At 64.8% G+C, this 97,945-nt stretch carries 82 protein-coding genes and 1 tRNA gene; 41 read left to right on the top strand and 42 right to left on the bottom strand.

Annotated features, from left to right (window positions below; genetic code table 11):
- Positions 1-118: 118 nt before the first annotated feature.
- The 3 genes from CAG31_RS25305 to CAG31_RS25295 form a co-directional block, all read right to left on the bottom strand.
- Positions 119-2,020 (bottom strand): PhoX family phosphatase, encoded by a 1,902-nt coding sequence (locus CAG31_RS25305; protein WP_085586348.1) that lies wholly within the window; start codon positions 2,018-2,020, stop codon positions 119-121.
- A gap of 70 nt (positions 2,021-2,090) precedes the next feature.
- Positions 2,091-2,855 (bottom strand): TOBE domain-containing protein, encoded by a 765-nt coding sequence (locus CAG31_RS25300; RefSeq protein ID WP_085586346.1) that lies wholly within the window; start codon positions 2,853-2,855, stop codon positions 2,091-2,093.
- Positions 2,856-2,946: 91 nt separating this feature from the next.
- Complete coding sequence (locus CAG31_RS25295; protein WP_085586344.1) at positions 2,947-3,684, bottom strand: ComF family protein; 738 nt, start codon at positions 3,682-3,684, stop codon at positions 2,947-2,949.
- A gap of 91 nt (positions 3,685-3,775) precedes the next feature.
- Between CAG31_RS25295 and bioB the strand changes: the two genes are divergently transcribed.
- The 11 genes from bioB to CAG31_RS25240 all read left to right on the top strand — a co-directional run bounded on the left by bioB (position 3,776) and on the right by CAG31_RS25240 (position 18,645).
- The gene (gene bioB / locus CAG31_RS25290; protein ID WP_085586342.1) at positions 3,776-4,831 is read left to right on the top strand and encodes a biotin synthase BioB; all 1,056 of its coding nucleotides are present in this window, start codon (positions 3,776-3,778) and stop codon (positions 4,829-4,831) included.
- 154 nt (positions 4,832-4,985) lie between these two features.
- Positions 4,986-6,164: an 8-amino-7-oxononanoate synthase gene (gene bioF / locus CAG31_RS25285; protein ID WP_085586340.1), complete on the top strand. Its 1,179-nt coding sequence runs from the start codon at positions 4,986-4,988 to the stop codon at positions 6,162-6,164.
- Positions 6,157-6,888 (top strand): alpha/beta fold hydrolase, encoded by a 732-nt coding sequence (locus tag CAG31_RS25280; protein ID WP_085586338.1) that lies wholly within the window; start codon positions 6,157-6,159, stop codon positions 6,886-6,888. The genes bioF and CAG31_RS25280 overlap by 8 nt, the downstream gene beginning before the upstream one ends.
- A complete protein-coding gene (gene bioC / locus CAG31_RS25275) occupies positions 6,881-7,690 on the top strand; it encodes a malonyl-ACP O-methyltransferase BioC (RefSeq protein ID WP_085586336.1) in 810 nt (269 codons plus the stop codon). Before CAG31_RS25280 ends, bioC begins: the two co-directional genes overlap by 8 nt.
- Positions 7,687-8,367, top strand: a complete 681-nt coding sequence (gene bioD, locus CAG31_RS25270; protein WP_085586334.1) for a dethiobiotin synthase — start codon at positions 7,687-7,689, stop codon at positions 8,365-8,367. Before bioC ends, bioD begins: the two co-directional genes overlap by 4 nt.
- Before the next feature lie 122 nt (positions 8,368-8,489).
- Positions 8,490-8,786 (top strand): pyrroloquinoline quinone biosynthesis protein PqqE, encoded by a 297-nt coding sequence (locus tag CAG31_RS25265; protein ID WP_085586332.1) that lies wholly within the window; start codon positions 8,490-8,492, stop codon positions 8,784-8,786.
- A 277-nt stretch (positions 8,787-9,063) separates the two neighbouring features.
- Positions 9,064-10,869, top strand: a complete 1,806-nt coding sequence (locus tag CAG31_RS25260; RefSeq protein ID WP_085586330.1) for a phenylacyl-CoA dehydrogenase — start codon at positions 9,064-9,066, stop codon at positions 10,867-10,869.
- Between the two features lie 263 nt (positions 10,870-11,132).
- Positions 11,133-13,247, top strand: a complete 2,115-nt coding sequence (locus CAG31_RS25255; protein ID WP_085586328.1) for a cytochrome-c peroxidase — start codon at positions 11,133-11,135, stop codon at positions 13,245-13,247.
- Positions 13,248-13,456: 209 nt separating this feature from the next.
- Positions 13,457-14,746: a GGDEF domain-containing protein gene (locus CAG31_RS25250; protein WP_085586326.1), complete on the top strand. Its 1,290-nt coding sequence runs from the start codon at positions 13,457-13,459 to the stop codon at positions 14,744-14,746.
- A 91-nt stretch (positions 14,747-14,837) separates the two neighbouring features.
- On the top strand, positions 14,838-16,634 hold the full coding sequence (locus CAG31_RS25245; RefSeq protein WP_085586323.1) for an acyl-CoA dehydrogenase C-terminal domain-containing protein: 1,797 nt from the start codon (positions 14,838-14,840) through the stop codon (positions 16,632-16,634).
- Between the two features lie 232 nt (positions 16,635-16,866).
- On the top strand, positions 16,867-18,645 hold the full coding sequence (locus tag CAG31_RS25240; protein WP_085586321.1) for an acyl-CoA dehydrogenase C-terminal domain-containing protein: 1,779 nt from the start codon (positions 16,867-16,869) through the stop codon (positions 18,643-18,645).
- 256 nt (positions 18,646-18,901) lie between these two features.
- Here the strand turns inward: CAG31_RS25240 and CAG31_RS25235 are convergent, their stop codons facing one another.
- Positions 18,902-19,801 carry a LysR family transcriptional regulator gene (locus tag CAG31_RS25235; protein ID WP_085586319.1) on the bottom strand — a complete coding sequence of 300 codons (900 nt, stop codon included), beginning with the start codon at positions 19,799-19,801 and terminating at the stop codon, positions 18,902-18,904.
- A 169-nt stretch (positions 19,802-19,970) separates the two neighbouring features.
- On the opposite strand from CAG31_RS25235, the gene CAG31_RS25230 reads away from it, so the two are divergent.
- The gene (locus CAG31_RS25230; protein WP_085586317.1) at positions 19,971-21,248 is read left to right on the top strand and encodes an aspartate aminotransferase family protein; all 1,278 of its coding nucleotides are present in this window, start codon (positions 19,971-19,973) and stop codon (positions 21,246-21,248) included.
- A 184-nt stretch (positions 21,249-21,432) separates the two neighbouring features.
- On the top strand, positions 21,433-21,591 hold the full coding sequence (locus CAG31_RS25225) for a YqaE/Pmp3 family membrane protein (RefSeq protein ID WP_065259115.1): 159 nt from the start codon (positions 21,433-21,435) through the stop codon (positions 21,589-21,591).
- Positions 21,592-21,639: 48 nt separating this feature from the next.
- On the opposite strand, the gene CAG31_RS25220 is transcribed toward CAG31_RS25225, so the two are convergent.
- The 10 genes from CAG31_RS25220 to CAG31_RS25175 all read right to left on the bottom strand — a co-directional run bounded on the left by CAG31_RS25220 (position 21,640) and on the right by CAG31_RS25175 (position 32,599).
- A complete protein-coding gene (locus tag CAG31_RS25220) occupies positions 21,640-23,448 on the bottom strand; it encodes a S9 family peptidase (protein WP_085586315.1) in 1,809 nt (602 codons plus the stop codon).
- The gene (gene pqqE, locus CAG31_RS25215; protein WP_085586313.1) at positions 23,414-24,586 is read right to left on the bottom strand and encodes a pyrroloquinoline quinone biosynthesis protein PqqE; all 1,173 of its coding nucleotides are present in this window, start codon (positions 24,584-24,586) and stop codon (positions 23,414-23,416) included. The genes CAG31_RS25220 and pqqE overlap by 35 nt, the downstream gene beginning before the upstream one ends.
- Positions 24,558-24,833: a pyrroloquinoline quinone biosynthesis peptide chaperone PqqD gene (gene pqqD, locus CAG31_RS25210; protein WP_085586311.1), complete on the bottom strand. Its 276-nt coding sequence runs from the start codon at positions 24,831-24,833 to the stop codon at positions 24,558-24,560. The genes pqqE and pqqD overlap by 29 nt, the downstream gene beginning before the upstream one ends.
- On the bottom strand, positions 24,830-25,582 hold the full coding sequence (gene pqqC / locus CAG31_RS25205) for a pyrroloquinoline-quinone synthase PqqC (RefSeq protein ID WP_085586309.1): 753 nt from the start codon (positions 25,580-25,582) through the stop codon (positions 24,830-24,832). Before pqqC ends, pqqD begins: the two co-directional genes overlap by 4 nt.
- A gap of 134 nt (positions 25,583-25,716) precedes the next feature.
- A complete protein-coding gene (pqqB, locus tag CAG31_RS25200) occupies positions 25,717-26,628 on the bottom strand; it encodes a pyrroloquinoline quinone biosynthesis protein PqqB (RefSeq protein ID WP_085586306.1) in 912 nt (303 codons plus the stop codon).
- 84 nt (positions 26,629-26,712) lie between these two features.
- A complete protein-coding gene (pqqA, locus tag CAG31_RS25195; protein WP_003422658.1) occupies positions 26,713-26,787 on the bottom strand; it encodes a pyrroloquinoline quinone precursor peptide PqqA in 75 nt (24 codons plus the stop codon).
- A 164-nt stretch (positions 26,788-26,951) separates the two neighbouring features.
- Positions 26,952-29,378, bottom strand: a complete 2,427-nt coding sequence (gene pqqF / locus CAG31_RS25190; protein ID WP_085586304.1) for a pyrroloquinoline quinone biosynthesis protein PqqF — start codon at positions 29,376-29,378, stop codon at positions 26,952-26,954.
- Positions 29,379-29,426: 48 nt separating this feature from the next.
- On the bottom strand, positions 29,427-30,221 hold the full coding sequence (locus CAG31_RS25185; protein WP_085586302.1) for a carbon-nitrogen hydrolase family protein: 795 nt from the start codon (positions 30,219-30,221) through the stop codon (positions 29,427-29,429).
- 12 nt (positions 30,222-30,233) lie between these two features.
- Positions 30,234-31,916, bottom strand: coding sequence for an NAD(P)/FAD-dependent oxidoreductase (locus CAG31_RS25180; protein ID WP_085586300.1), 1,683 nt, complete (start codon positions 31,914-31,916; stop codon positions 30,234-30,236).
- A gap of 221 nt (positions 31,917-32,137) precedes the next feature.
- Positions 32,138-32,599: an Lrp/AsnC family transcriptional regulator gene (locus tag CAG31_RS25175; protein ID WP_046029956.1), complete on the bottom strand. Its 462-nt coding sequence runs from the start codon at positions 32,597-32,599 to the stop codon at positions 32,138-32,140.
- A 182-nt stretch (positions 32,600-32,781) separates the two neighbouring features.
- Here CAG31_RS25175 and CAG31_RS25170 point away from each other — a divergent pair, with 182 nt between their 5' ends.
- The 3 genes from CAG31_RS25170 to prfH all read left to right on the top strand — a co-directional run bounded on the left by CAG31_RS25170 (position 32,782) and on the right by prfH (position 37,412).
- Positions 32,782-35,139 carry a glucose/quinate/shikimate family membrane-bound PQQ-dependent dehydrogenase gene (locus tag CAG31_RS25170; RefSeq protein WP_085586298.1) on the top strand — a complete coding sequence of 786 codons (2,358 nt, stop codon included), beginning with the start codon at positions 32,782-32,784 and terminating at the stop codon, positions 35,137-35,139.
- Positions 35,140-35,655: 516 nt separating this feature from the next.
- Positions 35,656-36,792, top strand: a complete 1,137-nt coding sequence (locus CAG31_RS25165) for an RNA ligase RtcB family protein (protein ID WP_085586296.1) — start codon at positions 35,656-35,658, stop codon at positions 36,790-36,792.
- The gene (gene prfH, locus CAG31_RS25160; RefSeq protein WP_085586356.1) at positions 36,792-37,412 is read left to right on the top strand and encodes a peptide chain release factor H; all 621 of its coding nucleotides are present in this window, start codon (positions 36,792-36,794) and stop codon (positions 37,410-37,412) included. The genes CAG31_RS25165 and prfH overlap by 1 nt, the downstream gene beginning before the upstream one ends.
- 186 nt (positions 37,413-37,598) lie before the next feature.
- Here prfH and CAG31_RS25155 read toward each other — a convergent pair.
- The 5 genes from CAG31_RS25155 to rpsU form a co-directional block, all read right to left on the bottom strand.
- A tRNA-Ile gene (locus tag CAG31_RS25155) sits at positions 37,599-37,675 on the bottom strand.
- A 15-nt stretch (positions 37,676-37,690) separates the two neighbouring features.
- Positions 37,691-41,437, bottom strand: coding sequence for a bifunctional diguanylate cyclase/phosphodiesterase (locus CAG31_RS25150; RefSeq protein WP_085586294.1), 3,747 nt, complete (start codon positions 41,435-41,437; stop codon positions 37,691-37,693).
- Between the two features lie 123 nt (positions 41,438-41,560).
- Entirely contained in the window at positions 41,561-43,408 is a 1,848-nt protein-coding gene (rpoD, locus tag CAG31_RS25145; RefSeq protein WP_085586292.1) for an RNA polymerase sigma factor RpoD, read from the bottom strand.
- A gap of 67 nt (positions 43,409-43,475) precedes the next feature.
- Positions 43,476-45,443, bottom strand: coding sequence for a DNA primase (dnaG, locus tag CAG31_RS25135; protein WP_085586354.1), 1,968 nt, complete (start codon positions 45,441-45,443; stop codon positions 43,476-43,478).
- 475 nt (positions 45,444-45,918) lie between these two features.
- Positions 45,919-46,134 (bottom strand): 30S ribosomal protein S21, encoded by a 216-nt coding sequence (gene rpsU / locus CAG31_RS25130; RefSeq protein WP_002551877.1) that lies wholly within the window; start codon positions 46,132-46,134, stop codon positions 45,919-45,921.
- A 199-nt stretch (positions 46,135-46,333) separates the two neighbouring features.
- On the opposite strand from rpsU, the gene tsaD reads away from it, so the two are divergent.
- Positions 46,334-47,362 (top strand): tRNA (adenosine(37)-N6)-threonylcarbamoyltransferase complex transferase subunit TsaD, encoded by a 1,029-nt coding sequence (gene tsaD / locus CAG31_RS25125; RefSeq protein WP_085586288.1) that lies wholly within the window; start codon positions 46,334-46,336, stop codon positions 47,360-47,362.
- A gap of 20 nt (positions 47,363-47,382) precedes the next feature.
- Here the strand turns inward: tsaD and plsY are convergent, their stop codons facing one another.
- Positions 47,383-47,952: a glycerol-3-phosphate 1-O-acyltransferase PlsY gene (plsY, locus tag CAG31_RS25120; RefSeq protein ID WP_085586286.1), complete on the bottom strand. Its 570-nt coding sequence runs from the start codon at positions 47,950-47,952 to the stop codon at positions 47,383-47,385.
- 74 nt (positions 47,953-48,026) lie between these two features.
- Here plsY and folB point away from each other — a divergent pair, with 74 nt between their 5' ends.
- Together folB and folK are read left to right on the top strand one after the other, a co-directional pair.
- Entirely contained in the window at positions 48,027-48,383 is a 357-nt protein-coding gene (gene folB / locus CAG31_RS25115; RefSeq protein ID WP_085586284.1) for a dihydroneopterin aldolase, read from the top strand.
- A complete protein-coding gene (gene folK / locus CAG31_RS25110) occupies positions 48,374-48,898 on the top strand; it encodes a 2-amino-4-hydroxy-6-hydroxymethyldihydropteridine diphosphokinase (RefSeq protein WP_085586282.1) in 525 nt (174 codons plus the stop codon). The genes folB and folK overlap by 10 nt, the downstream gene beginning before the upstream one ends.
- A 121-nt stretch (positions 48,899-49,019) precedes the next feature.
- Here the strand turns inward: folK and CAG31_RS25105 are convergent, their stop codons facing one another.
- From CAG31_RS25105 to CAG31_RS25055, 11 genes are all read right to left on the bottom strand, one after another.
- On the bottom strand, positions 49,020-50,249 hold the full coding sequence (locus tag CAG31_RS25105; RefSeq protein ID WP_085586280.1) for a multifunctional CCA addition/repair protein: 1,230 nt from the start codon (positions 50,247-50,249) through the stop codon (positions 49,020-49,022).
- A 63-nt stretch (positions 50,250-50,312) separates the two neighbouring features.
- On the bottom strand, positions 50,313-51,875 hold the full coding sequence (locus tag CAG31_RS25100; RefSeq protein ID WP_085586278.1) for a SpoVR family protein: 1,563 nt from the start codon (positions 51,873-51,875) through the stop codon (positions 50,313-50,315).
- Positions 51,872-53,143: a YeaH/YhbH family protein gene (locus CAG31_RS25095; protein ID WP_007959907.1), complete on the bottom strand. Its 1,272-nt coding sequence runs from the start codon at positions 53,141-53,143 to the stop codon at positions 51,872-51,874. The genes CAG31_RS25100 and CAG31_RS25095 overlap by 4 nt, the downstream gene beginning before the upstream one ends.
- Before the next feature lie 205 nt (positions 53,144-53,348).
- On the bottom strand, positions 53,349-55,271 hold the full coding sequence (locus tag CAG31_RS25090) for a PrkA family serine protein kinase (protein WP_085586276.1): 1,923 nt from the start codon (positions 55,269-55,271) through the stop codon (positions 53,349-53,351).
- 296 nt (positions 55,272-55,567) lie between these two features.
- Positions 55,568-55,897: a thiosulfate sulfurtransferase GlpE gene (gene glpE / locus CAG31_RS25085; protein WP_085586274.1), complete on the bottom strand. Its 330-nt coding sequence runs from the start codon at positions 55,895-55,897 to the stop codon at positions 55,568-55,570.
- A 33-nt stretch (positions 55,898-55,930) separates the two neighbouring features.
- Positions 55,931-56,812 carry a symmetrical bis(5'-nucleosyl)-tetraphosphatase gene (locus CAG31_RS25080; protein WP_085586272.1) on the bottom strand — a complete coding sequence of 294 codons (882 nt, stop codon included), beginning with the start codon at positions 56,810-56,812 and terminating at the stop codon, positions 55,931-55,933.
- Positions 56,812-57,192, bottom strand: coding sequence for a Co2+/Mg2+ efflux protein ApaG (gene apaG, locus CAG31_RS25075; protein WP_085586270.1), 381 nt, complete (start codon positions 57,190-57,192; stop codon positions 56,812-56,814). Before apaG ends, CAG31_RS25080 begins: the two co-directional genes overlap by 1 nt.
- A 107-nt stretch (positions 57,193-57,299) precedes the next feature.
- A complete protein-coding gene (gene rsmA, locus CAG31_RS25070; RefSeq protein WP_085586268.1) occupies positions 57,300-58,118 on the bottom strand; it encodes a 16S rRNA (adenine(1518)-N(6)/adenine(1519)-N(6))-dimethyltransferase RsmA in 819 nt (272 codons plus the stop codon).
- Entirely contained in the window at positions 58,115-59,104 is a 990-nt protein-coding gene (gene pdxA, locus CAG31_RS25065; protein WP_085586266.1) for a 4-hydroxythreonine-4-phosphate dehydrogenase PdxA, read from the bottom strand. The genes rsmA and pdxA overlap by 4 nt, the downstream gene beginning before the upstream one ends.
- The gene (gene surA, locus CAG31_RS25060) at positions 59,101-60,417 is read right to left on the bottom strand and encodes a peptidylprolyl isomerase SurA (RefSeq protein WP_139831412.1); all 1,317 of its coding nucleotides are present in this window, start codon (positions 60,415-60,417) and stop codon (positions 59,101-59,103) included. The genes pdxA and surA overlap by 4 nt, the downstream gene beginning before the upstream one ends.
- Entirely contained in the window at positions 60,398-63,211 is a 2,814-nt protein-coding gene (locus CAG31_RS25055) for an LPS-assembly protein LptD (RefSeq protein WP_085586262.1), read from the bottom strand. The genes surA and CAG31_RS25055 overlap by 20 nt, the downstream gene beginning before the upstream one ends.
- A gap of 130 nt (positions 63,212-63,341) precedes the next feature.
- On the opposite strand from CAG31_RS25055, the gene CAG31_RS25050 reads away from it, so the two are divergent.
- The 3 genes from CAG31_RS25050 to CAG31_RS25040 are packed head-to-tail and all read left to right on the top strand — an operon-like array spanning position 63,342 to position 65,798.
- Positions 63,342-64,361, top strand: a complete 1,020-nt coding sequence (locus tag CAG31_RS25050; RefSeq protein ID WP_085586260.1) for an aminoglycoside phosphotransferase family protein — start codon at positions 63,342-63,344, stop codon at positions 64,359-64,361.
- Complete coding sequence (murU, locus tag CAG31_RS25045) at positions 64,358-65,029, top strand: N-acetylmuramate alpha-1-phosphate uridylyltransferase MurU (protein ID WP_085586258.1); 672 nt, start codon at positions 64,358-64,360, stop codon at positions 65,027-65,029. Before CAG31_RS25050 ends, murU begins: the two co-directional genes overlap by 4 nt.
- Before the next feature lies 1 nt (position 65,030).
- Entirely contained in the window at positions 65,031-65,798 is a 768-nt protein-coding gene (locus CAG31_RS25040) for a TerB family tellurite resistance protein (protein WP_085586256.1), read from the top strand.
- A 114-nt stretch (positions 65,799-65,912) separates the two neighbouring features.
- On the opposite strand, the gene CAG31_RS25035 is transcribed toward CAG31_RS25040, so the two are convergent.
- Positions 65,913-66,902: an alpha/beta hydrolase family protein gene (locus CAG31_RS25035; RefSeq protein ID WP_085586254.1), complete on the bottom strand. Its 990-nt coding sequence runs from the start codon at positions 66,900-66,902 to the stop codon at positions 65,913-65,915.
- A gap of 73 nt (positions 66,903-66,975) precedes the next feature.
- Between CAG31_RS25035 and CAG31_RS25030 the strand changes: the two genes are divergently transcribed.
- From CAG31_RS25030 to trpE, 10 genes are all read left to right on the top strand, one after another.
- Positions 66,976-69,372, top strand: a complete 2,397-nt coding sequence (locus CAG31_RS25030) for a PAS domain S-box protein (protein ID WP_085586252.1) — start codon at positions 66,976-66,978, stop codon at positions 69,370-69,372.
- A gap of 48 nt (positions 69,373-69,420) precedes the next feature.
- On the top strand, positions 69,421-70,062 hold the full coding sequence (locus CAG31_RS25025) for a response regulator transcription factor (RefSeq protein ID WP_170929946.1): 642 nt from the start codon (positions 69,421-69,423) through the stop codon (positions 70,060-70,062).
- A 410-nt stretch (positions 70,063-70,472) separates the two neighbouring features.
- Positions 70,473-71,597, top strand: coding sequence for an ABC transporter ATP-binding protein (locus CAG31_RS25020; protein WP_085586250.1), 1,125 nt, complete (start codon positions 70,473-70,475; stop codon positions 71,595-71,597).
- Between the two features lie 47 nt (positions 71,598-71,644).
- On the top strand, positions 71,645-72,688 hold the full coding sequence (locus CAG31_RS25015) for an ABC transporter substrate-binding protein (RefSeq protein WP_085586248.1): 1,044 nt from the start codon (positions 71,645-71,647) through the stop codon (positions 72,686-72,688).
- A gap of 154 nt (positions 72,689-72,842) precedes the next feature.
- On the top strand, positions 72,843-74,090 hold the full coding sequence (locus CAG31_RS25010; RefSeq protein ID WP_085586246.1) for an ABC transporter permease: 1,248 nt from the start codon (positions 72,843-72,845) through the stop codon (positions 74,088-74,090).
- Between the two features lie 13 nt (positions 74,091-74,103).
- Complete coding sequence (locus CAG31_RS25005; protein ID WP_085586244.1) at positions 74,104-74,928, top strand: ABC transporter permease; 825 nt, start codon at positions 74,104-74,106, stop codon at positions 74,926-74,928.
- 246 nt (positions 74,929-75,174) lie between these two features.
- Positions 75,175-76,323, top strand: coding sequence for an iron-containing alcohol dehydrogenase (locus CAG31_RS25000; protein ID WP_085586242.1), 1,149 nt, complete (start codon positions 75,175-75,177; stop codon positions 76,321-76,323).
- 112 nt (positions 76,324-76,435) lie between these two features.
- Positions 76,436-77,110, top strand: coding sequence for a ribulose-phosphate 3-epimerase (gene rpe / locus CAG31_RS24995; RefSeq protein WP_085586240.1), 675 nt, complete (start codon positions 76,436-76,438; stop codon positions 77,108-77,110).
- Positions 77,107-77,925 (top strand): phosphoglycolate phosphatase, encoded by an 819-nt coding sequence (locus tag CAG31_RS24990; protein ID WP_085586237.1) that lies wholly within the window; start codon positions 77,107-77,109, stop codon positions 77,923-77,925. The genes rpe and CAG31_RS24990 overlap by 4 nt, the downstream gene beginning before the upstream one ends.
- 72 nt (positions 77,926-77,997) lie before the next feature.
- Positions 77,998-79,476 carry an anthranilate synthase component I gene (gene trpE, locus CAG31_RS24985; protein WP_085586235.1) on the top strand — a complete coding sequence of 493 codons (1,479 nt, stop codon included), beginning with the start codon at positions 77,998-78,000 and terminating at the stop codon, positions 79,474-79,476.
- 69 nt (positions 79,477-79,545) lie between these two features.
- Here trpE and estP read toward each other — a convergent pair whose 3' ends face one another.
- A complete protein-coding gene (estP, locus tag CAG31_RS24980) occupies positions 79,546-81,456 on the bottom strand; it encodes an esterase EstP (RefSeq protein WP_085586233.1) in 1,911 nt (636 codons plus the stop codon).
- 428 nt (positions 81,457-81,884) lie between these two features.
- Between estP and CAG31_RS24975 the strand changes: the two genes are divergently transcribed.
- The 4 genes from CAG31_RS24975 (at position 81,885) to CAG31_RS24960 (ending at position 85,199) form a co-directional block, all read left to right on the top strand.
- The gene (locus CAG31_RS24975; RefSeq protein ID WP_085586231.1) at positions 81,885-82,478 is read left to right on the top strand and encodes an aminodeoxychorismate/anthranilate synthase component II; all 594 of its coding nucleotides are present in this window, start codon (positions 81,885-81,887) and stop codon (positions 82,476-82,478) included.
- A gap of 9 nt (positions 82,479-82,487) precedes the next feature.
- Positions 82,488-83,537 carry an anthranilate phosphoribosyltransferase gene (gene trpD / locus CAG31_RS24970; RefSeq protein ID WP_085586230.1) on the top strand — a complete coding sequence of 350 codons (1,050 nt, stop codon included), beginning with the start codon at positions 82,488-82,490 and terminating at the stop codon, positions 83,535-83,537.
- Entirely contained in the window at positions 83,534-84,370 is an 837-nt protein-coding gene (gene trpC, locus CAG31_RS24965) for an indole-3-glycerol phosphate synthase TrpC (RefSeq protein WP_085586228.1), read from the top strand. The genes trpD and trpC overlap by 4 nt, the downstream gene beginning before the upstream one ends.
- A gap of 133 nt (positions 84,371-84,503) precedes the next feature.
- Complete coding sequence (locus tag CAG31_RS24960; RefSeq protein WP_085586226.1) at positions 84,504-85,199, top strand: lipoate--protein ligase family protein; 696 nt, start codon at positions 84,504-84,506, stop codon at positions 85,197-85,199.
- 10 nt (positions 85,200-85,209) lie between these two features.
- Here CAG31_RS24960 and crp read toward each other — a convergent pair whose 3' ends face one another.
- Positions 85,210-85,854, bottom strand: a complete 645-nt coding sequence (gene crp, locus CAG31_RS24955; RefSeq protein ID WP_085586224.1) for a cAMP-activated global transcriptional regulator CRP — start codon at positions 85,852-85,854, stop codon at positions 85,210-85,212.
- A 236-nt stretch (positions 85,855-86,090) separates the two neighbouring features.
- Between crp and CAG31_RS24950 the strand changes: the two genes are divergently transcribed.
- Both CAG31_RS24950 and speD read left to right on the top strand, forming a co-directional pair.
- Positions 86,091-86,513: an OsmC family protein gene (locus CAG31_RS24950; protein ID WP_085586222.1), complete on the top strand. Its 423-nt coding sequence runs from the start codon at positions 86,091-86,093 to the stop codon at positions 86,511-86,513.
- 237 nt (positions 86,514-86,750) lie between these two features.
- Positions 86,751-87,545: an adenosylmethionine decarboxylase gene (gene speD, locus CAG31_RS24945; RefSeq protein ID WP_085586220.1), complete on the top strand. Its 795-nt coding sequence runs from the start codon at positions 86,751-86,753 to the stop codon at positions 87,543-87,545.
- A 65-nt stretch (positions 87,546-87,610) separates the two neighbouring features.
- Here the strand turns inward: speD and coq7 are convergent, their stop codons facing one another.
- The 6 genes from coq7 to hemJ form a co-directional block, all read right to left on the bottom strand.
- Entirely contained in the window at positions 87,611-88,258 is a 648-nt protein-coding gene (gene coq7, locus CAG31_RS24940; RefSeq protein WP_085586218.1) for a 2-polyprenyl-3-methyl-6-methoxy-1,4-benzoquinone monooxygenase, read from the bottom strand.
- Positions 88,259-88,389: 131 nt separating this feature from the next.
- Complete coding sequence (locus CAG31_RS24935) at positions 88,390-88,728, bottom strand: histidine triad nucleotide-binding protein (RefSeq protein ID WP_003228789.1); 339 nt, start codon at positions 88,726-88,728, stop codon at positions 88,390-88,392.
- Between the two features lie 80 nt (positions 88,729-88,808).
- A complete protein-coding gene (locus CAG31_RS24930; protein ID WP_085586350.1) occupies positions 88,809-89,597 on the bottom strand; it encodes an SDR family oxidoreductase in 789 nt (262 codons plus the stop codon).
- A 60-nt stretch (positions 89,598-89,657) separates the two neighbouring features.
- Complete coding sequence (locus CAG31_RS24925) at positions 89,658-90,608, bottom strand: DUF805 domain-containing protein (protein ID WP_085586216.1); 951 nt, start codon at positions 90,606-90,608, stop codon at positions 89,658-89,660.
- 88 nt (positions 90,609-90,696) lie between these two features.
- Positions 90,697-91,665, bottom strand: coding sequence for a nitronate monooxygenase family protein (locus CAG31_RS24920; RefSeq protein WP_085586214.1), 969 nt, complete (start codon positions 91,663-91,665; stop codon positions 90,697-90,699).
- A gap of 33 nt (positions 91,666-91,698) precedes the next feature.
- On the bottom strand, positions 91,699-92,130 hold the full coding sequence (gene hemJ / locus CAG31_RS24915) for a protoporphyrinogen oxidase HemJ (RefSeq protein WP_085586212.1): 432 nt from the start codon (positions 92,128-92,130) through the stop codon (positions 91,699-91,701).
- Positions 92,131-92,263: 133 nt separating this feature from the next.
- On the opposite strand from hemJ, the gene argC reads away from it, so the two are divergent.
- Positions 92,264-93,298, top strand: a complete 1,035-nt coding sequence (gene argC / locus CAG31_RS24910; RefSeq protein ID WP_085586210.1) for an N-acetyl-gamma-glutamyl-phosphate reductase — start codon at positions 92,264-92,266, stop codon at positions 93,296-93,298.
- 167 nt (positions 93,299-93,465) lie between these two features.
- Complete coding sequence (gene erpA / locus CAG31_RS24905) at positions 93,466-93,816, top strand: iron-sulfur cluster insertion protein ErpA (protein ID WP_003228776.1); 351 nt, start codon at positions 93,466-93,468, stop codon at positions 93,814-93,816.
- Positions 93,817-93,888: 72 nt separating this feature from the next.
- Here the strand turns inward: erpA and CAG31_RS24900 are convergent, their stop codons facing one another.
- Together CAG31_RS24900 and CAG31_RS24895 are read right to left on the bottom strand one after the other, a co-directional pair.
- Complete coding sequence (locus CAG31_RS24900; protein WP_085586208.1) at positions 93,889-94,980, bottom strand: anhydro-N-acetylmuramic acid kinase; 1,092 nt, start codon at positions 94,978-94,980, stop codon at positions 93,889-93,891.
- Between the two features lie 3 nt (positions 94,981-94,983).
- A complete protein-coding gene (locus CAG31_RS24895; RefSeq protein ID WP_085586206.1) occupies positions 94,984-96,408 on the bottom strand; it encodes a peptidoglycan DD-metalloendopeptidase family protein in 1,425 nt (474 codons plus the stop codon).
- Positions 96,409-96,620: 212 nt separating this feature from the next.
- Here CAG31_RS24895 and tyrS point away from each other — a divergent pair, with 212 nt between their 5' ends.
- Positions 96,621-97,820, top strand: a complete 1,200-nt coding sequence (gene tyrS / locus CAG31_RS24890; RefSeq protein ID WP_085586204.1) for a tyrosine--tRNA ligase — start codon at positions 96,621-96,623, stop codon at positions 97,818-97,820.
- The last annotated feature ends 125 nt before the right edge of the window (positions 97,821-97,945 follow it).

Raw genomic sequence — 97,945 nt, 5'->3', positions numbered from 1 at the left:
GAGGAAGGGGCGAAATCTCCCACGGTCTGTACTGCGTCAACAGTCAGAATCCAGCCTAGTCCCTCCTCCTCCCTTCAAGTACCAGCATACAAGCCAGCCTGCCGGCGATGAGGGCCGGTCAGGCGCCGACGATCCCGCCGTCCTCACGGGTGATCGCCATCACCGACGAGCGGGGCTTGCCGTTGGGCAGGTGCTCGGGGAAGGTCGAGCCGCCGTTCTCGCCCGGATGCTGGATCCCCACGAACAGGGTCTTCTGGTCCGGCGAGAAGCTGATCCCGGTCACTTCGCAGCCGATCGGCCCGACCATGAACCGGCGGATCTCACCGGTGGCAGGGTCTGCGCAGAGCATCTGGTTGTTGCCCATCCCGGCGAAGTCGCCGGCGTTGCTCGAATCGCCGTCGGTGAGGATCCACAGGCGCCCGGCCTTGTCGAAGCCCAGCCCGTCGGGGCTGTTGAACATGTTCTGCGGGGTGATGTTGGAGGAGCCGGCCTTCGGCGTGCCGGCGTGCACGCCCGGGTTGCCGGCGACCACGAACAGGTCCCAGGCGAAGGTCTTGGACGCGTGGTCGTCGCGGTCGGTGCGCCAGCGCAGGATCTGCCCGTAGACGTTCTTCGCCCGCGGGTTCGGTCCGCCCACCGGCTGGCCGTCCTCGCCGCGCTTGGCGTTGTTGGTCAGGGTGCAGTAGACCTGGCCGTCCTTGGGGCTGACCACGATCCACTCCGGACGGTCCATGCGCGTGGCGCCGACCACGGTGGCGGCCATCCGCGCGTGGATCAGGACTTCGGCCTGGTCGGCGAAGCCGCTGCTGGCGTCGATGCCGTTCTTGCCGTGGGTCAGTTCGATCCACTGGCCCTGGCCTTTCGGATGGTCGGGGTTGCCGTCGCCGGCGTCGAACTTCGCCACGTACAGGGTGCCGTGGTCGAGCAGGTCGCGGTTGGCTTTCGGGTTGCGGTGGTTGATGCGGTCGCGGCTGACGAACTTGTAGATGAACTCGCCGCGCTCGTCGTCGCCCATGTACACCACGGCGCGGCCGTCGTCGGTTTCGGCCAGGGCGGCGTTCTCATGCTTGAAGCGGCCCAGGGCGGTGCGCTTGACCGGGGTCGACTGCGGGTCGAACGGGTCGATCTCCACCACCCAGCCGTGACGGTTGAGTTCGTTGGGGTTCTTGGCCATGTCGAAGCGCGGGTCGTACGGGTGCCAGTTGATCTCGCGGCTGGCGGCGGACACGCCGTAGCGCTTCTGCGCCGCATCGAACTGTTGCTGGGCGTTGCTGCTGCCGAAGCAGTCGGTGAAGTTCTCTTCGCAGGTCAGGTAGGTGCCCCACGGGGTCTTGCCGTTGGCGCAGTTCTGGAAGGTGCCGAGGACTTTCTTGCCGTGCTTGTCGGCGCTGGTCTTCATCAGTTCATGGCCGGCGGCCGGGCCGCTGATGCGCAGCGGCGAGTTGCCGTGGATGCGTCGGTTGTAGCGCGAGCCCTGGACGAACTGCCACTGGCCGTTCCTGCGCTGCACCTCGATCACCGACACGCCTTCGCAGGCCAGGGCCTTGCGCACGTCCTCGGCCGACTGCGGCAGGCCGCCGTGGGGGTAGAGGTAGCGGTAGTTGGTGTATTCGTTGTTGATCGCCATCAGCGCGCGATTCTTGTCGCCGGGGAATTCGAACAGGCTCATGCCGTCGTTGTTGTCGCCGAACTGCACTTCCTGCGCAGCGGCGGTGCCGTTGCCGCTCGGATCGAAGGCCGGGCCGTTCTTGTGCAGGGGCTGGCCCCAGCTGATCAGCACCGACGAGGTGTAGCCCTTGGGCAGGCTGATGCTGTCGGCGGTGGCGGCGGGAATGCTGTCGAAGCCCAGCAGTCGGCTGTTGCCGGCGCTGACGCCGGCGGCCAGGACGCTGCGGCTCAGCAGGTTGCCGCCGAGGAACATCGCCGCGCCGCACAGCGCGCCAGCACTGATGAAACCGCGGCGGCTGAGGCCGACCATTTTCTCGAGGTCGGTGGATTGGTTTTCTTCTAATAGGCTCACATCAGGCTCCCTGCTTGGTTTTGGCAGCCACCTTAATGTGGGTCGATGACGCTTTCGTTGCAGGTGCCGGTCAGAGCGGCGTGCCGATCAGCACATTGGAGGGCGAGAACTGCACGCGCACCGGCCGGCCCGGGCCCAGGCCGCGGGTGCGCAGCTCCAGCGGTTCGGCCAGGGCGCAGAGGGTCTGGCCGTTGGGCAGGACGATGCGCACTTCGCTGGGGCCGTCCTCGGCGTCGAGGATCGCTTCGAGGGTGCCGTCCAGAAGATTGTGACCGGGTGTTGCAGGCTGATCCTTGCCCAGCAGTTCGAGCCAGCCGGCCTTGATCAACGCTACCACGCCGGTGCCCGGCTCAAGCTCCAGGTGCACGGTGCTGTCGTGGGTGATCTGCGCCGCGATGCAGAGGTGCTCGGCCAGTTGCAGGCGGATCAGGTCGTTGCGGCCCTGACCTTCGATGGCCACGACCTTGCCGTGCAACTGGTTGCGGGCGCTAGTGCGCAGCATCAGCCGGCCGAGCAGGTCCAGGTCGCTGGCGTCCTCGGCGGCTTCCAGCACCTGGGCCTGCAGGGCCTGGAGCTTCTGGTACAGGCGCAGCACCCGTTCGCCCTCTTCGGACAGCTTCGCCCCGCCGCCGCCCTTGCCGCCCACGGCCCGTTCCACCAGCGGCTTCTGCGCCAGGTTGTTCAGTTCGTCGATGGCGTCCCAGGCGGCTTTGTAGCTCAGGCCGGCACTCTTGGCGGCGCGGGTGATCGAGCCCTGTTCGGCGATGTGTTGCAGCAGGGCGATGCGCTGCGGGCGACGGGCGATGTGCTGGGACAACAGGGTGGGCAGGGACATGGCGGTGGCTTTGAACTCGGCTGATGGGGTGTGAAGTTGGCGGCTTGCGCCACCGGAGTCAAGCCAGGCGCAGCGCCTGGCAGGCTCGCGCCTACCGGGGATCGGGCTTCGGCGTGCGCGCCAGGCAGTAGACGTCCACCCGCGCGGCCCCGGCATTGCGCAACAGCCGGGCGAGGGCCTGGGCGGTGGCGCCGGTGGTCAGCACGTCATCGACCAGCGCCAGGTGCCGCCCCTTGACCGCTGCGTCCGGCGCCAGGGCAAACGCCGTGCGCAGGTTGCGTTTGCGCGCTTTCGCGTCGAGGGCCTGCTGGGCGTCGGTGTCGAGGACTCGCTGCAGTATGTCGTCCTCGCTAGGCAGCCCGAGCCGCTCGCCCAGCCAGCGGGCGAGCATCTGCGCTTGGTTGAACCCTCGTCGGCGCAAGCGCTGGCGTGCCAGCGGCACGGGCAACAGGGCGTCCGGGCGCGGCAGGCCCTCATCGAAGCGATAGTGCAGGAACTGGCCGAGAACGTCGGCGAGCAGGTGGCCGAGCGGCCATTTGGCGTTGTGTTTGAAGCGCGTGATCAGGCTGTCCACCGGAAAGCCGTAGGCCCAGGGCACGGCGACCTGTTCGAACGCCGGCGGATCCTTCAGGCAGTCGCCGCAGGTCAGGCCGGGCGCCGGCAAGGGCAGGGCGCAGGTCAGGCACTGATCGCCCAGCCATGGCAACTCGGTTTCGCAGGCCGGGCACAGGGGTGTTTCGGCGTCTGCCGGCTCATCGCAGAGTAGGCAGGTCTGATTGTTTTTTAACCAGATGTAAACCGGCCAATTGACATGTGGTTGACAGTGCATCGCTCTTCCTTAAATATGGCGAACATCCGTGTCGCGCCTGTGGGTATTCCATTGCCTGCGGCGCCAGCCAAGCATAACCAAGGAAACGCCCATGAGCGCGAGCACCACTGCCACCCTGCGTCACGATTGGTCTTTGGCCGAAGTCAAAGCGCTGTTCGTCCAGCCGTTCAACGACCTGCTGTTCCAGGCGCAGACCGTGCACCGCGCGCATTTCGACGCGAACCGCGTCCAGGTGTCCACCCTGCTGTCGATCAAGACCGGCGCCTGCCCGGAAGACTGCAAGTACTGCCCGCAGTCCGGCCACTACAACACCGGGCTGGAAAAAGAAAAACTGATGGAAGTGCAGAAGGTGCTGGAAGAGGCCGCCCGCGCCAAAGCCATCGGCTCCACCCGCTTCTGCATGGGCGCGGCCTGGAAGCACCCGTCGGCCAAGGACATGCCTTACGTGCTGAAGATGGTCGAGGGCGTGAAGGCCCTGGGCCTGGAAACCTGCATGACCCTGGGCCGTCTCGACCAGGAGCAGACCCAGGCCCTGGCCAAGGCCGGTCTGGACTACTACAACCACAACCTCGACACCTCGCCCGAGTTCTACGGCAGCATCATCACCACCCGCACCTACAGCGAGCGCCTGCAGACCCTGGCCTATGTGCGCGATGCGGGCATGAAGATCTGCTCCGGCGGCATCCTCGGCATGGGCGAATCCCTCGACGACCGCGCCAACCTGCTGATCCAGCTCGCCAACCTGCCGGAGCACCCGGAATCGGTGCCGATCAACATGCTGGTGAAAGTCGCCGGCACGCCGCTGGAGAACGCCGAAGACGTCGACCCGTTCGACTTCATCCGCATGCTGGCCGTGGCCCGGATCCTGATGCCCAAGTCCCATGTGCGCCTGTCCGCCGGCCGTGAGGCGATGAACGAGCAGATGCAGGCCCTGGCGTTCTTCGCCGGCGCCAACTCGATTTTCTACGGCGAGAAACTGCTGACCACCGCCAACCCGCAGGCCGACAAGGACATGCGCCTGTTCGCTCGCCTGGGCATCCAGCCTGAGGCCCGCGAAGAGCATTCCGATGAGGTGCATCAGGCCGCCATCGAGCAGGCCCTGGTGGAGCAGAAGAGCAGCGAGCAGTTCTACAACGCCGCCGTCTGAAGTTCGCGCGCATTCCCCTGAAGGAATGCACAAGACCTGCGGGAGCGGACTTGCCCGCGAGAGCGGAGCGTCAGGCAGCCTCAATGCCGGACGCGCCGCTATCGCGGGCAGCCCCGCCGCAGGGGATCCGAGTCAATTGAAAGCCGAGGCCTGCATGTCTTTCGATCTCGCCGCACGCCTTGCCGCCCGCCGTGCCGAAAACCTCTATCGTCAGCGCCCCCTGCTCGAAAGCCCGCAAGGGCCGCAAGTGGTGGTCGACGGCCAGCCGTTGCTGGCGTTCTGCAGCAACGACTACCTGGGCCTGGCCAATCATCCGCAGGTGATCGAAGCCTGGCGCGCCGGCGCCGAACGCTGGGGCGTGGGCGGCGGTGCTTCGCATCTGGTGATCGGCCACAGCGGCCCGCACCATGCCCTCGAGGAAGCCTTGGCCGAATTCACCGGCCGGCCGAGGGCATTGCTGTTCACCACCGGTTACATGGCCAACTTGGGCGCAGTGACGGCGCTGCTCGGCCAGGGTGACACGGTGCTGGAGGATCGCCTCAACCACGCCTCGCTGCTGGATGCCGGGCTGCTGTCCGGCGCACGGTTCAGCCGCTACCTGCACAACGACGCCGAGAGCCTGGCCAAGCGTCTGGAGAAGGCCACCGGCAACACGCTGGTGGTCACCGACGGCGTGTTCAGCATGGACGGCGACCTGGCCGACCTGCCCGCGCTGGCCCGTGAAGCGAAGGCCAAAGGCGCGTGGCTGATGGTCGACGACGCCCACGGCTTCGGCCCGCTGGGCGCCAACGGCGGCGGGATCGTCGAGCATTTCGGCTTGAGCCCGGACGACGTGCCGGTGCTGGTCGGCACCCTGGGCAAGGCGTTCGGCACCGCCGGCGCGTTCGTCGCCGGCAGCGAAGAGCTGATCGAGAGCCTGATCCAGTTCGCCCGCCCGTACATCTACACCACCAGCCAGCCGCCGGCGCTGGCCTGCGCGACCCTGAAAAGCCTGGAGCTGCTGCGGAGCGAACATTGGCGGCGCGAGCATCTGCAGACGCTGATCCGCCGCTTCCGCCAGGGCGCGGAGCAGATCGGCCTGGAACTGATGGACAGCTTCACGCCGATCCAGCCGATCCTGATCGGCGACGCCGGGCGCGCGGTGCGCCTGTCGCAGATGCTGCGCGAACGCGGGTTGATGGTCACGGCGATCCGTCCGCCGACCGTGCCGGCCGGCAGCGCGAGGCTGCGGGTGACGCTCACCGCCGCCCACAGCGAAGCTCAGGTGCAGCAATTGTTGGACGGTCTGGCCGATTGCTGTGCCCGACTGGCCTTGGAGCCGAACCATGCGTGACCGACTGATCCTGTTGCCCGGCTGGGGGCTGGGCGCATCGCCGCTGGAGCCGCTGGCCGCCAAGCTGCGCGGGCTCGACGAACACCTGAAGGTCGAGATCGAGCCGTTGCCGGCGCTGGACTCCGGCGACCCGCAAGACTGGCTGGATGAACTCGACCGACGCCTTCCCCAGGACGCCTGGCTCGGCGGCTGGTCGCTGGGCGGCATGCTCGCCAGCGAGCTGGCGGCGCGGCGCGGCGAACATTGCTGCGGCTTGCTGACCTTGGCGAGCAACCCGTCCTTTGTCGTGCGCGAGCAATGGCCGAGCGCGATGGCGCAGGACACCTTTGAGGCGTTTCTGGCCGGGTGCCGCGCCGATCCGCAGGCGACCCTCAAGCGTTTCTCGCTGTTGTGCGCCCAGGGCGCGCAAGACCCGCGCGGCGTGTCGCGGCAGTTGCTCGGCGGTGCGCCGGAGCCATCGCCGGCCGCGCTGACGGCCGGGCTGCAGGTGCTGGCCGGGCTCGACACGCGCGCTGCCTTGCAGGCCTTTCACGGGCCGCAACTGCACCTGTTCGCCGGTCTCGACGGGTTGGTGCCGGCCGAGGCGGCAGGCGAACTGTTCGCGTTGATCGCGGATGTCGAGGTCGGTCTGGTCGAGCAGGCCAGCCATGCATTCCCGCTGGAGAACCCCGAGGGGGTGGCGGGCGCGATCCAGGCTTTTCTACATGAGTGCGGTGATGACTGAATGGTCCAGCGCTGCACCCGGCGGCTTGCCAGACAAGCGCCAGGTGGCGGCTTCCTTTTCCCGGGCGGCGGGCAGCTACGACAGCGTCGCCGAGTTGCAGCGCGATGTCGGCAACCAGTTGATGCAGCGCTTGCCTGAGGGCTTCGTGCCGTCCCGCTGGCTTGACCTGGGCTGCGGCACCGGGCATTTCACCCGTGCCCTGGCCGCACGTTTCGACGCCGGCCAGGGGCTGGCCCTGGACATCGCCGAAGGCATGCTCAATCACGCCCGTCCTTTGGGCGGTGCCGACTACTTCGTGGCGGGCGATGCCGAGCGTCTGCCCCTGCGGGATTCGACCTGCGACCTGGTGTACTCCAGCCTGGCGGTGCAGTGGTGCGCCGACTTCGGGGCGGTGCTGGCCGAGGCGTCGCGGGTGCTGAAACCGGGCGGAATCTTCGCGTTTGCTAGTCTTTGCACAGGGACGCTGTACGAACTGCGCGACAGTTGGCGTCAGGTCGATGGCCTGGTGCATGTCAACCGGTTCCGCGAGTTCGAGCGGTACGGGCAATTGTGCGCGGCCAGCGGCTTGCGCACGGTCGGCCTGGAAAACCGGCCCCATGTGCTGCACTACCCGGACGTGCGCAGCCTGACCCATGAACTCAAGGCCTTGGGCGCGCACAACCTCAACCCCGGCCGGCCCGGCGGGCTGACCGGGCGGGCACGGATTCTCGGGTTGGTCGAGGCGTACGAACGGTTTCGGCAGGCACAGGGACTGCCGGCGACTTATCAAGTGGTCTATGCCGTGTTGGAGAAACCCTTATGAGCGCAGCCTATTTCATCACCGGAACCGACACCGACGTCGGCAAGACCACCGTGGCCGCCGGCTTGCTGCATGCCGCGCGGTCGGCAGGGCTGAGCACCGCGGCAGGCAAACCGGTGGCCTCCGGTTGCGTGGTGACGCCCAAGGGCCTGCGCAATTCGGATGCGCTGGCGTTGCAGGCCGAGTGTTCGTTGCCGCTGTCGTATCAGCAGGTCAACCCGGTCGCTTTCGAGCCGGCCATCGCACCGCATCTGGCGGCGCGGGAAGCGGGCGTCGCGTTGACCGTGCAGTCGCTGCTGGCGCCGATGCGCGAGATTCTGGCGCTGAACGCCGATTTCACCCTGATCGAAGGCGCGGGCGGCTGGCGGGTGCCGTTGGCGGACCAGGACAATCTGTCGGATCTGGCGATCGCCTTGCAGTTGCCGGTGATCCTGGTGGTCGGCGTGCGCCTGGGGTGCATCAGCCACGCGCTGCTGACCGCCGAAGCGATCGCACGGGACGGGCTGCAGCTGGCGGGTTGGGTGGCGAACATCATCGATCCGAAGACCTCGCGGCTGGAGGAGAACCTGGCGACGCTGGCCGAGCGGATCCCGGCGCCGTGCCTGGGCCGGGTGCCGAAGCTCAAGCCGGCCAGCGCCGAGGCGGTGGCTGGGCACCTGCACCTGGATCTGCTCGACTGAGCGGTTCGAAACGCGGCTTTTGCCTATGACAAGGCAGTGTGCCATTAGTGTTTTTGACGGGCGTTTTTCGGGCGGCTCTGGTTCAATGGTCGCCATTGATCCTTCCCAGGGACGAGAGCTCCATGGAAATTTCCGGAAATACCGCTTTCTATGCCGGGCTGAGCACCATTCAGACCGGGCAGAACCGCGTCGATCAGGCGGCCAGCCAGATCGCCGGCAACACCATCGAACGTGCCGCCACCAGCCAGTCGTCGGAGCTGCAGGTCGAGCGCTTGCGCGGCGTTGACCGCAGCCAGCAATCGGATCTGGCCAGCAACATGGTCGAGATGGCCCAAGGCAAATTCCAGGCGGAACTGGGCGTGAAGGTCGCCAAGGCTTCCGATGAAGTGCTCGGTACGCTGATCGACACCTACGCCTGATTTTTTTGTTGCCCCGCTTTGCCCGACGCCGCGACCTGTTCGCGGCGTTTTCGTTGTAAGTCCTTCTTCCTCAACTAATCTTTTTTCATCCTGCGTGCATTCGCCCGGTGCGCGGCGCACGGCTGCGTCCGGCGTTCGCCGATCACCATGACAAACGGCCAGAGATCGACGCTTGACAAGATTTCGGCGTAAACGTATGTTTCAAACAACTGTTTGACCGTCACAACAAATCTACGCGGTCGTTCATTCCCGGTTACATCAGCAGAGGTTTATCGCTATGCCTGACTACAAGGCCCCCTTGCGTGATATTCGCTTCGTACGTGACGAACTGCTCGGCTACGAGGCGCACTATCAGAGCCTTCCGGCCTGCGCCGAAGCAACGCCGGACATGGTTGACGCCATTCTCGAAGAGGGCGCCAAGTTCTGTGAGCAGGTGCTGGCACCGCTGAACCGCGTGGGTGACACCGAAGGCTGCACCTGGAGCGAGTCCGGCGTGAAAACCCCGACCGGCTTCAAAGAGGCCTACAAGCAATTCGTCGAAGGCGGCTGGCCGAGCCTGGCCCACGACGTCGAGCACGGCGGCCAGGGCCTGCCGGAATCGCTGGGCCTGGCGGTCAGCGAAATGGTCGGCGAAGCCAACTGGTCGTGGGGCATGTACCCGGGCCTGTCGCACGGCGCGATGAACACCATCTCCGAGCACGGCACCCCCGAGCAGCAAGAGGCCTACCTGACCAAACTGGTCTCCGGCGAGTGGACCGGCACCATGTGCCTGACCGAGCCGCACTGCGGCACTGACCTCGGCATGCTGCGCACCAAGGCCGAACCTCAGGCCGACGGTTCCTACAAAGTCACCGGCACCAAGATCTTCATCTCGGCCGGTGAACACGACATGGCCGACAACATCGTCCACATCGTGCTGGCCCGCCTGCCGGACGCTCCGGCCGGCACCAAAGGCATTTCCCTGTTCATCGTGCCGAAGTTCCTGCCGAACGCCGACGGCACCGTCGGTGCCCGCAACGCTGTGGCCTGCGGTTCGATCGAACACAAGATGGGCATCCACGGCAACGCCACCTGCGTGATGAACTTCGACGGCGCCACCGGTTTCCTGATCGGCCCGGCGAACAAAGGCCTCAACTGCATGTTCACCTTCATGAACACCGCACGTCTGGGCACCGCGCTGCAAGGCCTGGCCCACGCCGAGATCGGCTTCCAGGGCGGCCTGAAGTACGCTCGCGACCGTCTGCAGATGCGTTCCCTGACCGGCCCGAAAGCGCCGGACAAGGCCGCTGACCCGATCATCGTGCACCCTGACGTGCGCCGCATGCTGCTGACCATGAAGGCGTTCGCCGAAGGCAACCGCGCGATGGTGTACTTCACCGCCAAGCAGGTCGACATCGTCAAGTACGGCGTGGACGAAGAAGAGAAGAAGAAGGCCGACGCACTGCTGGCCTTCATGACCCCGATCGCCAAGGCGTTCATGACCGAAGTCGGCTTCGAGTCCGCCAACCACGGCGTGCAGATCTACGGCGGCCACGGCTTCATCGCCGAGTGGGGCATGGAGCAGAACGTTCGCGACAGCCGCATTTCGATGCTGTACGAAGGCACCACCGGCATCCAGGCCCTGGACCTGCTGGGCCGCAAAGTGCTGATGACCCAAGGCGAGGCCCTCAAAGGCTTCACCAAGATCGTCCACAAGTTCTGCCAGGCCAACGAAGGCAACGAAGCGGTCAAAGAGTTCGTCGGCCCGCTGGCCGCACTGAACAAAGAGTGGGGCGAACTGACCATGAAGGTCGGCATGGCCGCCATGAAAGACCGCGAAGAAGTCGGCGCGGCGTCGGTGGACTACCTGATGTACTCCGGTTACGCCTGCCTGGCCTACTTCTGGGCCGACATGGCCCGCCTGGCCGCCGAGAAACTGGCCGCCGGCACCACCGACGAGGCGTTCTACACCGCCAAGCTGCAGACCGCGCGCTTCTACTTCCAGCGCCTGCTGCCGCGTACCCGCACCCACGTGGCGGCCATGCTGTCGGGCGCGAACAACCTGATGGACATGAAAGAAGAAGACTTCGCCCTGGGCTACTGAGCCTCGGCGCTGTCCGCTTGAAGACCGCTGCCCCCTGTGGGGCAGCGGTTTTTTTTGCGCTCGGTTTTCCCCGATATCGGGGCAGGTTCCCCACTGGCCGTGGTGCAGGCCAATGGGGAAGCTTTGTGTTTATTGATTCCAAATGTTTCAGAAACGAGTGGCAAATTAATTGCACCGCGCCTGTCAACCGGCGCTGACGAGAACTGCCTGCTCATAGAAGCATCACGCCCGGCCACTTGAACACAACCGTCAGGGTGAAGCCTATGAACATCAGTCGACCCGTTCGTTTGACCTTCTGGATCCCGTTCGCGCTGTGCGCCCACGGCGCCATGGCCGCCGATCCGGCGGAAGTGGATCCGCCGGTTCCGGAAGTCCCCAGCCTGCAATCCCTGCGCGGCATGCTGCCGCCGGATCCTTCGGGCACTGAGGGCGGACGTAAGGTCGACCTGATGACCGACTACGTGCTCAACCGCCAGGCGGCGATCCTGCTGGGCAAGGCGCTGTTCTGGGACATGGAGATCGGCAGCGACGGCGCCACCGCCTGCGCTTCGTGCCATTACCACGCGGGCGTCGACCACCGCATCACCAACCAGCTCAACCCCGGCCAGGCGCACACCGACCCCAACGTCGCGTCGATCTTCAACAAGCCGTTCGTGGCCTCCAACATTCCGGGGGACGTGGCGTCCTACGCCACCCTGTCCGGCGGCAAGGGCGGCCCGAACTACACGCTGAAGAAAACCGACTTTCCGACCCATGTGCTGAGCAATCCCCTGGAGCGCAACTCGCCCATCGTGTATTCGACGGACGACGTGGTCGGCTCCCAGGGCGTGTTCGACGCCAACTTCGTCAAGCCCAACCAGGCGCGGTTCGACAAGTGCACCCAGCAGCCGGACGGCATCTTCCAGATCGGCGGCGTCAACGTGCGCCGCAGCACCGGGCGCAACGCGCCGTCGGTGATCAACGCGGCCTTCAACGTGCGCAACTTCTGGGACGGCCGGGCCAACAACGTGTTCAACGGCTTCTCGCCGTTCGGCAACCGCGACCCGGACGCGGGCATCTACGTCACCGCCGGCAGCAGCGGCGTGGCGCAGAAAGTGAGGCTGGCGCTCAACGACGCGTCCGCCGCCTCCCAGGCCGTGGGCCCGCCCGGCAGTGCGGTGGAGATGTCCTGCGGCGGCCGCACCTTCGCCGACATCGGCCGGCGCATGCTCGACACGCTGATGCTCAAGCAGCAGCGGATCTCGTCCACCGACTCGGTGCTGGCGCCGGTGTCCGGCGCGCGCCGTCCGACCTACCGCGAGCTGATCAAGAACGCCTTCCAGCCGCGCCTGTGGAACGCCACGCAGAACGTGTTGGTGGGTGGTGCGCCGTATACGCAGATGGAGGCCAACTTTCCGCTGTTCTTCGGGTTGGCGATCCAGATGTACGAAGCCACGCTGGTGTCCGATCAGGCGCCGATCGACGCCTACCTGCAAGGCGACACGACGGCGATGAACGCCCAGCAGGTCGAAGGCATGAACCTGTTCCTCGGCAAGGGCAAATGCGTCAACTGCCACGGCGGCCCCGAGTTGACCAACGCCGCCAGCCGCCTGCTGATGCACCCGCGTGAACGCATCGAGCGGATGGTGATGGCGGACAACCTGACCACCCTCTACGACAACGGCTTCTACAACACCGGCGTGCGGCCGACGGCGGAAGACCTGGCCTTGGGCGGATCGGACGCGTGGGGCAATCCTTGGTCGTTCACCCGCCAGTACAACACCGTGCTGCAGGGCGGGCAGATTCCCGACCCGCTGAATGTCGATGTGTGCACCTTCGAGGCGCCGCTCAGCGCCGCGATCCCGTGCGACGCCACGCTCAAGCCGAACGTCGGTTTCCGCGATTCGGTCGACGGCGCCTTCAAGACGCCGACCCTGCGCAACATCGCGCTCACCGGGCCGTACTTCCACAACGGCAGCCGCGCGACGCTCAAGCAAGTGATGGAGTTCTACAACCGCGGCGGCGACCGGCGCGGCGAGGACGCCAACAACACCAGCGGTTTCGAGCACCCGGCGGTGAACCAGCACAACACCTCCAACCTCGACCCGGACATGACCGCGCTGAACCTGACGCCGGACGAGGTCGACGCGCTGGTGAAATTCATGGAAGTGGCCCTGACCGACCCGCGCGTCGCCTGGGAGCGGGCGCCGTTCGATCATCCGTCGCTGGTGCTCCCGCAGGGCCACGTCGGTGACGTGAACGCCGTGACCCAGCGGCCCGCCAGTCCGAAGGTGACGACCCGCCAGGCGGCGGACGCGACGATCAGCCTCAAGCCCTACGGCGCCGAAGGCCGGCGGCCGGAAGAAGGGCCGTTGCTGCCGTTCTACAACGATCTGTGAGGGAGATTGGCCAGCATGGCCACCAGGAATGGTGGCCATGCTGGCCCGCACGTCCGGCCGTTGTAAAAAACCTGAGTCCTGCGCTCAGAAATCGAGGGTTTCGGCCGTTAAAGAGACTGGCTGTGATGTGGATCACATTGTGTGTGCCCATCAGTCCACATTGCAGGCACAATGATATCTCTTTGCTATGACGGGTCGGAGCTTTACCCTTGCCGCGTTCTTCTGCTGTACGTTTCAGTCATTTCCTACCTTCACTGCTGTTGTTGCTCGCGGGGTTGGCGGCTGCGTACGTCAAAGACCTCAACGTGTTCTTCACTTCGCTGTTCAACGTGCTGCCGACCCTGGTGCTGTTGCTGGGCGGTTCGTACTGTGCGGTCTACCGTCGCCAGCGCGAACTGTTCCTGATGGTCACCGTGTACATCGCCTACTTTCTGCTCGACACCCAGACCGACTATTACCGCGACAACGGCCGGGTGCGCGAGGACGCGGCGGTGGTGTTCCATCTGGTCTGCCTGCTGCTGCCGCTGCTGTTCGGCCTGTTCGCCGCCTGGCAGGAGCGCACTCACCTGTTCCAGGACATGGTGGCGCGGTTCGCCGTGCTGCTTGCCTTCGGCAGCGTGGCGTTGGGCCTGGAGCAGAGTTATCCCCAGGCGCTGCTGATGTGGCTGTCGGAAATCCGCTGGCCGGCGCTGCACGGCGCGTGGATGAGCCTGATCCAGCTGTCGTACCCGGTGTTCCTGTCGGCCTTCCTGCTGCTGGCCTGGCAGTACTGGCGCAACCCGCGTCCGCTGCACGCCGCGCAGCTGGTGGGGTTGCTGGGCGTGTTCTGGATGTTGCCCAAGACCTTCATCCTGCCGTTCACCCTGAACATCATGTGCAGCCAGGTGATGCTGATGATCGCCGCCGCCGTTGCGCACGAGGCGTACCAGATGGCGTTCCGCGACGAGCTGACCGGCCTGCCCGGGCGCCGTGCGCTGAACGAGCGGATGCAGCGCCTGGGCCGCAACTATGTGCTGGCGATGACCGACGTCGACCACTTCAAGAAATTCAACGACACCCATGGCCACGACGTGGGCGACCAGGTGCTGCGGCTGGTGGCCAGCAAACTGTCGAAAGTCACCGGCGGCGGCCGGGCCTACCGCTACGGCGGCGAGGAGTTCGCCGTGGTGTTCGCCGGCAAGACCCTGGAGGAATGCCTGCCGCACCTGGAGCTCATCCGCGAGGCGATCGCCTCCTACAACATCCAGTTGCGCAACCAGGAGAACCGCCCCCAGGACGACCACCAGGGGCGTCAGCGCCGCGGCGGTTCCGGGGCGTCCAGCGTGTCGGTCACGATCAGCATCGGGGCGGCCGAACGCCTGGAGCAGCGTACGCCGGAAGAGGTGCTCAAATCCGCCGACCAGGCGCTCTACAGCGCCAAGGGCGCTGGGCGCAACTGCGTGATGGCGTTCGGGCAGATCCGCCGCGGCGCGGTGCGCACGGAGAATGCTGCGGGCTGACTGATGACGGCGCATTCAGCGCCTGTACATTGATTGTGGGGGCAGGGCGGCCGGCGGTAGGTTGAGGGCAAACCGCTGAAGGAGAAGCACCATGCCCGAGTACAAGGCCCCCTTGCGCGACATGCGCTTTCTGATCGACCACGTCTTCGGTTTCCATGCCCACTACGCGGCCCTCGGCGCCCACGACGCCAGCCCGGACATGGTGCATGCGATCCTCGAAGAGGGTGCGAAATTCTGTGAGAACGTGCTGGCGCCGCTCAACCGCAGCGGCGACGAAGAAGGCTGCCGTTTCGACAACGGAACGGTGACGACGCCCACAGGGTTCAAGCAAGCGTTCGCGCAGTACGTCGAAGGCGGCTGGCACGGGCTGGCGGCGGATCCGGCCTACGGCGGCCAGGGCCTGCCGAGCTCGCTGGGGCTGGCGGTCAGCGAGATGGTCGCCTCCAGCAACACCTCCTGGGGCATGTACCCGGGCCTGACCCACGGCGCCATGTCGGCGATCCACGCCCACGGCAGCGACGCACAGAAACAGACCTACCTGAACCCGCTCACCGCCGGCCGCTGGACCGGCACCATGTGCTTGACCGAAGCCCACTGCGGCACGGACCTGGGCCTGATCAAGACCCGCGCCGTGCCCCAGGCCGACGGCAGTTACGCGGTCACCGGCAGCAAGATCTTCATCTCCGCCGGCGAGCACGACATGAGCGCCAACATCATCCATCTGGTGCTGGCCAAGCTGCCGGACGCGCCGGCCGGCACCAAGGGCATTTCGCTGTTCATCGTGCCCAAGTTCCTGCCTGATGCGGCGGGGGAGGCGGGCGAGCGCAACGGTGTGACCTGCGGCTCCATCGAACACAAGATGGGCATCAAGGGGTCGGCCACCTGCGTGATGAACTTCGACGGGGCCAAAGGCTTTCTGATCGGCGAGCCGAACAAGGGCCTGAACTGCATGTTCACCATGATGAACCACGCGCGGCTCGGCACCGGCATGCAAGGCCTGTGTCTGGGAGAGGCGAGCTTCCAAGGCGCGGTCCGCTACGCCAACGACCGCTTGCAGATGCGCTCGCTGACCGGCGCCAAGGCACCGGACAGGCCGGCCGACCCGATCATCGTCCACCCGGACGTGCGGCGGATGCTGCTGACCATGAAAGCCTTCAACGAAGGCAACCGCGCCTTGACCTACTTCACCGCGCAGATGCTCGACATCGCCCACCTGAGCCGGGACGAGGCCGCCCGCCGCGAGGCAGAGGACCTGTTGGCGTTCCTCACGCCGATCTGCAAGGCGTTCATGACCGAGACCGGGCTGGAGGTGACCAACCACGGCATGCAGGTGTTCGGCGGCCACGGCTTCATCCGCGAATGGGGCATGGAGCAACTGGTGCGGGACTGCCGGATCGCGCCGATCTACGAAGGCACCAACGGCATCCAGGCGCTGGACCTGCTCGGGCGCAAGGTGCTCGGCAGCCAGGGCAAGCTGCTGCGCGGATTCACCCGGATCGTGCACAAGTTCTGTCAAGCGCACGCCGGCCATGCGCAGTTGGGCGGGTTCGTTGCGCAGCTCGATCAGCTCAACCGACAGTGGGGCGAATTGACTCTGCTGGTCGGCGGCGCGGCGATGAAGAACCCGGACGAGGTGGGTGCCGCGTCGGTGGACTATCTGATGTACAGCGGCTACATCGTCCTGGCTTACCTGTGGCTGCGCATGGCCCAGGTGGCCCAGGCGCAACTGGAGGCGGGCGAGGGCGACGGCGATTTCTGCCGGGGCAAGCTGGCCACCTGCGAGTTCTATTTCAAGCGCCTGCTGCCGCGCACCGCCGCTCATCGGGCTGCGGTCGAGGCGGGCAGCGATTGCCTGATGAAGCTGCCGGCGGAGCTGTTCTCGCTCTGACATCTCCTGTGGTTTGCTCCCGCTCGAGTGCGCAGCGCTGACTTTGGGTCGGCTGCGCTGTCGGCGGGAGCAAGCGCCCTCGCCACAAGGCCTTCACGTGCGGAATGCGGTGACCAAAAATTACATAATGGTCATCTGTTGACCCTATGTGTCGCAAAAGTTGTTGATGTACACTCCGGCTCAACGAAACCACCACTCCACGAATCACCTGTTTAGATCTGCGAGGTTTGCCATGGCTGACTACAAAGCGCCGCTGCGCGATATGCGCTTCGTCCTCAATGAAGTGTTCGAGGTCGCCAAGCTCTGGGCCGAACTGCCGGCGCTGGCCGAGACCGTCGACGCCGAGACCGTCGAAGCGATTCTCGAAGAGGCCGGCAAGGTCACCAGCAAAAGCATCGCGCCCCTGAGCCGGGCCGCCGACGAAGAAGGCTGCCGTTGGGCCGACGGTGCCGTCACCACGCCGGCCGGTTTCCCGCAGGCTTATCAGACCTACGCCGAAGGCGGCTGGGTCGGCGTCGGCGGCGATCCGGCCTACGGCGGCATGGGCATGCCCAAGGCCGTGTCGGCCCAGGTCGAGGAAATGGTCAACTCCGCCAGCCTGGCGTTCGGCCTGTACCCGATGCTGACCGCCGGCGCCTGCCTGTCGATCAACGCCCACGCCAGCGAAGAGCTGAAGGCCGCGTACCTGCCGAACATGTACGCCGGGGTCTGGGCCGGTTCCATGTGCCTGACCGAGCCGCACGCCGGCACGGACCTGGGCATCATCCGCACCAAGGCCGAGCCTCAGGCCGACGGCACCTACAAGGTCAGCGGCACCAAGATCTTCATCACCGGCGGCGAGCACGACCTGACCGAGAACATCATCCACCTGGTGCTGGCCAAGCTGCCGGACGCGCCGGCGGGCCCGAAAGGCATCTCGCTGTTCCTGGTGCCGAAGTTCCTGGTCAACGCCGACGGCAGCCTGGGCGCCCGCAATCCGGCCACCTGCGGCTCGATCGAGCACAAGATGGGCATCCAGGCCTCCGCCACCTGCGTGATGAACTTCGACGAAGCCGAAGGCTATCTGGTCGGCGAGCCGAACAAGGGCCTGGCCGCGATGTTCACCATGATGAACTACGAGCGTCTGGGCGTGGGCATCCAGGGCCTGGCCACCGGCGAGCGCTCCTACCAGAACGCCCTCGAATACGCCCGTGACCGCCTGCAGAGCCGTGCGCCGACCGGCGCGCAGAACAAGGACAAGGTCGCCGACCCGATCATCGTCCACCCGGACGTGCGCCGCATGCTGTTGACCATGAAGGCCTCGAACGAAGGCGGCCGTGCGTTCTCCACCTATGTGGCGATGCAACTGGACACCGCCAAGTTCAGCGAAGACGCCGCGACCCGCAAGCGCGCGGAAGACCTGGTGGCGCTGCTGACCCCGGTGGCCAAGGCGTTCCTCACCGACCTGGGCCTTGAGACCACCGTCCATGGCCAGCAGGTCTTCGGCGGCCATGGCTACATCCGCGAGTGGGGCCAGGAGCAACTGGTGCGTGACGTGCGCATCACCCAGATCTACGAAGGCACCAACGGCATCCAGGCGCTGGATCTGGTGGGGCGCAAGATCGTCGGCAGCGGCGGTGCGTTCTACAAGCTGTTCGCCGATGAGATGCGCCACTTCACCGCGACCGCCGACGCCGGTCTCGCCGAGTTCACCCAGCCGCTGAACGCGGCGGTCGATGTCCTCGACGAACTGACCGCCTGGCTGCTGGACCGCGCGAAGACCAACCCGAACGAAATCGGCGCGGCTTCGGTCGAGTACCTGCAAGCGTTCGGCTACGCCGCCTACGCCTACATGTGGGCACTGATGGCCAAGGCCGCGCTGGGCAAAGAGGCGCAGGACGATTTCTACGCGAGCAAGCTCGGCACCGCCCGGTTCTACTTCGCCCGCCTGCTGCCGCGGATCCACTCGCTGAGCGCTTCGGTGAAGGCCGGCAGCGAGTCGCTGTACCTGCTGGACGCGGCGCAGTTCTGAGTCAGCCACGTCATGTAAGCTTTCGCTTACATGACGTGCCGCTTTTCTCCCCTATGCGCAGATTGGATCCAGAGCTAATCTTCTTTCCATGGACGTCGCGCAGGAAGCGCAAAGCAACAACACGGACACGTAGGATTCTGCCAGGGTGGCGGAGTGAAATGGATGTCAGGGAAACAGTCTGCAAAGCCCCGCTTCGGCGGGGTTTTCTTATGCCCGCAGAAAAGTTTCCACCCCTCGCCTCAAGGCCTTTCGCGGACTACAGCGGATCGGCCTCACGCTGCATCACCTCTTCCAGCAAGGTTCGCAGCAAGCTCATCGAAGCCTGCTGGCGTTGCACGTCGCGACACACCAGCCCCACCGTCAGCGGCACCCGCGGTTCGCTGAGCGGCTTCCACAGCAGGCCCTGATCGTCGTACTCCTGCTGCGAACGGCCGGGCAGCACCGTCGCCAGCCGCGTGTGGTGCAGGCTGTCGAGAATCCCCACCATGTTGTTCAGTTCCGCCTGCACGTGCGGGCGCCGCCCGAGCCGGGTCAGTTGCGCCTGCCAGATCTGGCGGATCTGGAACTCTTCCCCCAGCAGCAACATCGGCAGTTCGGCGGCCTGGCTCATCGAGACTTTCTTGAATTCCCGCAACGGGTGATCCGCCGGGATGACCAGCGTGAGTTCATCTTCGTACAGCTTCACGCCATGCAACCCGGGCTGGCGCGGCGGCAAGTAGCTGATGCCGATGTCCAGCGAGCCGTTGAGCAGGCGCCGTTCGATCTCCAGCCCCGTCAGCTCATAGATCTGCACCACCAGATGGGGCTGGGCCTTGCGCACCCGTTCGAGCATCTGCGGCACCAGGCTGGTGTGCACGGTCTGCAGCACGCCGATGGCCAGGGTGCGCAGAGCCTGGCCCTTGAAGTTGCCCAGGGCTTCCCGGGCCCGCTGCAGGCCGTCGAGCAACGGCAGGGCGTGGTTGTACAGGGTGTGGGCGGCGAGGGTGGGCAGCAGGCGTTTGCTGCTGCGCTCGAACAGGGTGACGTCGAGGTGCTGTTCAAGCTGGCGGATCTGCTGGGACAGGGCCGGCTGGGAGATCGACAGCCGCTCGGCCGCCCGCCCGACATGACCTTCCTCGTAGACCGCGACGAAATAGCGCAGTTGTTTGAAATCCATAAGCGTTACTTATCGAAAATGCTGGTAAATCGAAATGGCCCGACGCCGGGAACCGGCCTAGTCTAACCGCATTCACAGGGCTTGCAGGGCCGGAAAGGGCAATGACCAGCGTTTGTTTCAACCGAGTTTGCATAGGCAGTTCAAAAAACCTCAAACGAGGTTTTTTCCAATGACGCTGTTCGGATTGCGGCGTCCGGCGCCGAGCCTCGATGACCTGGCTTTCGAAGCCGGGCAAACCGATGCCGGCGACGGCGTGGAGCGCCTGATGTCCGGCGTCGAGCGCCCGCAGCAGGTATTCGTGCGCGGCCAAGGCTCGTGGCTGTGGGACAGCAACGACCGCGCGTACCTGGACTTTTCTCAGGCCGGCGGCGCCAACAGCCTCGGCCACAGCCCTTCGGCCCTGGTCAAGGCCATCGCCGGCCAGGCCCAGGCCTTGATCAACCCCGGCTTCAACCTGCTCAACCGCGGCATGCTCAGCCTCGCCGAGCGCCTGTGCGCCGGCACCGCCAGCGATCAGGCCTACCTGCTCAACAGCGGCAGCGAAGCCTGCGAGGCGGCGATCAAGCTGGCGCGCAAATGGGGGCAGCGGCACCGCGGCGGCGCCTCGCGGATCATCGTGGCCCGCCAGGGTTGCCACGGCCGCAGCCTGGCGACGATCTCGGCCTCGGACAGCGCCAACCTGACCAACCGTTTCGCGCCGCTGCTGCCGGGTTTCGACCAAGTGCCGTTCAACGACCTGCCGGCCTTGCATGCGGCGGTGGACGCGCAGACCGTGGCGATCATGCTTGAGCCGATCCAGAGCGATGCCGGGGTGATCCCGGCCAGCGAGCATTACCTCAAGGGCGTCGAGCGCCTGTGCCGCGAACTGGGCATCCTGCTGATCCTCGATGAGGTGCAGACCGGCATCGGCCGCTGCGGCACGTTGCTCGCGGAGCAAACCTTCGGCGTGCGCGCCGACATCGTCGTGCTCGGCAAGGGGCTCGGCGGCGGTGTGCCGCTGGCGGCGCTGCTGGCGCGGGGCACCGCGTGCTGTTTCGACGCCGGCGAGCTGGGCGGCACCCATCACGGCAATGCGCTGATGACCGCCGCCGGCCTGGTGGTGCTCGACAGCGTGCAGGTCCGCGCCTTTCTTCAGCACGTGAACGACAACGGCCAGCATCTGCGAGAAGGCCTGGCCCGGTTGGCCCATCGATACGGGCACGGCGAATTGCGCGGTCAGGGCCTGTTCTGGGGGCTGAGCCTGTCGGACGACTCGGCGGATGCTGTGGTCAAAGCCGCGCTGCATGAAGGCCTGCTGCTCAACGCGCCGCAACCGGACTGCCTGCGCTTCACCCCGGCGTTGACGGTCAGCCAGGCCAACATCGACGAGATGCTGGTTCGCCTGGCGCGGGCCTTCTCCCGGGTGCGCACCGCGCAGGTGCAATGCCGCAAAGGGATTGCCGTCTGAGCTGACGTTTCCCACCCGAATTCAAGAACCGTCTCGCGGTATAACGCACGCCTCACGCCTGATTCTTTTCGCGTGGGGCGTTTTTTTGTGCCGTGAGCGGCGATTGCACTGAACCCCTGACCCGGCGTGCAGGTCGATTGGCTTGTACGGCTTGAGCCGACCCCATCCCGAACAGGAGCTGCCCATGGACTTCATCCGCATCATCATCGCCATCATCCTGCCGCCGCTGGGGGTGTTCCTTCAGGTCGGATTCGGCGGCGCGTTCTGGCTGAACATTCTGCTGACGTTGTGCGGGTACATTCCGGGGATCGTGCATGCGGTGTACATCATCGCCAAGCGTTGAGCGCTACGGCGTCTGACTGACCCCATCGCGAGCCTGCCCGCGATGGGGTCAGTCCATCGAATCCATCACCCGCCGATAGAACGCCCACTCTTGCTCCAGCGCATGGGCCTGGTTCGCGGCGCGGCGGAAGCCGTGGCGCTCATCGGCGTAATAGTGCGCCTCGACCGGAATGCCGTTGCGCTCAAGCGCCGCCACCATGTCGCGGGTCTGCTGCGGCACCACGACCGCATCCAGTTCGCCCTGAAAGAAAATCACCGGCACACCGATGTTGCCCGCATGCAGCAGGGGCGTGCGGGCGGCATAGCGTTCGGCGTCCCGCTGCGGATCGCCGATCAGCCAGTCCAGGTAATCGCCCTCGAACTTGTGGGTCGCCCGGCCCAGCGCCAGCGGATCGCTGACTCCGTACAGGCTGGCGCCGGCGCGGAACACCCGGTGGAACGCCAGGGCGCACAAGGTGGTGTAGCCGCCGGCGCTGCCGCCTCGGATAAAGGCGCGTTCGCCGTCGATCATGCCGCGTCCGGACAGATGCGCCACCACCGCGCAGGCGTCCTCGACGTCCACCTCGCCCCAGTTCAGGTGCAGGGCCTGCCGATATTCACGGCCGTAACCGCTGCTGCCCCGGTAGTTGAGGTCGGCGACGGCGAAGCCGCGTTGCGCCCAGTACTGGATGCGCGGATCGAGGATCGGGTAGCAGGCTGACGTCGGGCCGCCGTGGATGAACACCACCAACGGCGGCCGTGCGTCGCCGTTGGTGGCCGGATAGAAGAAACCGTGGGCCTCCCCGCCGCCGCTGGGGTAGCGCAGGGTCTGCGGTCGGCTGATGCGTTCGGCGGGCAGCGGCGCAGCGCCGCCGGCCAGTACCGTTACCTCGTGCGAGGTCCGGTCGATGGCGATGACCGCCGACGGGCTCACGGGGGAGGCGGCGATGGCGTAGATGAAACGCTCATCCAGCGCGAGATGACGGAAGCGGCTGTAAGCGCCGGTGAAGTCTTCGCCGGCGAGTGCCAAACGACCGAAGCCGCCTTCGCTCCAACTGGCCAGAAACGTCTCGCCCTGCGGCAGCCACGTGCAGCCGCCCATCTGCCAGGGCGCCGGGGCGTGGTCGGCCTCGGCGCTGGCCAATGGCTGCAGGCCGTCTGCGGACTCGACCCATGGCTGCCAATGCCCGCCACGGTCGGTCAGGCACCCCAGCCGTCCGTCAGCATCGAAGCGCGGTTGCTGGACCGACTCTTCTGGCCCGTCCCCGGCGATGCATCGTGCCGCGCCAACTCCCTGCGCCGTGCGTTCGGCCACCATCAACCGGGTCGACGTCCAAGGCTGATGCGGCCGGCTCCATTCGATCCAGGCCAGACGCCGGCCGTCGGGGCTCACGACCGGAGCGGCGTAGAAGTCCGCGCCTTCGGCCAGCACCTTTCGGTGGCCGTCAGCCAGACCGACGGACACCAAGCGGTGCCGGTCGCGCTGTTCTTCGACCGCCAGCACCTGGCCACCGTAGAAACCCAGGTCGCCATAGCGGCACTCGCCGGAGGTCAGCGCCTCGGGCGCCCCTTCCGGCGTTTGGCGGTAAAGCTGCTGATCCGCCTCGTTGACGAACACCACCCCGTCATCCGTCAGGCAGAACGCCCCGCCGCCGTATTCGTACACGCGGCTGCGCACGCTGAACCCGGGCGGGGTCAGGCATCGGGCCTGCCCGTCCCGCCAGTGCCAGATCCGGCATGCGGCGTCTTGGGGACGGTATTCGTTCCAGAACAGGCCAAGGGCGCCCAGTTGCAGTTCGGCGAAATCCACCCCGGCGGTGACGGCGGCGGTGGCGCTGAACGGTTCAGCCCTTGGCGATGAGGCGCGAGTTTCGTTCATTGCGAAAGGCCAGTTGATCGATGGTCTGGGTGGCGTGCTCGGCCTCTTCGCGGGCGGCCAGGATCACGCCGTGGTGTTCGGACTTGCTGCACACCGGGTCGGCGTTGCTCGCATCGCCGGTGAGCATGAAGGCCTGGCAGCGGCAGCCGCCGAAGTCCTGTTCCTTCTCGTCGCAGGAGCGGCACGGCTCGGGCATCCAGTCGTAGCCGCGAAAGCGGTTGAAGCCGAACGAGTCGTACCAGATGTGCTGCATGCTGTGGTCGCGCACGTTGGGGAACTGCACCGGCAACTGCCGGGCGCCGTGGCAGGGCAGGGCCGTGCCGTCCGGAGTGACCGTCAGGAACAGGCTGCCCCAGCCGTTCATGCAGGCCTTGGGGCGTTCTTCGTAGTAGTCCGGGGTGACGAAGATCAGCTTGCACGGATGCCCTTCGGCCTCCAGTTTGGCGCGGTACTCGTTGGTGATGCGCTCGGCGCGCACCAGTTGCTCGCGGGTCGGCAGCAGGCCGACGCGGTTGAGCTGCGCCCAACCGTAGAACTGGCAGGTGGCGAGCTCGACGAAATCCGCCTCCAGCGCCAGGCACAGCTCGATGATGCGGTCGATCTTGTCGATGTTGTGCCGGTGGGTGACGAAGTTGAGCACCATCGGATAGCCATGGGCCTTGACCGCCCGGGCCATCTCCAGCTTCTGGGCGAAGGCCTTCTTCGAGCCGGCCAGCAGGTTGTTCACCTGCTCGTCGCTGGCCTGGAAGCTGATCTGGATGTGGTCGAGGCCGGCTTTCTTGAAGTCACTGATCTTCTGCTCGGTGAGGCCGATGCCCGAGGTGATCAGGTTGGTGTAGAAGCCCAGCTTGCGCGCCTCGCCGATCAGTTCGGCGAGGTCCTGGCGCACCAGCGGTTCGCCCCCGGAAAAGCCCAGTTGCGCCGCGCCCATCTCCCGCGCCTCGCGGAACACCTTGAGCCACTGTTCGGTGCTCAGTTCCTGGCCCTGCTGCGCGAAGTCCAGCGGGTTGGAGCAGTACGGGCATTGCAGCGGGCAGCGGTAGGTCAGCTCGGCGAGCAGCCACAGCGGCAGGCCGACCTCGGGTTTGGGCGGCACCTGCACCGACGGTTCAGGCAAGGGTGATCCAGTGCTCTGCACGGGCGACCTCCATGAATTGCTCGATGTCGTCACCGAGCTCCAGCACGCCGGGGAACTGCAGCGCGAGGGTGTCGATGATCGCGGCGACATCCCGCTCGCCGTCGATCAGGCCGCCGATCAGCGCGGCGCTGTCGTTGAGCTTGATCATGCCCTCGGGGTACAGCAGCACGTGGCCTTTCTGCGCCGGTTCGTACTGGAAACGGTAGCCGGGGCGCCACTGCGGGATCAGGCTGCGGTCGAAGCTCATAGGGTGATTCCTTTATGCCAGACCCGTTCTCCGGTCACGCTGTGATACGGCGGGCGGTTCAGTTCGTAGGCCATGCTCATGGCGTCGAGCATGCTCCAAAGGATGTCCAGTTTGAACTGGAGAATCTCCAGCATGCGCTCCTGGCCCTCGCGGGTCTTGTAGTGCTCCAGGGTGATCGCCAGGCCGTGCTCCACGTCCCGGCGCGCCTGGCCCAGGCGGGTGCGGAAGTATTCGTAGCCGGCCGGGTCGATCCACGGGTAATGCTGGGGCCAGCTGTCGAGGCGCGACTGGTGGATCTGCGGCGCGAACAGCTCGGTCAGCGAGCTGCTGGCGGCTTCCTGCCAACTGGCGCGGCGGGCGAAGTTGACGTAGGCGTCGACCGCGAAGCGCACGCCGGGCAGCACCAGTTCCTGGGAACGCAGTTGATCCGGGTCGAGGCCGACCGCCTGGCCCAGGCGCAGCCAGGCCTCGATGCCGCCGTCTTCGCCGGGCGCGCCGTCGTGGTCGAGCAGGCGCTGGATCCACTCGCGGCGGATTTCGCGGTCCGGACAGTTGGCCAGGATCGCCGCGTCCTTCAGGGGAATGTTCACCTGATAGTAGAAGCGGTTGGCGACCCAGCCCTGGATCTGCTCACGGGTGGCCCGGCCTTCATACATCGCCACGTGGTACGGGTGATGGATGTGGTAGTAGGCGCCCTTGGCGCGCAGCGCCGCCTCGAATTCGGCGGGGGACATCGGGGTGTCGGTCATGTCGGTTCTCCGGGAACAACCGTTGGATTCTTGGGTGCCGGTCAGGACGCCTTCGCCGGTCAGCCAGCTGCCACAGGTTTTGTGTGTATCACGGAACCTTGTGGGAGCTGGCTGGCCAGCGATGATGCCATCAACTAGAGCACCAGGCTCATGCCGTCATAGGCCACTTCGACCTCACGCCGCGCCAGCTCCGCCCGCTCCGGCGAATCCTCGTCGAGGATCGGGTTGGTGTTGTTGATGTGGATGAGCACCTTGCGCTGCTTAGGCAATTGCTCCAGCACTTCGAGCATGCCGCCGGGGCCGTTCTGGGCCAGGTGGCCCATCTCGCGGCCGGTGCGGGTGCCGACGCCGCGGCGCTGCATCTCATCGTCGTCCCACAGCGTGCCGTCCACCAGCACGCAGTCGCTGCCGGCCATGATCGCCAGCAGCGGCGCATCGACCTTGCCCAGCCCCGGAGCGTAGAACAGCTTGCCGCCGGTGTTCAGGTCTTCAACGATCAGGCCGATATTGTCGCCCGGGTGCGGGTCGAAGCGGTGCGGCGAATACGGCGGCGCGGCGCTGCGCAGGGGCAGCGGGGTGAAGCGCAGGTTCGGGCAGGCGGCGATGGTGAAGCTCTGGTCGAGCTCGATGCGGTTCCAGTCCAGGCCGCCGTTCCAGTGCTTGAGCATGTTGAACAGCGGGAAACCGGTGCTCAGGTCTTCGTGGACCATGTCCGTGCACCAGACCTGATGCGGGCAACCTTCGCGCAGGCTGAGCAGGCCGGTGGTGTGGTCGATCTGGCTGTCCATCAGGATGATCGCGCCGATGCCGGTGTCGCGCAGGGCCCGGCCCGGCTGCATCGGGGCGAAGCCCTGGAGCTGGGCGCGGATGTCCGGCGAGGCGTTGCACAGCACCCAGTTCACGCCGTCATCGGAGATCGCGATGGACGATTGGGTGCGGGCCCGGGCGTTCAGGCTGCCGTCGCGAAAGCCGGCGCAGTTGACGCAGTTGCAGTTCCACTGCGGAAAACCGCCGCCGGCGGCCGAACCCAGAATCTGGACAAACATGAGCGCTCCATCATTTCAACGCGGATAACAAAACGCCCCGGCGGGCCGAGGCGTTGCACTGCTGTGTTCTGCCTGGGGCAGGACTCAGCGGCTGGCGAAGTACATGGTGACTTCGAAGCCGATGCGCAGGTCGGTGTAGGCCGGTTTGGTCCAGGACATAAGGTGACTCCTCAATGGTTTCGGGTGGTTGAGACAGCGCTATCCATAGGTATAGTCCACGGCAGCGCGATGACGTTCAAAATAGTTAGGCGGCTATGTTACTCAAAATTTCAGAGGCTTTGCCCGTGAATCTGCGAGAAAGCTCATTGCAGCTCAGGTAATGATCATTTTGCCGTTCGCCACGGCGCACCCGGCGAAGGGCTGTCGGCCAGGCAGCGCCAGCCGCCTTCGGCGCTGATCAGGCGCTGCGCTGCGGCGGTCAGGGCCACGCGATCCGTCTCGCCGATGGCGCAGGCCAACTGCGCCAGATAATCCGACGGATGGCCGGCCAGCCTGGCCTGCCACAGCAGTTCGGCGGCGTCCTTCAGGGCGAGGCCGTTGACGTCGAACTGATCGGCCAGCGCCTGGCGCTGTTGCCGGAACGCTTGATCGTCAAGGCTTTCGGTAAGCGCCGCAAGCGCGTCCATGAACTGCCGGATGTGTTCGAGCAACCCGGCAGGCGCAACGCTCGGCGACTGCACGCCGAACAGCAGCCCGGTCTGGCCGTGCACCGAGCGGATCCCGCTGAACACCGCATAACCCAATTGCAGCTCGACCCGCAGGCGTTGGTAGAACGGCGTCTGGCCAATGTGGGCCAGCAGGCGCCAGGCTGCTTCGTCGTCGAGTCCGTGGCGGGCGGCCGGGCAGAACAGCAGCAGCGCATGCTCGCTGGACGCGGTATCGATGTGAGTCCAGAGCCGTTCGCCGTTGATCGCCGGCTGCGGCGGCAATTGATTGTCCGCGGTGCCCGGAATGCGGCTCAGGGCCAGGCCCATGGCCGACTGGATCCTGGCGTTGAGGCCGAGGGCCAGACCGTCCCAGCGCGCCGTTGTCCACAGGTGCGCGGCGTCGTCAGCGCTGCCGACGGATTCCAGGCCTTGCTCCGGCAACGCCTTGAGCAACTGGCGGATCGGCATCAATGGCCTCTCCGGTTCGGCCGGCGGGGCATCGCCGTCCGTTTGCGTCAGCGTTTGCAGCGCAGATTCGAGGACCGCCGGCATCGGCTCCTGCAGGCCGGTGAGTTTCAGCAGCCATTGATTCCCCGTTGTCGCGAAGGTCAGCTCGACCCCGGCCTGACGCGCGTCCTCGCCCACGTCTTGCAGAGCCCGTTGCAGCCTCGCCGGCAGCCCTTCGGCCGGGGCCGATGCGAGCACCCAGCGCACAAACACCGCGCCTTCTTCGCCGGTATCCGGCAAGGCCTGGCTGAACTGCATCGCCGAGCGTTCCCGGCGGCTGCGCGAGCGATCCTGGGCAAAGGTGCGCAGGCCGCGGTGGGCGCTGGTCTGGCCGCGGATCAGGTTAGCGTTGGCCAGCGGCGGCGCTTCACGCAAGAACGGATTGGCGGCGGGCAGGTGCCAACGGTCGCTGAAGTTATCCACAACGCCGAGCTGGCGCAGGATCTGCCCGAGCGCAGCGGCGCCGGCATCGGACAGGCCGCTTTCCGATTGCTCGCTGTCCGCCCGTGCCGATTGCAGCGCGCCGCTGACCTGTTGCCGGCGTTGCAGCAGCGTCGCGTATTCCTGGCGCAATGCCGGCCAGTCCCGCTGCGCGGCAAAGAAGCTCAACCAGTCGTGCAGCGTTTCGACGAGGCTTTCGGCGTCAGCGGCGGGGGCGCTGAACTGCACATGCAGCAAGGCTTGCCCGCCGAAGCGGTACAGCGGCTCGGCCTTCAGGCCTTGCGCCAGTCCCTGATGGCGCAGGTGGGCGAGCAGCCCGCCGGGTTTGGCGCTGTTCAACCAATGGCAGAGGAACGCCATCGCTTCGGCGGATTCGTCCGGCAGATCCTCAAGAGCGAACAACTGGTGAAGCACTCCTTCACCGACCTGTTGATAACTTTTCGCCGAGCCAGCCACCAAGGGTACGGGAGGCGTTTGCGCAACCTTATCCCCAACCGGCAGCGCCGCGTCGAACTGCCGGGCCAGTGCCTGCAATGCGTCGAGGCTCTGGGGGCCGACCAGGCTCAGGGTCATCTGGCCGGTGCGATAGAACCGCTGATGGAAGGCCTTCAACGCCTGCTGAAATTCCGCCTGTGGCACCGGCAGGCTGTCCCGATTGCCGGCATGGAAGCCGCGCAGCGGATGGTCGGCCGCCAGACCTGCATACAGCGCCTGTTGCTGCTGGGCTGCCGCATCCTGCGACCAGGCGACGAATTCCGCGTGCAGCACTTCCCGTTCGCGCAACTGATCGTCCGGATTCATGCGGGGATGGGCGAGCATGTCCGACAGACGCTCAAGCCCATCGCTGAAGGACGCGGTCGGTAGCTCAATGAAAAAGTCCGTGGTGCGTTCGCGGGTGCTGGCGTTCACCTGGCCGCCGTGGCGCTGCACGTAGGCCATCAGCCCTTGCTGCGCGGGAAAGCGCTCGGTGCCGAGAAACAGCAGATGCTCCAGGAAATGCGCCATGCCCGGCCATGCCAACGGCACGTCATGGCTGCCGGCGGCCACCCGCAGCACGGCGGCGCTGCGCGTCAGGCCGGGCACGTGGCGCAGGGTCACGCGCAAGCCGCTGGCCAGGGTTTCGGTGTGGGGGCGGGAATGAGTCGGCGCAGGCATGGGCACTTCCAGAACGGTGAGGTGCCCATGCTAGCGGATTACGCAGGGTCAGCGTTTGTTCAGTGCGTCGTACAGCTCGGGGCGGCGGTCGGTGAAGTAGCGGTTGGCGGCGCGTGAATCGGCCATCAGGCGCCGGTCCAGTTCGCCGACGATCAAGGCTTCGTCCAGACCGGCCTGGGCGATGCGGCTGCCGTCGGGCGCGGCGATGCTGCTCTGGCCGCAGTAATGGATGTCGCCTTCGTGGCCGCAGTAATTGGCGTAGGCCACGTAGCACTGGTTTTCGAAGGCGCGGGAGCGGACGGTGACGTCGGCGATGAAGTCGTACGGCACCATGTTCGCCGTCGGCACCAGGATCAGCTCGGCGCCTTGCAGGGCCAGGCGCCGGGCGTTCTCCGGGAACTCCACGTCGTAGCAGATCAGGAAACCGAGCTTCCAGCCGTTGAGCTCGACGATGGGAAACTCATCTTCGCCGGGGCTGAACATCGACCGGTCGAGATCGCCGAACAGGTGCGTCTTGCGGTAGTTGCACAGGCGTTCGCCCTGGGCGTCGATCAACTGCACGGCGTTGTAGATCTGCCCGTCGGCGGTGCGCTCCGGATAGCCGTATAGGATCGCCAGGCCGGCGGCCTTGGCGATCCGTCCGATCTGTTGCGCCCATTCGCCGTTGTAGACCTCGGCCAGCGTGCCGACCGCTTCCTGGCCGATGTTGTAACCGGTCATGAACATCTCCGGCAGCACCAGCAGGTCGGCGCCCTTGGCCTCCATCGCCACTCGCTGGAGGCGCTGCAGGTTCGCGGCCGGTTCCAGGGGCAGCGGCGGACATTGGTAAAGGGCTACACGCATCGGGGGTTCCTCTTACTCAGGCAGGGCGACAGGGCCGATGTCTTTGAACACATCACCCGGGCCCGGGTTCTCTTTATGTGTGGCGCCGCCGAAGTGTTTCATGATTCCCCACACCGCGTTGAGCGAAGTCTGCACCGCGCCTTCGACCCACGCCGGGGTCCACGACACGTCGTCGCCTGCGATGAAGATCCCGCGCTGCTCGGCCGGCATCTCGTCCTGCATGAAGTGCGCGTACATGCGCTGGTTGTAGCGGTAGTGGCCGGGCAGGGCGCCTTTGAAGGCACCGAGGAAATGCGGGTCGGCTTCCCACGACACGGTGATCGGATCGCCGATGATGCGCGAGGCGATGTCGACCTTCGGGTAGATCTTCTTCAATGCATCCAGCGCCAGTTTCACGCGCTTTTCCACCGGGTGCGGGAGCATCTTCAGCGCATCGCTCATCCACGAGTACGACAGGCAGATCACGCCCGGCTTGTCGTCGCCGTTGTCGAACAGGTACGTGCCGCGGGTGAGGCGGTCGGTGAGGGTCATGCTCATCAGGTCGCGGCCGGTTTCCGGATCCTTGTCCTTCCAGAACGGCCGGTCGACCATCACGAAGGTTTTCGACGACTGCATGTAGCGGGTGCGGTCGAGGGCCATCCACATCTTTTGCGAGAACAGGGTCTCTTCGCACTCGATCTGGGTGGTCAGCAGCCAGCTCTGGCAGGTGGTCAGCACGGCGGCGTATTCCCGGGTGTCGCCGTTGTTGTCGGTGACGGCGAAACGGCCGCCCGGCGCGTGGGCGATCTTCTTCACGCCCGAACGCGGCGCGCCGCGGTGCAGCGACTTCAGGCTGGTGCCTTGCGGCCAGTGCACGCAGCGCTCCGGCACGTGCCGCCAGATGCCCTGAGGCACCTGTTCGACGCCGCCGACCACCAGGTGCTGGTGATCGTCGCAGTTGGTCATCACCACGCGGAAGATTTCCAGCATCGAGTTGGGGAAGTCCGAGTCCCAGCCGCCGGTGCCGAAACCGACCTGGCCGAACACTTCGCGGTGGTGGAACGACAGTTTGGCGAAGGCCTTGGACGTGGCGACGAAGTCATAGAAGGTGCGGTCGTCCCACAGCGGCACGAGGGTGTTCCACAGCTCTTTGAGGCGCGGCACGTCGCGGTCGCGGATCGCCTGCTGGATCTCGCCGAAGCGCGCGCCGTCTTCCAGGGCGTCTGCCCAGGCGTCGGCCACTTCCTGGAACAGTGCAGGAAGATCCGCCAGTTTTTGTGCGTAATGGGTTTTGCCTTCCAGGTCGATCACGGTGCTGCCGGAGGCCGGCGTCAGCGGGTTGGGGAAGGGCTTGGTTTCCAAGCCGAGCTTGTCGACATAGTGGTAGAACGCGGTGGACGACACCGGGAAACGCATCCCGCCCAGTTCCGCGACGATGCCGTCGGTGCCGTTGAACGCCTGGGAGCGCAGGCGGCCGCCCAGCTTCGAGGCCTCGTAGACCACGGGCTTGAGGCCCAACTTCATCAGCTCGTACGCGGCCACAAGCCCGGCGATGCCGGCGCCGACGATCGCCACTTCCGCGCCGTGGTGCTGCTCAGGAATGCTGCCCAGGCCGGCTGGGTGTTCGATCCAGTCGTCGAAGGCGAATGGGAAGTCCGGGCCGAAGATGGTGACCGGTTTTTTACCGTCTGCAGGATGGCGATTGTTCTTGTTCATGGCTGACCTTGCTGGCGACCCGACGCCGGATGCGCGTCTGAGTATAGGAAAAGATGCCGGCCATTCTAGGGAGCGCAGAACACGTTAATAAGACGCAATGTGTCGTCGTTATGCTGTTTTGTCAGTCAATATGACGAAACTTATGCGCACAGTGACTGCAGCAGCAGCGAACCCGCCGGCGATGAGACCCGACCGTACAGCCAAAACGCCGAACCCGGCGGTCAAACCGGCTGCCCCCGGTCGATCTTGCTGCTCAGGATGATCGACGTGGTCGTCTTCTCCACCCCGTCCACGCTGCCGATCTGGTCGAGCAACTGATCCAGCTGCTCCGGCGAGTCGGTGCGCAGCCACGCCACATAATCAAATTCGCCACTCACCGCACACAGCTGTTGCACCTGCGCCATGGCGCTGAGCCGGCGCAGCACCTCTTTGCCGGAGCGCGGCTGCACGGTGATGCCCACGTACGCCTGCAATCCGCCGTCCACCACCCGCTGGCCCAGGCGCACGCCATAACCGGTGATGACCTTGGCCTTTTCCAGCCGCGCCAGCCGCGACGTCACGGTGGTGCGGGCGATCCCCAATTGCCGCGCAAGCATCGCCACGCTTTCGCGGGCGTTGATTTGCAGGGCGGCGATCAGCTGGCGGTCGATTTCGTCGAGCACGGGCGGGCGGATGTCAGGCAAAGGGCGTCTCCAGGGGCGCGGACGGATGGGCTGCATGTTACAGATTCAGGCGCGAGAACGCTTACGGCCGATAATCGAACGGTTTTTTGGACTGTCTGGTTCATTTCTATTGCGACAAATTGCCATAAGTAACCGTCCGGTACATTATTCCGCCCTTGTCACAAATGGGAACAACGTCCGACATGAACGATTCTGGGGCTGCCGCCGGCAGCAAATGGCTGCTGCGCGGTCTGGGTGTGTTGATTGCCTTGATCGGGCTCGGTCTGGCCGGCGGCGGTGGCTGGCTCGTCGCCTTGGGCGGCAGCGGGTACTTTCTGCTGATGGGCCTGGCGATGCTGGTGTCCGGGGCAATGATCGCCCGTGGCCAACGGCAAGGGGCATGGCTGTACGGCGTCGCGTTGATCCTCACCGTGATCTGGGCACTGTGGGACGCTGGCCTGGAATACTGGCCGCTGGTTTCCCGGGTGCTGACCTTCGCCGTGATCGGCTTCGTTGTGGCGCTGGTCTACCCGACGCTGGCGCGGGTCTCCGGTGCCAAGGCAGGGCGGGGCGCCCACGGGCTGGCGGGCGTGCTGGGCGTCGGCATCGTCGCGGCCCTGGCCTACATGTTTGTGCCGACCCACGTGGTCGAAGCCTCCAGCGTGCCGGCCGTCACCCCAGTCACGCCGGGCACGGAGCAGAAGGACTGGGCCCATTGGGGCAACACCACCGCCGGCAACCGCTTTGCCGCGCTGGACCAGATCAACAAGGCCAACGTCGACAAGCTCCAGGTGGCCTGGACCTTCCACACCGGCGACATCCCGCAGAGCACCGGTGCCGGCGCCGAAGACCAGAACACGCCGCTGCAGATCGGCGACACGGTCTACGCCTGCACCGCCTACGGCAAGGTCTTCGCCCTCGATGCCGACACCGGCACCCAGCGCTGGAAGTTCGACCCTCAGGGCAGCGCACCGAACTGGCAGCGATGCCGGGGATTGGGTTACTTCGAAGCGCCTTCAGACGGGTCGGCCGCTGCCCCGGCAGCCTGTGCGAAACGTCTGTTCCTGCCGACCGGCGATGCGCGCCTGATTGCGATCAACGCCGAAACCGGCGAGCCCTGCGCCGACTTCGGCGACAAAGGCACCGTCGACCTGAAAACCGACATGGGCGACGTCAAACCGGGTTACTACCAGCAGACCTCGACCCCGTTGGTGGCCGGCGACGTGGTGATCATCGGCGGTCGCGTGGCCGACAACTACTCCACGGGCGAGCCTCCGGGCGTCGTCCGCGCCTACGATGTGCGCAGCGGCGAGCTGGTGTGGGCCTGGGATCCGGGCAACCCGAACATCACCAAACGCCCGCCGCCCGGTGAGACCTACACCCGCGGCACGCCGAACGTGTGGTCGGCCATGTCCTACGACGCCAAACTCGGGCTGGTCTACCTGCCGACCGGCAACGCCACACCAGACTTCTTCGGCGGCCAGCGCACCGAGTTCGACGACAAGTGGAGTTCCTCCATCGTCGCCCTCGACGTGAAGACCGGTCAGGTGCGCTGGCACTTCCAGACCACCCATCACGACCTGTGGGACTTCGACCTGCCGGCCCAGCCGCTGCTGTACGACCTGCCGGACGACCGGGGCGGCACGCAGCCGGCGCTGGCGCAGGTGACCAAGCAGGGCGAGATTTTCTTGCTCAACCGCGAGACCGGCAAACCGATCGCCCGCGTCGAGGAACGCAAGGTGCCGCAAGGCAACGTGCCCGGCGAACGCTACTCGCCGACCCAGCCGTTCTCGGTGGAGATGCCTTCCATCGGCAACCAGACCCTGACCGAATCCGACATGTGGGGCGCCACGCCGTTTGACCAACTGATGTGCCGCATCCAGTTCAAGGGCATGCGCCACGAGGGCGTCTACACCCCGCCGGGCATGGATCGCGCGCTGCAGTTCCCCGGCTCCCTCGGGGGCATGAACTGGGGCAGCGTGTCGGTGGATCCGAACTCCCATTACCTGTTCGTCAACGACATGCGCCTGGGCCTGGCCAACTACATGATCCCGCGCAACCGGATCGCCGCCGGCGCCAGCGGCATCGAGATGGGCGTGGTGCCGCAGGAAGGCACCCCGTTCGGCGCGATGCGCGAGCGCTTCCTGTCGGCGGCGGGCATTCCGTGCCAGAAGCCGCCGTTCGGCACGATGTCCGCCATCGACCTGAAGACCCGCAAACTGGTCTGGCAAGTGCCGGTCGGCACCGTGCAGGACACAGGCCCCTTGGGCATCCGCATGCACCTGCCGATCCCGATCGGCATGCCGACCCTGGGCGCCTCGCTCGCCACCCAGTCCGGCCTGCTGTTCTTCGCCGGCACCCAGGACTTCTACCTGCGCGCCTTCGACACCGGCACCGGCGACGAAATCTGGAAATCCCGCCTGCCGGTGGGCAGCCAGTCGGGGCCGATGACCTACGTGTCGCCCAAGACCGGAAGGCAGTACATCCTGCTGACGGCGGGCGGTGCGCGGCAGTCGACGGATCGGGGGGATTATGTGATTGCGTATGCGTTGCCGCGGTGAGGGCTGAGACGCAGACATGAAAAAGCCGCGCATTCGCGCGGCTTTTTGGTGTCTGGTGGGCCCACACGGACTCGAACCGTGGACCAAAGGATTATGAGTTGCCTGGAGACGCTGCAAACCCAGTGAAACCGTGCGTAGCTTAGCGTAGGCATAGTTAGCTGGAAGTAACGTGGTTACTGGTGTTTAGCGCAATTTGGCAAAATGGGTGGAAGCTGGGCACTGTACCGCCAGTGTATTGTTTTTTGTACCGCGGAGCGGTCAGGTTTTTCGGCCATGACGTTGTTCTCCTGGTAAAAATGTGATCAAGGTTGTTGCAAGGTGGCAATTACACCACCTAAGATGCCCGCCTTCTCTCACCCGACAGCAAAGGAGGTACATCATGCAACAGTTGATCACCCTTTGCAGGTCGCGCCTGGCTTGATCGCATTCGCCGCTACTCGTTAGCGGTACCGCAACGCCCGGCCTCTGGCCTGCCAATCCGAACATCTTTTTGTTTCAACCCATCAGGATTGGACTATGGGCACTTGCATTCGCAATTTGTCCGACGGCGCCGTATTGGTCGCCGCGGACGACACCTGGATCGAAGGAAAAGCGATCCAACAACTCGAAACCACCGCTCGCCTAGGGGGCATGCATCGGGTGGCCGGCATGCCGGACCTGCATCCGGGGCGTGGCTATCCGGTCGGCGCGGCATTCTTTTCCGTGGGGCGTTTGTACCCGGCGCTGGTCGGCAATGACATCGGCTGTGGCATGGCGCTGTGGCGCACGGACATCCCGACCGCCAAGCTGCATCTGGACAAACTGGAGAAACGCCTCGGCAACCTCGACCTGCCGCTCGACGAGACGTGGCAGGAGGCCGTCGCCAGCTTCGGTTTGCCTGCCACGGGGCACGAGCGTTCTCTAGGCACCATTGGTGGTGGTAACCACTTCGCCGAGCTGCAGCAACTCGATGAAAACTACGACGATGCGGCCCTGGCAGCCTTGGGCATCGAGCACAAACACCTGCTGTTGCTGGTGCACAGCGGCTCGCGTGGTTTGGGCGAGGCGATCTTGCGTGAGCAGGTCGACCTGTTCGGTCATCACGGACTGGAGGCGGGCAGCGAGGCCAGTACTCATTACCTGGGCCGGCACGATGGCGCGCTGCGTTTTGCCGAAGCCAACCGTCAATTGATTGCCCGGCGCATGCTCGACCGCTTGCGTGCCGATGGCGATGTACTGCTCGACATCCACCACAACCTGGTGTCGCCAGCGCAGGTCGACGGGCTCGATGGTTGGCTGCATCGCAAAGGCGCCACACCGTCGGATCAGGGGGCGGTGGTGATCCCTGGTTCGCGCGGCGACTACAGCTACTTGGTACAGCCGATCGCCGACGAGCGCAGCCTGTTGTCCCTGGCCCATGGCGCCGGACGCAAATGGATGCGCAGCGAGTGCAAGGATCGCCTCGCCTCGCGCTACAGCGTCGAGCAACTGAGTCGTACGGCACTAGGCAGCCGCGTGATCTGCGCCGACCGGGCGCTGATCTACGAGGAAGCGCCGGAGGCCTACAAGGCTATCGACTCGGTGGTGGGTGCCTTGCGTGAAGCGGGGTTGGTTCGCGTGCTGGCACGACTGAAACCGGTGCTCACCTACAAGACGCGCGGAGGGTGCTGCTGATGATCCTACTGCAACTCTCGGCGGCTCAGGGGCCGGAAGAATGTGCCCTGGCAGTGGCCAAGGCATTGCTCAGGCTGCAGACCGAAGCGGATGCCCAGGCCGTGGCGGTACGGATACTCGAAGAAGAGCCGGGGTCGCGGCGCGGTACCTTGCGCTCGGTATTGCTGGCATTGGATGGCGAGCAGGCCGAGCGCCTGGCGGATCACTGGACGGGCTCGCTGCAATGGACGTGCAGCAGTCCGTACCGGCCGGGGCATGCGCGCAAGAACTGGTTCTTTGGGGGCGCACGGTTTGCGCCACCGGCACCGGAATTGGCGAGCGAGATCCACTTCGAGACCTTGCGTTCGTCCGGGCCGGGTGGTCAGCATGTCAACACCACCGACTCGGCAGTGCGCGCCACGCACCTGGCCAGCGGCGTCAGCGTCAAGGTACAGAGCGAGCGTAGCCAGCACGCCAACAAGCGCTTGGCGCTGCTGCTCATCGGTCAACGCTTGGCGCAACAGGCGGAGCAGGTCGACAGCGAACTGCGCGCGGAGCGGCGGTTGTTCCATCACCGCATCGAGCGTGGCAATCCACGTCGGGTGTTTCGTGGCGAGCGCTTCGAGCCGGCTGACAAGTAGATTGTGTGCGAATAGTCGTCGAGCAAAAGTCAGGCCGGGCGGCGTAGGCGATGTCGGCCCCACAAAAACGGATGAGGAAAGGCCCCGGCTCGCACTCGGGTTTACGAGTTGCAAATGAGTATTCCGTATCTGAGGCGATCCCGCCAAAAACGCAAAAGCCGCGCATTCGCGCGGCTTTTTGGTGTCTGGTGGGCCCACACGGACTCGAACCGTGGACCAAAGGATTATGAGTCCTCTGCTCTAACCGACTGAGCTATAGGCCCTCAGTAGGCGGCGGATTATAGCGACGGTTTGGCGGCTGTGCTATCCGAAAAATCCGATACGGCAATGCGCAGAAACGTGGCGGCGAACTCTTCGGGCGGCAGGGGCAGGCTGACGATGTAGCCCTGGATCTGTTCGCAGCCTTCGGCGGCGAGGAACTGCTCCTGGGCCTGGGACTCCACGCCTTCGGCGATCACGGTGAACTGCATGCTGCGGCCCAGGGCGATGATGGCGCGGACGATGGCTGCGTCGTGCGGGTCGTCGGGCAGGCCGCGGACGAAGGACTGGTCGATCTTGAGGATGTCCAGCGGCAGGCGCTTGAGGTAACTGAGCGAGGAATAGCCGGTGCCGAAGTCGTCGATGGCCAGTTGCACGCCCAGGCGCTTGAGCTGGTGCAGCACGGCGAGCGCCTCTTCGGCCTGGCTCATGATGAAGTTCTCGGTGATTTCCAGTTGCAACAGGTCCGGCCTGAGGCGGTTGTCCTTGAGCAGTTGCTCGATGCGGCCCAGCAGGTTCGGCTGGCGCAGCTGGGCGCCGGCGAGGTTGACCGACAGCGGGCCCAGGCTTTCGTAGATCTGGCTCCACTCGAACATCTGCCGGCAGGCGGTCTCCAGCACCCAGTCGCCGATCTGCAGGATCATGCCGTTCTCTTCGGCCAGCGGAATGAAATGCTCCGGCGGCACCTCGCCGAAGTTGGGGTGACGCCAGCGGATCAGGGCTTCGGCGCCGACCAGGCGGTGGTCGTCGAGGCTGATTTTCGGCTGGTAGTAGAGGTACAGCTCATCGCGTTCGATGGCCCGGCGCAGTTCGTGCTCCAGGGCCACGCGTTCGCTGGCCTGGGCGGTGAGGTCGCGGGTGTAGCTTTCGACGCGGTTGCGGCCCTTGGCCTTGGAGCGGTACATCGCCGCATCGGCGTTCTTGACCAGCGTGGCCACGTCGCAGCCGTCCCGTGGATAGAGGCTGGTGCCGATGCTGGCGCTGATGAAGAACTCGTGCTCGCCGGCCTGGAACGGCGCGCTGAAGCAGTGCAGCAGCTTGTTGGCGATGTAGTCGGCGTCGCTGGCCTGCTGCAGGCCGGGTAGCAGGATGATGAATTCGTCGCCGCCCAGGCGGGCGACGGTGTCGATGTCGCGCAGCTGTTCCTTCAGGCGCACGGCGATGCCCTTGAGCAGCAGGTCGCCGACCGGGTGGCCGAGGCTGTCGTTGATGTGTTTGAAGCGGTCGAGGTCCAGGAACAGCACGGCACCCTGGCCACCGTCCTCCTGCTGGCTGTTCAGCGCCATCAGCAGGCGGTTCTCGAACAGGGTGCGGTTCGGCAGGCCGGTGAGGGGGTCGTGGTGGGCTTGATAATCGAGCTTGGCCTGGGCGTGCTTGAGGCTGGAGATGTCGGCGAATACCGCGACGAAGTGGGTGATGGAGCGGTCGCGGTTGCGCACGGCGCTGATGGTCAGCCAGCTGGGGTAGAGCTCGCCGTTCTTGCGCCGGTTGGAGATTTCGCCCTGCCAGTGGCCTTCGTCGGTCAACTGGTGCCACATGGCAGCGTAGAAGGCGCTGTCGTGCAGGCCGGACGCCAGCAGGCGAGGGGTGTGGCCCAGGGCCTCGCTTTCGCTGTAGCCGGTGATCTCGGTGAAGGCACGGTTGACGGCGCTGATGTGCTGCTGGGTATCGGTGATCAGTACGCCTTCGGCGGTGCTTTCGAACACCGTGGCCGCCTGTTGCAGTTTCTCCTGCATCAGGTGCCGCTCGGTGATGTCCCGGGCGATGGTCAGCATGCAGTCGTCCTCGCCGATCGGCAGCGGTCGGCTGGAGACCTCGCAGAGGCGGATCTGCCCGTCGCTGCGGCGGATGTGGCAGCTGAAGTCGCGCACGTAGCCGTCGCGGTGCAGCAGGTCGAGCATCTGCTTGCGTTCGTTGAGGTTGACCCAGATCCCCAGATCCAGCGCCGAGCGATCCACCGACATGGCGCTGTTGTAGCCGGTGATGCGGCTGAAGCCTTCGTTGACCTCCAGCAGCAGACCGTCGCTTTGGCGCGACAGGAGCAGGCCGTCCGGCGAGGCATGGAACGCCTTGGCGAACTTTTCCTCGGAGGTCTGCAGCTGTTGCTGGGTTTCCTTGAGCTGGGAGATGTCGCGCACCACCACCACCAGGGCCGGCGTGGTGTCCAGGTCGAACGGCTCGGCGGAGATCAGGCCGGTGAACAGTTGGCCGTTGCTGCGCCGAAAGGGCATCTCCAGGTTGCGGATGCTGCCGGCCTGCAGGCGTTGCAAGAGTCCCGGGCCGACACCGGGAATCCCCCAGATGTTCAGTTCGGTGGCGGTCTGGCCGATCACGTCTTCGGCCTTCAGCCCGATCTGTTCTTCGAAGGCTTCATTGACCTCCAGCAGGCAGCCGTCGGACAGCCGGGCGATGACCAGGATGTCCGGGCACTGCTGGAACACCGAGGCGAATTTCTGCTCCGACAGCCGCAGCGCCTCTTCGGTGCGTTTGGCTTCGCTGATGTCGATCATCAGGCCGCGCATCACCGGCTCGTGGCCGTGCTCGATCAGGCTGACGATGTCGCGGACCCACAGGCAGCGGCCGTCGGCGGTGATCACCCGGTAGTCGAGGCTGTGGTCGCGCCCGGCCTCTACCTCGTGGTCGCAGAAGCTCTGGGCCCGGGTCAGATCCGCCGGGTGGATGATGTTGCGCCAGAAACCCGGGATCAGCCAGTGGGACAGCGGATAGCCCAGCAGATCCTCGGCATGGGGCGAAACGTAGCTGTAGGTGAAATCGCTGATCCGCGCTTCCCAGGCGATGGCCGACAGGCTCTCCACCAGACCGCGGTAGTGGTACTCGCTGCTGCGCAGTTCCTGCTCGAGGTCGATGCGCCGGGCGATCTCCGAACTCAGGCGGCGGTTGATGCGGATCACCACCGCCAGCACGCTGAACAGCAACAACAGGCCTGGCAGGCCGTATATCAGAAGATCCGACCAGAATGTCCGGTGATCGAGGACGTTGCCGACCCAATGCTCCTGGATGCTGCTGATCTCCTCCGGGGACATGTCGGCGAGCACCTTGTCCAGGATGGTCACCAGCATCTTGTTGTCCCGGGGGACGGCCATCGCCAACTGATAGCGATAGGGTGTTTCGCCGCTGACGTACAGGCCGTCGAGCTTGAGTTGGCGCAGGCTCCAGACGCTGGAGGCGAGGTCACCGACCACGGCGTCCACTTCGTCGGTCGCCAGGGCCTGGAGCGCTGAGCTGACGTTGGGCATGGCCACCAGGTTCAGGTCGGGATGGTGGGTGCGCAGCAATTCATGGGGCGCGTAGTTTTCCACCACGGCGATCTTCAGGCCGTACAGGTCGTCCAGTTTGCGCGGCTGCGGGCCGCCGACGTGGGCGAGGATGACGATCGGGAAGTCGAGGTAGGGGCGGGTGAACGCCAGGTAGGTCTGGCGCTCCGGGGTGGACATGATGCCCGGCAGCAGGTCCAGGCTGCCCTCCTTCGCTTGCGCCAGCACCACCGTCCAGCTCACCGGCTCGATGGGCGTGAGCTTGATCGCCAGGCGCTGGCGGATCACGTCGATGTAGTCCGCCGCCAGGCCCTGGTAGCGGTTCTGGTCGTCCCGGAACTCGAAGGGCGGCCACGAGGCGTCCACGCCCAGGCGCAAATCCGGGTGAGCCGCCAGCCAGGCACGTTCTTCGTCGGTCAGAGTCAGCGCGCCAGCCGTTGCGGTCCAGGTGATCAGCGACAGCAAAAAAAGCACGGTCGGCAGTCTGGGCATAACGGTCTCGTTATGGCACGGGGGAATGCTTCGAGTGTAGACGGGCTGCGCGGGGGGAGGGGGAGGCGGGGGATTTAATCTGCCGCAAAACAAAACCCCCGGCCTGGGCCGGGGGTTCTGGTGTCACTCGTCGAGGAAGGAGCGCAGATGCTCGCTCCGCGTCGGGTGGCGCAGCTTGCGCAGCGCCTTGGCTTCGATCTGACGGATCCGCTCGCGGGTCACGTCGAACTGCTTGCCGACCTCTTCCAGCGTGTGGTCAGTGTTCATGTCGATGCCGAAACGCATGCGCAGCACTTTGGCTTCACGGGCGGTGAGGCCGGACAGCACTTCGCGGGTCGCTTCCTTCAGGCTTTCCACGGTGGCGACATCGATCGGCGACTGCATGGTCGAGTCTTCGATGAAGTCACCCAGATGGGAGTCTTCGTCATCGCCGATCGGGGTTTCCATGGAGATCGGCTCTTTGGCGATCTTCAGTACCTTGCGGATCTTGTCCTCAGGCATCTCCATGCGCTCGCCCAGCTCTTCCGGCGTCGGTTCGCGACCCATTTCCTGCAGCATCTGGCGGGAAATGCGGTTGAGCTTGTTGATCGTCTCGATCATGTGCACCGGAATACGGATGGTGCGCGCCTGGTCGGCGATCGAACGGGTGATGGCCTGACGGATCCACCAGGTCGCATAGGTCGAGAACTTGTAGCCGCGACGGTATTCGAACTTGTCCACCGCCTTCATCAGGCCGATGTTGCCTTCCTGGATCAGGTCGAGGAACTGCAGGCCGCGGTTGGTGTACTTCTTGGCGATGGAGATCACCAGACGCAGGTTCGCCTCGACCATCTCTTTCTTCGCGCGGCGGGCCTTGGCCTCGCCGATCGACATGCGACGGTTGATGTCCTTGATCTCGGCGATGGTCAGGCCGGTTTCGGTCTCCAGCGCGACCAGCTTCTGCTGGCAACGGATGATGTCCGGCTGCAGGCGGGCAATGGCTTCGGCGTACTTGCCTTTGCCTTTGGCCAGGGCGTCGGACCAGCTCTCGTCGACTTCGTTGCCCGGGAACTGGCGCAGGAAGTCGGCACGCGGCATGCGGGCATCACGCACGCACAGCTGCATGATCGCGCGCTCTTGCTGACGCAGGCGGTCCAGGGCGCTGCGGACACGCTCGACCAGGCCTTCGAATTGCTTCGGCACCAGTTTGATCGGCATGAACAGGTCGGCCAGGACCAGCAGTTCGGCAATCGCCGCCTTGTTGTGGCGACCGTGCTTCTTCAGCGCCTTGCGGGTGATTTCCATCTGCTCGGCGACAGCGCCGAAACGCTGGGCGGCGATGACCGGATCCGGGCCGCTTTCGGCTTCTTCTTCGTCATCGGAAGATTCGGCCTCGTCATCGTCGTCGGACTCTTCCTCTTTCGCGGCCTTGGCGTCGAGCGGCGGCGGCACTTCGGCGGCCGGCGGCGCGGTGCCGTCGTCCGGATCGATGTAGCCGCTCAGCACGTCGGACAGGCGGCCGCCTTCGGACGTGACGCGGTCGTACTCGGAGAGGATGTGCTCGACGGTGCCGGGGAAGTGGGCGATCGCGCTCATCACTTCACGGATGCCTTCTTCGATCCGCTTGGCGATCTCGATTTCGCCTTCGCGGGTCAGAAGCTCGACCGTACCCATTTCACGCATGTACATGCGCACGGGATCCGTGGTGCGACCGATGTCGGTCTCCACCGCCGCGAGCGCGGCGGCTGCTTCTTCCGCAGCGGCCTCGTCGGTATCGGCGTCGGCCAGCATAAGGGCGTCCGCATCCGGAGCACTCTCGTGTACGGGGATCCCCATGTCGTTAATCATGCGGATGATGTCTTCCACCTGCTCCGGATCTGAAATATCCTCGGGCAGGTGGTCGTTGACCTCGGCGTAAGTCAGATATTTCTGCTCACGGCCCAGTTTGATCAACTCAATAATACGAGACTGCTGTTGCGCTTTTCCGGACATAACACCCTATCCACTGAAGGTCTTGGCGGGCAAAAAACAAGCCGAGGATTATACCTGAGCTATGACCTCACGCGCCAGTTGAGGTCGGGTTTGATGCGGGAGCATTGCGACTCAACAGGTCGCGCAGCTGGTTTTTTTCGTCGCTGCTCAGTTCGCTTTGACGGGCTTTCCTGAGCAGTTGTTCCAGATTCCGTTCGCGTTGACGGGCTGACAGACTGGAAATGGTGTCGAAAAACTGTTGTTCAAGGTTGTCTCCGTCGATCAGCCATTCCTTCTCGGCCAGCGCCCTGAGCAGGCGACCCTGTTCGGTTCCGTGCCATCGCGCGATCAACTGAATTGAGTTTAGCTTGGGATTCTTCTGTACGGCTTCGAGCAGGGCCACCAGCAATTGTGCGTTGGTCTGGCTTTCGTCCGCGAAGTGCCCGGCGTCCTCGACCTTGTCCGCCAGTTGCGGATGATGCAGCAAGGTCCGCAGGGCGGCCTGGATCGGCGGCTCGACGGCGGCAGGCACCCGAGGGGCGCGCGGCTGGTCGCGGTCACCGCCGCGCTTGCCGTTCTTGTCCCAGGGCTTCTTTTCCCATTTCTTGCCGCCGGAACCGGATTTCTTCGGCGTCCACTCCTGCTGCGGCGCGTACATGTCCGCCGCCTGCGGTTGATGGTAGTCGCTGTAGTCCGGCATCGCGCCGTAATCGATGCCGGGATCGTACGCCGGCGGCGCTTCCTGCGGTGCGCTCTGGGCCAGCTGGCTGACGGTTTCGCTGTTCAGGCCGGTGATTTCGGTCAGGCGCTGGCGCATCAGGATCCGCAGGTTGGCGCCCGGCACCTTTTCGATCAGCGGTGCCGCCAGTGTGACCATGTGCGCCTTGCCTTCGAGCGAACGCGGATCGGCCTCTTCGGTCAGTTGCTGGAAGAAGTAGTCCGCCAGCGGCTGCGCATGTTGGTTGATCCGGGCGCGGAAGGCATCGGTGCCCTCGGCGCGGATCAGCGTATCCGGGTCTTCGCCTTCGGGCAGGAACAGAAAGCGCGCGCGACGGCCGTCCTGCAGGCTCGACAGCGTGGCTTCCAGCGCCCGCCAGGCGGCGTTGCGGCCGGCCTGGTCGCCGTCGAAGCAGAACAGGACGTTGGGCACCACGCGGAACAGGCGCTTCATGTGCTCTTCGCTGGTTGCCGTGCCGAGCGTCGCGACGCCGTTGCGCAGGCCTTGCTGGGCCAGGGCGATGACGTCCATGTAGCCCTCGACGACGATGATCTCGTCGAGGTTGCGGTTGTTCTTGCGGGCTTCGTACAGGCCATAGAGTTCCTGGCCCTTGTGGAACACCGGGGTCTCCGGCGAGTTCAGGTACTTGGGCTTGTCGTCCCCCAGCACCCGGCCGCCGAACGCGATGATCCGGCCGCGGGTGTCGCGGATCGGGAACATCACCCGGTCGCGGAAGCGGTCGTAGCGCTTGCCGGTCTCGGCGTTCTCGATCAGCAGCCCGGCATCGATCATGGCCTTTTGCTGCAGGGTGTCGCTGCTCAAGTGCTTGAACAGGTTGTCCCAGCCCGGCGGGGCGAACCCCAAGCCGAAGTCCCGGGCGATCTCGCCGGTCAGGCCGCGGCCCTTGAGGTAGTCCACGGCGGCCTTGCGCGCCGGGTGGCTCTTGAGCGCCTGGCGGTAGAAATCGGCGGCCGCGGTGAGCAGCGGGTACAGCGGCGAATCGGTCGGCTGGCGCGGCTTGTGCGAGCGGCTGCCTTCCTCCCGCGGGACTTCCATGCCGGCGGCCTTGGCCAGGTCCTCGACCGCCTGGGGAAAGTCCAGGTTGTCGTGGTCCATGAGGAAGCCGAGGGCGTTGCCGCCCGCGCCGCAGCCGAAGCAGTAGTAGAACTGCTTGTCGGGGCTGACGCTGAACGACGGGGTCTTTTCCTTGTGGAACGGGCAGCACGCGGTGAAGTTCTTGCCGGCCTTCTTCAATTGCACGCGCGAACTGACCACGTCGACGATGTCGGTGCGGTTCAGAAGGTCGTCAATGAAGCTCTGGGGGATCAACCCGGCCATGGCGTTCTCGTCGTCTGCGCTCAAAGGATCCGATGCGATGGGCGCAAAGGACGTGGCTCATCCGGCGGGGCGCGTGCTTTCGGCGGCTCGACCGGTGTCGTCTGCGTGATCGCTGTCGGGAAGTGTATCTGCCGAAATTCCCTTGGCGTTAGCAGCCATCGGATTTCGACCGTTTGAAAGTGTTGCGCTGAATCCGCTGACGGCCGGATTGCGGCCTCGGATAGCTCATGAAGCAGGCAGGTGCCTTGGGCTGATCGTCGTGAGAGGAATCAGTGGGTGTGCTCGTCGGCAGCCTCGAAAGGCCCGTCAGAAAAGACGTGCACCGCTGGCAAAGAAGCCAGGCCTGACGCGGTGAAGCGGATTTGTCTCGGTCGCATGTGCGGCTTCGACGGTGAAGCATCAAGCGTTTTCCGCAAATGCCATAAGCCCGGCGGAAGGCCGGGCTTGGCAGAAGCTTGCTACGAACGTCTGTGTATCAGTACAGACGAACGGCGCGGCGCTGTTCGCGCTGAACTTTCTTGGCGTGACGCTTAACAGCGGCTGCTGCCTTGCGCTTACGCTCGGAAGTTGGCTTCTCGTAAAATTCGCGGCTACGAACCTCAGCCAGTACACCGGCTTTTTCGCAGGAGCGCTTGAAACGACGCAGAGCTACGTCGAAGGGTTCATTCTCTTTAACTTTGACGGCTGGCATCCAGAGCTACCTTCATTCATTACCGGGGTCAACATCCTCGCGGCAAAAGAGCACTTGAAGACGTCGGTTTTTAAGGGTTGCGGATGTTAACCCCTCAACGCTCGGAATGCAAAGCCTCTGATCGAAAACCGCTGGTCGGGGCATCACGCGGCGACTATCATGCGCGCCTTCGAATTTAGCCTAAACAAGGCCAGAACCCATGCTAGTACTGGGATTGGAAACGTCCTGCGACGAAACCGGCGTCGCGCTCTACGACAGTGAACGCGGCCTTCTGGCGGACGCGCTGTTCAGTCAGATCGACCTGCACCGCGTCTACGGCGGCGTGGTGCCGGAGCTGGCCTCCCGCGATCACGTCAAGCGCATGCTGCCGCTTATCCGGCAGGTGCTGGCGGAGGCCGACTGCGTGCCGACCGAGATCGACGCGATCGCCTACACCGCAGGCCCAGGCCTGGTCGGGGCCCTGCTGGTGGGCGCCTCCTGCGCCCAGGCGCTGGCGTTCGCCTGGGGCATTCCGGCGCTGGGCGTGCACCACATGGAAGGCCATCTGCTGGCGCCGATGCTCGAGGCGCAACCGCCGGAGTTTCCGTTCGTCGCTTTGTTGGTCTCCGGTGGCCATACGCAGTTGGTCCGGGTCGATGGCATCGGCCAATACGCCTTGCTTGGCGAAACCCTCGACGATGCCGCCGGCGAAGCCTTCGACAAGACCGCCAAGATGATGGGCCTGAACTATCCAGGCGGGCCCGAGATCGCCAAGGCCGCCGAGCGGGGCGTCGCCGGCCGGTTCACCTTCCCGCGTCCGATGTGCGACCGTCCGGGTCTGGACTTCAGCTTCAGCGGCCTGAAGACATTCGCCCTCAACACCTGGCAGCAGAGCGTCAGCGCCGGGGACGACGGCGAGCAAGCCCGTTGCGACATCGCGCTGGCGTTCCAGCAGGCCGTGGTGGAGACTTTGACCATCAAGTGCAAGCGTGCCCTCAAGCAGGCCGGCATGAAGCGCCTGGTGATCGCCGGCGGCGTCAGCGCCAACCGGGCGTTGCGTGCGTCGCTGGAGAAAATGCTCGGCGACATGAAGGGCAGCGTGTTCTATGCCCGTCCGCAGTTCTGCACCGACAACGGCGCGATGATCGCGTTCGCCGGTTGCCAGCGGCTGCAGGCCGGCCAGCAGGAAAGCCTGGCGATCACCGTGCAGGCGCGCTGGCCGATGGAGCAGTTGTCCGCGTTGGGATGAGCGTCGTTCAAGGGCGGCATTCAAAAATGCCGTTCGCGCCCGGCGAACAGGTCGCGTAGATTGCCCCGGTGCCGCCAGACGATCAGCAGCGTGAGCGTGCTCATCGGCAGCAGGGCGGCCGGTTCCTGCCAGGCCAGCAGCGGCAGGGTGAGGGGGGTGGCGATGAGGGCCGCGAGCGAGCTGGTGCGGGTCAGGTAGAACGTCAGCAGCCAGGCGGCTATGGCCAGCAGTGCGGCGGGCGGATACAGCCCCAGCAGCATGCCGGCCGCCGTGGCGACGCCTTTGCCGCCGCGGAAACGGAAATACAGCGGGAACAGGTGACCGATCACGGCGCAGACGCCGATCCAGGCCTGATCCTGCGGCGACAGGCCTGCCGCCGAGGCGATCAGCACCGGCAGCAGGCCTTTGCACAGATCGCCGAGCAAGGTCAGGACCGCCAGTTTGCGGCCGGCCAGGCGCAGCATGTTGGTGGCGCCGGCATTGCCCGAGCCGCTCATTCGCGGATCCGGGTTTCCGGTCAGGCGGCTGAGCAAGATGGCGAAGGACAGCGAGCCGAGCAGGTAGGCGAAAACCGCCAGTGACCAAAACATGCTAACTATTCCGGGCGAGGACGCCCTGATTCTAACGGCGCAACGCGCCCTTGTCGTGCAACGGAGAAAAGTGCTTGGACAGAGTGTTTATCGAGGGCCTGGAAGTCGACACCGTGATCGGTGCCTACGACTGGGAGCGCGGCATCCGACAGTGCCTGCGCCTTGATCTGAGCTTCGCCTGGGACAATCGTCCGGCCGCCGCCGGCGACGACCTGACCCTGGCGCTCGACTACGCCAGCGTCTCCACGCGGATCCAGGCCTTCGCCGAGCAGGCGCAGTTCCAGTTGGTCGAGACCTTCGCCGAACGGCTGGTCGAGACGCTGATGGACGAATTCAAGATCACCTGGGTGCGCCTGAAGCTGACCAAGCCGGGCGCCGTGCCGGCCGCCAAGGGCGGCGTGGGTGTGGAGATCGAGCGCGGATGTCGCTGACTCAGGTCTACCTCGGCCTCGGTAGCAATATCGAGCGTGAAACCCATTTGCGCGCCGGGCTCGAGGCCCTGGCCGCGTTCCTGGTGGATATCCGCTGTTCGGCGGTGTTCGAGAGCCAGCCGGTGGGCATCAAGAGCGGTCCGTTCTTCAATTTCGTGGTGTCGGCGTTCACCGACCTGCCCCTGATGGAGCTGGATCGCCGCTTGAAGTTCATCGAGGCGGACAACGGCCGTTACGCGCCGGACCGCAAGGGCCTGCCGCTGGACATCGACGTGCTGCTGTACGGCGACCTGACGGGCAATTTCGACGGGCTGGTCCTGCCGCGGGCGGAGATCCTGAAAAACGCCTTCGTGCTGTGGCCGCTGTCGCTGATTGCGCCGGAGCGGGTGCATCCGGGCGTGGGAAAAAGCTTTGCTGCGCTGTGGGCAGAGGCGCAGATCGATCAGGAACTGGCACCGGTGGCCTTTGAGTGGCGGGGCGAGCCGTTGACCCCCGAGGATCTGTTGTCGGCCTGAGCGGTGTCTTCACTGACGCCCTCTTCAGCAGGCTGGCTCCCTCACTTTTGGGGGAGCACAGAATCCGTGAGCGCCGCCGTTCCCTGCGGGAGCGGCGGCGCGACGATTCGGACTGCCCGTTTCAGGAGGCCGCCGCCTCCTTGTACGCCTTCAACGCCTTGAGCCGTTCGCGCTTGAGCGCCTCGCCCAGTTCCGGGCCTTTGAAACCTTTCTCCAGCAACGGCTGTACCGCCACGCTGCGCGCCACCGTCGCGGCGCCGCGCAAGTAATCCGCCTGTGGATAACTGCGCTGCTCCAGGCCTTTTCGCCCGCGGGCGTCCATCTCGCAAGCGGCAATGAACTCCTCGAAACGCTGCGGCCGGCGGTAGACGTCGAAGCTCTGCAGCAACTCCAGCAGCGTCGTGGCTTTCAGCTCAAGGGCGCGGTGCCCGTGGGTGTGGTACTGGCCGACCAGCAGTGCCAGTTCCTGGCACTCCTTCGGGGCCTTGAAGCGTTCGTTGACCGCTTTGATCAACTTCAGCCCTGTGTGCTCGTGGGCGATATGCCTCGGCCATTCCTCTTGCGGCGTCAGGCCTTTGCCCAGGTCGTGCAGCAGGCAGGCCCAGCGCACGGTCAGCGGTTGCCTGTGCAGCGCCGATTGCTCCAGCACGCTCAAGGTGTGGATGCCGCTGTCGATTTCCGGGTGATGGGCTTCCGGCTGCGGCACGCCGAAGAGCGCATTCACTTCCGGCATCAGCACCTTGAGCGCGCCGCAGTCGCGCAGCACCTGAATGAACACCTGCGGCTGCTCTTCCATCAGGGCGCGGGAAATCTCCTTCCAGCTGCGTTCGGCGGTCAGGGCTTCCAGCTCCCCCGATTCGCTGAGGGTGCGCATCAGTTCAAGGGTCTCGGGCGCGACGGTGAACCCCAGTGCCGCATAACGGGCGGCGAAACGCGCCACCCGCAGCACCCGCAGCGGATCTTCGGCGAACGCCGGGGAAACGTGACGGAGTATGCGGCCTTCAAGGTCGCGCTGGCCGTTGTAGGGGTCGGTCAGGTTCTGACCGTCGTCCTCAGCCATGGCGTTGATGGTCAGGTCGCGGCGGATCAGGTCTTCCTCAAGTGTGACCTCGGGGCTGGCGTGGAAGGTGAACCCGCCATAACCGCGGCCGCTCTTGCGCTCGGTGCGGGCGAGGGCATACTCCTCGCCGGTCTTGGGGTGAAGGAACACCGGGAAGTCCGCGCCGACCGGGCGAAAGCCCTGGGCGAGCATCTCTTCGGTGGTCGCGCCGACCACCACCCAGTCGATGTCGGTGACCGGTTTGCCCAGCAGGCGATCGCGCACGGCGCCGCCGACCTTGTAAATCTGCATAAAAAACCTCCGTTGGCCCGACAGGATAACCCTTGCGCCGGACTTTCGGAGGCTGGAACGGGATCAAAGATGAATGACGGCCAGGTCGAGCCGACCGTAGTCCCCTTCGCTGTGCTCGTTTCGCGGCGGCACATGGTGGGTCTTCATCACCTGGTCGCCCTGCAGGGTCTCCAGGTGGATGTCGAAGCCCCACAGCCGGTGCAGGTGCTTGAGCACTTCTTCCGTGGAATCGCCCAAGGGCTTGCGGTCATGCTGCTGGTGGCGCAGGGTCAGCGAGCGGTCGCCGCGGCGGTCGATGCTGTAGATCTGCACGTTCGGCTCGCGGTTGCCGAGGTTGTACTGCGCCGCCAGGGTCTCGCGGATGATCCGGTAGCCGCCCTCGTCATGGATGGCCGGCACCAGCAGGTCGTCCCGCTGGTCGTCGTCGAGGATGCTGAACAGTTTGAGGTCGCGGATCACCTTGGGCGACAGGTACTGCAGGATGAAGCTCTCGTCCTTGAAGCTGCTCATGGCGAACTTGATGGTCGACAGCCAGTCGGAGCCGGCGATCTCCGGGAACCAGCGGCGGTCTTCCTCGGTGGGCTCCTCGCACATGCGCCGGATGTCCCGGTACATCGCAAAGCCCAGGGCGTAAGGGTTGATGCCGCTGTAGTAGGGGCTGTCGAACCCGGGCTGGAACACCACGCTGGTGTGGGACGTCAGGAACTCCATCATGAAGCCGTCGGTGACCAGGCCTTCGTCGTACAGGTCGTTCATCAGCGTGTAGTGCCAGAAGGTCGCCCAACCTTCGTTCATCACCTGGGTCTGGCGCTGCGGGTAGAAGTACTGGGCGATCTTGCGCACGATGCGCACGATTTCCCGTTGCCACGGCTCCAGCAGCGGCGCGTGCTTCTCGATGAAGTACAGGATGTTCTCCTGCGGCTCGGCGGGGAACCGGGCGTTGTCCTTGTCGCTGAGCTTGTCGGTGCCCTTGGGGATGGTGCGCCACAGGTCGTTGATCTGCTTTTGCAGGTGCTCTTCGCGGTCCTTCTGCCGCCGCCGTTCTTCCTCGGCGGAAATCGGATACGGCCGTTTGTAGCGGTCCACGCCGTAGTTCATCAGGGCATGGCAGGAATCGAGCAGATCCTCCACCGCATCGATGCCGTGGCGCTCCTCGCACTGCATGATGTACTGCTTGGCGAACACCAGGTAATCGATGATCGAGCTGGCGTCGGTCCAGGTGCGGAACAGGTAGTTGCCCTTGAAGAAGCTGTTGTGGCCGTAGCAGGCGTGGGCCACCACCAAGGCCTGCATGCAGATGGTGTTCTCTTCCATCAGGTAGGCGATGCACGGGTCCGAGTTGATCACGATCTCGTAGGCCAGGCCCATCTGCCCGCGGCTGTAGGATTTTTCGGTGCTGAGGAAGTGCTTGCCGTAGGACCAGTGGTGATAGCCCAGCGGCATGCCGACCGACGCGTAGGCGTCCATCATCTGCTCGGCGGTGATCACCTCGATCTGGTTGGGGTAGGTGTCCAGCGCATAGCGGGCCGCGATGCGGGCGATTTCGCGGTCATAGGCCTGGATCAGCTCGAACGTCCATTCGGAGCCGGTGGAGATGGGTTGGCGCTTCTGCTCTTTGGCGGTCATGTCACTAACCTGCGCTGGAAGAGTTCACGGAAGACCGGATAGATATCCCCGGCCGAGACCAGTTGCTGCTGGGCAAACGTGTCGGAAAAGGCTTCGGCGATGCGTTCGTACTCGTACCAGAGGGCCTGGTGCTCGCGGGGGGTGATCTCCACATAAGTGTAGTACTGCACGAACGGCATGATCTGGTTGATCAGGATGTCGCGGCAGATGGGCGAATCGTCGTTCCAGTTGTCGCCGTCGGAGGCCTGGGCGGCGTAGATGTTCCACTCGTTGCTCGGATAGCGCTCGGCCATGATTTCCTGCATCAGCTTCAGGGCGCTGGAGACGATGGTGCCGCCGGTTTCCCGCGAATAGAAGAACTCTTCCTCGTCCACTTCCCGGGCGCTGGTGTGATGGCGGATGAACACCACGTCGATCTTGTCGTAGTTCCGCTTGAGGAACAGGTACAGCAGGATGAAGAAGCGCTTGGCGATGTCCTTGGTCGCCTGGGTCATGGAGCCGGACACGTCCATCAGGCAGAACATGACCGCCTTGGAGCTGGGGTTGGGCTGCTTGATCAGCAGGTTGTACTTGAGGTCGAACGTGTCGAGGAACGGCACCCGATGGATGCGGGCGCTGAGTTTCTCGATTTCCGCTTCCAGATCCTGGATATCGCCGAAGTTGTCCGGCTCTTCGCGTTTCAGCCGGGCCAGTTCTTCCTTCACCTCGCGCAGTTTCGCCCGGCTGCTGCCGGACAGCGCGATGCGCCGGGCATGGGCCGAGCGCAGGGTGCGGATGATGTTGATGCGCGAGGGGTTGCCCTCGTTGCTGATGCCGGCGCGCACGGTCTTGAAGGTGTCGGTGCCGGTCAGGTTGCGTTTGACCAGGTTCGGCAGTTCGAGGTCCTCGAACATGAATTCGAGGAATTCCTCCTGGGTGATCTGGAAGACGAACTCGTCCATGCCTTCGCCGGAGTTGCCGGCCTTGCCGGGCCCCCGGCCTCCGCCGCCTCCCGGCGGGCGGGCGATGTGTTCGCCGGCGGTGAACTCCTTGTTGCCGGGGTGCACGACGGTCTGCTTGCCCCCGCGGCCGTGGTGAAGCACCGGTTCGTCGATGTCGCGACCGGGGATGCTGATCTGCTCGCCGTGCTCCATGTCGGTGATGGAACGCCGGCTGACGGCTTCTTCGACAGCCTTCTTGATGTGGTCACGGTAGCGCCGCAGGAAGCGCTGGCGGTTCACCGTGCTCTTGTTCTTGCCATTGAGGCGTCGGTCGATCACATAGCTCATGACTGCTCCTTAGAAGCTGTCCTGCAAAGGGCCGAGCGCTCATGCAGCATTGAACCGAATGCCAAGGGACGTACACGCTCCCCCAAGCGCTTTGGGTGCTGCCTGAACCCCGCTACCGCCTTTGGAACACCTTCCTGAGGCCTGTGTAACAGAAAATGCGCACACAGGCCCCGGGCTGACGACAACCGGTCTGACCGGCCGCGGGTTACTGTGATTTCCTGACCCGCAGGTACCACTCGGAGAGCAGCCGTACCTGTTTGTCGGTGTAGCCGCGTTCGACCATCCTGGTGACGAAGTCGTTGTGCTTTTGCTGGTCCTCTTTGCTGGCCTTGGCGTTGAAGCTGATGACCGGCAGCAGGTCTTCGGTGTTCGAGAACATTTTCTTCTCGATGACCACCCGCAGTTTCTCGTAGCTGAGCCAGGTCGGGTTCTTGCCGTTGTTGTTGGCGCGGGCACGCAGCACGAAGTTGACGATCTCGTTGCGAAAATCCTTCGGATTGCTGATGCCGGCCGGTTTCTCGATCTTTTCCAGTTCCTCGTTGAGGGCGACGCGGTTGAGGATCTCGCCGGTTTCCGGATCGCGGTATTCCTGGTCCTGGATCCAGAAGTCCGCGTACAGCACGTAGCGGTCGAAGATGTTCTGGCCGTACTCGCTGTAGGACTCGAGGTAGGCGGTCTGGATCTCCTTGCCGATGAACTCGATGTAGCGCGGGGCGAGGTACTCCTTCAGGTAGCGCAGGTAGCGTTCGCGGGTCTCGGCCTGGAACTGTTCCTGTTCGATCTGCTGTTCCAGCACATAGAGCAGGTGCACCGGGTTGGCAGCGATCTCGTGCGGGTCGAAGTTGAACACCTTGGACAGGATCTTGAAGGCGAACCGGGTCGACAGGCCGTTCATGCCCTCGTCGACGCCCGCCGCATCGCGGTATTCCTGGATCGACTTGGCCTTCGGATCGGTGTCCTTGAGGTTTTCCCCGTCGTACACGCGCATCTTCGAGTAGATGTTGGAGTTCTCGGGCTCCTTGAGGCGCGACAGCACGGTGAACTGCGCGAGCATCTTGAGGGTGTCCGGCGCGCAGTGGGCCCGGGCCAGGGAGCTGTTGAACAGCAGCTTGTCGTAGATCTTCACCTCATCGCTGACCCGCAGGCAGTAAGGCACCTTGACGATGTAGATCCGGTCGATGAAGGCTTCGTTGTTCTTGTTGTTGCGGAAGGTGTGCCACTCCGATTCGTTGGAATGGGCCAGCAGGATCCCGGTGAACGGAATCGCGCCCAGGCCTTCGGTGCTGTTGTAGTTGCCTTCCTGGGTGGCGGTCAGCAACGGGTGCAGCACCTTGATCGGCGCCTTGAACATCTCGACGAATTCCATCAGGCCCTGGTTGGCCCGGCACAGCGCCCCGGAATAGCTGTAGGCGTCGGCGTCGTTCTGCGGGAATTCCTCCAGCTTGCGGATATCGACCTTGCCCACCAGCGCGGAGATGTCCTGGTTGTTCTCGTCGCCCGGTTCGGTCTTGGCCACGGCGATCTGGTTGAGGATCGAGGGGTACAGCTTGACCACGCGGAACTGGCTGATGTCGCCGCCGAACTCGGCCAGGCGTTTGGTCGCCCAGGGCGACATGATGGTGTTCAGGTAGCGGCGGGGGATGCCGAAGTCCTCTTCGAGGATCGCGCCGTCTTCGGTGGCGTTGAACAGCCCCAGGGGCGATTCGAACACCGGCGAGCCCTTGATGGCATAGAAGGGCACCTTCTCCATCAGTTGCTTGAGCTTCTCGGCCAGGGACGACTTGCCGCCGCCCACCGGGCCGAGCAGGTAGAGGATCTGTTTCTTCTCTTCCAGGCCCTGGGCCGCATGGCGGAAGTACGACACGATCTGGTCGATGCATTCTTCCATCCCGTGGAAGTCCTCAAAGGCCGGATAGCGGCGGATCACCTTGTTGGAGAAGATGCGTGACAGCCTCGAATTGGTCGAGGTGTCGAGCAGCTCGGGTTCGCCGATGGCCAGCAACAGACGCTCGGCGGCGGAAACGTAGGCGCTGCGGTCCTTTTTGCACAGTTCCAGGTATTCCTGCAGCGAGAATTCTTCCTGGCGTGTGGACTCGAAGCGTTGTTGGAAGTGGCTAAAGATACTCATGACGTCACCTCGCTCGATACGTGGAGCCGACGCCGGATCACTCAGTCGATGCTGGCAAGCAGCCGCTTGAGCAGCTGTTGTTTACCCCCCAGAACTCTTCCGCGCCGACAACCGCGAAAGCTACTCCCGATGACCCGTGCGCCGGTGTACCGGCTCTCCCCTGTTTTGGATGGCCTGGGCTTAAGGATAGTTGGGAATTGGCGAGGTAAAGGCGAGATGCGTAATTAGTTGTGGCAGACCGTTCGTCCGCCACCGTGCAAGCCCGCGGGAGCCGGGGCTTGCAGGTCGCAAAAAAATTATTCGGCGGCGCCTTGGGCGGTTTCCGAAGGATAGGTCGCACGCCACAGCTCGAAGCCGCCGTCCAGGCTGTACACGTCGGAGAAGCCCTGGCCCACCAGGTAGGCGGCCGCGCTCTGGCTGGAGTTGCCGTGGTAGCAGACCACCACCGTCGGGGCGTCGAGGTCGGCGTTGCGGATGAAGTCGGCGACCGAGTGGTTGTCCAGGTGGTGCGATCCGGTGACGTGCCCGCTGGCGAAGGCTTGCGGGTCACGGATGTCGACCACCACGGCGCCTTGCTCGCGCAGGGCCTTGGCCTGTTCCGGGGGGATGCGTTTGAATTCGCTCATGGCGGGTTCCTGTGGTCCGGCGGGTGACGCAGTCTAGCGCGGGGCGCTGGCTGACGTGGAGTGGGGGATAAGGGGGGCGACGGTCGGCAGGGCGTTGCCGTGGTCGTCGCATTTGCACGACAGGCGCTCGCCGCTGTCGACGTTCATCAGGGTGAGGCTGCCGCCCCACACGCAACCGGTGTCGAGGGCGCAGATGCCGGGCTCGTGGACGATGCCTTCGAGCGCCGCCCAATGGCCGAAGATGATCCGCAGGCCGCGGGTCCGGCGCTCCTTGTGCTGGAACCAGGGCTTGTAGCCGGGCGGGGCGGTGTCCAGGCCTTCCTTGCTCTTGAGGTCGAGCTTGCCCTCGGGGGTGCAGAAGCGCATCCGGGTGAAATAGTTGGTGATCACCCGAAGGCGCGTCACGCCCTTGAGGCTGTTGTCCCATTTCGCCGGATCGTTGCCGTACATGCCGTCCAGGTAGGCGGGGAACAGGTTGTCGTCGCGCAGGGCCGACTCGACCTCTTCGGCGCACTTGAGCGCCTTGCGCAGCGACCACTGCGGCGGGATCCCGGCGTGCACCATGGCGATCTCGCGCCGCTCGTCGTAGTGCATCAGCTTCTGCCGGCGCAGCCAGTCCAACAGCTCGGGGCCGTCGGGGGCTTCGAGGATCTCGCGCAGGGTGTCGCTCTTCTTCATGCGCTCGATGTTCTGGCCGGCGGCCAGCAAGTGCAGGTCATGGTTGCCCAGCACGCACACCAGCGAGTCGCGCAGCCCGTACAGGTAGCGCAGGGTCTCCAGGGACTGCGGGCCGCGGTTGACCAGATCGCCCACCAGCCACAGACGGTCCAGCGCCGGGTCGAAGGCGACCTGGCCGAGCAGGCACTTGAGCGGTTCGAGGCAGCCTTGCAGGTCGCCCACGGCGTAGGTCGCCATCAGTGCAGGGCTCCGGGCACGGCGAGGCGGAAAGGCTTGATGACGGCGTCGAAATGCTTGCCGTCGTCGGCGACCATTTCGTAGGAGCCCTGCATGGTGCCGACCTGGGTGGTCATCACCGTGCCGCTGCTGTAGGTGTGGCTCTGGCCCGCTTCGATCAGCGGTTGCTGGCCCACCACGCCGGCGCCGCGGACTTCCTCGACATGCCCGTCGCCATCGGTGATGACCCAGTGCCGCGACATCAGTCGGGCCGGCCGGTCGCCGTTGTTCTGCACGGTGATGGTGTAGGCGAAGGCGAAGCGGTCGTGCTCGGGTTGCGATTGGTCTGCCAGGTAGCGGGTGACCACGCTGACGTCGACCTGATAACGGGGATCGGACATGCAAAAGGCCTTAAGAGCGAAGCGCAACGCAGGGGTGCGGCTGATGGGGATTCAGTCTAGGCAAGTATCGGGCAACAGACCAGCGCGGCGGTTGCCCGATGACGCCGTCAGTCGGCCTTGGGCGGCTGCTGGGGTTTCTCGGCGAGCTGGTCGGCCAGGCGTACGAACGCCGCCAGGTCCAGTTGCTCGGGGCGCAGGCTGCCGTCGACGCCCGCCGCTTCGATCTCGGCGCTGGTGAGCAGTTGCTTGAGGGTGTTGCGCAGGGTCTTGCGGCGCTGGTTGAACGCCTCGCGCACCACGCGCTCGAGCAGCCGGTGATCCTTGGCCGGGTGCGGCAGCACGGCGTGGGGCACCAGGCGGACGATGGCCGAGTCGACCTTCGGCGGCGGGTTGAACGCGCCGGGGCCGACGTTGAACAGATGTTCGACCCGGCAATGGTACTGGACCATGATCGACAGGCGACCCCAGTCGCCGCCGCCGGGGCCTGCGGCCAGGCGCTCGACCACTTCCTTCTGCAGCATGAAGTGCATGTCGCGGATCAGGTGCGAGTTGTCCAGCAGGTGGAAAATCAGCGGGGTGGAGATGTTGTACGGCAGGTTGCCGACCACCCGCAGCGTGTTCGGCGCGGCGTTGAGGGTGTTGAAGTCGAACTTCAGCGCATCGCCCTGGTGCAGGTTGAAGTTGCTCTTGCCGGCGAACTGACTGTTGAGGATCGGGATCAGGTCCTTGTCCAGCTCGACCACGTCGAGCTGGGCGCCGGCGCCGAGCAGGCCTTCGGTCAATGCGCCCTGGCCCGGGCCGATCTCCAGCATGCGGTCTTCGGGCTTGGCGTGGATGGCGCGCAGGATGCGGTCGATGATGCCCGCATCGTGCAGGAAGTTCTGGCCAAAGCGTTTGCGCGCCTTGTGTTGGTATTGCTCGGTCATAAACGGGTCTCGGCCATCTGGTAGGCGGTTTCCAGGGCGACCTGCAGGCTGCCGGTGTCGATCCGGCCGCTGCCGGCCAGGTCCAGGGCGGTGCCGTGGTCGACGGAGGTGCGGATGATCGGCAGGCCCAGGGTCACATTGACCGCTGCGCCGAAGCCTTTGTACTTCAGCACGGGCAGGCCCTGGTCGTGGTACATCGCCAGCACCGCGTCGCAGTGCTCCAGATATTTGGGGGTGAACAGGGTGTCGGCCGGCAGCGGGCCGCGAAGGTCCATGCCTTCGCTGCGCAGACGCTCCAGCGTCGGTTCGATGATGTCGATTTCTTCATGGCCCAGGTGGCCGCCTTCGCCGGCGTGCGGGTTGAGCCCGCAGACCAGGATGCGCGGCCGGGCGATGCCGAACTTGTCTTGCAGGTCGGCGTGCAGGATCCGCGTGACCCGCTCCAGCCGCTGCGGCGTGATCGCGTCGGCGATCTCGCGCAGGGGCAGGTGGGTGGTGACCAGCGCCACGCGCAGGCCGCGGGTGGCGAGCATCATCACCACCTGGGCGGTGTGGGTCAGGTCGGCGAGGAATTCGGTGTGCCCGGAGAAGGCGATGCCGGATTCGTTGATCACGCCCTTGTGCACCGGGGCGGTGATCATCCCGGCGAAGTCGCCGTTCAGGCAGCCTTGGCCGGCGCGGGTCAGGGTTTCGAGGACGAACGCGGCGTTGGCCTTGTCCAGTTGCCCGGTGACCACCGGGGCGCTCAGCGGCGTGTCCCAGACGTACAGGCTGCCGGCCGGCGCCGGAGCGTCCGGCCAGTGGTCAGGGGTGACGGCCAGCACGTCGACGGCCAGCCCCAGCTGCGCGGCCCGCTCAAGGAGCAGGTCGCGGCTGGTGATGGCGATCAGGGGGTGCGGCTGGGGCTGCGAGGCGAGCAGCAGGCACAGGTCGGGACCGATGCCGGCCGGTTCGCCGGGTGTCAGCGCGAAACGCTTGGGTTTCACTGCGCTGCCTGGTCTGCGCCAGGGAGTTTGATTTCAACGTAGGCTTCGTCACGGATCTGACGCAGCCAGGTCTGCAGCTCTTCGTCGTACTTGCGGTTGCGCAGCACGGTCATCGCTTGCTGCTCCCGCGCCTGGGCGGTGCTGTCGGTGGCGCGGCGGCCAAGGACTTCCAGCACGTGCCAGCCGTACTGGGTCTGGAACGGCTTGGACAGCTGACCCTGCGGGGACTTGGCCATCACGGCGCGGAACTCCGGCACCAACGCGTTCGGGTCGATCCAGTTCAGGTCGCCGCCGTTGAGGGCGGAACCCGGGTCTTCCGAGTATTTCTTCGCCAGCTCGGCAAAGTCTTCGCCGGCTTCGATGCGGTTGTACAGCGACTGGGCCAGCTCTTTGGTCTTCGCCTCGTCACGGACCGGACTTGGCTTGACCAGGATGTGGCGCACATGCACTTCGTCGCGCACCTGGCCTTCGCCGCCGCGCTTCTCCAGCAGCTTCAGGATGATGAAGCCGCCCGGGGTGCGGGCCGGTTGGGTGATTTCGCCCGGCGACATGCTGCTCAGTTCGCGGTCGAACGGCGGCGGCAGCTGGGCGGCCTTACGCCAGCCCATGTCGCCGCCTTCCAGCGCGTTGTCGCTGGCGGACTTGGCCACGGCCATCTGGCCGAAGTCGGCGCCTTGTTTGAGCTGCTGGTAAACGTCCATGGCCTGGCGGGCGGCGCTCTGAATCGCTTCGGAGTTGGCGCTTTCCGGGGTCGGGATCAGGATGTTGGCCAGGTGCAGCTCTTCGGAGAGCTGCATCTTGCCCAGGTCCGAGGCCAGGAAGTTCTTCACTTCCTGTTCCGACACCTGGATGCGTTCGGCCACACGGCGCTGACGCACGCGGCTGATGACCATCTCGCGGCGGATCTGGTCGCGGGCTTCGTCGTAGGACAGGCCGTCGCGGGACAACGCGGCGCGGAACTGGTCCACGGTCATGTTGTTGCGCTGGGCGATGGTGCCTACGGCCTGGTTCAGCTCTTCGTCGGTGATGCGGATGCCGGAGCGTTCGCCGATCTGCAGTTGCAGGTTCTCGACGATCAGGCGTTCCAGCACTTGCTGGTCCAGCACGCCCGGAGGCGGCAGGCCGCCGCCGCGCTTGGCGATGGTTTTCTGCACCTCGTGGACGCGTTGGTCCAGCTGGCTCTGCATGACCACGTCGTTGTCGACGATGGCCACCACTTTATCGATGGACTGCACCGCGGCGCCGGCCGAAGTACCGAGGAACAGCGCGCCCAGCATCAGCGGGCGCAGACAATCAGAAAGCTTGGTCTTCACGTTGACGATAACCTTGGATGCCTTTGTCGAGGAAGCTCTCTACCTTGGTGCCTACGACACCGCCGAGGCCTTTCAGGACGATTTGGAGGAAGACGCCGTGGTCGCCTTTTTCGTTTTGCGGAGCCTGCTGACTGAACTCGTCGTAGGACACCCAATAACGGTTGATCAGGCGCAGTTTCCAGCAGCAGTTGTCGTACTCGAAACCACCGAAGGCTTCCAGCGTGCGATTGCGGTTGTAGTCGTACTGCCAGCGGCTGATGGCGCTCCACTGCGGCACGATCGGCCAGATCGCCGAGAAGTCGTGCTGCTTGATCTTGTAGTAGTCCTTCACGTAGTTCGGATCGCCCGGTACGCCGTAGTCGCCGCCGCCCACCGACCATTTGCCGGTGTTCTGGTCGTAGCGGACCTGGTCGTTGCGGTAGCGGTAACCGAAGTTGACCACCTTGTTCGGGTTGTCTTCAGGCTGGTAGTGGAACATCGCGCTGCCCGAACGCGGGCTGCGGCTGTCCGGATCCCAGTTGTAGTCCGCGGTGGTGCGCCAGTCGCGGTTCCAGCGGTACTCGTATTCCAGCGCGTACGGCGAGACGTTGGAGTGCGCGTCGTCGCGGGTCTTGGCGTCGATGCCCGGCAGCTGGACTTCGCGATCCTTGAAGTAGAGGGCCTGGCCGACGCTGATGCGTTGACGCTCGAAGCCGTCGTCCTCGATCCAGCGGCTGGTCACGCCCAGCGACAGCTTGTTCTCGTCGCCGACGCGGTCGGAGCCGGAGAAGCGGTTGTCGCGGAACAGCGAGGCATAGTTGAACGTGTATTCGCTGGTGTCGAATACCGGGATGTCCTCTTGGTCGACCTCCGGTACGTAGAGGTAGAACAGGCGCGGTTCCAGGGTCTGGCGGTAGTTCTTGCCGAAGTAGGACGTGTCGCGGTCGAAGTACAGGCCGCTGTCGATGCTGGCGATCGGCACGCCGCGGTTCTGGTTGCTGCCGAACTTGCCGCCGAGGTACTTGGTGCCGGCAGCGGCTGCCGCCGCTTCCTGCTGCACGATCTGGTTCTTGCCGGTGCTGTCCAGGTCCAGCTGGTACTGGGTGTACTGGTACTTGAGCGATGGCTTGAGGAAACCATAGGTCCAGTTCAGCGGCAGGCTGACACCCGGCTTCAGGTTCAGGCGGTCGCCGTTGGCGCGGGCCAGGCCGGTAACGTTGTTGTCGAGACGGCTTTCGACGCTGCCGTCCTCGTTCACGAAGTTGCCGTTCTTCAGGTCACGGTCGAAGCGAACCAGCTCCGTCTCGTAGTCGAAGTCCAGGCCTTCCGGATGGTAAGGCAGCTGGCCGTTGAAGGTGATCTGCGGCAGTCGGTCATACGGCGTGATGTTCGACACGGTCGCCAGCTGGTAAGCCTGGGCGTTCAACCGGGCGGTGTAGCTGTCGCCGCGGTAGGTGACCGAGCCTTGCTGGTTCACGTAGTCGGCGCTCTTCACGCCGATCTGGTCGGTTTCCAGGTCTTGGAAGTAGTACGGGTCGCTGATCTTGGTGTAGTCGACCTGGGTGAACACGCGGGAGTCGAGACCGCCCTTGTGCTGCCAGTTGTACATGTACCGGTTCTTCTGGTAGTCGGTCTGCTTGCTGCGGTCGGTGTCCTCGTCATTGAGGTACGCCGCACCGAACTGCCCTTCGCTGGACTTGGTCAGGTAGCGGAACTCGCCTTCCATCAGCAAGCCGCGCTTGGCCATGTAGCGCGGGTACAACGTGGCGTCGTAGTTCGGCGCCAGGTTGAAGTAGTACGGGGTGACCAGCATGAAGCCGGTGTCGCTGCTGGTGCCGATGCTCGGCGGCAGGAAGCCCGACTGGCGGCGGTCGTCGATCGGGAAGTAGATGTACGGGGTGTACAGGACCGGAATGTCCTTGACCCGCAGCGTCACGTTGGTCGCGGTGCCGAAGCCGGTGGCCGGGTTCAGGGTGATGTTGTTGCCCTTGAGCTGCCAGGCGTTGCTGTTCGGTTCGCACGTGGTGTACGTGCCGTCCTTGAGGCGGATGATCGCGTTCTCGGCCCGTTTGGCGTACAGCGCGTTGCCGCGGATGCGCGACTTGTGCATCACGTACTCGGCGTTGTCGACCTTCGCTTCACCGGTGTCCAGCTGCACGTCGGCGTGGTCGCCGACGATCAGCGCGCCGTTGTCGCGGATGCGCACGTTGCCCGCCAGTTCGCCGCGGCTCTCGGCCTGGTACAGGTTGGCCTCGTCGGCCTCGACCTGCATGCTGCCCTGACGCATGACCACGTCGCCGGCCAGGCTCGCGACCTGCGAATCCTGTTGGTAGCGGGAGGCCTTGGCGCCGATGAAGGTCGGTGCGTCACTTTTGTTCGTCTTGTCATTCATGCCAGGACGAATCGGTTCGATATAGGAACCAGAGCAGTAAGGACCTGTCTCGGCCAGTTGGGCGGCGGTGAGCTTCTCGCGCGGCACCCAGTCGAGGTGACTGTAGTCTTCGCTGCGGGATTTCAGGCCACGGCCCTTGGACTCGGTGACGAGCACGGGTTTGGGGCCGGTGTCCTGGCTGGCGCCGCTTTCGGCCGGCGCTTCGCCGGCGGCGCTGACGGCGCTGCCGTCATGCACCGGACGCGGCGGCAAGGCAGCGGCCGTGGACTTGGGCGCACAGGCCCAGCCGCCCGACTCCGAGACGGAGCAGTCATACTGCTCGGCCGCGGTGACGAAGGAACTGGCCAGAGGTTGCATGGCCAGCAGGCTGCCGGTCATCAACAACGGAAATTTTTTACGAAACGCGGGGGATTTCAATGCCATCTTATTAGTCCGGGCTTCCTGCGTGCCATCTGCCCGCGGTGTGGGCCGCACGCCTCTCGATGGTCTGAAAAAGATGCTGGATAATAAAGCATGACCCGCTTGACGGCTAGCGCCGTCGGAGACCCTTGCAATGCCTGACCAAGATGTACGCTTGCAACACCTGAAAGTTTGGCTCGACGAACAGCTGGCGACGCTTTTCGCCGAGCAGCAGTGGGGCGCCGTCCCCCCGGCCACCTTGACCGCGGCCAGCAGCGACGCGAGTTTCCGCCGATATTTCCGCTGGGAAGGCGCCGGGCGCAGCTTCATCGTGATGGACGCCCCGCCGCCCCAGGAAAACTGCAAACCCTTCGTGGATATCGCGTTTCTGCTGGCCAAATCCGGCATCAACGTGCCGAAAATTTATGCGCAGGACCTGGAGCGCGGCTTCCTTTTACTCAATGACCTGGGTAACAAGACCTATCTGGACGTGATCGGCAGCGACAACGCCGACGCGCTTTTCGACGATGCCCTGAAGGCGCTGCTGGCGTTTCAGCAGTTGCCGATGGTGGCGCCGCTGCCCAGTTACGATGTCGCCTTGCTCACGCGCGAGCTGGAGCTGTTCCCGGAGTGGTACGTCAAGCGCGAGCTGGGCATCGAGTTCGATCCGGCCCAGCAACGGCAGTGGCAGCAGGTCAGCGAGCTGCTGATCGACAGCGCCCTGGCCCAGCCCAAGGTGCTGGTGCACCGCGACTACATGCCGCGCAACCTGATGCTCAGCGAGCCGAACCCCGGCGTGCTGGATTTCCAGGACGCCGTGTACGGCCCGGTGACCTACGACGTGACCTGCCTGTTCAAGGATGCCTTCCTCAGCTGGCCGCCGGAGCGTGTGCGCGGCTGGCTGCATGGCTACTGGCAACAGGCCTCGGCGCTGAACATTCCGGTGCAGCCGGATTTCGAGGCGTTCCTGCGTGCCAGCGACCTGATGGGGGTGCAGCGCCACCTCAAGGTCATCGGCATCTTCGCCCGCATCTGCCACCGTGACGGCAAGCCGCGCTACCTGACCGATGTGCCGCGCTTCTTCGCCTATATAGATGAAGTGATCGCCCGCCGTCCGGAGCTTGAGCCGTTGCAGGCGCTGCTCGTCAGCCTGCGTGCCGGGGTGAATGCATGAAGGCGATGATTCTGGCGGCAGGCAAGGGCGAGCGCATGCGCCCGCTGACCCTGACCACCCCCAAGCCGCTGGTGCGCGCCGGCGGCATCCCGCTGATCGAGTACCACCTGCACGCCCTGGCGGCGGCCGGTTTCGATGACATCGTGATCAACCACGCCTGGCTCGGCCAGCAGATCGAGGACTACCTGGGCGACGGCTCGCGCTACGGCGTGCGCATCCGCTATTCGCCGGAAGGCGAGCCGCTGGAGACCGGCGGCGGGATATTCCGGGCGTTGCCGCTGCTGGGCGACGAGGCGTTCCTGGTGGTCAACGGCGACATCTGGACGGACTACGACTTCAGCGTGCTGCATCAGCCGATCGCCGGTCTGGCGCACCTGGTGCTGGCGGACAACCCGGCCCATCACCCGGCCGGCGATTTCGTCCTCGACAACGGGCGTGTCCAGGATGGACAGCCACAGGCGCGGACCCTGACCTACAGCGGCATCGCCGTCCTGCACCCGCAGCTGTTCGACGGCTGCGGGGCGGGCGCGTTCAAGCTCGCGCCGCTGCTGCGCGACGCCATGGCGCGCGGCCAGGTGACGGGCGAACGGCTGAAGGGGCAGTGGGTGGATGTCGGCACCCATGAACGTCTGGCCGAAGCCGAAAAACTGATAGAAGCGAGCCGTTGATATGTTGTGGCCAGGGACTCTGATTGGAGCCGGAGCGGGTTTTGCGATCGCCAGCATTCCGGGGGCCATGCTTGGGGCGTTGTTGGGGCAAGCGCTGGATCGGCGCCTGCACCTGCAGAGCTGGGGACATTTGCGCGAACGGCTCGGCGGCAGGCCGATGCTGCGCAACGATGAATTGCTGTTCGTGCTGCTGGGGCGTCTGGCCAAGAGCGACGGGCGCGTCACCGACGGGCATATCCAGCAGGCGCGCCACGAAATGCGTGCGCTGGACATGGGCGAACCGGCCCAGCGCCGGGCGATCGCCGCGTTCAACCGCGGCAAGTCCGGCAACGACAACCTGCGCAGCTATCTGCGGCGGCTGGGGGCCCAGCCCCATGCGGCCGAAGGCGTGCTGCGCGCGTGTTGGCGGATGGTCTGGGCCGACGGCCGGGCCGGCGTGAGCGAGCGCGAACTGTTGGCGCAGTGGGGCAAGTGGCTGGGCTGGACGACGCATCAGGTGCAGGCGCTGGCGACGGACTACGAGCCGCACAAGCGGCCCATCGTCAGTGCAGCGGTGAGCTATCAGGAAGCGATGCGCCTGCTCGGGGTGTCGGCGACCAGCGAGCCGGCGCAGATCAAGCGGGCGTACCGGCGGCTGCTCAGCCGCCATCACCCGGACAAGGTCGCCGGCAGCGGCGCGACGCCTGCGCAAGTGCGTGAAGCCACGGAGAAGACCCGCGAACTGCACACCGCCTACACCTTGATCCGTGAGCGGCGGGATTTTCGCTAGGCACTGTGTTCCGGGGTGTTTGGATCAGTCGAATCGCGAGCAGGCTCGCTCCTACAGTTGACCGTGTTCAAACTGTAGGAGCGAGCCTGCTCGCGATGGGTTCGACGGGTTCTCTCAGTCCGCGCTCTGCGGATTCAGCCAGCCCTTCACCCGACGGAACAGTTGTTCCTGCTCGGCCTTCTTGTCCGGCAGCGCCTTGAGCCCCACCTGGCTGAACGCCGAGGTCTTCAGGCGTTTGCTGGCTTGCAGGCGCTCCAGAGCCGCGTTGCGGTCCGGCGCCTTGTCCATGTAGTAGAGGTCGGCCGTCGGCAGTTTCAGGGTCGGCGTCAGTTCCGCCAGCTCAGGCTTGGCCTTGAGCGGTGCCTGGGCGGCGACCATCACCAGTTTTTCCACTTGCGCGGTCTGCCGTTCGCTCAGGTAGCGCGCAGCCCAATAGGCGCCGGTGCCGTGCCCGAGCACGACGACGCTGCGGGCGCTCTGCTGTTCGGCGTAGGCGATGGCGGCGTCGATGCGGGCGAAGATCCGCTCGGCGTCGGCCTTGGCCTGCTCTTCGGTGGTTTCGGCGACGACCTTGTCGGCCACCTCGGCCTCGCCGCCGGCGGCCTGTTCGATCGGCTCGGCGGTGGTGGAGTCCTTGCTGCCGGGATCGGCGGCTTTCGGCGCCGCCGGCGCTTCGGCGGTGCGCGGCGCGATGGCGTCGCCTTGCAGGTCCGGCAGGGTGATGCTGAGGCTGCTCCACTGCGCATCCGGCAGCTTCTGCCGCAGCGGCGCGATCGCCTGGGGCCAGTCGGCGGTTTCGCCGGCGCCGGGGACGATGATCACCGCACCTTTGGGTTCGGCGGTATTGGCGGGTTTCCACAGGGCGAGGAAACTGTCGCCACCGGCCTGCAACTGCTGCTGTTCCTGCGCCGGAACCTTGCGTTCGAGTGCCGCCGACTCTTCCTGACTACGCTCAGGCAGTGGCTGGCGTTCGGCCGGCTTCTCGCCGGCAGGTTGTTCTGCCTGGGCGGCAGGGGCCGGATCGGCGGCTTCGACAGAAAACGCACAAGGCAGGATCAGCGACAGGCACAATGCTGGCATTGCCAGGCGGTAGACAGGGGGCATCGGTTATTCCAGGCCAGAAAGTATCCCGGCAGCCTAATGGGTTGGTCAGAATTTGTCAGTGTACGAGACTTCGATGATGCGATTTTGCTGCCTGTGGGTTATCGGCTGTTTGTGGTTTCCCTTGATGGGCTGGGCCGCGCCTGCGCCCACGGCCCATGCCGCGCAGTTGACGGCCGGCGAGCGGCAATGGCTGGCGCAGCACCGCGAACTGCGGGTCGGCCTGGTGCTGCAGGCGCCGTATGCGCAGTACGACCGGCGCCTGCAGCGGTTGTCCGGGCCCAACGTCGACCTGATGAACTGGCTGGCCAAGGCCCTCGACGTCGAACTGACCTGGCGTAACTTCCCTGACCTGGCGCAGTTGGAGGCCGCCGCCCAGGACGGCGAGATCGACATCGCGCCGGGCCTGACCCAGACGCCGGCTGCGCTGCGCCTGTGGCAGTTCTCCGATCCGTACATGCGCGTGCCGCAACTGGTGGTCAGCGACCAGAAGGCCGGCGGCACGGTGGAGCTGGAGAAGCTCGACAGCCAGACCCGCGTCGCCGTGCGCATGCCGAGCGTGACGGCGGACTATCTGCGCAGCAACTACCCGCACCTCAACCTGCAAGGCGTGCCGATGGAGCGTCAGGCCCTGCAATTGCTGCTCAGCCAGCAGGCCGGCTACGCGGTGGTCGACGAGGCGCAGCTGGGGCGCCTGTCGGTGGAGCCGGAGTTCTCCGGTCTGGTGGTGGTCGGCGACATCGGCCTGCCGCAATTGCTGCGGGTGGCCACGCGTCGGGACTGGCCGGAGCTGGCCGGCATTGTCGAAAGCGCGCTGCGGGCGGTCCCGGCCAAGGATCTGGAGCGTCTGCACAGCCGCTGGCTGCAGCCCAAGTATCCGCGGCTGACGGAGTCGCCGGGGTTCTGGCAGAACCTGAGCCTGCTGTTCGCGGTGCTGCTGCTCATCTGCGCGGCCCTGGTGGCCTGGCAGCGGCGCCAGCAGCACAGCCTCGAACAGCGCCTGCTGGCCGCACGGGAGGACATCGCCCTGCGCGCCGCCAGCGAAGAGGCCCTGCGCCTGACCCAGTTCTCCATCGACCAAAGCACCGTCGGCATCCTCTGGGTCAACTGGGACAGCCATGTGCGCTACGCCAACCGGGCGGCGGAGACCATGCTCGGCTATCCGCCGGGCGGGATCATCGAGCGTCCCCTGATCGACTTCGAACCGGGCCTGCACATGGATCGTTGGCTGAACCTGTGGAAGCGCGCCAGGACCCGCGAGGAAGAACCGCTGAGCTTCGAAAGCCTGTGCGTGCGGGCCGACGGCAGCGTGCTGCCGGCGGATGTGTCGCTGAGTTTCCTCAGGTTCCGCGACAGCGAGTACCTGGTGGTCTACCTCACCGACGTCACCGAACGCCGCCGGGCCCTGGCGGCCTTGCAGGAAAGCGAAGCGCGGCTCAAGGGCATCGCTGCCAACGTGCCGGGCCTGGTGTTCCGGCTGGAGCGGGCGCCGGTGACCGGGCAAATCGATTTCGCCTACATCAGCGAAGGCAGCGAGACCCTGGTGGGCTACGCCCCGGCCGCCATCGCCCACCGCGACATGGGCCTGCGCAGCCTGGTGCATCCGGATGACCGGGCCAGCTATCACCAGACCCAGGATCGCGCCCTGGACACCGACAGCGACTGGTCGTGGCAGGGCCGCATCCTCACCCGCCAGGGCGAGCAGCGCTGGGCCGAGATCAAGGCGATCACCCGTCGACTGGAGGACGGTGCCTACGTCTGGGACGGCATCGTCTGGGACATCAGCGAAAGCAAGCGCATCGAACTGGAGCTGGCGGCTTCCCGCGAGCAGCTGCGTGAACTGTCGGCGCACCTTGAGAGCGTGCGCGAAGAGGAAAAGGCGCGCATCGCCCGGGAAGTGCACGATGAGCTGGGGCAAATGCTCACGGTGCTGAAACTGGAGACATCGATGTGCGAACTGGCCTACGCGCAGCTCGACCCTGGCCTGCACGAACGCCTGAACAGCATGAAGCGCCTGATCGCCCAGCTGTTCCAGTTGGTGCGCGACGTGGCGACGGCGCTGCGCCCGCCGATCCTCGACGCCGGGATCGCGTCGGCCATCGAGTGGCAGGCCCGGCGCTTCGAGGCGCGCACCCAGATCCCGTGCCTGGTGCAAGTGCCGGACAACCTGCCGGCCCTCAGCGACGCCAAGGCCGTCGGCCTGTTCCGGATCCTCCAGGAGGCGCTGACCAATGTCATGCGCCATGCCCAGGCGCATACTGTGGAAGTGACGCTGGCCCTTGAAGGCGACGAACTGTGTCTGACGGTCAGTGACGATGGCGTAGGATTTGTCGCCGCAGCCGGCCGGCCGACATCGTTCGGCCTGGTGGGCATGCGCGAGCGGGTGTTGATCATGGGCGGCAGCCTGCAGCTCGACAGCGAGCCGGGAGAGGGCACCAGCCTGGTGGTGCGGGTGCCGGTGAATGAGGCCTGACGGTGCGGCGCCTTGTCCGCGAATGAAATGGGCTCTGAAACAACAAGAATGGAGAGCGACGTGATCCGTGTACTGGTAGCCGAAGACCACACCATCGTGCGCGAGGGCATCAAGCAATTGATCGGCCTGGCCAAGGACCTGCAGGTGGCGGGGGAGGCGAGCAATGGCGAACAGTTGCTCGACACCCTGCGCAACGTGCCGTGCGAGGTGGTGCTGCTGGACATCTCGATGCCGGGCGTCAACGGCCTGGAGGCGATTCCGCGGATCCGTGCGCTGAACAACCCGCCGGCGATCCTGGTGCTGTCGATGCACGACGAGGCGCAGATGGCCGCCCGGGCGCTGAAGGTCGGCGCCGCCGGCTACGCCACCAAGGACAGCGACCCGTCGCTGCTGCTGACCGCCATCCGCAAGGTCGCGGCGGGCGGGCGCTACATCGACCCGGAACTGGCCGACCGCATGGTCTTCGAAGTCGGCCTGACCGATGCCCGGCCGTTGCATTCCTTGCTGTCGGAGCGCGAATTCTCCGTGTTCGAACGCCTGGCCCAGGGCGCCAACGTCAACGACATCGCCCAACAACTGGCCTTGAGCAGCAAGACCATCAGCACCCACAAGGCGCGGCTGATGCAGAAGCTCAACATCACCTCCCTCGCTGAACTTGTGAAGTACGCCATGGAACACAAGCTGCTCTGACCTTTGCCGTTGCCCTGTGGCCGCCATCGCCAGCAGGCTGGCTCCCACAGGGGGTTTGGTTGAACGCAACGTTTGCGGTCACTGTAGAACCCTGTGGGAGCGGGCTTGCCCGCGAAGGGGCCGTCACATTCAACACCCATGCTGGCAGGTCCGACGCTTTCGCGGGCAAGCCCGCTCCCACAAGGAAAGGTGTCGGCATATCCATCCGCGACACGGCCCCTGCCCGCACTGGCGGCACGTAGCTGCAAGCGTGCCGCTGCATTTGCCCAAACGCGCCATCCTTGTAGGGCGATCCCTACCCCCAACCTTCCATCCGGCTGAGGCGAATCTCTCCTGCACCCCGATTTGCGCGGCTGGGGACAGCCACTAGGCTTAAGCCCACAGCAGTCATCAACAACAAAGGTGCGGGTATGAGCCAGGTCGAAACAAACGCAGGGGCCAGCGATGTGCTGGTCAGCTTTCGTGGAGTGCAGAAGAGCTACGACGGCGAGAACCTGATCGTCAAAGACCTCAACCTGGACATCCGCAAAGGCGAGTTCCTGACCCTGCTCGGGCCGTCCGGGTCGGGCAAGACCACCAGCCTGATGATGCTCGCCGGCTTCGAGACGCCGACAGCCGGGGAAATCCTGCTGGCGGGCCGTGCGATCAACAACGTGCCGCCGCACAAGCGCGACATCGGCATGGTGTTCCAGAACTACGCCCTGTTCCCGCACATGACCGTGGCCGAGAACCTGGCGTTTCCCTTGACCGTGCGCGGCCTGAACAAGAGCGACGTCACCGACAAGGTGAAAAAGGCCCTGGGCATGGTGCAGCTCGATGCGTTCGCCCAACGCTATCCGGGGCAGTTGTCCGGCGGCCAGCAGCAGCGTGTGGCCCTGGCCCGCGCCTTGGTGTTCGAGCCGCAATTGGTGCTGATGGACGAACCTCTGGGCGCCCTCGACAAACAGCTGCGCGAACACATGCAGATGGAGATCAAGCACCTGCACCAGCGCCTCGGCGTGACCGTGGTCTACGTGACCCACGACCAGGGCGAAGCCCTGACCATGTCTGACCGCGTCGCGGTGTTCCACCAGGGCGAGATCCAGCAGATCGCGCCGCCGCGCACCCTCTACGAAGAGCCGAAGAACACCTTCGTCGCCAACTTCATCGGCGAGAACAACCGCCTCCACGGCCGACTGGTCAGCCAGGACGGTGAGCGCTGCGTGGTCGAGCTCGGCCGCGGGGAGAAGGTCGAGGCGCTGGCGGTCAACGTCGGCCAGAGCGGCGAGCCGGTGACCCTGTCGATCCGTCCGGAGCGGGTGAGCCTCAACGGCTCCAGCGACCGCTGCGTCAACCGCTTCTCCGGACGGGTGGCCGAATTCATCTACCTGGGCGACCACGTCCGGGTGCGCCTGGAAGTCTGCGGCAAGACCGACTTCTTCGTGAAACAGCCGATCGCCGAGCTCGATCCTGCGCTCAGCGTCGGCGACGTGGTGCCGCTCGGCTGGCAGGTCGAGCACGTCCGCGCGCTCGACCCTCTTCAAGAGGCGCATTGATCGCCCCCGCAACACCAACACCAACCTGCACGTGGAGAGAACAATAAATGTTGAGATCCCTGAAGTTCACCGCCCTGACCCTGGGCCTGATGGGTGCGGCAAGCGCCATGGCCGCAGGTCCCGACCTGACGGTGGTGTCGTTTGGCGGTGCGAACAAGGCCGCGCAAGTCAAAGCCTTCTACGCCCCGTGGGAAGCGGCGGGCAACGGCAAGATCGTCGCCGGCGAGTACAACGGCGAGATGGCCAAGGTCAAGGCCATGGTCGACACCAAGAGCGTGTCGTGGGACCTGGTGGAGGTCGAGTCGCCGGAACTGTCCCGCGGTTGCGACGAAGACATGTTCGAACAGCTCGACCCTGCGCTGTTCGGCAAGGGCGAAGACTACGTCAAGGGCGCGATCCAGCCGTGCGGCGTCGGCTTCTTCGTGTGGTCGACCGTGCTGGCCTACAACGCCGACAAGCTCAAGACCGCACCGACCAGCTGGGCCGATTTCTGGGACACCAAGAAATTCCCGGGCAAGCGCGGCCTGCGCAAGGGCGCCAAGTACACCCTCGAATTCGCTCTGATGGCCGACGGCGTCGCGCCCAAGGACGTCTACAAGGAGCTGGCCAGCAAGAACGGCCAGGATCGTGCCTTCAAGAAACTGGACGAGCTGAAGCCGAACATCCAGTGGTGGGAAGCCGGCGCCCAGCCGCCGCAGTACCTGGCCTCCGGTGACGTGGTCATGAGCTCGGCCTACAACGGTCGGATCGCGGCGGTGCAGAAGGAATCCAACCTCAAGGTCGTGTGGAACGGCGGCATCTACGACTTCGACGCCTGGGCCATCCCGAAAGGCCTGGACAAGGCCCGCGCGGAAGCGGCGAAGAAGTTCATCGCGTTCTCGGTGCAGCCGCAGCAGCAGAAGACCTACTCGGAAAACATCGCCTACGGTCCGGCCAATACCCAGGCAGTGCCGCTGCTGGCCAAGGATGTCCTGAAGGACATGCCGACCACCCCGGAAAACATCGCCAACCAGGTGCAGATCGACGTCAGCTTCTGGGCTGACAACGGCGAGCAACTGGAGCAGCGCTTCAACTCCTGGGCAGCGAAGTAACACGCCCCGCAGGGGTGGGTTCGCCCCCACTCCTGCGGGAGCGAGCCTGCCCGCGAAAGCGCTCGTCCGGTCAGCCTGAAAGTTGTACGTGCTGACCTCTTCGCGAGCAGGCTCGCTCCCACATTACCGATCCTGAAGATTTGCGGAGTACGTCATGGCCATCGCCGTTCCCCTGAACGAGGGCAACAGCCCCACCTTGAAGCAGCGGCTCAAGCACGCCGAGCGGGTCAACCGCTGGAAGGCCCAGGCGCTGATCGCGCCGCTGGTGCTGTTTCTGTTGCTGGTGTTCCTGGTGCCGATCGTGGCGCTGCTCTACAAGAGCGTCGGCAACCCGGAAGTGGTCGGCGGCATGCCGCGCACCGTGGCGGCCATCGCCGGCTGGGACGGCCGCGGCCTGCCCGCCGAAGCGGTCTACAAGGCGGCCGGCGAAGACCTCGCCGAGGCCCGCAAGAATCAGACGCTGGGCGATCTGTCCAAGCGCTTGAACATGGAGTTGGCCGGCTACCGCAGCCTGCTGACCAAAACCGCCCGGGGCCTGCCGTTCGCCACCGAACCCGCCTCCTATAAAGAAGCGCTGGAAGGCCTCGACGAACGCTGGGGCGATCCGGCCTACTGGCAAGCGGTGAAGCGCAACACCAGCAGCCTCACCCCGTTCTACCTGCTGGCGGCGGTCGATCACCGCATCGACGACCTCGGCGAACTGGCCCCGGCCACCCCGGACCAGGCGATCTACCTGGACATCTTCGCCCGCACGTTCTGGATGGGGCTGGTCATCACCGGCATCTGCCTGGTGCTGGCCTATCCGCTGGCGTACCTGCTGGCGAACCTGCCGTCGCGCCAGAGCAACCTGCTGATGATCCTGGTGCTGCTGCCGTTCTGGACCTCGATCCTGGTGCGGGTCGCCGCGTGGATCGTGCTGCTGCAGTCGGGCGGCCTGATCAACAGCGCGCTGATGGCCATGGGCATCATCGACAAGCCGCTGGAACTGGTGTTCAACCGCACCGGGGTCTACATCTCGATGGTGCACATCCTGCTGCCGTTCATGATCCTGCCGATCTACAGCGTGATGAAGGGCATCTCGCCGACCTACATGCGCGCCGCGATTTCCCTCGGCTGCCATCCGTTCGCCAGCTTCTGGCGGGTGTACTTCCCGCAGACCTACGCCGGCGTCGGCGCCGGTTGCCTGCTGGTGTTCATCCTCGCCATCGGCTACTACATCACCCCGGCGCTGCTGGGCAGCCCGAACGATCAGATGGTCAGCTACTTCGTCGCGTTCTACACCAACACCAGCATCAACTGGGGCATGGCCACCGCGCTCGGCGGGCTCTTGCTCCTGGCCACCGTGGTGCTTTATCTGATCTACAGCTGGCTGGTGGGCGCAAGCCGCCTGCGCCTGGGTTAAGGGGAATACCGAGATGCTGAGTCCTTACATGTCGCCCGTCGAACGGGTGTGGTTCTACAGCCTGCGGATCCTCTGCGGCCTGATCCTGCTGTTCCTGATCCTGCCGGTGCTGGTGATCGTGCCGCTGTCGTTCAACTCGGGGAGTTTCCTGGTGTACCCGCTGCAGGGCTTCTCGCTGCAGTGGTACCACGATTTCTTCGCCTCGGCCGAATGGATGCGTTCGCTCAAGAACAGCATCATCGTCGCCCCGGCAGCGACCGTGCTGGCGATGGTGTTCGGCACCCTGGCGGCCATCGGCCTGACCCGCGGGGACTTCCCCGGCAAGTCGCTGGTGATGGCGCTGGTGATTTCGCCGATGGTGGTGCCGGTGGTGATCATCGGCGTGGCCAGCTACCTGTTCTTTGCGCCGCTGGGGCTGGGCAACAGCTTCTTCTCGCTGATCGTGGTGCATGCGGTGCTGGGGGTGCCGTTCGTGATCATCACCGTGTCCGCGACCCTGCAGGGCTTCAACCACAACCTGGTGCGCGCCGCCGCCAGCCTCGGCGCCTCGCCGCTGGTGACCTTCCGCCGGGTGACCTTGCCGTTGATTGCGCCGGGGGTGATCTCCGGGGCGCTGTTCGCCTTCGCGACGTCGTTCGACGAGGTGGTGGTGACCCTGTTCCTCGCCGGCCCCGAGCAGGCGACGCTGCCCCGGCAGATGTTCAGCGGCATCCGCGAAAACCTCAGCCCGACCATCGCCGCCGCCGCCACGCTGCTGATCGCCTTTTCGGTGATCCTGCTGCTGACCCTGGAATGGCTGCGCGGGCGCAGCGAGAAACTGCGTACCACCCAGGTCTGAGGCCGTCCCATCCACTGCGGGAGCCACTGTCTTGCGGCGCCTTCACCGGCGCCATCGCCAGCAGGCTGGCTCCCACAGGGATACTCGCTGGATACGGCATCCGCATTCAACGCAGCCAACATTGTGGGAGCCAGCCTGCTGGCGATGGCATCCGCGCGGTGGCCATTCATGCGCTGAATGGCAGACAACCCCGAATCCCCAGCTACGCTTGTGCTCAGCTCCCATACCTATAAGAGGCTGCGCACAATGAGTCTTTCCTCGTTCAAGATCGCTCACAAACTGATCACCGGCGCCGGGGCCATCGAGCAACTGGCGGCGGAACTGACGCGGCTGGATGTCGACAACCCGCTGATTGTCACCGACGCCGCGCTGGTCAAGTCCGGCACCGTGGAGCTGGCGCTGGCGCAGATGGGCGGGCGCGACTACGAGATCTTCGACCGGGTGCAGCCGGATCCGGAAACCGCCATCGTCGAGGACTGCATGCGCACCTACCGCGAGGGCGGGCACGACGGGCTGATCGGCCTGGGCGGCGGCAGCGCCATCGACATCGCCAAGAGCGTCGCGGCGTACGCCGGCTACCACGGGGCGCTGGAGGACCTGTTCGGCGTCGACCAGGTGCCGCGCAAGGGGCCGCCGCTGATCGCCATCCCGACCACCGCCGGCACCGGTTCGGAGGTCACCAACGTCGCGATCCTCTCGGACAAGGCCGCGCAGCTGAAAAAGGGCATCGTCAGCGACTACCTGTTGCCGGACGTGGCGCTGGTCAGCCCGCAGATGACCCTGACCTGCCCGCGCGGCGTCACCGCCGCCAGCGGCATCGATGCCCTGGTGCATGCCATCGAATCCTACCTGTCGGTCAATGCCTCGCCGATCACCGATTCCCTGGCCATCGGCGCGATCCGGCTGATCGCCAAGGCGTTGCCCAAGGCCTACGCCAACGGCGCCAACCTGCAGGCGCGGGAAGACATGGCCACCGCCAGCCTGATGGCCGGCATGGCGTTCGGCAATGCCGGGGTGGGCGCGGTGCATGCGCTGGCCTACCCGCTGGGCGGGCGCTTCAACGTCGCCCATGGCCTGAGCAATGCACTGCTGCTGACCCATGTCATGACCTGGAACAAGATGGCCTGCGTCGAGCGGATGCAGGATATCGCCGAAGCCATGGGGGTGAAGACCGCCGGCCTGAGCCTCAACGAAGCGGCGGACAAGGCCGTACAGGCCATGGCCGAGCTGTGCGCGGCGGTGGAGGTTCCGGCGGGGCTGCGCAGCGTCGGCGTCACGCAGGAGGCGATCCCGGCCATGGCCGTGGAGGCCGCCGGGATCGAGCGCCTGATGCGCAACAACCCGCGCCGGCTCAGCGCCGCCGACATCGAGAAGATCTACCGCGCAGCCTACTGAGGCGCGGCGGCCGTCCGTCATGGCACAACCCAATCATCGCGGTCACGGTGCGCGCGCCAAAGCATGAGGCTACAATGCGCGCCATCGTGATTTGGCTCAGAAAAGGTGCGTCATGCAGCCCTTCGTAATTGCTCCGTCGATTCTCTCCGCCGACTTCGCCCGCCTGGGCGAGGAAGTGGACAACGTCCTGGCCGCCGGCGCCGACTTCGTTCACTTCGATGTCATGGACAACCACTACGTGCCGAACCTGACCATCGGCCCGATGGTCTGCGCGGCGCTGCGCAAGTACGGCGTCACCGCACCGATCGACGCGCACCTGATGGTCAGCCCGGTGGACCGCATCGTCGGCGACTTCATCGAGGCCGGCGCCACCTACATCACCTTCCACCCTGAAGCCTCGCTGCACGTCGACCGTTCGCTGCAGCTGATCCGCGAAGGCGGCTGCAAGTCGGGCCTTGTGTTCAACCCGGCCACGCCGCTGGACGTGCTCAAGTACGTGATCGACAAGGTCGACATGGTGCTGCTGATGAGCGTCAACCCAGGCTTCGGCGGGCAGAAGTTCATTCCCGCCACCCTCGACAAGCTGCGCGAGGCGCGGGCGATCATCGACGCGTCGGGCCGCGACATCCGCCTGGAGATCGACGGCGGCGTCAACGTCAACAACATCCGTGAGATCGCCGCGGCCGGCGCCGACACCTTCGTGGCCGGCTCGGCGATCTTCAACGCGCCGGACTACAAGGAAGTCATCGACAAGATGCGTTCCGAACTGGCGTCGGCCCGTCCATGAGCGGTTTTGAGCAGCTGTTCCCGGGGCAACTGCCGCGGTTGGTGATGTTCGATCTGGATGGCACGCTGATCGATTCGGTTCCTGACCTGGCGGCCGCTGTGGACAACATGCTGCTCACCCTCGGCCGCGAGCCTGCTGGCCTTGAGGCGGTGCGCGAATGGGTCGGCAACGGCGCGCCGGTGCTGGTGCGCCGGGCGCTGGCCGGCGGTCTGGACCATTCGGCGGTGGACGACGCCGAGGCCGAGCGGGCGCTGGAGGTCTTCATGGAGGCCTACGGCGCCAGCCATGAGCTGACCGTGGTCTACCCCGGCGTGCGCGACACCCTCAAATGGCTGCACAAGCAGGGCGTGGCCATGGCCCTGATCACCAACAAGCCGGAGCGTTTCGTCGCGCCGCTGCTGGACCAGATGAAGATCGGCCGCTACTTCAAGTGGATCATCGGCGGCGACACCCTCCCGCAGAAGAAGCCGGACCCGGCGGCGCTGTTCTTCGTCATGAAGATGGCCGGCATCCCGGCCTCGCAGTCGCTGTTCGTCGGCGACTCGCGCAGCGATGTGCTGGCGGCGAATGCGGCGGGGGTCAAGTGCGTCGGCCTCACCTACGGTTACAACCACGGGCGGCCGATCGCCGAGGAGTCCCCGGCGCTGGTGATCGACGATTTGCGCACGCTAATTCCCGGTTGCCTGGATCCGGCCGCTGGGATAACGTTGCCCGACGCTTCTCAATCCCCTTCTGGAAACGCCATCGTGGTGGTCACCCGCAAACTCTGGATGAAAGTCATCAAGGCCCTGGCCCGTTGGCGTTGGCGCGCCTGACGTGACCCTGGCCGGCCCTGCCGGCGCGTTTGCACACCTGACCGATTTGCACCTCACACCACGAGGCACCCCATGATCCGCGAAGAATTCCTGCGCCTGGCCGCTGCCGGCTACAACCGCATCCCGCTGGCCTGCGAAACCCTGGCCGACTTCGACACGCCGCTGTCGATCTATCTGAAACTGGCCGACCAGCCCAACTCCTACCTGCTCGAATCGGTGCAGGGCGGCGAGAAGTGGGGCCGCTACTCGATCATCGGCCTGCCGTGCCGCACCGTGCTGCGGGTCCATGACCACCACGTGAGCGTCACCGTCGACGGCGTCGAGACCGAAAGCCACGACGTCGAGGATCCGCTGGCGTTCGTCGAGGCCTTCAAGGCCCGCTACAACGTGCCGACCATCGCCGGCCTGCCGCGCTTCAACGGCGGCCTGGTGGGCTACTTCGGCTACGACTGCGTGCGCTACGTGGAAAAACGGCTGGGCAAATGCCCGAACCCGGATCCGCTGGGTGTGCCGGACATCCTGCTGATGGTCTCCGACGCCGTGGTGGTGTTCGACAACCTCGCCGGCAAGATGCACGCCATCGTCCTGGCCGATCCGTCCCGGGCCGACGCCTATGAGCAGGGCCAGGCGCAACTGCAGGCCTTGCTGGAGAAACTCCGTCAGCCGATCACCCCGCGCCGGGGCCTGGATTTCGGCAAGCAACAGGCGGCCGAGCCGGTGTTCCGCTCCAGCTTCACTCAAAACGACTACGAAAAAGCCGTCGACACCATCAAGGAATACATCCTGGCCGGCGACTGCATGCAGGTCGTGCCGTCCCAGCGCATGTCGATCGACTTCAAGGCCGCGCCCATCGACCTGTACCGCGCGCTGCGCTGCTTCAACCCGACGCCGTACATGTACTTCTTCAACTTCGGCGACTTCCACGTGGTCGGCAGTTCGCCGGAAGTGCTGGTGCGGGTCGAGGACAACCTGATCACCGTGCGCCCGATCGCCGGCACCCGCCCGCGCGGGGCCACCGAAGAGGCGGATCTGGCGCTGGAAGAAGACCTGCTGTCGGACGACAAGGAAGTCGCCGAGCACCTGATGCTGATCGACCTGGGCCGCAACGACACCGGGCGCGTCTCGGAAGTCGGCTCGGTGAAGCTCACCGAGAAGATGGTCATCGAGCGCTATTCCAACGTGATGCATATCGTCTCCAACGTCACCGGCCAACTGAAGGAAGGCCTGACCGCGATGGACGCGCTGCGGGCGATCCTGCCGGCCGGCACCTTGTCCGGCGCGCCGAAGATCCGCGCGATGGAAATCATCGACGAGCTGGAACCGGTCAAGCGCGGCGTGTACGGCGGCGCGGTGGGTTATTTCGCCTGGAACGGCAACATGGACACCGCCATCGCGATCCGCACGGCGGTGATCAAGGACGGTGAACTGCATGTGCAGGCCGGCGGCGGCATCGTGGCCGACTCGGTGCCGGCGCTGGAATGGGAAGAGACCATCAACAAGCGCCGGGCGATGTTCCGTGCCGTGGCGTTGGCCGAGCAGACCCCGGACTGACATCGGGTCACCCTCGCCACAAAAAGAAAGCGGCGCCTGAAAAGGCGCCGCTTTTTTGTTGCCTGCCTGTCAGAAGTCCAGGCTCACCCCGACATTCACCCCTTGCTGGGTGAAGTCGTCGTCCTTGCGGATGTTGTAGCTGGCGCGCAGGGCGACTTCCTTGCTGAGGTTGTGGCTCACGCCCAGGTTCAGGCGGTTGAGGTTGGTCTGCGGCTTGTAGCCTTCGAGGGTGAAGCGGTTGTTCGGCAGGCTGTTGAGGTTGATGGTCAGGTCCTGGGCATCGTCGTTGTATTCGCGCTCATGGGCGAATTCGCCGAACACCTGGGTCTGTGCAGTGACCTGGTACTTGCCCTGGATGCCGAGGCCCAACCGGCGGGAGATGCGCGACTGGTCGTCGAAGGTCAGCGCCGTGGCGTCCGCGCCTTTTTCCGAGTAGCCATTCACCTGCGCCTTGCCGAAGTCGGCGCTGACGAACGGCGACAGGTGCCACGGACTGCTCGCCTCGGGCGCGATGTCGTAGCCCACGCGGCCGCCGATGGCCAGCACGTAGCCGTCGGTGTCGCCTTTCTCCCCGCGCTCGTTGACCCCCAGCTGGAACTTGCGCTTGAGGCTGTCGTAGTCCAGCCGGCCGGCGGTCATCGCCAGGTCGCCCCACCAGCGGTTCTGCTGGTACTGGGCGAACACGGTGCCCATGTAGGAATTGAGCTTGTAGTCCGAGTCGTTGTCGCCGGCCTCGAGCTTCTGGTGATAGAGCCCGGCCGCGACGCCGACGCGCCAGGCGTCGTCGAGGCGGTAGCTGGCGCCGATGTTCAGGTTGTAGCCGTTGCCGTCGGCGCTTGCCCCGGCGCTCTGGTCGTCGAAGTCCTGATGCTGGCCGCCGGCGGCCACGATGGCCCGCCATTGGCCCACGCCCTGCCAGTTCTCCCAGTCGGCCAGCCATTGGTTGCGCAGCTCGTCCTGGTGGGCGCGCAGCGAGCCCTGGGCCATTTCCGGCAGCAGGGTCAGTTCCCACGGCGCGGCCAGCAGCGAGTAGGCGTAATCGGCGATCAGGCGTTGCCCGGCCTCGGTCGGGTGCACCGAGTCGTTGAAGATCAGTTTGGTCGGATCCGGCGTGGCGCTGTTGATGCCGTACCGGGCGTTCTCGGTGCAGCCGCTGCCGCTGAAGCAGGTGGCGACCAGGTTCTGGTCGGTGGCCAGGCCGAACTGGGCCGGGTTGGCGAACACTTCGCCCAGCAGCAGCGGAATGTTCAGCGGAATGATGTTGGCGTTGACGCCTTGCAGCTGGCTGACCAGTTCGTTGTTGAACTGGGCGCTGAGCTGCGACGTGAAGGCTTGCAGCGGCGAGCCGTTGATGGCCGGGGTCAGGCCGATGTCCGGCAGCAGCCAGACCATGATGTAGCGGGCGCCGGCGCCTTGCAGGGTCTGCACGCTGTCGACCAGTCGGTCGGCGGCGGCGCTGGCCTGGGCGAGGCTGGTGACACGGCCCTGGAGGAAGTCGTTGCCGCCCCCCGTCAGGTAGTACAGCGCGTTCGGATCGGCGCGAAAACCGTTGGACGGCAGGTAGCCGGTGCGGGTGCGTTCGCCGGAGGCGGACGAGCTGGTGATCGAGTCCAGGATCTGGTCGGTGCGGTAACCGCCGACGGCCCAGTTGTTGCCGTCCGGCAGGCCTTGGTTGGCGCGCACCGCCGAGTCGGCGGAGGCGGTCTGGTCCGGCGTGAAACCCAGCCGTCCGCCGAGCAGTTGGGTGGCGTTGAGCGAATAGAATTCGCCGCTGCCGTCCCGGTAGGCGGGACCTGTGCGGTTGGTGAAGCGCTTGCCCGAGCCGGCCGGGCCGCCGCTGTCGGTGAACGTCCCCGCGTCGCTGAGGCTGTCGCCGAAGACGACGAAATTCGAGTAAGGGTTTGGGGCGGCGACCGCCTGGGCGCAGGCCATCGCGAGCAAGCATCCGGCCAGCGGTACGAACAACGTCTGTTTGATCATGAGCAAGTCCGTTTATTTATTGTTGTAGTGAACGAAACGACAGTACCAAAAACATCCGGCGTTTTGCCATCTGTCGCGAACACTCCCCGGGTTTGACGCGCTTTGTCCGATTTGGCCGCCGGCCGGCCCCGCCATCATATTGCACGCTCTGCCCAGCTAAGTTACTGTGCCGGAACGTATGAACGAGACCTTCCCCGTGTTGATCGTCAGCAAACTCCTGGATCAAGTCATCAAGGCGCACGCCCGCTGGCGTTGGCGCGCCTGAATCTTCTCTGCCGGCCCCGCCGGATCTGTACTGCTTTGCCTTCCTTGCCTGTCTGAACCGCCGCTGTGCCGACGCGATCCGCGCGTCCGACATCGTGCAGCGCCCTGCGGGCAAACCGTTCGAAGGCTGTCTCCAAGCCAGAATTCAAGAGGTTCGAAACGCCATGTTGCTGATGATCGACAACTACGACTCCTTTACCTACAACGTTGTGCAATACCTCGGCGAACTGGGGGCCGAGGTCAAGGTCGTGCGCAACGACGAACTGACCGTCGCCCAGATCGAAGCGCTCAACCCGGAGCGCATCGTGGTGTCCCCGGGCCCCTGCACCCCGACCGAAGCCGGCGTCTCCATCGAGGCGATCAAGCACTTCGCCGGCAAGCTGCCGATCCTCGGCGTCTGCCTCGGGCACCAGTCCATCGGCCAAGCCTTCGGCGGTGACGTGGTGCGTGCCCGCCAGGTGATGCACGGTAAGACTAGCCCGGTATTCCACGAGGACAAGGGCGTGTTCGCAGGCCTGAACCGGCCGTTGACCGTCACCCGCTATCATTCCTTGATCGTCAAGCGCGAGACCTTGCCCGACTGCCTGGAACTGACCGCCTGGACGCAGCACGAGGACGGCTCGGTGGACGAGATCATGGGCCTGCGCCACAAGACCCTGAACATCGAAGGCGTGCAGTTCCACCCGGAATCGATCCTGACCGAACAGGGCCATGAACTGTTCGCCAACTTCCTCAAACAGACCGGCGGCGTGCGCTAAGGACCTCTCATGAACATCAAGACAGCCCTGAGCCGCATCGTCGACCACCTCGACCTCAGCACCGATGAAATGCGCGATGTGATGCGCGAGATCATGACCGGCCAATGCACTGACGCGCAGATCGGCGCGTTCATGATGGCCATGCGCATGAAGAGCGAGAGCATCGACGAGATCGTCGGCGCGGTCTCGGTCATGCGCGAGCTGGCGGACAAGGTCGAACTCAAGACCCTCGACCGCGTGGTGGACGTGGTGGGCACCGGCGGCGACGGCGCCAACATCTTCAACGTCTCCACCGCCTCGTCGTTCGTCGTCGCGGCGGCCGGCTGCACCGTGGCCAAGCACGGCAACCGCGCGGTGTCGGGCAAGAGCGGCAGCGCCGACCTGCTGGAAGCCGCCGGCATCTACCTGAACCTGACCCCGACCCAAGTGGCCCGCTGCATCGACAACGTCGGCATCGGCTTCATGTTCGCCCAGACCCACCACAAAGCCATGAAGCATGCCGCCGGCCCGCGCCGCGACCTCGGCCTGCGTACCCTGTTCAACATGCTCGGCCCGCTTACGAATCCGGCCGGTGTGAAGCATCAGGTGGTGGGCGTGTTCACGCCGGCCTTGTGCCGGCCGCTGGCCGAAGTCTTGCAGCGCCTGGGCAGCAAGCATGTGCTGGTGGTGCATTCGAAGGACGGCCTGGACGAGTTCAGCCTTGCGGCGCCGACCTTCGTCGCCGAGCTGAAGGATGGCCAGATCAGCGAATACTGGGTCGAGCCGGAAGACCTGGGCATGAAGAGCCAGAGCCTGCACGGCCTGTCGGTCGAAGGCCCGGAAGCGTCGCTGGCGCTGATCCGCGATGCGCTGGGCAAGCGCAAGACCGAGAGCGGCCAGAAAGCCGCTGAAATGATTGTGCTCAACGCCGGTGCGGCGCTGTACGCCGCCGACCTGGCCAGCAGCCTGAAAGAGGGCGTGGCGCTTGCGCACGACGCCCTGCACACCGGCCTCGCTCGGGAGAAGCTCGAGGAGCTGGGCGCCTTTACCGCGGTATTCAAAGTGGAGAATGAGGGATGAGTGTACCGACGGTTCTGGAAAACATTCTGGCCCGCAAGTTTCAGGAAGTCGCCGAGCGCAGCGCCCGTGTGAGCCTGAGCGAGCTGGAAAGCCTGGCCAGGACGGCCGATGCACCCCGCGGATTTGCCGGCGCGCTGCTGGCGCAGGCCAAGAAGAAACAGCCGGCGGTGATTGCCGAGATCAAGAAGGCTTCGCCGAGCAAGGGCGTGATCCGGGAGAACTTCGTGCCCGCCGACATCGCCAAGAGCTACGAGAAGGGCGGGGCGACCTGCCTGTCGGTGCTGACCGACATCGACTACTTCCAGGGCGCCGACGCCTACCTGCAGCAGGCCCGCGCGGCCTGTGCGCTGCCGGTGATCCGCAAGGACTTCATGATCGATCCGTACCAGATCGTCGAAGCCCGGGCCCTGGGCGCCGACTGCGTGCTGCTGATCGTCTCCGCCCTGGATGACGTGAAGATGAAGGAGCTGGCGTCGGTCGCCAAGGACGTCGGCCTCGACGTGCTGGTGGAAGTCCACGACGGCGATGAGCTGGAGCGCGCGCTGAAGACCCTCGACACGCCGCTGGTGGGGATCAACAACCGCAACCTGCACACGTTCGATGTCAGCCTGGAAACCACCCTCGACCTGCTGCCGCGCATCCCGCGTGACCGCCTGGTGATCACTGAGAGCGGCATCCTCAACCGCGCCGACGTCGAACTGATGGAAATCAGCGACGTTTACGCGTTCCTGGTCGGCGAAGCGTTCATGCGTGCCGAAAGCCCGGGCACCGAGCTGCAGCGCCTGTTCTTCCCGGAACGCGGCGTTCCGGTGAGCGGTTCGACCCTCGACTGATTTTCCGTTCGTCCAGTCAAGCTTTTCGCGAGCAGGCTCGCTCCTACAGGTTTTGCGCTGTCCCTGTGGGAGCGGGCTTGCCCGCGAAGGCGGCATAAGATTCACCTCAGACCGCAAGTCCCATGGAAACCTTATGATCCCCACCTCCCTGACCATTGAATCCGGACTGCAAGCCGAACAGGACTTGCTGGCCTCCGTCTGCGCCGGCGATTCCGAATGCGGCCTGCTGTTCTGGCAGCCGAGCGACCGGGCGCTGGTCATGCCGCGCCGCCTCAACCGCCTGCCCGGTTTCGATCGGGCCTGCGAAGTGTCGGCCGCGGCCGGCTGGCCCGTGCTGCTGCGGGAAACCGGCGGCGAACCGGTGCCGCAGTCGGCCTCGACCGTCAACATCGCACTGGTGTACGCGCCGCCGCGCAGTGAGGGCGACCTGAACCGGATCGAGACCGGCTATCGGCGTTTGTGCGATCCGATATGCCAGCTGTTGGATGAGTTGGGTGGCATGTCTTCCCTGGGCGAGATCGACGGTGCGTTCTGCGACGGCCGGTTCAACGTCAACCTCGACGGACGCAAGATGGTCGGCACCGCCCAGCGCTGGCGCCAGAGTCAGGGCGGTCAGCGGCCGGTGGGGCTGGTGCACGGGGCGATGCTGATGGATGACGAACGTGAGTCGATGGTCGCGGCCGTCAACCGCTTCAACGAAGCCTGCGGGCTGGAGCAGCGGGTGCGTGCGCAAAGCCACATTGCGCTGCATGAGAAATTTCCGGATGCGCAGGCCTTGGCGCGGCTCGACGTGCTCTTGCGGGCAATGCTGGCGCAAATCTACGCTTGAGCCTGCGGGCTCAGCGTGTCCCGAAGACCACCATGGTCTTGCCTTTCACGTCCACCAGGTTGCGGTCCTCGAGATCCTTGAGCACCCGGCCGACCATCTCCCGCGAGCAGCCGACGATCCGCCCGATTTCCTGACGTGTCACCTTGATCTGCATACCGTCCGGGTGGGTCATCGCATCGGGCTGCTTGCACAGTTCCAGCAGGCAGCGGGCCACGCGGCCGGTCACGTCGAAGAACGCCAAGTCGCCGACCTTGCGTGTGGTGTTGCGCAGGCGTTGTGCGATTTGTCCGCTGAGCACGTAAAGAATGTCCGGATCCTGTTGCGACAGTTCGCGGAATTTCGCGTAGCTGATTTCCGCGACTTCGCATTCGACCTTGGCCCGCACCCAGGCGCTGCGCTCCTGTTCCTGGCCGGCCTGTTCGAACAGCCCCAGTTCGCCGAAGAAGTCCCCGGCGTTGAGGTAGGCGATGATCATCTCCCGGCCGTCGTCATCCTCGATCAGGATCGTCACCGAACCCTTGATGATGAAGTACAGCGTGTCGGAACGGTCGCCGGCGCAGATGATGTTGCTCTTGGCCGCATGGCGGCGGCGCTGGCAATGCATCAACAGCTTGTCGAGGTTCTTGATTTTGGGGGTGGGGGTAATACCAACCATGGTTGTATCCCGAAAAGACTGCACGGTTATGTTTGATTTTTTTATGAGGCGCCGAGAGCGGTCGTTGACAGGTCGACCGGGCGTCAGTGATTTGGCGCCAGCTTACCAGACACTTCCTTGAAGATTCGAGAATTTACCTACGTCATGGCCGTATCCGTCCTAGGAATGGCAGTCGCTGTCAAAGCGTAGCCCTGTGCTAAGCTGGCGGCCCTTTTTTCTACAGTGGAGTCTTGGCGATGAAGGCACGCATCCAATGGGCTGGCGAAGCCATGTTCCTCGGCGAATCCGGCAGCGGCCATGTCGTGGTCATGGACGGTCCGCCGGAGGCCGGTGGCCGCAACCTGGGTGTCCGCCCGATGGAGATGCTCTTGCTGGGCGTCGGCGGCTGCAGCAATTTCGACGTGGTCAGCATCCTGAAGAAGGCCCGCCAGGCCGTCGAGAGCTGCGAAGCGTTCCTGGACGCCGAACGCGCGACCGAAGACCCGAAGGTCTTCACCAAGATCCACATGCATTTCGTGGTCAAGGGCCGCGGCCTGAAGGAAGCCCAGGTCAAGCGCGCCATCGAGCTGTCCGCCGAGAAGTACTGCTCGGCCTCGATCATGCTGGGCGCGGCCGGTGTGGCCATCACCCACGACTACGAGATCGTCGAGCTCGGCTGAGCCGACATTCAACTATCATAAAAGCAGTGCAGACTCTGGCGATCCCCCGCCGACGTCTGCATAATGCGCCACTTTTTTCAGGGCTGTGACCGGTCTGCCGATGGGTCATCCGCCTGAACAGATAACCAAAATCGCCATCGCGAAGAGGTGTTAACCGTCCTACGCAGGTGCGTCGTTCGCACTTGACGGGCATGCTTGATCACGCGGCCGTGCCGCATACATAGAGAGTTTTCAACGGTGAAAAGCAAACTCAAGCTCCACGGGTTCAATAACCTGACAAAGACCTTGAGCTTCAACATCTATGACATCTGCTACGCGGAAACCCCGCAAGACCAGCAGGCCTACGTCGAGTACATCAACAAAGAGTACAACGCGAAGCGCCTGACGCAGATCCTCACGGAAGTTGTCGATATCATTGGTGCCAACATCCTGAACATCGCCAGTCAGGACTACGAGCCACAAGGCGCCAGCGTCACGATCCTGATCTCCGAAGAGCCGGTGACCCCGACCGAGAGTCAGATCGAAGAGTCTCCGGGCCCGCTGCCCGAGATCATCCTCGCCCACCTCGACAAGAGCCACATCACGGTGCACACCTATCCGGAAATCCATCCGGACGACGGTATCGCGACGTTCCGTGTGGACATCGACGTGTCGACCTGCGGCGTGATTTCACCGCTCAAAGCGCTCAACTTCCTGATTCACCAGTTCGATTCGGACATCGTGACCGTGGATTACCGTGTGCGCGGCTTCACCCGTGACGTCGAAGGCAACAAGCACTTTATCGACCACGAGATCAACTCGATCCAGAACTATCTCTCCGAAGACACCCGCGACGCGTACCAGATGACCGACGTGAACGTGTACCAGGAAAACCTGTTCCACACCAAAATGCTGCTGAAGAACTTCGAACTGGACAACTACCTGTTCGGCGACGCCACCAGCAACCTGTCGGCCGAGCAGCGTGCCCAGGTGACCGAGCGTGTGAAACACGAAATGCTGGAGATCTTCTACGCCCGCAACATGCCGAGCTGAGATCCCCGAGCACAAAAAAAGGCGACTGCCCCGGGGCAGTCGCCTTTTTTATTGTGTGGGAGCGTTCAGATCCGGTAGGTGCTCTTGGTCATCACCTTCGCCAGCAGGCTCATCCCGAACTTCACCGGCGCCGGGAAGCGGAACCCGCCGGCCTGCAGCGCGCTTTCGGCATGGTGTTCCTCATCGACGCGCATCTGCTCCAGGATCGCCCGGGACTTTTCGTCCTCGGCAGGCAGTTGCTCCAGGTGCTCGTTCAAGTGCTTGCACACCTGATGTTCGGTCGCCGCGACGAATCCGAGGCTGACCTTGTCGCTGATCAGTCCGGCCACGGCGCCGATGCCGAACGACATGCCGTAGAACAAGGGGTTGAGCACGCTGGTGTGGCTGCCCAGCTGATGGATACGTTGTTCGCACCACACCAGGTGGTCGATCTCTTCTTCGGCGGCATGCTCCATCGCTTCGCGCACCTGCGGCAGCTTGGCGGTGAGCGCCTGGCCCTGGTACAGCGCCTGGGCGCAGACCTCGCCGGTGTGGTTGATGCGCATCAGGCCGGCGACATGGCGGGTGTCTTCGTCGCTCATCTGCGCATCGGGCTGCACGATGGCCGGCGACGGGCGATGCGGCTGGCCGCTGAACGGCAGCAAGGTGCGCATGGCGGCATCGGCTTGCAGCAGAAGACGGTCAATGGGCGAGTAGTGACGTTGGGTAGTCATGCTGACCTCCGGGGGGAATCTCGGCGGCCAGTTTAACCGAATCGGCCCGAGAAGGATTGCGCTGGGTCATCGTGACTCAGAGGGGATGGAGACTTCGGCGGGAGCGGGCAAGCCCCCTCCCGCGGAAAGACTCAGCCCGGCGGCCAGTTCATCTGACGCTGACCGAGCACATGCATATGAATGTGGTAGACGGTCTGTCCGCCCTTTTCATTGCAGTTCATCACCACCCGGAAGCCTTCCTCGCAACCCAGCTCCAGCGCCAGGCGCTGGGCGGTGAACAGGATGTGCCCGGCCAGTGCCTTGTCGTCTTCAGTCAGGTCGTTGAGGGTGCGCACCGGCTTTTTCGGGATCACCAGAAAATGCACGGGCGCCTGCGGGGCGATGTCGTGGAAGGCCAGGACCTGGTCGTCCTCGTAGATGATCTTCGCCGGGATCTCCCGGTTGATGATCTTGGTGAACAGAGTATCCACAGCTGTTTTCTCCGTTGTGTGGGGCGGGTCGAGTGTACCCATGCGGGTTCACCGCGCCCAGCCGATTGCCTGCCGGCCTTTCAGCGCGGGCAGTAAGCCTTGTTGACCATGCCGGTGACGGTGCGGTTGAGCCAGCGCGAGCCCAGGCGCGGCAGGAAGGCGAACCAGCGGTTCATCCGGCCGGGGATGATGATCGCGCGGTTTTTCTCCAGGGCGCGCACGGTGTACAGCGCGACCTCTTCCGGGCTCATCAGCAGTCGGCTGTCGTTGAGCTTTCCGTCGTTCAGTTGGGCGGTGCGGAAGAACGCCGTACGGGTCGGCCCCGGGCAGAGCACCGAGACCTTCACCGCGCACTTCTTCAGCTCGACCCGCAGTGCTTCGGAGAAGTGCAGCACATACGCCTTGCTGGCGTAGTAGGTGCTCATCCACGGGCCGGGGTTGAACGCCGCGACCGAGGCGACGTTGAGGATCTGCCCGCCGCCCTGCAGCGCCATGCTGTTACCGATGGCGTGGCAGAGGCGGGTGAGGGCGAGGATGTTCACCTCGATCAGGTCCTGCTCGGTCATCCAGTCCTGGGCCAGGAACGGCCCGCAGGTGCCGATGCCGGCGCAGTTCACCAGCAGATCGATCTGCCGGTCGCCTTCTTCCAGTTCCAGCAGGAAGCCGGACAGGCGCAAGGGTTCGCCCAGATCGCAGGCGCGGAACAGCACCTCGACGCCGAAGCGCTGGGTCAGTTCGATCGCAATGCTTTCCAGCTGATCACGCTGTCGGGCCACCAGGATCAGGCTGCGGCCGCGGCGGGCAAGGGCTTCGGCCATGGCCAGGCCGATGCCGCTGGAGGCGCCGGTGATCAGAGCGTAACGGGTCATGCAGTTCTCCATCGCAACAGCTCCGGCCGGCGACGCAGGTGTCGCGGGCCGGAGCGCTGTTCATTCTTTGCCAGAGTCTACAGGGGGCGGGGCCGCTTCGGCTGCTTCGTCCTCGGAAATCGTTGCCGGTTCGGCCACGGAGTCGATCTCGTCGGTGGTCACCGAGCCGCTTTCGTAGCTGCTTTCCAGGCTGGTTTCGTACTCCTCCTGGATCGCCGAAATACCGCCGACCATCGCGCCCGCGAAGATGAGCCCGACGAACACGATCCACAGCGAGCACAGCACCTTGACCGCCGTGGTGTTGGGCGGTGGCGGCGGGCCATAGCGGTTGGCGCCGTCGTTGCCCGGCATGACCATCATCACCAGCGGAAAAATGCTGCCCACGAACGGCACGAGGTTCAGCAGCCAGAGCCAGCCGGACCAGCCGATGTCATGCAGGCGCTGCACGCTGAACAGGATGCTGACGAGGCTGAAGGCCAGGAACAGAAAGAACGCGACGATGCCGCCGATGATCAGCCCGGTGGTGGAGTCCGTGCTGACCAGGCCCAGCCCGATGAACGCAAAGATGCCGATGATCGGCAGGGTCACCAGGCTCAACACCATCGTCCAGGCCAGGAAACGCAGGCGGCCGATCCGGCCTTCGACACTGAACGGCTTGAGGGTGGCGAACTCGGGGAGGTGGTCGCCGACGTCGGCCCGGGGCGGGGCGTAGGGCGAATCCGGTTCCGCCTGAGCGGGCGCCTGTTCGTGCACGTCCGCCAGGTTCAGTTCGACCGTGGTTTCGGGCTCGATCCGGGCTTCGATGCCGGTCTTGCCCAGTGCCTGCAGGTAAACCTGCGCATCGCTGTGGGACAGGTCGCGCTTGAGTGCGACGGTGCGCCCGTTGAACAGCCGCTCGATGGCGGCGACATCGCTCTTGAAAAGATCCGCCAGGTTGAGCTTGGCGGTGGTGATGTCGACTCCGGGCTGCAGAGCGCCGTCGAACACGATCTTGTAACGGGTTTCGCTCATGGCCGGGCATCCTTGTCGCGAGATGGATTGAAGTGGGGTGTCGCAGTCGGTGAGTGTAAGGCCGGCCGCGGATCGGCTGGCCTTTTTCTCAGCGTGGCCAGCGGTTCGGCAACTGCGCCGCGTGCGCCAGTGCCTGGCGATACTCGCTGTCCAGGCGGGCCACCAGTTGCTCCACGCTCGGCAGATCCTTGATTCCGCCTACGCCCTGGCCCGCCGACCAGACGGTTTTCCAGGCCTTGGCCTCATCGCTGAGGGGCTTGAGCTTTTCGCCGAAGTTCACGTCGCCCTTGCCCTGCAGGGCCGCCATGTCGAAGCCGGCGGCCTCCAGGCTCTGGCGCATGAAGCTGGCCGGTACGCCCGACACGGCAGGAGTATGGATGATGTCCGCCGCTTTGGCAGTCAGCAGCATGTCCTTGTATGCGTCAGGCGCATGACTTTCGGTGGTGCCGATAAATCGGGTGCCGAAGTAGGCCAAATCCGCGCCCAGCACTTGGGCAGCAAGAATCTCATGCCCGTGGTTCAGGCATCCTGCGAGCAGCAGGGTTTTGTCGAAGAACTGACGGATCTCCGCGATCAGCGAGAACGGGCTCCAGGTGCCGGCATGGCCGCCGGCGCCCGCCGCTACGGCGATCAGGCCGTCGACGCCGGCCTCGGCGGCTTTCTCCGCGTGGCGGCGGGTGGTCACATCGTGGAACACCAGGCCGCCGTAGCTGTGGACGGCATCGACCACTTCCTTGACCGCGCCCAGGCTGGTGATGACGATCGGCACCCGGTGTTCGACGCAGATGTTCAGATCCGCCTGCAGCCTAGGGTTGGTGGGGTGGACGATCAGGTTCACCGCATACGGCGCCGGGTTTTCCATGAGCGCCAGACCCGCCTCGATCTGTTCCAGCCAGGCCTTGAAACCGCTGCTTTCGCGCTGGTTCAGCGCGGGGAAGCTGCCGACCACGCCATTGCGGCAACAGGCGAGCACCAGATCCGGGTTGGAAATCAGGAACATCGGCGCGGCCACGACGGGCAGGCGCAGGCGTTGGTCGAGCAAAGCGGGCAGCGACATGGGACATCCCCCGATGAGTTGTGCTTATGAAGGTTAAAACGGCCGAACCACGACCAGAATTACAATAACAAGCAGTATCAGAACTGGCACTTCATTGAACCAGCGATAAAAGACATGGCTGCGGGTGTTTTCGCCACGGGCGAAACGTTTGACGTACGCGCCGCACACATGGTGATAGCCGATCAGGAGCGCGACCAGCGTGAGCTTGGCGTGCATCCACCCGCCTTGGGTGAAGTAGGCACTCGGGTTGAGGCTGATCAGCCAGCCGCCGAAGATCAGCACGGCGATCATCGAAGGCCCCATGATGCCGCGGTACAGCTTGCGCTCCATGACGCTGAACCGTTCCTTGCTGACGGCGTCCTCGCTTTGCGCGTGATAGACGAACAGCCGCGGCAGGTAAAACAGCCCGGCAAACCAGCAGACCACGCTGACGATATGAAACGCTTTGAGCCACAGATAGAGCATTGGATTGATTCCCAGGTTCACGGTAGCCGGATAGTAGAGGCTCGGGCGGCCGCACGTCACCTTGACGGTTGTCGCAGGGGCGCGCGGCCCCTATCATCGACGGCTTTCCAGTGGGTTCGTTGAGGGCAGGTTCATGGTCAAGGTCGGTATCGTCGGCGGCACGGGTTACACGGGTGTCGAACTGTTGCGTCTGCTGGCGCAGCATCCGCAGGCAGAGGTGGTGGTCATCACTTCCCGATCCGAGGCCGGCATGGCCGTCGCCGACATGTACCCGAACCTGCGCGGCCATTACGACGGTCTGGCGTTCAGCGTTCCGGACATCAAGACCCTGGGCGCCTGCGATGTGGTGTTCTTCGCCACGCCCCACGGTGTCGCCCACGCCTTGGCGGGTGAACTGCTGGCCGCCGGCACCAAGGTCATCGACCTGTCGGCGGACTTCCGCCTGCAGGACGCCGACGAGTGGGCCAAGTGGTACGGCCAGCCGCACGGCGCGCCGGAACTGTTGGACGAGGCAGTCTACGGTCTGCCGGAAGTCAATCGTGAGCAGATCCGCAAGGCGCGCCTGATCGCGGTGCCGGGTTGCTACCCGACCGCCACGCAGCTGGGGTTCCTGCCTTTGCTCGAGGCCGGCCTTGCCGATGCCTCGCACCTGATCGCCGACTGCAAGTCGGGCATCAGCGGTGCCGGTCGTGGTGCCTCTGTAGGATCGCTGTACTCCGAGACGTCGGAAAGCTTCAAGGCTTATGCGGTGAAAGGTCACCGTCACTTGCCGGAAATCCGCCAGGGGCTGCGCCGTGCGGCGGGCAAGGACGTCGGCCTGACGTTCGTTCCGCACCTGACGCCGATGATCCGTGGCATTCACTCGACGCTGTACGCAACCGTGACCGACCGTTCGGTGGATCTCCAGGCGCTGTTCGAGAAGCGTTACGCCAATGAACCGTTCGTCGACGTCATGCCGGCCGGCAGCCACCCGGAGACCCGCAGCGTGCGCGGCGCCAACGTGTGCCGGATCGCCGTGCACCGTCCGCAGGACGGCGACCTGGTAGTGGTGCTGTCGGTCATCGACAACCTGGTCAAGGGCGCGTCGGGCCAGGCGGTGCAGAACCTCAACATTCTGTTCGGCCTGGATGAGCGCATGGGTCTGTCCCATGCCGGCATGCTGCCGTAACACGTCCTTGCGAACAGCGAAAAGGCCCGGAACACGGGCCTTTTCGCATTCGGGCCAGTGAAAGGCTTTATTGATATACCGTAACAATAGTTGACCGATTTTCTAGGACAAGCGGATAATGCGCGTCATCACGCAATATGACGGCTTAGCGCCGGGAGATAGTCAGCATGAGCGTCGAATCCTTCACCCCCACGGCTTTGCAATTCACCCAGGGTGCCGCGCACAAGGTGAAGAGCCTGGTCGATGAAGAGGGGAATGATCGCTTGAAGCTGCGCGTATTCGTTACGGGCGGCGGTTGTTCAGGTTTTCAGTACGGCTTCACCTTCGATGAGGATGTGGCCGAAGACGACACCATCGTCGAGCGCGAAGGGGTCAGCCTGGTGGTCGACCCGATGAGCTTCCAGTACCTGGCCGGTGCCGAGGTGGATTACCAGGAAGGTCTTGAGGGCTCGCGGTTCGTGATCAAGAATCCGAACGCCACCACCACCTGCGGATGCGGCTCTTCGTTCTCGATCTGAATTTTTCTTGCGCAAACAGCAAAACGCCGCAGTTCCTCACGGAGCTGCGGCGTTCTGCTGTTTGCGGTTCGGTCAGTTGGGGTAGATCGCGCCAAGCACGCGTAAGCCTCGGGCGCCGGTGACGCTCGGGCGATTGGCCGTGATGCCTTCGAGACAGCAATGCGCCAGCCAGGCAAACGCCATGGCCTCCACCCAGTCGGGGTCGACCCCGTGGGTCGCTGTGCTGGCAACGGTGGTGTCCGGCAGCCGCTCGGCCAGGCGCTTCATCAGTGTGGCGTTATGGGCGCCGCCGCCGCAGACCAGAAGCTCCCGCGTCTCGGTTTGAGCCGCCTGCAGGGACTGGACGATGGTATGCGCCGTCAGTTCCAGCAGCGTCGCCTGGACATCCTCTGGCGCAACCTGCGGCAGGCGTGACAGGTGTCGCTCCAGCCAAGGCAGGTTGAATACCTCGCGCCCCGTGCTTTTCGGGCCCTGAGTGGCGAAGAACGGGTCGCTCAGCAACGCTTCCAGCAGGGTCGGATCTATGCTGCCGCTGGCCGCCCACTCGCCGTTGCGGTCATAGTTTTCGCCGCGCTGCCGGTGGATCCAGGCGTCCATCAGCACATTCCCAGGGCCGCAGTCGAAACCGGCTACAGGTGCGTTCGGCTCAATCAGGCTCAGATTGCTGAAACCGCCGACATTCAGAACGGCGCGATTGCCGTTACGCTCCTCAAACAACGCTTCATGGAAGGCCGGAACCAAAGGCGCGCCTTGGCCGCCGGCGGCCACATCGCGGCTGCGGAAGTCGCTGACCACCGTGATGCCGGTCAGCTCGGTCAGCAGGGCGGGATTGCCGATCTGCACCGTAAAGCCACGCGCCGGTTCATGGCGGATGGTCTGGCCGTGGCTGCCGATTGCGCGGATGTCGTCGGCGCTGAGCCGCTGCTGTTCGAGAAGGGTGTGAATGCCTTGCGCTGCGAGCGTCACCCAGTGCTGCTGGGCAATGGCCGAGCGGGCGATCTCATCGGGGCCGCTGGCGCACAAGCCAAGCAGCTCGGCGCGCAGGGATTCAGGCATGGGGAGGTAGTGCGTGGCGATCAGGCGGATCGCCGAGGTCTGTTCGATCAGGGCGATGTCCAGACCGTCGAGGCTGGTTCCGGACATCACGCCGATGTAAAGGGCCATGGCTTAACGCTTGCTCGAGGCCAGCAAGGTGGCCTTCTCTTGATCCATGCGCGCCATCAGCGGCTGGCTCTGCGCGAGGAAGCGGGCGCGTTCGGACTTGGCGATCGGGTCGGCCATCGGCAGCTTCTGGCCCAGCGGGTCGACGTGAACGCCGTTGACCTGGAACTCGTAGTGCAGGTGCGGGCCGGTGGACAGGCCGGTCGTGCCGATGTAGCCGATCACTTGGCCTTGCTTGACGGTTCCGCCGGTCTTCACGCCCTTGGCGAAGCCCTGCATGTGGCCGTACAGCGTGCGGTAGGTGTTGCCGTGCTGGATGATCACGGTGTTGCCGTAGCCGCCGCGGCGACCGGCCAGCAGCACCTTGCCGTCGCCGGCTGCCTTGATCGGCGTGCCGCGGGGGGCCGCGTAGTCGACGCCTTTGTGGGCGCGGATCTTGTTGAGGATCGGATGCTTGCGGCCCATGGAGAATTTCGAGCTGATGCGGGCGAAGTCGACCGGCGTGCGGATGAACGCCTTGCGCATGCTGTTGCCGTCAGCGGTGTAGTAGCTGCTGTTGCCTTGCTTGTTGGTGTAGCGCACGGCGGTGTAGGTCTTGCCGCGGTTGGTGAAGCGTGCCGAAAGGATGGGGCCGTTGCCCACGGCTTTGCCGTTGACCACTTTCTGCTCGTAGATCACGTCGAATTCGTCGCCCTGACGGATGTCCTGGGCAAAGTCGACGTCGTAGCCGAATACGCTGGCCATGTCCATGGTCAGGCTGTGGGACAGACCGGCGCGGGCGGCGGACTGCGACAGGGAGCTGTTGATCACGCCGTGGACGTAAGCGGTGCGGACGGTCGGCTTGGCGGTGACGCGGTTGAACGCGAAACCTTTGTCGTTGCGGGTCAGGGTGATGGTTTCAACATCGCTGACCTTGCTGTGCAGGTTGACCAGCTGGCCTTCGGGGTTCAGTTCGAATTCAAGCTTCTGGCCATGCTTGAGCTGGCTGAATTGCTTGGCTTGCTTGTCGCTGGCCAGCACTTCGTGCACGGCGGCGGCCGGAAGGCCGACCTTTTCGAAGAGGGTGGAAAGCGTATCGCCTTTGGCGACGACCACTTCCCTGTGGCCCGGGGCCTTCTTTGCTTCGGCCGGCGCGGCAGGGGCGGCGGGCGCCTGGGCGGTTTCCGGAGCCGTTTCGTCGCTGTTTTCAATCTGTGCGAAAGGGGAAGTGACGGGCTCGCTTGTGGCTTGGACGGCGTCGGCGGCGTCTTGATCCTGTGTCAGTTGTTCAGCAGGACTTTCCAGTTCAAGGCTCAAGGTTGTCTTTTTGGCTTCAACATCGCTGGAAGGGAATACCAGCAGGGCCAGGCTGAGGAGAGCGGCGATTCCACTTGCGGCCAGCAGGTGGGTTTTCGGGTAAAGCGGCGGCGCTTTAGACGATTCTGTGGTCATAAAGGACTTTTGACTTTGAAAAAGATGAATTGGAAAAGATGAATGACATGATGAAGATGAAATAACTGTATAAAATATAACCAAATCATCTCTGAAGCAAGTCTGCGGGCGACGTGCCTGCGGATTGGCGTCCGCGCGCCGGGCAAACCTTGTATTTGGTGCGCGATCTTGTATGGTTGGTTCCCTTTGAATCTGAGCCTTGCGGGTCTGTTATGAAGTCGGTTGAAGAGCAGCTAGCGCTGATTAAACGTGGTGCGGAAGAACTGTTGGTCGAGTCCGAGCTGATCGAAAAGCTCAAGCGTGGCCAGCCGCTGCGTATTAAGGCCGGCTTCGATCCGACTGCGCCGGATCTGCACTTGGGGCACACCGTGCTTATTAATAAGCTGCGCCAGTTCCAGGAGCTGGGGCATCAGGTGATCTTTCTGATCGGCGACTTCACCGGCATGATCGGCGATCCGAGCGGCAAGAGCGCGACCCGTCCGCCGCTGACCCGTGAGCAAGTGCTGGAGAACGCCGAGACCTACAAGAGTCAGGTGTTCAAGATTCTGGATCCGGCGAAGACCGAAGTCGCCTTCAACTCCACCTGGATGGATCAGATGGGGCCGGCGGACTTCATTCGCCTGACTTCGCAGTACACGGTTGCCCGCATGCTCGAGCGCGACGACTTCGACAAGCGCTATACCACCAATCAGCCGATCGCCATTCATGAGTTCCTCTATCCGCTCGTTCAGGGCTACGACTCGGTCGCATTGCGTGCCGATGTCGAACTGGGCGGTACCGACCAGAAATTCAACTTGTTGATGGGGCGTGAGCTGCAGCGTGGCTACGGTCAGGAGGCTCAGTGCATTCTGACCATGCCGTTGCTCGAGGGGCTGGACGGCGTCAAGAAGATGTCCAAGTCGCTGGGCAACTACGTCGGTATCCAGGAGGCTCCAGGTGTCATGTACGGCAAGCTGGTTTCCATTCCCGATACGTTGATGTGGCGTTATTTCGAACTGCTCAGCTTCCGCTCGATGGACGAGATCGATGCCTTGCGTGCGGATGTCGAGGCGGGTGCCAATCCGCGTGACATCAAGATCAAGCTGGCAGAAGAGATTGTCGCTCGCTTCCATGGTGAAGAGGCCGCGGCCAATGCGCATCGTGCCGCAGGCAACCGCATGAAGGATGGCGAGCTGCCGGAGGATTTGCCGGAGATCCAGCTGACCGCTGCTGAGGACATGCCGATCGCGGCGGTGCTTAATAAGGCAGGCTTGGTGAAGAACTCGGCAGTTGCGCGCGACTTGCTGGGTTCTGGCGGTGTGCGTGTCGATGGTGAGGTGGTCGATCGTTCCTTCATGTATGTGCTGGGTGCGACCCATGTCTGCCAGGCTGGCAAGAAGGCGTTTGCGCGTATTACGCTGAAATCTGAATAAGATTGAAACAAAGGGTTGACGGCGAGTTTTAGTTCTCTATAATTCGCCCCACTTCCGGCGCAGTCGAAACGGAAAACTCCTTGAGATTCAACGAGTTACGAAGTTTTAGGCAGCGGATCGCTTCA

Source organism: Pseudomonas sp. R25(2017) (genome assembly GCF_002112565.1).
GTDB lineage: Bacteria > Pseudomonadota > Gammaproteobacteria > Pseudomonadales > Pseudomonadaceae > Aquipseudomonas > Aquipseudomonas ekonensis.
The sequence above is the reverse complement of the archived record's forward strand: the minus strand, read 5'-3'. Positions and strand labels throughout refer to the sequence as shown.

Excerpts from the sequence above, each read along its gene's own strand:
- CAG31_RS25300 (WP_085586346.1), bottom strand. The coding sequence starts at position 2,855 with ATGTCCCTGCCCACCCTGTTGTCCCAGCACATCGCCCGTCGCCCGCAG.
- CAG31_RS25295 (WP_085586344.1), bottom strand. The coding sequence starts at position 3,684 with ATGCACTGTCAACCACATGTCAATTGGCCGGTTTACATCTGGTTAAAA.
- bioB (WP_085586342.1), top strand. The coding sequence starts at position 3,776 with ATGAGCGCGAGCACCACTGCCACCCTGCGTCACGATTGGTCTTTGGCC.
- bioF (WP_085586340.1), top strand. The coding sequence starts at position 4,986 with ATGTCTTTCGATCTCGCCGCACGCCTTGCCGCCCGCCGTGCCGAAAAC.
- CAG31_RS25280 (WP_085586338.1), top strand. The coding sequence starts at position 6,157 with ATGCGTGACCGACTGATCCTGTTGCCCGGCTGGGGGCTGGGCGCATCG.
- bioC (WP_085586336.1), top strand. The coding sequence starts at position 6,881 with ATGACTGAATGGTCCAGCGCTGCACCCGGCGGCTTGCCAGACAAGCGC.
- bioD (WP_085586334.1), top strand. The coding sequence starts at position 7,687 with ATGAGCGCAGCCTATTTCATCACCGGAACCGACACCGACGTCGGCAAG.
- CAG31_RS25265 (WP_085586332.1), top strand. The coding sequence starts at position 8,490 with ATGGAAATTTCCGGAAATACCGCTTTCTATGCCGGGCTGAGCACCATT.
- CAG31_RS25260 (WP_085586330.1), top strand. The coding sequence starts at position 9,064 with ATGCCTGACTACAAGGCCCCCTTGCGTGATATTCGCTTCGTACGTGAC.
- CAG31_RS25255 (WP_085586328.1), top strand. The coding sequence starts at position 11,133 with ATGAACATCAGTCGACCCGTTCGTTTGACCTTCTGGATCCCGTTCGCG.
- CAG31_RS25245 (WP_085586323.1), top strand. The coding sequence starts at position 14,838 with ATGCCCGAGTACAAGGCCCCCTTGCGCGACATGCGCTTTCTGATCGAC.
- CAG31_RS25240 (WP_085586321.1), top strand. The coding sequence starts at position 16,867 with ATGGCTGACTACAAAGCGCCGCTGCGCGATATGCGCTTCGTCCTCAAT.
- CAG31_RS25235 (WP_085586319.1), bottom strand. The coding sequence starts at position 19,801 with ATGGATTTCAAACAACTGCGCTATTTCGTCGCGGTCTACGAGGAAGGT.
- CAG31_RS25230 (WP_085586317.1), top strand. The coding sequence starts at position 19,971 with ATGACGCTGTTCGGATTGCGGCGTCCGGCGCCGAGCCTCGATGACCTG.
- CAG31_RS25225 (WP_065259115.1), top strand. The coding sequence starts at position 21,433 with ATGGACTTCATCCGCATCATCATCGCCATCATCCTGCCGCCGCTGGGG.
- CAG31_RS25220 (WP_085586315.1), bottom strand. The coding sequence starts at position 23,448 with ATGAACGAAACTCGCGCCTCATCGCCAAGGGCTGAACCGTTCAGCGCC.
- pqqD (WP_085586311.1), bottom strand. The coding sequence starts at position 24,833 with ATGAGCTTCGACCGCAGCCTGATCCCGCAGTGGCGCCCCGGCTACCGT.
- pqqC (WP_085586309.1), bottom strand. The coding sequence starts at position 25,582 with ATGACCGACACCCCGATGTCCCCCGCCGAATTCGAGGCGGCGCTGCGC.
- pqqB (WP_085586306.1), bottom strand. The coding sequence starts at position 26,628 with ATGTTTGTCCAGATTCTGGGTTCGGCCGCCGGCGGCGGTTTTCCGCAG.
- pqqF (WP_085586304.1), bottom strand. The coding sequence starts at position 29,378 with ATGCCTGCGCCGACTCATTCCCGCCCCCACACCGAAACCCTGGCCAGC.
- CAG31_RS25185 (WP_085586302.1), bottom strand. The coding sequence starts at position 30,221 with ATGCGTGTAGCCCTTTACCAATGTCCGCCGCTGCCCCTGGAACCGGCC.
- CAG31_RS25180 (WP_085586300.1), bottom strand. The coding sequence starts at position 31,916 with ATGAACAAGAACAATCGCCATCCTGCAGACGGTAAAAAACCGGTCACC.
- CAG31_RS25170 (WP_085586298.1), top strand. The coding sequence starts at position 32,782 with ATGAACGATTCTGGGGCTGCCGCCGGCAGCAAATGGCTGCTGCGCGGT.
- CAG31_RS25165 (WP_085586296.1), top strand. The coding sequence starts at position 35,656 with ATGGGCACTTGCATTCGCAATTTGTCCGACGGCGCCGTATTGGTCGCC.
- prfH (WP_085586356.1), top strand. The coding sequence starts at position 36,792 with ATGATCCTACTGCAACTCTCGGCGGCTCAGGGGCCGGAAGAATGTGCC.
- CAG31_RS25150 (WP_085586294.1), bottom strand. The coding sequence starts at position 41,437 with ATGCCCAGACTGCCGACCGTGCTTTTTTTGCTGTCGCTGATCACCTGG.
- rpoD (WP_085586292.1), bottom strand. The coding sequence starts at position 43,408 with ATGTCCGGAAAAGCGCAACAGCAGTCTCGTATTATTGAGTTGATCAAA.
- dnaG (WP_085586354.1), bottom strand. The coding sequence starts at position 45,443 with ATGGCCGGGTTGATCCCCCAGAGCTTCATTGACGACCTTCTGAACCGC.
- rpsU (WP_002551877.1), bottom strand. The coding sequence starts at position 46,134 with ATGCCAGCCGTCAAAGTTAAAGAGAATGAACCCTTCGACGTAGCTCTG.
- tsaD (WP_085586288.1), top strand. The coding sequence starts at position 46,334 with ATGCTAGTACTGGGATTGGAAACGTCCTGCGACGAAACCGGCGTCGCG.
- plsY (WP_085586286.1), bottom strand. The coding sequence starts at position 47,952 with ATGTTTTGGTCACTGGCGGTTTTCGCCTACCTGCTCGGCTCGCTGTCC.
- folK (WP_085586282.1), top strand. The coding sequence starts at position 48,374 with ATGTCGCTGACTCAGGTCTACCTCGGCCTCGGTAGCAATATCGAGCGT.
- CAG31_RS25105 (WP_085586280.1), bottom strand. The coding sequence starts at position 50,249 with ATGCAGATTTACAAGGTCGGCGGCGCCGTGCGCGATCGCCTGCTGGGC.
- CAG31_RS25100 (WP_085586278.1), bottom strand. The coding sequence starts at position 51,875 with ATGACCGCCAAAGAGCAGAAGCGCCAACCCATCTCCACCGGCTCCGAA.
- CAG31_RS25095 (WP_007959907.1), bottom strand. The coding sequence starts at position 53,143 with ATGAGCTATGTGATCGACCGACGCCTCAATGGCAAGAACAAGAGCACG.
- CAG31_RS25090 (WP_085586276.1), bottom strand. The coding sequence starts at position 55,271 with ATGAGTATCTTTAGCCACTTCCAACAACGCTTCGAGTCCACACGCCAG.
- glpE (WP_085586274.1), bottom strand. The coding sequence starts at position 55,897 with ATGAGCGAATTCAAACGCATCCCCCCGGAACAGGCCAAGGCCCTGCGC.
- CAG31_RS25080 (WP_085586272.1), bottom strand. The coding sequence starts at position 56,812 with ATGGCGACCTACGCCGTGGGCGACCTGCAAGGCTGCCTCGAACCGCTC.
- apaG (WP_085586270.1), bottom strand. The coding sequence starts at position 57,192 with ATGTCCGATCCCCGTTATCAGGTCGACGTCAGCGTGGTCACCCGCTAC.
- rsmA (WP_085586268.1), bottom strand. The coding sequence starts at position 58,118 with ATGACCGAGCAATACCAACACAAGGCGCGCAAACGCTTTGGCCAGAAC.
- CAG31_RS25055 (WP_085586262.1), bottom strand. The coding sequence starts at position 63,211 with ATGGCATTGAAATCCCCCGCGTTTCGTAAAAAATTTCCGTTGTTGATG.
- CAG31_RS25050 (WP_085586260.1), top strand. The coding sequence starts at position 63,342 with ATGCCTGACCAAGATGTACGCTTGCAACACCTGAAAGTTTGGCTCGAC.
- murU (WP_085586258.1), top strand. The coding sequence starts at position 64,358 with ATGAAGGCGATGATTCTGGCGGCAGGCAAGGGCGAGCGCATGCGCCCG.
- CAG31_RS25040 (WP_085586256.1), top strand. The coding sequence starts at position 65,031 with ATGTTGTGGCCAGGGACTCTGATTGGAGCCGGAGCGGGTTTTGCGATC.
- CAG31_RS25035 (WP_085586254.1), bottom strand. The coding sequence starts at position 66,902 with ATGCCCCCTGTCTACCGCCTGGCAATGCCAGCATTGTGCCTGTCGCTG.
- CAG31_RS25030 (WP_085586252.1), top strand. The coding sequence starts at position 66,976 with ATGATGCGATTTTGCTGCCTGTGGGTTATCGGCTGTTTGTGGTTTCCC.
- CAG31_RS25025 (WP_170929946.1), top strand. The coding sequence starts at position 69,421 with ATGGAGAGCGACGTGATCCGTGTACTGGTAGCCGAAGACCACACCATC.
- CAG31_RS25020 (WP_085586250.1), top strand. The coding sequence starts at position 70,473 with ATGAGCCAGGTCGAAACAAACGCAGGGGCCAGCGATGTGCTGGTCAGC.
- CAG31_RS25015 (WP_085586248.1), top strand. The coding sequence starts at position 71,645 with ATGTTGAGATCCCTGAAGTTCACCGCCCTGACCCTGGGCCTGATGGGT.
- CAG31_RS25010 (WP_085586246.1), top strand. The coding sequence starts at position 72,843 with ATGGCCATCGCCGTTCCCCTGAACGAGGGCAACAGCCCCACCTTGAAG.
- CAG31_RS25005 (WP_085586244.1), top strand. The coding sequence starts at position 74,104 with ATGCTGAGTCCTTACATGTCGCCCGTCGAACGGGTGTGGTTCTACAGC.
- CAG31_RS25000 (WP_085586242.1), top strand. The coding sequence starts at position 75,175 with ATGAGTCTTTCCTCGTTCAAGATCGCTCACAAACTGATCACCGGCGCC.
- rpe (WP_085586240.1), top strand. The coding sequence starts at position 76,436 with ATGCAGCCCTTCGTAATTGCTCCGTCGATTCTCTCCGCCGACTTCGCC.
- CAG31_RS24990 (WP_085586237.1), top strand. The coding sequence starts at position 77,107 with ATGAGCGGTTTTGAGCAGCTGTTCCCGGGGCAACTGCCGCGGTTGGTG.
- trpE (WP_085586235.1), top strand. The coding sequence starts at position 77,998 with ATGATCCGCGAAGAATTCCTGCGCCTGGCCGCTGCCGGCTACAACCGC.
- estP (WP_085586233.1), bottom strand. The coding sequence starts at position 81,456 with ATGATCAAACAGACGTTGTTCGTACCGCTGGCCGGATGCTTGCTCGCG.
- CAG31_RS24975 (WP_085586231.1), top strand. The coding sequence starts at position 81,885 with ATGTTGCTGATGATCGACAACTACGACTCCTTTACCTACAACGTTGTG.
- trpD (WP_085586230.1), top strand. The coding sequence starts at position 82,488 with ATGAACATCAAGACAGCCCTGAGCCGCATCGTCGACCACCTCGACCTC.
- trpC (WP_085586228.1), top strand. The coding sequence starts at position 83,534 with ATGAGTGTACCGACGGTTCTGGAAAACATTCTGGCCCGCAAGTTTCAG.
- CAG31_RS24960 (WP_085586226.1), top strand. The coding sequence starts at position 84,504 with ATGATCCCCACCTCCCTGACCATTGAATCCGGACTGCAAGCCGAACAG.
- crp (WP_085586224.1), bottom strand. The coding sequence starts at position 85,854 with ATGGTTGGTATTACCCCCACCCCCAAAATCAAGAACCTCGACAAGCTG.
- CAG31_RS24950 (WP_085586222.1), top strand. The coding sequence starts at position 86,091 with ATGAAGGCACGCATCCAATGGGCTGGCGAAGCCATGTTCCTCGGCGAA.
- coq7 (WP_085586218.1), bottom strand. The coding sequence starts at position 88,258 with ATGACTACCCAACGTCACTACTCGCCCATTGACCGTCTTCTGCTGCAA.
- CAG31_RS24930 (WP_085586350.1), bottom strand. The coding sequence starts at position 89,597 with ATGACCCGTTACGCTCTGATCACCGGCGCCTCCAGCGGCATCGGCCTG.
- CAG31_RS24925 (WP_085586216.1), bottom strand. The coding sequence starts at position 90,608 with ATGAGCGAAACCCGTTACAAGATCGTGTTCGACGGCGCTCTGCAGCCC.
- CAG31_RS24920 (WP_085586214.1), bottom strand. The coding sequence starts at position 91,665 with ATGTCGCTGCCCGCTTTGCTCGACCAACGCCTGCGCCTGCCCGTCGTG.
- hemJ (WP_085586212.1), bottom strand. The coding sequence starts at position 92,130 with ATGCTCTATCTGTGGCTCAAAGCGTTTCATATCGTCAGCGTGGTCTGC.
- argC (WP_085586210.1), top strand. The coding sequence starts at position 92,264 with ATGGTCAAGGTCGGTATCGTCGGCGGCACGGGTTACACGGGTGTCGAA.
- erpA (WP_003228776.1), top strand. The coding sequence starts at position 93,466 with ATGAGCGTCGAATCCTTCACCCCCACGGCTTTGCAATTCACCCAGGGT.
- CAG31_RS24900 (WP_085586208.1), bottom strand. The coding sequence starts at position 94,980 with ATGGCCCTTTACATCGGCGTGATGTCCGGAACCAGCCTCGACGGTCTG.
- CAG31_RS24895 (WP_085586206.1), bottom strand. The coding sequence starts at position 96,408 with ATGACCACAGAATCGTCTAAAGCGCCGCCGCTTTACCCGAAAACCCAC.
- tyrS (WP_085586204.1), top strand. The coding sequence starts at position 96,621 with ATGAAGTCGGTTGAAGAGCAGCTAGCGCTGATTAAACGTGGTGCGGAA.